A 115,343-nucleotide genomic window follows, 5' to 3' on the forward strand; every position below is an offset into this window, starting at 1 on the left:
CCGTGAATACCTTGCTTGAAAAGCTCGTATCCAGGGTGCTGGGCCTTTAAGATCTTTGTTTTAGAAAGCGGGTGTATGTAGTCGTAGAAGCCGATAGAGTCGTAATATTCTTCAGCTGCTTCGCAGGTCAGTCCCTTATCTTGTGGGAACTTAAGATACTGACCGTTGTCCTTTTCAAAGTAATACTCGGTATGGCACTGTGCACAAACCAACGAACGCATTTCTTGATGACTGGCTTTGTTTACATCTTTGCCGGCACGTTGCCATGCCTCATAAAGAGCAGGACGAGCTGGTTTCAGTTCCATCGTACGTGCATCATGACAGTCTGAACAGCCAACGGTGTTCATCATCTCATTTCCCCACTTGCTCCACTTTGCAGCATAGAAAGCATTCTTACCCTTCTCGCGCATCAGGCGGGGAACGTCAGGACCTTTACAAGTCCAACAGGTACCAGGTTGTATGTCGTCTTGCCCATCTACGCCTGGTGAACCTGTACGCAAGATTTTACGTAAGTCTTCTATTGCATGACGGTGTCCACGAGGTGTATTATATCCACGAGAGAATGAATAGCCAGCCCACAAGATTACCATTTCCGGGCGTTGTTCCAATACATCAGCCTCTTGTGAAGAATTATATTTACTCACAAAAGAAGTATCTTCCGTCATCGCCCAGGTTTGGTATTCCCTCGGGAAATCTTCAGCAAACTTCTCATTCTGACTTACAATAGAATCGGTCATCACTACTCGGCGGTTATTAAACACTGAGGCAACCTCTGCGCGACGCTCCAACATAGAAGAACAGAGCATACCGAGAACGAAGATGATAAACATTGCTCCGCCGAAGAGCAACCATCCTTGCCATTTCTTTAATTGTTTAGCCATATTGTTTTATTTTATTTTTTTTCAAGTAAGTTTTGTAACCATTGTGGTACAGGAGATGACGGTATAGGCGTCTGTGTTTCTGCATTTGGAGTACTGCTCAATGTATTCATTCCACCGTGAGGAACTTCACGATGACAGTCCCAACATGCTTTTCCTGCTCCGCGTTGAGCTTCCATATAATCTATTTTTCCTGTCCGCACTACTCGTGTATTGAGGTCTTTGTGACAACGGATACAGTTATCCATTATCACTTCTGCCGAAGCCTCTTCTGCCATAATAGCTTGACGCTCTGACTTAGTAACAAAGTATGCTACGTGCTTCATACCATCCATTCCCTTGAACAAATATTTGGCAGCAAAACTAGAATGTGGTACATGGCAATCATTACATGTTGCATCTCGCCCATGGCTTGAGTGCGCCCACGTGGCGTAGTAAGGAGTCATAATATGACAGTTTACACAAGCTGCGGGATCATCACCTATAAGATAGGTTTGCATACGTAGAAGATAGAAAAATAATCCTCCTAATCCCACAATCACACCCGACAAGATGAGTGAAACCACTTTCTGTCGGTAACTCAGCTCGGGAAACCATGATGTAAGCTTTCGCAAATTCATTGTGATTATGTTTATTCTATTATTATACTAAATATAAATCTTTCGGTGCAAAGATAGTTAAAAAAGCACAAGTCGTCAATAGTTTATCCCCATTTATTAGGATAAAATGCTTTAAAAAATATTCAAATTACTAATAAAACATAAATAACAATCCGTAGTAACAAATGTTACCATCTGAACAAAATACCATTATTAAATTTGCTAGTTAATTTGAAGTAAAATTTAAAATTAAATGAAGAAAATGCATCGTTGGTTCGGACTTATATTATGTCTGTTCCTCATAGGGTTTTGTGTCTCAGGTGTAATTTTAAATCATCATGAGATGTTTTCGAGTATAAATGTACCTCGTTCACTTATGCCGAACACTTACGAGTATAAAGATTGGAATCAAGGTTTAATGCGTGGTACGATTGCCAAGGGAGATAGCGTTATTATATATGGTGAGAATGGTTTTTTTCTTACCAACAAGTTAGGGACAAACATAAAAGACTTTAATAAAGGTATGCCCTCCGGAGTAGAGATGCGCAATATACGTAGCGTAACCCGTACTCGTTCGGGCGATATATGGGCTGTAGGAAACTTCCAACTCTATCATTTAGAATCTAATAATGTGTGGGAGACTGTTGAACTTGATGGTCTTGATAGTCGATTAACTGATGTTACTTCTCGTGGCGATTCAGTTGTGGTGGTATCTCGTAATCATATCTGGTTATCCCCCAATACGGATAAACCTTTTAGACAAATACAGCTTAGAGCAGGTACCGACTATGATGGTAAAGTGTCACTTATGCGTACAATATGGCTGATACATAGTGGTGCGCTCTTTGGTACTATCGGCAAAATAATAGGCGATGCTGTTGCTATTATTCTGATAATTCTTAGCATTTCTGGTGTTTGGTTCTTCATAGCTCGTAAATCTCGTGCGGGCAAATCACAGTTAAAAACATTATATTGGATACACCGGCGTATAGGTAGAATAACTATTGTACTTACTTTGTTTGTAACAATAACTGGTTGGTTTCTGCGTCCACCTGCAATGATTGCTATAGTTAAAGGTCGTGTACATGCGCTACCTCTTTCAGTACAAAGTAGCAATAATCCATGGAACGACCAACTACGTGCTGCCCGATATGATTTTGTTAAGAAAGATTGGCTTATCTATACCTCTAATGGTTTTTATGTTCTACAGGATCTTTTCTCAACTCCACGACCAGTGAGTGGTGCACCGAATGTTAGTTTTATGGGGTTATCATCATTCTACCAAGTAAAAACAGGGCAATGGCTTATAGGTTCGTTCAGCGGTCTCTATTTATGGAATCGTGATGCGCAGGCGGGTGTACCAAGAGTATTACCTATTGATAAAGATATAACAATGGTAGGATTTAGTAACGATTTCAAAGACCCGATACTCATCGACTATTATAAAGGGACAACTTATCCGAAAATGCCTTCTCAGTTTAAAACACTCCCGATGTCTCTTCACATGGCTGCGCTCGAGACTCATACTGGACGTATATATACTTTTTTAAAAGATGGCACTAATGTATTTTACATTGCGATTATTGGATTAGCTATTGCGTGGTGTCTTTGGACGGGATACTACAGACCACGTAAGAATCGTAAGAAGCACAAGACTGCAAAAAAGACGAAGAAGATACGTCAGCATCTTAGATTAGAAGACGATAATGAAACAAATGAATGAATTGAGAATTAAGCGTATCTATCTTTCACCAGAGAAAGATGATGGATATCGGCTCCTCATCGACCGCCTGTGGCCACGAGGCATTTCAAAAGTTAAGGCGAGTCTAGATGAATGGGATAAAACAGTTGCACCTTCAACAGAACTTCGTGAATGGTTTGGGCATGAAGATGAAAAGTTTGCGGAATTCGAACGAAAGTACTGTTCTGAACTTGATAATAATCCTGATGCGGCACAATTTGCTCAACATGTTAAGAATCTCCTCAATGCACGCAATGTAACATTATTGTATGGTGCTAAAAACGAAACTTGTAATCAGGCTGTTGTTCTTAAAGCTTGGATACTAAGCAAATAAGAAAGATAAAAGGTGGAACATATATTAATTCACCCAAAACAGATACTTACAATGTAAACAGATTCTTTCTTATATTCGAAAGAAAATCACTTCAAAACTAGTTTTTGAGAATTTAGTCTCAAAGATAGTTCTGAGGTGGTTTTTCTTTTCTAATAAAAACAAAACTGTATAGATAAAAAATTAGATATCTGTTTCTTTCAAATTAGATATCTGTCATAAACAAAACAGATATCTATCAGCACCAAATATGACGTCATATTTTTCTACACAATGTTTCTACCTTCATTCTCAGACTATTTCATTTGAAATTAACGACTGGTAAGATATTATATTGATGCTCATACACTAGTTTGCAATTATATAAAGGTGAATGCGCAAGTAAATAATTCTGTAGGAACGCACAAAAGAATCAAGGCGAAATAATAGACATTGTATGATAAGAAAATAGATTTAGAGCTTAGTTGTTATTGATAAATAATACAAAACTAATCAACATTATGATAAATATAACAATTAGCTAATTATTATTGAAATATTCTACCCAATCACAGTTTGCTATAAATAAAAACACTCTATTAAGCAGCAGACCATATTCTAACTTATTTGAAGAAACGTAAGATTATATTTTCCATATATTATTAAAATAATAAATCTGCTATTTTATAGCAAATGTAAAGCACATTATCTATTTTTTGTGCTAATAGTTTGTTTCTTCAGCAATTTATTATTATATTTGCACTGACGAAAAAAGATTTAAATATTTACATAATCATTATGGCTGAGAAAAGAGTCTACACTTTCGGCAACGGAAAGGCCGAAGGGAAAGCTGACATGAGGAATTTGTTAGGTGGCAAGGGAGCCAATCTCGCAGAAATGAATTTAATCGGTGTTCCTGTTCCTCCAGGATTTACAATTACAACCGATGTTTGTAACGAATATTTTGAAAAAGGTAAAGAAGCAGTTGTTGAAGCTTTAACTTCAGAGGTAACAAAAAGCGTTAAGCACATTGAAGATTTAATGAATTCAAAATTCGGTGATCCATCAAACCCATTATTGGTAAGTGTTCGTTCTGGAGCACGTGCCTCTATGCCTGGTATGATGGATACTATCTTGAATCTCGGCTTGAACGATGATGTTGTAGAAGGTCTTGCAAGGAAGACTGGCAACGAACGTTTTGCTTACGATAGTTATCGCCGCTTTGTACAAATGTATGGAGATGTTGTTTTAGGCATGAAACCTGAAAACAAGGAAGATATTGATCCATTTGAAGCTATTATCCAACGTGTAAAGGCTAAACGCAACATAAAATTGGATAACGAAATGAATGTTGCTGATCTAAAAGAACTTGTTTTAGAATTTAAGAAAGCCATAAAAAATCAGACTGGCAAAGAGTTTCCTTCTAACCCTATGGAACAACTTTGGGGAGCAATTTGCGCTGTATTTACTTCATGGATGAACGAACGTGCTATACTCTATCGCAAAATGGAAGGTATTCCGCAGGAATGGGGAACAGCCGTAACAGTTCAGGCTATGGTTTTTGGAAATATGGGTGAAACTTCTGCCACAGGTGTTTGTTTTTCTCGTGATGCCGGTAATGGAGAGAATGCCTTTAATGGAGAATACTTGGTGAATGCGCAAGGGGAAGATGTTGTTGCAGGTATACGTACACCACAACAAATAACATTAAAAGGTTCGCTAAAATGGGCAGAACAACAAGGAGTAGACGAAAGTATCCGTAGCACAAAATTCCCATCAATGGAAGAAGCAATGCCTGAAATTTATGCGCAGCTTAACGCTATTCAGAAAAAATTGGAGAAGCATTACCACGATATGCAGGATATGGAGTTTACCGTACAAGATGGAAAACTTTGGTTCTTACAAACTCGTAATGGTAAACGTACAGGTACTGCAATGGTAAAAATAGCAATGGATTTACTAAAAGAAGGTGAAATCGATGAGAAAACAGCCATCTTACGTTGCGAGCCAAATAAACTTGATGAACTATTACACCCTGTATTTGATAAAGAAGCATTGGCACAAGCTAAAGTTCTTACACGAGGACTGCCAGCATCGCCAGGAGCTGCTACAGGACAAATAGTTTTCTTTGCCGATGATGCTGCAAAATGGCATGAAGATGGACACAAAGTAATAATGGTCCGTATAGAAACCTCTCCAGAAGATTTGGCTGGAATGAATGCTGCGGAAGGAATACTTACCGCACGTGGTGGTATGACTTCGCATGCAGCAGTGGTTGCTCGTGGCATGGGTAAGTGCTGCGTAAGTGGAGCTGGTGGTGTTACTGTAAACTACAAAAAACGTACTGTAGAAATTGATGGAACAGTACTCCATGAAGGTGATTACCTATCGTTGAATGGATCTACAGGAGAAGTTTATTATGGTGAAGTTCAGACAAAAGCAGCTGAAGTTACTGGCGATTTCGCTCAGCTTATGGATCTTTGCAACAAATATACAAAACTACGTGTTCGTACAAATGCAGATACACCACGCGATGCAGAAGTAGCACGTACATTTGGAGCAGTTGGTATAGGATTATGTCGTACAGAACACATGTTCTTCGAGGATCTGAAGATTAAGGCTATGCGAGAAATGATTCTTGCAGATTCTATCGAAGGTAGGGAAAAAGCACTCGAAAAACTATTACCCTATCAGAAACAAGACTTCTATGGAATCCTAAAGTGTATGGACGGAATGCCTGTAAATATTCGTTTACTTGATCCGCCATTGCACGAATTTGTACCGCACGATGAAGCTGGACAAGAGGCTATGGCGGAAGAAATGGGTGTTAGCGTTCAATTTATTCGAAATCGTGTGAACTCACTATCTGAACATAACCCTATGTTAGGACTTCGTGGCTGCCGACTCGGCAACACATTCCCAGAGATTACAGCGATGCAAACACGTGCTATACTTGGTGCGGCTGTACAATTAAAGAAAGAGGGATTCAATCCAATGCCAGAAATTATGGTTCCACTCGTAGGAATTGTAAATGAACTTGACAATCAAGAAGTAATCATTCGTAAAACTGCCAATAAAATATTCAAAGCAGAAGGAATAGAAGTGCCATTTAAAGTTGGAACAATGATAGAAGTTCCTCGTGCAGCACTTACTGCAGACTTAATTGCTAATAAAGCCGAATATTTCAGTTTTGGTACGAATGACTTAACACAAATGACTTTTGGTTATAGTCGCGACGATATTGCAAGTTTCTTGCCAAGTTATCTTGAAAAGAAGATTCTTGATGTAGACCCATTCCAAGTTCTCGACCAAGAAGGTGTCGGTCAGCTTATTAAAATAGCAGTAGAGAAAGGTCGTAAAACTCGTAAGAAACTAAAGTGTGGTATCTGTGGTGAGCACGGAGGCGAACCAAGCTCTGTTAAATTCTGTCATCGTGTAGGCTTAAACTACGTTAGCTGCTCTCCTTTCCGAGTTCCCATTGCAAGGTTAGCTGCGGCACAAGCTGCAATTGAGTACGAACAATAGTCATTTTAAACTATTAATAAATAAAGGTGGGGTTCTTCATTTTGTAGAATACCCCACCTTTTTTCTGGATTTTACGAGAGCGAAGAATGAAATCTTCAGCAGTCTCGCTAAAATAAGAGTTATTTATTACGAAGTTCTTCTATATTTGCCTTAATAGTTTCAATTTTTTCTTCTGAATCGCTTTGCTTTTTACGTTCTTTAGCTATCACTGCTTCAGGAGCGTGTGCAACGAATTTCTCATTTGAAAGTTTAGTTTTCACACTTTTCAAGAAGCCCTCTAAGTGAGCCAATTCCTTTTCCAATTTTTCAATTTCAGCTTTTACATCAATCAGGTTTCCAAGTGGAACAGCAAATCCATCAGTACCAACCATAAATGCAGAAGCATCAGAACTCTTCTCATCTACAACATTTATGCTCTTGAGGTTAGCCATTTTTACAATGACACAATTGTAAGCTTCATAGTTGTTTTTGCCTACAGCTTCTAAAGAAAGCAATACTTTCGGAGCAATATTCTTTTGGTTGCGAACAGTACGAATGCCACCAACAATTTGCTTCACATTCTCAATTTCAGCAATCAAGGTCTTATCTTTATCAGTAGGAAGTGCCAATTCAAGTTTCTCCAACATTATACTTTCTCCCTCGTTTCGGTCAAAAATATGTTGCCAAAGTTCTTCTGTAATGAATGGCATAAATGGATGTAGCATCTTCAAAAGAATATCGAAGAAACCGAGTGTAGCCACATAAGTTTGCTTATCAATTGGTTTGCCATATTCTGGTTTTATCATTTCCAAATACCAACTAGAAAACTCGTCCCAGAAAAGCTTATAGACAGTCATCAATGCTTCTGATATACGATAGCTCTTAAATTGTTCTCCCATTTCAGAATTTACTTCTTTAAGCTTCGCATCAAACCATTTAATGGCTATTTTATTAGCCTCAGGTTGTTCTACATCTGCAGTCTCCCAACCTTGAACAAGGCGAAACGCATTCCATATCTTGTTATTAAAGTTGCGTCCTTGCTCACAAAGACTTTCATCAAACAATATATCGTTGCCAGCTGGAGCAGAGAGCATCATACCCATACGTACACCATCAGCCCCATACTTATCTATTAATTCTAATGGATCAGGCGAGTTACCAAGACTCTTACTCATCTTCCGCCCAAGTTTATCGCGTACAATGCCTGTAAAATAAACATGCTTAAAAGGATAAGTCTTACGATATTCATATCCTGCCATAATCATACGAGCCACCCAGAAGAAAATAATATCAGGACCTGTAACTAAATCGCTTGTTGGATAATAATACTTTATTTCTTCATTGTCAGGATTGTTGATGCCATCAAATACAGAAATAGGCCACAACCAACTTGAGAACCATGTATCCAAGCAGTCACTTTCTTGTTCTAAGTCGGCAACTGTTAGATTTGGGTTAATCAACTTTGCTTGCTCAAAAGCCTTCTCATTGTTTTCAGCTACTACAGTTATGGTTTTGCCATTCGTATCTTTGAAGTAATAAGCTGGAATGCGATGTCCCCACCAAAGTTGGCGGCTAATGCACCAATCTTTGATATTTTCTAACCAATGACGATAGGTGTTCTTGTATTTCTTTGGATAGAACTCTATCTCATCATTCAGCACAGGATTCAGTGCGATATCCGCAAAATGCTGCATACGTAAGAACCATTGTGTTGAAAGTTTCGGTTCAATAGGAACATTGGTACGTTCTGAGTAGCCTACCTTATTGTCATAATCTTCTATCTTTTCCATCAAGTTGGCTGCTTCCAGGTCGATTGCTATTTGTTTGCGCACGTCCATACGGTCTTGACCTATATATATATCTGCAGCATCCGATAAAGTTCCATTATCATTGAATATATCAATGGTTTCTAATCCATGTTTTAACCCTAACGCATGATCATTGATATCATGTGCAGGAGTAACTTTCAAGCAACCTGTACCAAACTGAATATCAACATAAGTATCTTCTATAACAGGTATACAACGCCCAACTAATGGAACAATAACATGCAATCCCTTTAACCATGTATTTTTCACATCATCAGGATTAATACACATAGCGGTATCACCCATAATTGTTTCTGGACGTGTAGTAGCTACAACTGCATAATAACCTTTATCGTCTTTATGTATGACATTATCATCACATTTGCGTTCTACCCTACTTTGTTCTTCTGGTAATATATAATATTTTAGGTTGTAGAGCTTTGAATGCTCGTCTTTGTAAACAACTTCTTCATCCGAAAGTGCGGTCTCTGCACTTGGATCCCAATTTACCATTCGTACACCACGATAAATTAAGCCTTTATTATAAAGGTCGCAAAATACCTTTATAACGCTTCTACTACGTTTTTCATCCATTGTAAAAGCAGTACGGTCCCAATCACAAGAGCAACCAAGTTTACGCAATTGTTTCAAAATAATACCACCGTGTTCGTCTGTCCACTTCCAAGCATGTTTTAGGAACTCATCTCTAGATAAATCAGTTTTATTTATTCCCTCTTGTGCAAGTCTATTCACTACTTTTGCCTCAGTAGCAATACTAGCATGGTCGGTACCAGGAACCCAACAAGCATTTTTACCTTCCATACGTGCATGTCGCACAAGAATATCTTGAATAGTGTTATTAAGCATATGCCCCATGTGCAATACGCCTGTTACATTTGGTGGTGGAATAACCACAGTATAAGGTTCACGTCCATCAGGTTTAGAACTAAAGAGTTTATTGTTGAGCCAATACTCATACCACTTTGCTTCCACACTCTGTGGGTCGTACTTACTTGCTAATTCCATACGTTCTATATTATTATTTCTTTATTATCATTAAAAACGTTGCAAATTTACGAAAAAATCAGTTGAAAGCACTATCTTTGCATAACTATTAGCAGTACTCAGTACTTCTTTTAACTTTAAACTTGATTAAATTGCATACAAAAGAAGAAAAAATAGCAGCATTCTCGCGTTTACTTGATGTACAAGAACGACTACGAAAAGAATGTCCGTGGGATAAAAAACAAACTTTTGAGAGTTTACGCCCCAATACAATTGAAGAAGCATTTGAACTTGCCGATGCTTTAATAAAACACGATGAGAAGAATATTTGTAAAGAACTTGGTGATGTTATGGAACACGTTGTTTTTTATGCATCGCTTGGCAGTGAAACAAATGACTTTGACATAGCAGATGTTTGCAATGCTCAATCAGATAAACTGATGTTCAGACACGATTTTATTGATTGGACAGGATGGATCGTTTCGAATCATAATATGGTTATCAACAAGCGTGGGCAGGTTGTATATAAAGATGATCTTAATAGCGAAAGGCAAAGTGTCTCTTCTCAAAAAGAAGATTCTCCATCTACAGCTTCTCAGGTTGAGTTAACATGGGAACAACGAAAACAAAAGGAAAGAGACGGCAATAAAACTGTCTTATCAGGAGTCCCTAATTCGCTACCAAGTCTTATAAAAGCATATCGAATACAAGATAAAGCACGAAACGTCGGATTCGATTGGAAAAAGAAGGAGGATATATGGAAAAAAGTTGATGAAGAACTTAACGAGCTAAAAATAGAATTGGCAAAAGGTGATAAAGAAAAGTCTACAAAAGAGCTAGGCGATTTTTTGTTTTCTGTCATCAATGCAGCCCGATTGTATAAGCTCAATCCTGATAATGCACTCGAATATACAAATAAGAAATTCATTTCACGGTTCAATTACGTTGAACAACAAGCAAAGAAAATTGGTAAAAACTTAAAAGATATGACCATAGAAGAAATGGATAATCTATGGAATGAAGCAAAAGAAATAGAAAATAATAAGTAAGTTACTCTATATTTTATTATGAAAAAAGTACGAATACTGCTACTTTTTACAGCAATAGCATTCAGCTTTATTGGTTGTAAAAACAAGAAAACAACTACAGTGATAAGTCCTAATATTAATAATGTAGACTCACTTAATAGTGGTGATTCTACCATTTATGGTACAATGCTCGATGGTGGAATGAATTCTATATTACTCCTTACTGATAAGGGCGACACTCTAGAGATTATTCAAAACCCTGATGATTCTACAGATGTTGTGAAAGGAGGAAAACTTGTTGGCGACCGTTTTGCTGTAATAGCTTATAAGGAGTATGGTGATTTAATTCTACGAAAGGCTATCAATATAACATCACTGCTTGGAAACTGGTCTAGTTTAGACAAAAGCTTTGAAATAAAGGAGGGAGGAGAAATTACATCAAATCTACAATCAGAAAAAGACGCATGGACTTTCTGGAAGATATTTAATGGTAAACTTCTCCTTTCAAAAGATACCTTCGATGTGATTGAGTTAGGGGCAGATTCTATGTCGCTTGAGAATAATGCTGGAATATTTGTCTTTACACGAAAGAAATAAAGCGTGATTCCATTTAAAATTCACATATTAGGTTGTGGCAGTGCTTTACCTACACTTCGTCATAATGCAACTTGCCAAATAGTAGAGATACGTGGTAAATACTTTATGATAGATTGCGGAGAAGGTACACAAATACAAGTACGTCGTACCAAGGTTCATTTCACTAAGATTCAGGCTGTTTTTATTTCACATTTACACGGTGATCATTGTTTTGGTCTATTTGGTATGATTTCTACTTTTGGAATGACAGGGCGTACTGCCCCACTCCACATTTATGCTCCAAAAGAGTTTGAAGAATACTTTAATTTATCGATGGAACTATTTTGTAAGAAACTTGAATTTGCTGTAATGTTCCACCCTATAGAAACAACCGAAACAAAAGTAATTTACGAAGATAAAAGTCTTACAATAGAATCTATTCCATTGGAACACCGCATTCCATGTTGTGGATTCCTATTTCGCGAGAAACCTACTACACCACATATTCGTCGTGATATGATAGACTTTTATAATATACCTATCAGTCAAATTAATAATATAAAAGCTGGAGCAAATTGGACTACAGCTGATGGTGATATTATTATGAATAGTAAGCTTACAATTCCAGCAGACAAGCCACGAAGTTATGCTTATTGCTCTGATACAAGATATATGGAACAACTATATAAAAAAGTTGCAAATGTAGATGTACTCTACCATGAAAGTACTTATACAAACGAATATAAAGATAGAGCAAAGAGTTACTATCACAGCACAGCAGAAGAAGCCGCAACTGTTGCTAAAAAGGCTAATGTAGGAAAATTGCTTTTAGGACATTACTCGGCTCGTTATTTAAACGAAGATATTATTCTAAATGAAGCAAAAGCAATTTTCCCCAATAGTTTCCTCACAAATGAAGGAATGGTGTTTGATGTGTAAGCTCTTATTCTTTATAACTTTACAACTTTCTTACCATTAATAATATAAATTCCTTTTGGCAAATTGTTTAGTTCTCCATTAAACTTTGCTCCACTAACATTATAAATCTCTTTTGAATGATTTGTATTAGCCGTAGGAATGGAAATAGCTGTTGTATTCTTCTCTATTACTATCTTACTTTTTACCACACTGTTTCCCACTGTTACGCAGCGCATCTTTGGATTATAAGCTGCTCCAGAAGGTTGAGTGATAGCACAACCTTCTAATGTAAGTGATGCTATATCAAGCATAGAACCTATTTCTGAACCTTCAACTGTTACATTAGCATTTCGAATAGTAATATGCTCCATAGCCCCATCATTTCCTGTAATACCATATTTACCACTCTTCGCATTCACTGTACAATTGTCTATGGTTAAATCTGTTCCCATTGCAAATATAGCACAATTGTCTCCACCTTCTACATTAAGCGTACCTTCACCAGTAATAGTTAATGGTGTTCTTAATCCTATTGCAGTATGTGCTGCTACTAAGTTATTGGTCCCTATAACTTTCACTGTCAATCCATCTATCTTAGAAGAGATAGCATCTTTATCGCCAGAATTAATAGTAGCGTTTTGTAGAGTAAGTGTTTTTGTTTCAGGATTATAATTCACAATTCCACTAACTTCAGCTATTGTTGAAAGATCGTTACAGTTGTCTGAACTTACTTGTGAACTAGCTACCCAAAGATCGTACATTTTCTGTGCACGAGTTGTTGTTGGTAGAATTAAAATTGCAATGAGCAATACGATAGTAGCAATACTTTTTTCTTTAGATAATGATTTATACATAATAAGATGTATGCCTCCCATTTAAACTCTTAACGAGCAACGCTATATAAAGGCATGAGCGTTTAGATTTTTCTGAATATATTATGATTGATATACAATATTATCCTTCCTATAAATAGGCTTTTACACACAATTTATAGGAAGAATATTGATATATAGGTTTCTTATTTCTTCAGAATTTTCTGTCCATTTACAATATACATACCAGCTGGTAGGTTTTCTATCTTATTATTGACACGACTACCATCTAATGTGTATATACCACATTTCTTAGTTTTTGTATCGGTCGCAACAGATTTTATACCAGTAGAGCCCTTTGTTATTACAACCCAATCTGTTACAACATCTCTGTTAGCACCATAAAGGTAGAAATAAGGATATTCGTATTCTTCAACCTCTTCCCAATATGCTCCCGTAGGAGAAGTTATTGCACAATCGGTAAAAGTTGGCTCTCTATCCCATACCCAAGCAATACTACCTTTATGCGTACTGTTGCTATTACTACCACCTTTTACGCGTACATTACAGTTATCAAATATCCAATAACCACCATAAAAGCCATTACTCCCACCACTTGCTTCGACACTACAATTGCTAATTGTAATTGTCCCTTGGTTAAATACTGCTTTATTATATTTATCATCGCTTGCAGTAGACGATCCTGTAAGTGTGAGTTTGCCATCGCCCGAAATACGAATTTCTTTATCCATATTCCAAATACTTGTTTGCTTATCGGAAACAATAGAGCTTTCGTTACTAACACGGATTATCAAGCCATCAACTCTGTTTTCTATACCGTGAGTACTTGTTGCATGAATAGTAGCTCCATCAAGCGTTAGAGTTTTAGAATCGTTATCGTATTTTGCTTTTCCCGTAACACCTTTTATAACACTCAAATTGTTACAGTTTTCGGAAGTTACTGATACACCAGCAATTTTAATGTTGTAAGTATCTTGCGCCATTCCTTGTTGCGCCATTGAAACGAATAAAACAGCAAACGCTGCACACATACTTTTATACAGATCGTTTTTCATTATTAAAGTGCCTCTCCTTTCACTCTCTTTTTGCGAGAGAACGCCATTTAGAAGCAGGGGCGTTCAGGTTAAGTAATATTTCTGGCTACAAATGTAATTCTTTTTCTCGAAAAGAACAAAACATAATAAAAAAAATAATAAGTATCTATAAGTCTACGCTCCATAAGGAGTATTGTTTCTTATGATATCTAATTTACAAATTACTTTTATTTTTAGATATCTATCAGTTGCATTTTAGATATCTGTTACGCTCGTCTCAGATATCTATCAGTTATAAATTAGATATCATAACGAATTACTTCCTATATGTATTTGTGGTTTCCCGATTTCACTAGACACTTTTTTGTTATATTAACTACTTCCATAGACATTCCCTTACTATGCCTACTGGATAGTTGGATACAGGTGAAGCATTTATGCTAGATAATAAACATCTTATGTTGTTTCATTTTCTTTTATAGAAATATAGAAGTGATTTTTTTAACAATCATCTTCGTTTCTGAAGTATTCTCACCTCTTTTCTACCGAGCCTGTATATATCTATATTTCATTCATTCATAACCCCACAATGCGGGCAACGTCCCTTTCGATGAAGACGAGCGCCACAGTTTCCACATTCGTAGGTATCACTACTTAGCTTTATCCAAATGTGAATGGCATAATAGATATAAGCTAATAGAAGTAAATATCCTATATAATATAAGGTGAGAACCGAAAATATTATATAGTCTACTGCACAGATAGCAACCAATCCTGATAAATACATAAAGGCATCGTTTGTGCGAAGTAGACGACGAACATCATCAACGACAGCAATAGCTACAAGCAACATAGCCCACACCAACAATAGGAAGATATTTAAGAGTAAAGGTTGTGAAAATGGATTAAACGATGGATGGAAATAGAACTCGCGCCATGTTTCAGGAGCAAATAGTTGTATACTTGCATAGAACGTTGCAGATGTAGCTACAATAATAGCCAACAATGTAGGATAGAAAGAATTTATATCGTTGAAGTGTACTATATTGGCATTGTGCTTCATTATCTTTCGCATTAGATAACTTAAGCCTATCAACGAGATTATAACTAAGAATATAAGCAAGTGAGTATTGGAGAACAAAGAAATGAACTGTGATATGGGTGTATCTGGGTCTACTGCATTTAATAATTGCTTTTCGCGTGCCCAGCCAAATGCAGAATCTTCAGTAGCAACACGCACCCACACAGAATCAATGGTATCGTTTGGAAGAATACGAATATCGGCTACTACTAATGGTTTTCCTTTGGTTACAGCAAACGAATCGGTCTCTAATTTATTAACTATTTCTTCCGGTTGTTGCCGTAAAAGCATTAGCGTGTCTTTGTTTACAACAAAATTAAAGCCTTCGGAATAATGATGTTTCACACGAAAAGCAAATGAATCTAATCGTGTTGTAGTTCCTGCCCAATCTATACTATTATTGGTTTCTTTCTTCAAATTGGGTGAGTAGTGTCGCCCCTTTAGTATTCGGCTGGAGATTTGTGTTTCTTGAATACTATCGGGAATACTAAAGTTTGATGGAGTTTTCTTATGATAACAACTTATTGAAACAGATGAAAAAAAAAGCCATAACATCATTGCTATAAGAGAAATAGGCATTTCACGTAGACTTTTTCTTGGCAAAATATGTTTTAATAGTTCTTCCATTATTTGGTTGTTATTCTGCGTATATATTCATCTGACAATCTTTGCAATCGAACTCTAAACGAAAGCGACGTTTATCGCCTAATACTAAGTATAATGGTTCACGCCACGTTGGAACCTTTCCACCATGAACTAAACAATAGCCTAATGAATAGCGAATGCAATGACGACACTGCATAATAAGAGCATCTCTCTTCATTGCTTTCGTATCCATACATTCGAAAGCTGAACCAATATTTATACCTTGCTCTGTGTAAAATGCTCTTGCTTTACTATTAGAAACATTATACAGATAGGGGAACTTTTTATATTTTGATGGATTAATATTATGGCTACCTAAGACTGGTATATTACATGCATTAGGTTCATCATGTTTGTCTAAGTCTCGTATTGTTAATAATTGGTGTTCAAATGCTTCAATAACATTGCGTCTTAATTCTGTTAGTACACTACTCGGAATAAAAAATTGATCAGCATTCTCGTCAATCTCTATCTCATCACAAAAATAAATTGTATTACCCAACTTGGTAAGTTGTCGAATTATATTATCGTGTTGAGGCTTCTTTGCCTTTTGATGTTCAAATTCGATTGAGACTTTTACTTCTATCTTTGGAGTGGCGATATTACTTAAATGAGCTGCTAGAGAATAACCTTTATGGGTTTTCTCAAACTGCATTGTAATGGGAATTAAACGCACTGCTGATTCACTAGAGAGTTTTTTCTCAAATGCTTGGTCTTGATTTCTATACAAACTTACACCTGGCTTTAAATCTTGAGGCATCTTGTAGGGAAACAAGCGGTTTCCAGTTGCCTTATTTACACGAAATCCTTCTAATATTTCTGTAATTTTTGACTCGCCATTAGGCTGACGCTTAATAAAACACAAACCATCGCCATTAGAAAAACTTGCAGTTGAAGAAACATTAAACGAATTGTGGCGTATTTCTTTTACTTTACCAACATATTCTCCTAATGCTTTGGGCGTATTAGGTGAGAATATCCCTTGCTGCCGTCCATTAACAAAATAGTGAGTATATCCACGATTAAAAGTTTTATTAAGATTAGGAGTAAAGTTGTATTCTACCCTACCAAACGAGGCACGTTGAAATTCATTAGGGTATTTTGCTATAATTTCATTTAAACGTTGACTATATGCCGATACAACATTCTTCACATAATTTACATCTTTCAGTCTACCTTCTATCTTAAAGGCACACGCCCCCGACCTCATTAATGCTTCCAAATTATCTATCTGGTTCATATCTTTCAACGAAAGAAGATATCTTTGATGTTCTATTGTGGTACCATTTGAATCTATAAGGTCGAATGCCATTCTGCAGAATTGTGCACACGATCCACGATTTGCTGAACGGTTAAAACAATATTGAGAAGCATAACAAATACCACTATAACTAACACAGAGTGCACCATGTACAAATGCTTCCAGCTCTACTTCGGGAACTGCTTTATGTATATTAGCTATTTCTTTCACAGACAATTCACGTGCTAACACCACACGTTCAAAACCTAAAGATGCAAGCCAACGCACTTTCTCTATAGTTCGACTATCACATTGCGTACTAGCATGTAGCGACATTTTTGTATGTAGCTGCTCTTTGCACGCTTTCAACAATCCCATATCCTGAATCAATAAGGCATCTACATTTGCTTTTTCTAATTTGCAAATAAGTTGCAACATATCTTCCAGCTCATTTTCGTAGATAATAGTATTTACTGTTACATGCACTTTTGCTCCAAACTTATGGGCATATTCACATAACATTGCTATATCTTCTACACTATTTCCTGCCGAGTGCCGTGCACCAAACTTAGCTGCACCGATATATACGGCATCTGCACCGTGATTTATCGCAGCTATTCCACAAGCTAAATCTTTAGCAGGAGCTAAAAGTTCTATTGTTTTTATGTTATTGTTTGCATTCTGCATTACAATGCGCAAAGATAGCTAATAAATAGGAAAGAAGGCACAAGACTTTTATAAAAATTCTAATATAAAGAAATCTTTATCTACTTCATCTTTGCTTATATATAATATGATATCGGATTTAGACAAACAAACATCTCATTTCATTAATAGCATAATAAAAGATATCAATCTGCAATACTGCCAAACGAAATCTATTCTTTAATGCTAAAGTTACAATAAAAAGAGCAAATAACCCTCTTACTTTTAAGGCTAGAGGGTTATTTGTTTATTATATTTCACACATATTCAATTTATACACACACAAATTAAAGTAGGTATTCTTAAAGGCAAAAGCTATTACACGCATTTTACCAGAAAGAAATTACTATTTGTACCTTGTATTGATAACGAAAAGGCTAAATTTAATTTATTGGTCTAAGAATTTTAAATATTTCTTACCTATTTTTGGAGAGTACGCATTGAATATGTTGTTTGCAAAAAGAATATCCGTAATCTTATTATCACGTACAAACTTTTTCATATTCTTTGGGAAATAACGAGTATCTACCACTTGTATTTGTTCGAAACTAAAGAAGAGATAACCTGGCAGAGCATTTCCAAAACTATCTTTCAAAATTAGTAAATGTCGTTTATTCTTCACAGGTGTAGTAACTTTTGCTATTCTAGCATCTCCTCCCATAAATGTACAATATGCTCCAGCATTACCATCTCGATAGTGAACAAAGAATTGCCCTTTTCGGATTGTGGGTTTACCTATTATATTATAGCTTTTATCCAACTTATAATCTTCGTACTCAGTTGTATATTTCAAATTCTTTGGTACATAGAAAACAAAATCTTCTGGTGCATTCTTTATAGAAATATCTTGTGCATAGCCATACATACTACCAACAAACTTATGAACTACACGACGTTCATAATTATTCAATGTTTTAAATGGAACTTGTGCTACACGAGCAAACTCTTGTGCTGCATAATATGCTCCAAGTGGCGCCCAATGATGGTCGGTACGTAAATAAATTGGCTCATTTACGTGTTTCGAAAGAGGCGTATATACATTTACAGCTTTCACATCTTTATCTAAATGACTGAAAATATTGTTTATAGTTGCTCGCTGACTATTCGTACAACTTTTTGCCTGATCGGGACAATAAAATTCTATTGCTGTTGGAATTACCATACAATATACGTTTACTTTCGGACCAAACACTTGTTTATACTTATTTGCAGCTTCTGCATACGCAACACCACCATGTGATCCGCCACCATAAGCCATTAAAGCTCTTACATTTTCACCACTTCCAATTACTACTATACCACGATTTGCTATTTTGGCATTTTCGTTTGCGGCAACTGTATTCTTATATTCTCCAACTTCTCTTTCATCGTTTTCTTCTTCCATCATACTTTTAGAATCTTTCGAAGAAGTTGCTGCATGAAATTTCACTTGTTCTTCTCCAGGTGCAGTAATACCTAAGAGATTTTTTTGCTTCATACTAATCATCATAAAGAAATCTCTGTAAGGTTCACTATCACTAAACCAAGAGTTAATATTCTTTGTGAAATCGCCTGTTCGCAAACTTTCGAACGAATATTTAGGAAACTGCTTTAAATCGCGCTTTTCCAATATAGAGAATGTACTACGCGGTAGAAAGTTGAAAACGCAAACTAGAGCAGTAAAAATTATAGCGATAATAGAAATATAGATATTATCTTGTTTCATAAATTTATTATTTCTTTATTGGACGATTCAGCATATTCAGCAATGAATTAGATGTTCCTTGAGAATAAGCGTGTTGTATATTATTAACTATAAGTAAATCGGTGATATTATTTTCAGTAGCATAGTGCTTTATGTTTCCTTGAAAATATCTGAAATCGACAACATATATATCTTCAAACGAAAAGAATAAGAAAGCTGGCAATGCATTACCAAAACTATCTTTTATAATAAGCAATCGGCGTCCATTCTTTGTTGGTGTTGAAACGTGTGTTGCACGAGTATCACCCCCCATAAACGTACAATATGCATTACTACTTCCATCATTATATTTCCAAAAGAAATTACCATCAACAGCTGGTTTTGTCCCCACTACACGTCTATTCTGAAGAATATACTCTATATATGTTGTTTTTATCGGACAATTTTTAGGAGTATAAAAGATAAAATCTTCAGGAGAGCTTTTCATTAACGTTGCATCGCCAGAAAAATGTGCCATACTTCCAACGAAACGATGTATAGTTTGTTGTTCGTACGAAGATAAATTGCGAAATGGAACTTTAGCAACACTTGCAAACTGTTGTGCTGCATAATAAGCAGCTAAAGGCAACCAATGATGATCGGTGCGAGCATAAATAGCTTCGTCTTTATGTTGCTCCAATATATTCCAAAGATCTATTTTTTTTACCTTATTATCTATATGTGCATACATATTATTAAGTGTAGCACGTTGCGAATTTGTTTTCACTTCTGTATAATCTTCAGGCCAATAAAATGCACTCGATATCGGAATTATCATATTGTACACTTGAATTTCATCGCCCATAGCTTTCTGATATGCATTTATAGCATCAGAATACCAAGTTCCACCTTCGGCTTTTCCTGTAAAAAATGACATTGCTCTTAATAGCGAATCGTTTTTTACCACAATAATACCATTACGTTTTTTAAACACCTGTTGAGCTTGCACAACAAAAGGCATAAAAAGAAGACTATAAATAAATAATAGTGTATACCGTTTCATATTATATTCGTTTAAAAGCGTGTATATATAAAAGCATTATTTGTTGCTCCTACAAGTAGTGCTACACTTAAGAAAAGTAAGCACAAAGATATTACTACTCGTGTTACAAGTGCTATATTTGTACGTAATGTTTCTGATTTTATTTTAGAGAAATGCTTATTCACAAAATCATAAATTGGCATAGAGAATATTATACCTGCTACCCACAACCAGAAATTATTAAATAATGCTGTTTGTGCAGCGAAGTCCATAATCTTTTCTGTTCGCCCAAAGAAGATGTAAAAGAAATGTTGCATTTGTGTAAGATTGGTAAAATAAAATATTCCCCAACCAACAACTACAAGAATAAGACTATAAAAATGGAGAAATATTTTTGGTATTTTATTTATAACTTTCAGCAAAGTATATTTCTCAAGCGTTACAATTATACCAAAATAAACACCCCACAATATAAAATTCCAGCTTGCACCATGCCACATTCCTGTAAGAAACCATACAACTAATATATTAAGTACCTGATGTTTCCGGTTTCCTCCCATTGGAATATAAACATAATCTCTAAAGAAACTTCCTAACGATATATGCCATTTACGCCAAAAATCGGTAATAGAGGTACAACTATATGGATGTTTAAAATTTTCTGCAAAATGAAAACCTAAACAACGTCCAAGTCCAATTGCCATATCACTATAACCACTGAAATCGAAAAATATTTGGAAAGTAAATGCAGCAATACCTACCCAAGCTCCTAAAGTGGTAAGTTGTGGTAATCCGCTCTGTAAAAACTGATTGGCTATTTCTGAAAACTGATTAGCTAATATTACTTTTTTACCTAATCCAATTAAAAATCTGTAAGAACCTTCAACAACATCTGTTCGGGTTATATGACGACTATTTATTTCTTTTGCTATAAGATCGTAACGTACAATTGGTCCTGCAATAAGTTGTGGAAACATTGAAATGTAGAGTAATAAATCTACAAAACGTTTCTGACTATCAGCCTGCTTGCGATAAACATCTATAAGATAAGAAATGCTTTGAAATGTATAAAAACTAATTCCGATAGGCAATGCTATATGTGGAATAGGAAGAGGAATTCCTATATAATTGAGCGATTCTGCAATAAAGCCTGCATATTTAAATGTGCCCAATATAAGAAGATTACAAATTAATCCAATAACAAGAGCGAGTTTTCTATGTCGTTCTTGTTTATCAATACCTATTCCTACAAGATAGTTTATAAAAACACTTATTATCATTAAGAAAACATAAGTAGGTTCTCCCCAAGCATAAAATATGAGCGAGAAAACTACTAATACTGCATTGCGAGCAGTTGTTTGGTTTATGCAATCATTCTTTCGCATCTTATCCCACAGGTTAGCAAACAAATAGCAAACCATAAACAATGGAATAAACACGAATAAGAAAAATAAATCCGAAAATACCATAAATTAGTTTGTATAAAAATATTTAGTACTATTTTATTGAATGAACTCTTTAATTTTTTTTGCAATATAATCCCCTACTCTTTCCGCTCCTGACGGATTTGTATGCGTTCCATCTAACGTATAAGTTAGTTTGTTTTTTTCTTGAAGCGGATTAATTAAATTTATTGTATCTAAACGTATTACGTTAATATTTAAATATTCTCCACATGCCGAAATAACATCAGAAACTTTTGAAATTAAGTTTGTAGAAGCCTGTGTTGTAAACATTGGAGTAACAAGGATTATTTTACTTTTTGGGAAATTTTTCTGCAACAATTCACAATCTAGTTTCACAGTCCGTGCAAGAGATAATGCCTGTTGATGTTTCTTATTTTTTAGAGTAAAAACATCTTGCACACTTTCAGAAAAAAGTTGTGGACGTTTATTTTGAAACCATGCATCGTTAGTTCCTGCCATAACAAATATATAATCGGGCTTAGAACATCTAAGTTCTTTTGTATCTTTTATTAAACGCAAAACCTGATTGAGGACAACATTATTGTCTGATAGCTTTTCTTCATACAATAAAATATCTCGCTTTGTATTTTTAGTATGCGACCATGTAGCCCCACTACGTGCATAATTCATACTATTTTTTATAGAGAACTCTTTACAAAACCAAAAACTCCAACTACGTGGGTTAGAATTATCTTTTCCACCAGTCCACAAATTTGAATCGCCAAGAAATACAACATTTTTATTTGCCAAACTATTTGTAGAGCTATTAGTTTGTTCACAATTGACACCGTGCAGATTTTGCACTATTATGAATAACCCAAAAGCTATTCCTATTCGAAATGATGTGTATATTTTATGAGACATAGAGTCGTTCTTTTTTAGAGCTCCATATATTTATTTTTTGCGGCTGCAAAAGTACAAATAAAAACCGATAAATAAACCACCTATATTAGCAAAATATACTAAATATCATTAAGCGAATGTTCTAAATCAATACATTATATTTATATTACACCAGATATTTGTCTTAGTCATTCTTATTTTCCTTATTGTTTTATTCCATATATTTCCCTCCGCTTTATTATTTCACCATTGTTTAGAAATGTGCATTTTAGAGGATAAATAGGGACAAATATTTTTTATTATATTTTTAAAATTTGTAATTACGTTTTCAAAAAACACAATAATAAATCATCGAAGGTTTTATTATTATTCATTTTCTTTAATTCCATAACAAACTCAAAATTGCGAATAAGTTAATAAAAAATGCTATTAATGGCTTTTTTTACAAATAAACAAGGCAAATCATTTTTTTTTCTTATCTTTGCATTAGATATAATGAAATCTCAAAAAGACATACGATGTTAGTAAATTATTGTAAAGTAAATATTTTTCAAGACGAGAAACAAGTTCTTAAAAACGTAGACTTTCAGGTAGATGAAGGCGAGTTTATCTATATTATAGGGAAAGTTGGTTCAGGTAAAAGTTCCCTTCTGAAAACCATTTATTGTGAACTTGATATTTATGCAGACGATGCTGAGGCTGCAAACGTTCTAGGACAATCATTATTAACATTAAAACGTAAGAACATTCCTGCCCTTAGAAAGCAGATGGGAATTATTTTTCAAGACTTCCAATTACTGCATGATAGGAACGTTTCTAAGAATCTGGAATTTGTGTTAAAGGCAACAGGCTGGAAAGACAAACAGGCAATTTTTCAACGCATAAACGACGTGCTTGATGAGGTTGGAATGCTGGATAAAAAAGAAAAAATGCCAAGCGAACTATCTGGTGGCGAGCAACAACGTATTGCTATTGCACGAGCTTTATTAAATCGTCCAAAAATGATTATTGCCGATGAGCCAACAGGAAACCTTGATCCAGAAACTGCTACTAAAATTGTTGGCATATTAAAACGTGCTTCAGAAGATGGTACTGCAGTTATTATGTCAACACATAATATTCATCTTCTAAATCAATTTCCAGGAAAAGTTTTTAGATGTAAAGATGGTGAATTTAAACTGGTTACCGAAAATTCTAAAACAAAAGATTTAATAGAGAATAATGAACCATTAGAAGCAATGGTAGAACCTCTCGATTTTGTAGATGATAACGAAGAAACTTCAAATAACGAATAAGGTAACATATAGAATATTGTTATGAAAGTAATGAAATTTGGTGGCACCTCTGTTGGTTCTCCAGAAAGAATGAAAGAGGTTGTAAATCTAATTCTTAAAGATAAAAAAGAGGTATTTGTTGTTCTTTCTGCAATGAGTGGTACAACAAACACGCTTATAGAAATAGCCGATTATTTATATAAAAAAAATCACGAAGGTGCAAACGAGATAATTAATAGGTTAGAACAGAAATATATATCATATATTGATGAGCTTTATTCTACTAACGAATATAAAGAAAAGGTATATAATTTCTTTCAAAAAGAATTTAATTATCTAAGGTCGTTTACAAACGATATTTTTACTTCTTTCGAAGAAAAAAGTATTGTTGCGCGCGGAGAAATTTTATCTACCAATATGGTAGTAAACTATCTGCTGGAGAATGGTATAAAGGCGAAATTAATTAATGCGCTCGACTTTATGCGTACTGATAAAAATTCGGAACCAGATGCAGTTTACATAAAGGAAAAATTATCTGCCATAATGGCTTCTAATAATGATTACCAAGTTTATATAACTCAAGGCTTTATTTGTAAAAACGCATACGGAGAAGTAGACAATTTACAACGTGGCGGATCAGATTATACTGCTTCATTAGTAGGAGCTGCAATTAATGCAGAAGAGATACAAATATGGACAGATATAGATGGAATGCATAATAACGACCCTCGTATTGTTGAAAATACAGAAGCTGTTCGCCAATTAAATTTTGAAGAAGCATCAGAACTTGCTTATTTTGGCGCAAAAATATTGCACCCAACTTGTGTTCAACCTGCAAAATATGCTGGTATACCTGTTAGATTAAAGAACACAATGGAACCAGAGGCAGATGGTACTATTATAAACAACATAATGGAACGTGGCAAAATTAAAGCTATTGCTGCAAAAGACAATATAGTTGTTATAAAAGTACGCTCAAGTAAAATGTTTGGTTCACCAGGATTTCTTCGTAAAGTATTCGAAGTTTTTGAAAGTTATCAGGTTTCTACTGACCTTATTGCAACAAGCGAAGTGGGAGTTTCTATAGCTATTGAAGACACAACTCATTTAGAAGAAATTACAGCCGAGCTAAAAGCTTGTGGTACAGTTACACTTGATACCAATATGTGTATTGTTTGTGTTGTAGGAGATTTAGCGTGGAATAATATTGGATTTGAGATAAAGGCTGCTGATGCATTAAAAGATATTCCTGTAAGAATGATTAGCTATGGAGGAAGTAATTACAATATATCTTTCTTAATAAAAGAGGAAGATAAAAAATATGCATTACAATCTATCTCTAATGCGTTATTTAACTAATAGATAATGTTTACAATAGACACATATACTATCATTTTCTCATCAGTGCTAATTTTGTTGGCATTGTTATCTTCTATTGTTAGCCCCTTTTTTAGGAAGCCGAAACTTTCTAATACATATAATAAAGGAGAAGTTGCTGACAATAACGATATAATAGAAGACAATACAACTTCTATAAACTCAACAGAGAACGAAAAAGAAAATATAGTGGAGCCACCAATTTCTATAATTCTTACCCCTAACGACGATGCATTAGCACTCTCTAAGAATTTAAATAAATATCTTAATCAGGAGTATAAAGAATACGAAATAATTGTTGTTGCACCAAAAGGAGATGTTGAAACAGAGGATATTTTAAAAACCTACGCCAATAATCCACGACTTTATGTTACATTTATACCTTCTACTTCTAAATATATGAGTAGAAAGAAATTAGCTATTACACTTGGAGCAAAGGCTGCAAAATACAAATGGCTTCTTATTTGTGATATTTTTTGTGCACCACAATCAGAATATTGGCTTTCAACTTTAGCTAGGAACTGTAAGGAAAATGTGAATATAGTAGCAGGATTTACAAATTACGATGACGATGCACCAGACTTTTGGAGATTTGAACATTTTTATATGTCATGTTATCTTATGCGCGAAGCACAAAAAGGAATTGCATACGCTTGGAATTCAAATGCCTTACTATTTAAAAAAGATGAATTTCTTGCAGAAGAAGGTTTTAGAGGAAATTTAAAATTTGTTCGAGGAGAATTTGACTTTATCGTTAATAAATATGCAAAGAAGGGTTCTACAGTTATAGAAAATTCAGAAGACGGAACACTTATAGAAGAAACTCCCACTTACAAGCATTGGACGAACAAACATCTTTACTATTTAGAAGATAGAAAACACTTAAAAAGAAGTGCAAAACATCGCATACCTTTCTATATAGACCAACTAGCAGTTTATATTAATTATCTTTTTATAATCGTAGCTTTGCTTTATTCTATCTATACATCAAATTGGATTATTTGTATTGCAGCTGTTTTCTCACTCATTGCAACTATCGCATTGCGAATATTCATAGGAAATAAAGCATTAGCATTATTTAATATTGATATTCCCTCGTGGAAAATTATTCCATACGAGTTACGTATAATATGGCAAAATCTTAATTACCGAATAAAATATTGGCGAGCCAATAAATACGATTTCATTTCTCATAAACTATAATGAAAGTACTGCATCTTACATACAGAATAAAGAAAGGAGAACTTCTTTCTGACTATTTAATAAAACTGATAGAAAATGAAAAGGCTCTGTCAGTAAAAGTAGAAATAGCTACAACTAAAAAAGAGTTTAGTAAGATGCTTTTAACTTTCAATCCGGATATAGTTCATATTCATACGTGTTGGAATTGGCATACTTCCGTTTGTGTTCATAAAGCATTACAGTCTGGTTGTGCATTACTTTTTTCGCCTTATGGAGAATTATCGCCTTTAACAATGAAGTTAGAAGAACCAATACGTAAAAAAATTCGCTCAACAGCTTATCAACGCAGAATTATACAGAGATCTGATGCAGTTTTAGCCTTATCACAACAAGAAGAAAACGATATTATCCAACTTGGGTGGAATAAACGTACAGATATTGTACCATCATGCCTATTAAATAGTTCTGTTTCGGCAGATGTAATGGCAGCAAACATAATACAACTCTATACAAAAATTATAGATACAAGGTATAGACGGTATATGGATAAAACAGAATGGCAATGTTTATGTGCCTTATTGCACTCAGGACTACAGCAAGATTCATCAAATAAAATTATACCGAGCGATTGTATTTTAACATTGCGCAAACTTACTCCACAACAATGGCGGCGCATTTTTATTTGTGCAAACGACGAATTTGTGCGAACTTATGTTGATTTTGGTATAGAACGTTTACAACTTGTTGTTCCTAACATAAATACAGCAAAGATATTACGGTATGATCCCTATATGCCGAAATCAGAAAATGGTTTGGATAATATAAAAATAGAGACAAATAATATTTTTACTAAGAGTCGTTATGAAAATGTTCTGAATGAAGAAGAAGATACTATAAAACAAATTGTTACAATGGTTGCGAATGCAAAAGAGCTATTGAAACAAAAAAAGTTTAGTTTGCTTCATCTTTCACAATTATATTGTATTATACGATTCAAAGATTATGACGAAGATCATCTTATGATAGTCTTACGCCGTATGCATTTATTAAAATTCGCTCGTCGTATTATCTATATACTCGCAAATTATTTATATTTGGAAGAAGGATATATTCCTTTTGCACCACTAAACGATAAGAAAGTACACTCTATAATAAAAAGCATAATTAATAAAAATAAGTACTAATCAACTAATTATTAACAAAAAATTAGCTATGACAAATAAGACCTATGATTTAAAAAAAGATGAACGCTATCTGCAATTATTATCCCAATCATTTCCTACAATTGCAGATGCAAGTACAGAAATAATAAACTTGCAAGCTATTTTGAACTTGCCAAAAGGAACAGAACATTTTTTGGCTGATATTCACGGGGAACATGAAGCTTTTCAACATGTTCTTAAGAATGCATCGGGGAATATAAAAAGAAAAGTAAACGATCTGTTCGGCGATACATTACGAGAATCTGAAAAACGTGAGCTTTGTACACTAATTTATTATCCAGAACAGAAAATCGAACTTGTAAAACAAACCGAAACAGATATAGAAGATTGGTATCATATTGCAATTCATCGACTTGTTAGAATATGTAGAGATGTATCAAGTAAATATACAAGATCTAAAGTTAGAAAATCTCTACCTGTAGAATTTTCATATATCATTCAAGAACTTTTACACGAAAGTTCTGCTGATAAAGATAAATCCGACTATGTAAGTGCTATTATTTCCACAATAATATCAACTGGTAGAGCTGATGACTTCATAACAACTATTTGCAATGTTATTCAACGTCTCGCAATTGATAGCTTACATATACTAGGTGATATTTATGATCGCGGACCTGGTGCGCATGTTGTGATGGATATTTTAAAGAATTATCATACTTGGGATATAACTTGGGGAAATCACGATATATTATGGGCAGGTGCTTGTGCTGGAAATGATGCATGTATTTGTAATGTGATAAGAATTGCATTACGATATGACAATATGGATACTATTGAGGATGGCTATGGTATAAATCTCATGCAATTAGCTACTTTCGCAATGGATGTTTATGGTAATGATCCATGCGTCGAATTTATGCCAAAAGTAAAACAGTCTGATTCTATCGATGAAAAAAATATTTTGCTTATTGCACGTATGCATAAAGCTATTAGTGTAATTCAGTTTAAAATTGAAGCACAACTAATAAAGAAGTACCCACATTGGAAAATGAATCATCGATTACTATACGAAATGATTGATTACAAGAATGGTACAATTAATCTGAGTGGAAAAGAATATAAACTTACTTCATGTAACTTTCCAACAATAGATCCCAAACATCCAGATGTGCTAACACAAGAAGAACAAGCATTAATGGAACGACTTCACCATTCATTCACTGTAAGTGAAAAATTACGCGAACATATTCTTCTTCAATTACGTCATGGTTGTATGTATAAGGTAGTAAATAATAACTTACTTTACCATGCTTCTATTCCATTAAATGAAGATGGAACTCTTCGTGAAGTTGAGATTGAGCCAAAGAATTTTGCAAAAGGTAAAGACTTGTTGCATAAATTGGGAATGATAATAAGACGTGCCTTCCAACCACAAACAGAAAATAATAAAGAACGTGAATATGCTATAGATTATTTCCTTTATTTATGGTGTGGTCCTGATAGCCCATTATTTGATAAAGCTGCAATGACTACTTTTGAACGTTATTTTCTTAAAGAGAAAGAAACACATCATGAAGAAAAAGGATTTTATTTCAAATTCCGTGAGCGAGAAGATATTGCTGACTTAATTATGGAAGAATTTGATGTAAATAGCACTACTGGACATATTATAAATGGACATGTGCCAGTACATGTAAATAAAGGTGAAAAGCCAATTAAAGCTAATGGGAAATTAATGGTTATTGATGGAGGTTTTTCTGAAGCTTATCATAAAGAAACTGGTATTGCTGGCTATACTCTTATTTATCATTCACGTGGTTTTGAACTTGTTCAGCACGAACCTTTCGCATCTGAAGAAGAAGCTATAAAGAGAGGTACCGATATTGTTGGTACAACTCAAATTGTTGAATTAAATCAGCGGCGGTTAAAAGTAGCCGATACAGATAAAGGAACAGAACTAAAATTGCAAATAGAAGCGTTAGAAGAGTTGCTTTACGCTTATCTTCATGGATTTTTAGCTGAGAGTGAGAAAAAAAATCCTCCCAAAATTTAAAATGATTATTCGCAAAATGAATATTATATTGAAAAATAAGATTACCAAATTTGCCAATCTATCAATAATCATTATTGGTTAAACAAAAAGCAAGCTAGATAATCATAGAAACTAATAGGAGTGTGTTAATTTAACACACTCCATTATATAAAAAACAAATTTAATCCTTCAATATAGTCGTAACATATAATTCTAATTGATATTAATTTCTACAGAGCAATATTGCTTTTGCACAATATTTACAAAGATTCAATATCAATTAAAATCCTTTTTCATAAAAACGCATAAAGTTATTGCGATATTATAGGCTATGATTTGACCAGAGGTTGAAATTTTAACCTTCTACGCGAGGTATTAATCCGTGAATATAACTACATAGAATATTGATTCCTTTCGTATTCTCTCCACCTTGAGGAATAATAATATCTGCGTAACGTTTAGTTGGTTCAATAAACTGTTCGTGCATAGGTTTTAACACCTTTCTATATCTGTCTAACACCATTGTTACATTGCGTCCTCTTTCTAAAATATCGCGTTCAATATTACGTATAAGACGTTCATCGGAATCGCAGTCTACAAATACCTTCAAATCCATTATATCCCGTAATTTCTTATTTAAAAGAGACATAATTCCTTCAATAATAATAACAGGTTTCGGCTCTACATAAATAGTTTCAGGTAATCGATTACAAGCTAAATAACTATAAGTAGGTTGTTCTATTGCAAGTCCATTACGCAAGTCATTAACTTGTTTGATAAGTAACTTCCAATCGAAAGCATCTGGGTGATCAAAATTTATAGCTCTACGTTCTTTTTCAGTAAGTTCAGTAGTATCATTATAATAAGAATCTAATGGAACTACTGCTACATAATGTGGAGGTAAAGTTTCAACAACCTTTCTTACAACTGTAGTTTTCCCTGAGCCGGTGCCACCTGCAATTCCAATTATTGTAATTTTATCTAGCATATTTAGAGTATATGTGTTTCTTTGAACATTTGTTTATAATAAGTTGCTTTTTCTTCAACACGCATAGGGTAAGCACGACTACTACTTGGCTCACGATATAATTTTAATGTTCTACCTTCAAAAGAAAATGTTCGATATTCTCCCATTTTCATTTTACGCGCATCTATATTGTAATGCTCGGTAAAAACTTTTGTGGCGAGTTGTCCAGCAGCTAAAATTGATTTACATTCTGGTAATGAACGTAACATTTTATCAAGATCTGCAGGCTCTACTATTTCTAAATCTTTATCAGATGCTGTTCCAGTTGTTCGGCGAATACGTAAAGCCGTATCAAATATAGCAACACCTTTTTCTTTTAAAAATTGCTTTAATTCTTGTAGCTTATATGTTTTATTCGCTTCATCAATAAAATGCATTTTATCCTCAAAGAAAGCTAACCCAAATATTCGCCACATATCGTTAGTATAATTAGGATAATACCATTCCATTGCCCAACGTTTAGGTGCGGGAGGGAATGTTCCAAGCATCAATAACTTTGCATTTGATGGTAACCATGGCTCAAATGGATGCGTTTCTATTTCCATTTTATTTTTGCTCTTTAATTAAATATAGCACAACTGGGAGATGATCTGAATAACCATTAAGCCAAACTCCTCCATCTGTTGTTCGTTTTATATTGCCTTTGTGTTTTCCTGTTTCTTGAAATAAATAATCGCGACGGAATATTTGATTTTTCCAAAATTTTAAGGTTGAATAATCTTTCTGGTATTCTTTATTCAAAATGTTTGGCGTTAAGACTATCTGATCGAATAAGTTCCATCTACCTTGATATTTTAAAGTTCCTGTATTCTCTTTTACTAAAACATTATACCACGGATTATAAAGATCGTTTACACCAACTTCGCTAATATTCGGTTTTGCAGATAAACACTCCACCATACTTTTATCAGTTGGATCATCGTTCATATCACCCATAATTAGTATTTTTACATTGGGGTCATCGCATAAAAGTGAATCTTTTAATGCCTTTACTTCTTTTCCTGCTAATTCGCGAAAATATGAACCTGCTCCACGACTTGGCCAATGGCACACAACAACAGTTACATGTTCTTCTGCTAAAGTACCACTAACTGTAAGAAAACCTCGTGTAGGACGCTTGTCTTTCGTTGTATTTTCGTATACATAAGGCACTAATTTCACATTACGTATTGTAAAAAGTTTAGGATTATAAAGTAAAGCACAATCTATTCCACGCTGATCAGGTCCCTCAATATGAATATATTTGTAATTACGAGTTGCAAGAGATGGCTGCGCTGTTAAATCTTTTAAAACGTGTTCATTCTCTACTTCGGCTAAACCAATAATAGCACAGCCAATATTAGGAAGAACATCTGTACCCATTTCTGAAAGCACTTTAGACATATTGTGCAATTTGCTTTCATATTTCATTTTATTCCATTTATAAGAACCATCTGGAGTAAAATCCATATCTTTCTTACCTTCATCATGTGTATAGTCAAAAAGATTTTCTTGGTTATAAAAACCTATTCCATACACTGAATATTTTTTTTGTGCAGTAACAGAGACACAAAATATCACCGTTAATATAAAAGAAAACAGGTATCTTCTCATTGTTAAAATTATATTCTTTTTATCCAGTAAAACATCTAATTTAAGCGAACATTGCCCATAAAGCATATATTCGGCTTGCAAATATCGTGAATTTATCTGATATTAAAGCATATTTCACAAAAAATATTGTATTCAATAAAACTTTTCTCGCTATTTTGAGAGAAATATATTTAATAGGTGGTCTTATCATTTTCACCTATTTCCTATACTGTATCTATCGCCCCTTATAGAAGTATAAAAATCAACTATCCATATTATTGCGCTTAAACAGTTAGTTAGAATTTATCGTAGTATATAGAAAAAAGTAATTATGTTTTTCAAATTTCTTATTAAAATCGTAACTATTCAGCGATACCCGATATATAGTGCATATCAATTTATTAAACCTTAAATAAGGCTTGAATCGCATTTCTTGCGAATTTCAAGGTTCAGAGCATTTATGTTACGGTTAAATTTGATAATCTCAGCATACTGCTGATTGACAGTTCAACGCAATAATCGTATCTCTTCCGTTATGCCTTGTAATACTTTTGATATGTCCGTAACTTGCTCTTTCATAGGTATAAGGGTACAAAGAAAATCTGAAATACGCAAGAAAAATGGGTATCTTTATAACCTTTATACGAAGATTTTAGAGGAGAGAATACAGACTGATCGATACCGCTGAATAGTTACACTATTTCTCTCCCAATATTCTTACGCTTTTCATATAAATCCGCATCACCTTTATGCTGAAATAAAGCTATTACTTACACGTAAGTAAAGTTTTACTTACACGTAAATAAAGTTCTACTTACACGTAAATAAAGTTTTACTTACACGTAAGTAAAACTATTACAATAGGCTGTCGCTAATATAGGAAACGCATACAATAGTAGCAGAGACGCAAAGAAACAACATCAGAAACAACACATCAACGCAGATTATAAAGTGTCCGATTGTTATTCAACTACCTCTCATTAATTTTCAGATACTTTTATAAGGTGTCTCAAATACTTCTCTTACAGCCCAAAATATTGTTCTTAACTACCACAAACGTGTCAATCACTGTGTAGAAATTGTCTACTCCCAGCTCTTCAACCTCATTAAACCATTTTGCCAGCTTCAGCCTTGCAGCATCCTTGATGCTCTTGATGTTATAAATATCGGTAAGTTTCATAGCCAAATCATATGCCTTTTTCAGTGTCGGATAATGTTCAAATATGATTTGTGCCCTACCTTTCTGTGTTTCAGTCCACTTGGTCTTGTGCTTGGTCAATATGAACTTTGCTCTGGCGAGCAACTGCTTACGCGTGTCACCATTGCTGTATCTAAATGGTATATATTCCTTACCCTTACATTTTGCCTCTTTTATCTCCTCATTCTCTTTATCTCTTGCCATCCATCGGTAAGCGATACGCATGTCATCCAGAGCATCATAATATAGTTTCTGTACATGAAATCTATCATTGGTAATAAGTGCTTTGGGAAAAACAGAGCGGGCTATGCGCATCATAGAAGATGATAAATCGAGTGTTATCTCCTTGACAGTATTTCGTTTAGAAAGGTTTATCTTCTTGAGAACCTGAATAACGTCCTCTGCTTTAGTCCCTTTAACCACAGCTACCAAAGTCCCTTTTCTACCCTTTCCCGCCTTGTTGGTCAGAAAAGTATAAACCTCGCCACTGCTTAGACAGGTCTCATCAATACTTAGACTCTCTCCTATGTTATCTTCAAACAATAGCCAGTCTTGAGCATGGCCCAACTGATCCCAGCTACGGTAATCACTGAAATGTTCCTTGTACTGTGTGGATAACAGCTTGCCATTTACGCCATAGTGCGCACCGATACTTGCGATGCTCTCTGCAGTGGACTCAATTCTATTCTTTTAAAAAAGAAACGAACTCGGGGGATAGTTTACTGCCCTCAGCCGTCAAATCAGGCGTAATGGACATTTGGTAGGCTGAAACCTCACGAAACGCTTTTATTTACTACCTTTGCAGCATTTGAAAACCTATGAATAAAAAAACTGTATATTCTGCAACAGCTCAAATGTTAAAAAGAATGGTCATCGACGTAATGTTCAGATGTATCTTTGCAGGGATTGTGGTAGGCAATTCCAAGGTGGGTTACGTATAAATAATGTGTCTCTCTGGAATGACTATCTTGCTGCAAATAGAACAATCTCAGACCTATCCATTCTTTATAAATGCTCAGAACGAACCATACGACGTAGGTTAAGTTTAGTGGTGGATAGTTTTACTGCTACTTACCCCAAATCTGCAGTAATAATAATAGATACGACTTACTTTTCCAAGACATTTGGCGTGATGCTTTTCCAGGACGCATCATCAGGTAAAATACTTTATCGCAAGTTTGTTAAGAACGAAACTAATAAGGATTATCTTGATGGACTTCGGTATATTGCGAAGCGTGGAACTACAATAAAAGCAGTGGTATGTGATGGACACATGGGACTTTTACAAGCTATAAGTTTCTGTCCCGTACAAATGTGTCAGTTCCACCAATTCCAGATAGTTAGAAGGCTTCTTACTAACAATCCACATTTACCTGCAGGCGTTGAACTATTAACTTTAATGAGAAGTATGTTCTCTTTGGGAAAAGAAGAGTTTATAACAGCTTTTGAGAAATGGTGTGAACAATAGAAAGAGTTTCTAGACGAACGAACTCTTCTAATCTCTGGCAAGACGACCTATACACATAGAAGACTGAGAACTGCAAGACGTTCTGTTAAGACTCATCTTAAATGGCTCTATACGTATGAGGATTATACAGAATTACAAATTCCTAATACAACAAATCTATTGGAAGGATTTAACTCACAGCTTAAAAGGGCACTACATAATCATAATGGATTGAATGAAGCTAACAAGAAGAAGTTTATAGATGGATTCATAAATACAAAAAGTAGGCTGGAATGATCAGCCTACCAAATGTCCATTACGCCGAAAATCATCATATGAATAAGTAAATATCTCTCCGTTGGAACTGTCACGCCACTTACGACGGCGAACATGGAGGTAAACTGCTTTGCCACGAAGGGGGAAGTCCTGAATAACACGCTCGCTGGTAAAACCATAACTGCTTACGGTGCCTAACTTATGGTCTGACTTTTCCATAAAGTTACGCTCGTCAAGCCAAAAGTCAAACTGGGTAACACTCTCTTGAATATCGACAACATCAAAGTAGTCGGCAAGTACATCTGGAAAGATGCAACGTAATAATTGGTGACTCTTCATGATGCAAAGGTAATAAATACTTATGAAATTATGCGCTTAAGAGTATAGGCTTGCAACTGGGTTTTAGGACTGACCCACTTTTCCATAAAGTTACGCTCGTCAAGCCAAAAGTCAAACTGCGAAACACTCTCGTGAATATCGACAACATCAAAGTAGTCGGCAAGTACATCTGGAAAGATGCAACGTAATAATTGGTGAGTTTTCATGATGCAAAGGTAATAAATACTTATGAAATTATGTGCTTAAGAGTATAGGCTTGCAACTGGGTTTTAGGACTGACCCCTAATTCTTTCTGACCTTTTTATATATTAGAAATGAAACTGAAATTGGAAATGTGAGCGGAATACGGGAATCGAACCCGCCTCCCAGGCTTGGGAAGCCCGTGCACTACCGATGTGCTAATTCCGCTTGTATGTATTTATAATAACTTTATTATTATAAAGGTAGCCTTTGTAGTATCTCTATTAAAGAGCCGATACCCGGACTCGAACCGGGGACCTACGCATTACGAATGCGTTGCTCTACCAACTGAGCCATATCGGCAAAAGCGAATGCAAAGATACATACAAAAAAGGAGAAATCAAAATATTTGTAGATATTTTTACTTGCTATTGAAACAATATTCTGTTTAACAATACTTTGGTTGCTTTCTATTATAAACCTGCTATTTTAATTTTCAATTACGCTATATAGATAAATGTACAACATTATTTTTTACTTTCAATAATAATATTATTATGAGATAATAGAATTTGTTTTTTTTTTTTACTTTTGCAAGCAAAATAAATAATCAAAATAACTGCAATGAGAAAAAAAAGAAATTTATTTATTACAGCCTTTCTATGTATATTAACTCTTTCTATACAGGCACAAGAAAATTATTATGGTAAGATTGTTGATAATAAACAGCAACCTATATCTTTTGCAAATGTAGCCTTACTTAATGCTAACGATTCATCGTTTGTTACAGGAGTAACGACAGATGAAGATGGAAAGTTCAATCTTTTAAATGTATCAAAAGGGTTATTAAAGATTTCTCGAATTGGATATAACGACCAAATAATAAATGCAAAGCCTAACACTCCTTTATCTGTAATACTTTCGTCAGCAATAACAAACTTAGAAGGAGTTGAAGTTGCATTGCGCCGACCTATAACACGTATAGAAGGCGACGCTTTGGTTACTTCCATAAAAGGAACCATTCTTGAGAACGTGGGTAATGCCAACGATGTTTTAGGACATCTACCAGGAATTATAACTACTGCAAAAGGCATAGCTGTATTCGGAAAAGGAAAGCCCTTAGTGTATATTAATGGAAAAAAGGTGAATAATGATAATTTGTTAGAACAACTTAAATCAAATAAAATTAAAAAGGTAGAAGTTGTTATGAATCCCGGTGCTCGTTATAATGCAACTGTCAATGCAGTGATACGTATTACGTCTGAAAGAGCACCCGGTGAAGGTCTTGCTTTTGATAGCACCACGAAATTAAGCTATTGTGATTATCTGAATGGTTCAGAGATAATCAATGCAAATTATCGTCGTGATAAGCTCGATATCTTTGCCGATTTGGAATATTCAAGGAAGAAAACAAAAGGAAGTAGTAACAATGTGCAGAATACATGGCTCGCGTCGCAATATACACAGAATGTTGATATGAGCCAGAAAGAAACTTCTAAACTGTATGATAGCAGATTAGGATTTAATTATACCATTTCGCCTGTTCACGCTTTTGGATTGTTCTATAAAGTTTCTCATAATCCAACGGATTTTTGTTCGTTATATAATACACAATCGTGGATAAACAATATTTTGAACGATGAAAACAATGTAGTGGACTACAATAATGCCAAAATAACTACACATAATATAGATGCATATTACACCAATCAGATAGGTAAATGGACTTTAAACACTACCTTTGATGTATTATGGAAGTATGCAAAAGGGAATGAGAATATTAACGAGACGCATCTTAATATAAGCAATCGGACGATAACTTCTACGGATAAGATTTCTTCTCGTATGTTAGCTGGCGAGTTCCATTTATCTCACCCCTTTTTGAAAGGGCAAATAAATTTAGGAACTGAAATATCTGACAGCCATCGTGATGAAAATTTTGTGAATATAGAGAATGTTCTTCCTTCTAATAATCTATTAATAAAAGAAATGAACACAGCCGTATATTTAGAAATGATGCAACGACTGGGTAAGATAGGCTTCCAAATTGGTGTTCGTTATGAACATATAAACAGTAATTACTATGAAAACAAACAAAAAATAGAAGAACAATCTCGTGTTTACAATAAACTCTTTCCAACAATAATGATGATGATACCAATAAACAGAGGAATGGTACAGTTGAGTTATACTAAGAAATATAATCGTCCTTTGTATTCGCAACTTGGAGGAAGAGTATCGTATGTAAATAAATATCTTTATCAAAGTGGCAATCCAAATCTTCGTCCATCATACGTTGATAATATCTCGTGCAATATACAATATAGCTGGGCAATGCTTATGCTTAATTATGCACACACAACAGATAAGATAATTACATCTGCACTAGATTATGGTAACGGTAATGCTACTTTATTTAAAAATATGAATTCTGAATACAAAATGACAGAATTACAATTAGGATTGCAAGTATCGCCACAATTCAAACGTTATTATCCAGCTTTAATGGTAGGAATGTTTGTTCCATTCTATAAAGAAATGTATAAAGGAGAAACAAAGTCTTTCAATAGAGTTATGGGTATTGTTAAATTCAATAATATTATTTCTTTAACACCAACTTGTATGCTGAGTGCTGATCTTAGTTGGCGCAGTAAAGGCAATGCAGAGAATATGGATATGGCGCAGACTTGGCAAATTAATGCAGGCTTAATGAAACAATTGGGGAAAAATTGGAAAATGAAGCTAATGATTAACGACATATTTAATAGTGCTCGCAAAAATTGTTTCACACTTTATAGTGGAGTTCGAGAAATTGAGATGGCAAAGTTTTTTAATACTCGTTCTATTGAGTGTACATTAACTTATAGTTTCAACACCATTAAATCTAAATATAAAGGAAAAGGTGCTGGTAATAACGAGAAAGACAGATTATAAATAGTCATTAAAAATAATTCTAATTAATGTTCACTGAATTAATAAATCACTATATTCGTATACAGCAAGATCACAGTTCATAATTTGATTTATTGTTGAACTGAGGTACTATTCAGTAAGTGCACAACAAAGTTCCATAAGAAATTCATTACATTCTTACTAACAATACTAGTTAAACAGTCTCTTCTACAAATAGAAAGAGGCTGTTTTTACATTAGGAAGTCGCAAATACCACTGTTTTAGCGGAATTATCTTTCAGTTTCTCTTATTTTATTTGTATCTTTGCCATATCAGTTGTACGATTTTTACTCTACGAAGATTAGCAAATGTAACAATTGTATAAAACTCTGAACAATCTATTATTGCTCAAGAGTTAATAAGACTTTAGAAAAGAAATAAGAACTAATAAATCATATAGTGAAAATGAAAGAAGAAGAAGCACCCGTAGTATCAACTTATAACAAGGATGATAAGCATTTTTGGGCAGCATTCCTTAATTTGGCACGCCACAATGTCTATATTACAATCAACCATATTAACAAGATACTGGGAGAAGCTGAAATCAATATAGACGGATATGATATACCCCTTAAAAACATTTGGAGCGGAATTAGAGATATTAATAAGAAAGCTCGATTAGAAGAGCTAATGATAAAACACTTCCCATTCTTAGAAGCTATGACTCATCAACAGCATCTTACCGGTAACACAAAACAAAAAGAAGAGAAACAAGCTGAAATCCAATCATTTGAAATTCTAAAAGACAATTTATTTCTCTTGTTAAAGATGCTTCAAGACCTAAGAAACCATTATTCCCACTACAAGCATTCTAAATCTTTAGAAAGACCGAAGTTTGATGAAGACATTAGAAATAAATTGTATAATATTCTTGATACCAGTATCAGATTAGTAAAAGAAGATTATAAACATAACCCTGATATAAAGCCTAAAGAGCACTTCAAGCATCTTGATAGAAAAAGAAATGAAAAGTTCCGTTACTCTTTTGCAGATAATGAAGGAAACATAACCATAAGTGGTTTACTCTTTTTCGTTTCCTTATTCCTTGAAAAGAAAGATGCAATATGGGTACAGAAAAAACTTGAAGGCTTTAGGTGCAGTAATGAGTCATATCAAAAAATGACCAATGAAGTATTTTGCAGAAATCGAATACTTTTGCCAAAACTACGATTGGAAAGCACGCAAACAAAAGACTGGATATTGTTAGATATGCTCAACGAACTTATACGTTGTCCTAAATCGTTGTATGAACGCCTGAAAGGAGAAGACAGAAAAAAGTTTGAAGTTCCTTTTGATTCTACAGACGAAGACTACGATGCTGAACAAGATCCATTTAAAAACACATTGATAAGGCACCAAGATCGTTTCCCTTACTTTGTATTGCGTTATTCCGACTATAACGAAATATTCGAAAATCTTCGTTTTCAAATAGATTTAGGCACCTATCATTTCTCCATTTATAAAAAACTAATTGGTGGTGAAAAGGAAGACCGCCACCTTACGCATAAGCTGTATGGTTTTGAACGCTTACAAGAGTTTGCAAAGCAAAATCGCCCTGATGAATGGAAAGCAATCATAAAGGACTTAGATACTTTCAAGAAACAAGAAGACGAAAAAGTAAACGAAAAACCATATATTTCTGAAACTACTCCGCACTATCATTTGGAGAACGAGAAGATTGGCATTGCTTTTAAAAATCATAATATTTGGCCATCAACTAACACAGAACTCACAAACAATAAAAGAAAGAAGTACAATCTCAGAACATCAATCAAAGCAGAAGCTTTCTTAAGCGTACACGAGCTTTTGCCAATGATGTTTTACTACATGTTGTTAAAGACAAAAAATGAAAGTCCAAGAAAAGTAGAAGCAATTATTGAGAGTAAAATAAAAGACATATTTACTCTTTACGATGCTTTTGCCAATGACGAGATAGACAACACAGACGAGTTAGAAAAATACTGTGAGGATAAAGATATCAAAATAGGACATCTGCCCAAACAGATGATTGCCATATTGTATAACAAGCATAAAGATATGGTAGAAAAGGCTAAAGTCAAACAAGAGAAGATGAAACTTGCTACAGAAAATCGTCTTAAAACTCTTGATAAACTGATAGAGGGAAAGATGAAATATGCAAAAAGAGGCATAAGTCCATTGAAATCTGGAGAAATAGCCAGTTGGTTAGTTAATGATATGATGCGTTTTCAACCTGTTCAAAGGGACGAAAATGGCGAACCTCTGAACAATAGTAAAGCTAATAGCACAGAATATCAACTATTGCAACGTACGCTTGCATTATTTGGCAGCGAACACGAACGTCTTACTCCTTACTTCAAACAAATGAATCTCATAGGAGATACTAACTCTCACCCATTCTTGAAACAGACAGAGTGGGAAAAGTGTAACAATATCTTGTCTTTCTATCGCAACTATTTGAAAGCAAAGATAGAATTTCTGAATAAGCTAAAGCCTGAAGACTGGAAGAAGAACCAATGTTTCCTTAAACTTAAAGAGCCAAAGACCAACCGTGATACATTAGTGCAAGGGTGGAAGAACGGCTTTAATCTACCACGTGGAATCTTTACGGAACCCATAAGGAAATGGTTTATAAAGTATTGGAAAAAAATAAAAGTCGACGACTTAAAAAGGGTTGGCTTGGTTGCAAAAGTAATTCCTTTGTTCTTCAGTGAAAAATATAAAGACAGCGTACAGCCATTTTACAACTATCCTTTTAACGTTGGCAACATAGACAAACCTAAAGAAAAAGATTTTTTGGATATTGCAAGACGCAGAAAACTATGGGATAAAAAACAATTAGAATTTAAGGGTAAGACAGAAGAAGAAAAGAGAAAGAACCCGTCCTATCTTGATTTTAAATCTTGGAAAAAATTTGAGCGTGAGATTCGACTAACAAGAAACCAAGACATTGTAACGTGGCTGATGTGTATAGAAATATATAATAATCAGAAAGTAGAAAACTTAAATACAGGGCATATATATTTAAAAGATATTATTACAAATGTAGAAGAAGAAAGAAGCAATAATATTCTGAATCAAATAAAGTCTATGCAATTGCCCGTTACAGTGTATGAAAACGAAAGCTCGCCTAAGAAAAAATATTTGCGTACTATATATATCGAAGAAAATGGAACCAAACTTTTAAAACAAGGAAACTTCAAGGCTTTGGTAAAAGATCGCAGGCTTAATGGTTTATTCTCGTTCGTTAAAACTAACTCTGAAGCAGAATCGAAGAGAAATCCTATCAGTAAGTTACGTGTAGAACATGAACTTAGAGAATATCAAAAAGCAAGAATAGAAATTATTAAAGATATGTTGGCGTTAGAAAAAACGCTGATAGATAATTACGATAGTTTGGACACCGACAACTTCCACAATATGCTTACAGGTTGGTTGGAACTCAAAGGCGAGGTAAACAAAGCAAAGTTTAATAACGATGTAAAACTCCTTACTGCCGTACGAAATGCCTTTTCTCACAACCAATATCCAATGTACGATGAAAATCTCTTCGTAAATATTGAGCGATTCAGCCTTTCTTCTTCTAAAATTTTAGAAAGTAAAGGACTCAGTATTGCAGTAAAACTGAAAGAGGAAGTTAGTAAAATAATAAAAAAAATACAGGAAGAGGAAGATGGCAAAAAAGAAAAGGAAACATAAAAACAAGATAATGGATTGTTCGCTAATATAAAAAGAGAACAATGTTAATCATTTTGAATATAGCAAACACATCTATGTGCTGTTACTTATTGTTAATAACAAAGAAGATGATATGATAGAAATTCATCAGAGTCTCTCAATACGAATAAGAAACAATATAAATTTTAAAAAACGAGATTTATGTTTAAATAGTGAGAATACATTAGAAGAATATTAGAAAAGAAAGAAAATAGATAATAATCAGATAGTTAGGTTAGGTAGTTGTATCTGCCTTCTGTTTGAAAGGTAAAAACAACTTTTTTATTCGAACAGTGTCTTAACTAGAAGTTGTATCTGCCTTCTGTTTGAAAGGTAAAAACAACAATTTCATCGTTGTTTTTCCAATGCTAAAAGTTGTATCTACCTTCTGTTTGAAAGGTAAAAACAACAAATATCTTTGATAGAGCATTCGCCCCATGGTTGTATCTGCCTTCTGTTTGAAAGGCATAAACAACAAGAATGTATTTTGAATAGGATCTGGTTCAGTTGTATCTGCCTTCTGTTTGAAAGGCATAAACAACACACTCATTTTCTGTTCTCTAATTGTGAAAGTTGTATCTGCCTTCTGTTTGAAAGGTAAAAACAACTTATAAACAAGTAAGTGTACAGAATGTGAAGGGTAAAAATAAATTGGGAAACATGCCTTTTAAGGAGAGAAAAAGGCATGAAAAGTGGAAATATTTTTCACAAGCAAAACTATCGGATAATTATTTTGGTGTCAGCGTATTGTAAAATCTATTTTCTTCGTGCTAAAGCATAAAATACACATAACACAAAACCGCCTCTTTTGAATTTCAAAAGAGGCGGTTTTGTGTCGTAAAATAGGCATTCTTGCGCTACTATTTAGACGCTTTTAAATGCAAAAAATACCATTGAAAGCTACATGTACATTCATTAAAAATATAAGACCCTTTTTAATTATTTTGAAAGCATGCCGATATGCCGTATTGTTTTATTATTTCATCGTACATCTTTGTCTGTACAGAAACCATAAGGGACTTATCGGTATTGGAATATTAGGACAAAGATGCCGTTAATTCAGCACGCCAATGTTTATTCCACGCATCTTCTATAGCTTTTGAATAGTTCGCTATGCGATAATAATCATTTTGGTCGTGGTGATAGATAAAGCAATTATCAACACCTTCTATTATCCATTGTAATATGTCAGCCTCGTTTTGGTCTAACTTTTTAACCGAAACGAAGTTGATAAGATGCTGCAATTTGTCTGCATCGAAATAATTTTCTTCAAACAACTGATAGCAAAATGTATCGTCGATATTATCATTCTTGTTTTTTACAAGAAGGTTATCGGCAGATATATCCCCTGCTTTCACTTCTTTTGATTGCTTTTTATCCATTTATTTTGCTATCTTTTGTATGGTTGTTGTGTTACTTTTATGAAATCAGAAAAACCATTGTTACTACTGATTGTAAGCGTTTAATCGGGCAAGGTAGATTTTTTTAAAGTCAGTCCACCTATAATAAAAAGGTGTAGAGGTGGCAGGTAATGGCATCGTTGCTTCTTCTTCGTTTAGCAATACCTTCACCAACAAGTCAGCTTTCGGATTTTTTGGGTTTCTATAAAATACGAGTTGTATATTTGCTGCCATTGGTAAACGGACAAATGCTGCACTGCATTTATTCCGAGTAAAAACTTTGCAGCCTTGTTCCGTTGTGCAAAGATAAACATTTTTGACTAATATCGGCTATTTGTCGTTGTCGAAATATAAATACTCGCACGTTTAAAAATAGCAGAGAAAAAGGAAACAAGAAAGAAAGTCCCCTACCCTAATTCGCCCCTCCAAAGAACTATAATAACAAAATAAAAATTTATAATTATAAAACTGCAAAGTTTTTATTATAAATTTTTATTTTGTTATTACCCGTTGGCGGAATTAATCAATAGATAAAATATCAGAAATATGAATGTAAAAAAGTTGCACATGTCGCTAAAAATCAGTAACTTTATGATAATCAACAATACTGTTATCTGCTTTAACTCCATGCACAACTTATATGCAAATTTCGTCAAAATACTTGAGATATGCAAGAAATTCTCCTACGGATTGGTTAATGACCTTGGAAATATTCCTCGTCGTGGTGTTGTCCCTCGCTTCTCTGACCTTGATGTCATAGCCCTGAGTCTGACAGCTGAGCATCTCGGCATTGACAGTGAGAATAACCTCTTTGACCGGCTGAAAGAATACCAAAAGGACTTTTGTCATCTCATCAGTCGTCGCCAGTTCAATGACCGTCGCAAGAACACATATCACCTGTGTGAAATGATTCGTAAGCGTATAGCAAAGGCAATGGATGGTGCAGAGGAATATTTCTGTGTAGATTCCAAACCGATAGAGGTTTGCAGACTCTCAAGAGGCAAACGCTGCAAGATGGGCAAGGACGAGCCTGATAAATCTCCAGCTTTTGGTTACTGCGCCACGCAAGGAGTATATTATTATGGTTATAAGTTGCACGCTGTATGCGGTTTACGAGGTGTTATACATTCATTTGACCTGACGGCTGCTAATGTTCATGATATACATTATATGAAGGATGTGAAGTTTGAATTTTCAGAGTGCAGTATTCTTGCTGATAGAGCTTATCTGAGTGCAGAACTGCAACAAGATCTGTTTTCATCTGCGCACATCAAACTGGAGGTTCCGTATAGATTAAACATGAAGACATGGAAGCCTGCTTTTAAACCTTATGCGAAGGCTAGAAAAAGAATTGAGACTTGTTTCTCTCAACTATGTGACCATCTCATGCTCATCAGGAACTATGCCAAACAGACCACAGGACTATTCGCAAGAATTACTGCCAAAATCAGTACGTTTACAGTACTGCAATACATTAACTACATAAACGACAGACCACTAGGACATGTCAAATATGCATTAAATTAATTCCGCCAACAAGTTTTGTTATTATAATCTTGCGGGAGGTTCTACGTTATCATAGAAACAACGTTATTTGAGGAAAGAATATGTACATTCGTCTACATAAAAAAAGAACAAAAAAATACTATAGGGAGATTGTAGATTTAGCGATTGAAGAGACCAAAAACTTAATGGGAATGTCTCCAAAGGTGGCAATATACGCATCAATTTATAATCAGCTGGTCGATATAAAACAAAACATTATAGAAGAAAATAAAGTTTTCTCCAGATTCGAATTATATAAAAGATATTCTTTAGGAATGATTGCTGTGAAAAATTTTGATGAGAATGCTGATGAATACGCTCAGAAACTAATAGATAGCTACGGAGGTACTTTCGATTATAATAAAATGCCTGAAGAATAACTATACACTATCAAGAAAACACAATTGCCGAATGTAAAAAAATATAATACAACTGCCTAAGTTCAGGCAGTAGTAACCTACACAATATCTCCCATTTCTAAGAAAACGACATTTTTAAAATTGTTATTCTCGCAAAAGTCTTTCACCCTTTCGGTACACAAAAGAAAAGCAGAGTTTTTAAGAGAAAAAAATCGTAGTTGCTAACTAAATTGGAACTGAAAAACAGTTCATTTCCTTGTTCTCGTGGAATAACTATTCCTCCCCTTATCTCAGCAATTCCGCTTAAATTAACGATACCTCTTTCGTCTCTTTCTACTGTATTTTGATGAAGGCTATCGAAACTTATCAGACTATAAAAAGCAGTTAGGGGAATCTCTTCTTTGGGCAACCATTTTAAACGTTTGATATTTCTTACTTTTAATTCTTTCTGCGTTTTATTGTAGCGCAAATCTATACCTTTCAGTTCTTTAAAATTTTCTTTTAATAGTTCAAATACTGATGTTTTACAAACATTTATAGTACCACAAAACACAAAATCGCTGATTTTATTTCCACGCTGCACCAATCGTCCCACCAAACATTTAAAATATCAACTTCTTTTATGTATTGTTCATTACTTGGGCGAAGAAGTGCGAAACCATATTTTCCACATAACTCGTTATACAATATATTTTCATTTTCTAAACTTCGGTTTATATACAATAAATTCTGATAGCAAATATGGAAAGATAAATTTAGACGAACAAGAAATAATAAGACTTTCTATTTAGCTTAACATGTCGTTAAAATAAGTTTACAAACAAATATTCATCTGTGCTTAATAGTGTCTTTCCACATTTAAGTACAGATATTATAAAATTCTTATCATTTTAATACCTTTTCAGCATTGGCGATAAAAGGAAGTTATTAAGGACAGAATTATGTATATTTGCTCACATTAAACAAATTTACTTGTTCAAAACAAGCAAGATAAGAAAAAAATAAGCATTAAGTTGTCTTTCTTTATAAAAAGATGTAACTTTGTAGGACACAATAAAAAGCATTTACTAAATCTTATAAATTATGGAAGAGAATTATTTTGCCCCATCAGAGTTGATTATTAACGAAGATGGAAGTATTTTCCACCTTCATTTAAAACCACATGAGCTGGCAGACAAAGTTATTCTAGTGGGTGATCCTGGAAGAGTTGCCTTAGTAGCATCACATTTTGATGGCGTAGAATGTGAAGTGAACAATAGAGAATTCAGAACCATAACGGGTAATTTCAAAAATAAACGAATAACCATTGTAAGTACAGGTATAGGATGCGACAATATAGATATTGTCCTTAACGAACTAGATGCATTAGCTAATATAGATTTTGAAACAAGAAAAGAAAAAACAAATTTACGACAACTAACCTTGGTTCGTATCGGTACTTGTGGTGGACTCCAAAAAAATACTCCAATAGGAACATTCATTGCATCAAAGAAAAGCATAGGTTTTGATGGATTGCTTAATTATTATGCAAAACGTGAAGAGTTAGATATTACGTTCGAGAATGAATTTAAAAAGCAAGTAAATTGGAATCCACAATTAGGAAATCCATACGTGGCTGATGCCGATATGAAATTGTTAGAACAGATTGCACAAGATGATATGGTGCGTGGTATTACCATATCTTGTGGAGGTTTTTTTGGACCACAAGGAAGACGATTACGCATACCATTGGCAGATCCACAATTAAACGAGAAAATAGTAAAGTTTGAATATAATGGAGATAGAATAACAAACTTTGAGATGGAAAGTAGTGCATTAGCTGGTCTTGCGCAACATTTGGGACATAAAGCTTTAACATGTTGTATGGTAATTGCCAATCGCCGACAGAAAGAAGCTAACTCTGGCTATAAAAATACAATAGATGGTTTAATAAAGAAGGTACTTGAAAGAATATAATCTTGATACTTCATAAACGAAACAACGTAAGGGTTTATAGACAATATAGTATATTTACATAACTTCTACTTTTAATTATATAATGCAAGTATATAATAATCCGCTAAACTCTAATGATACTATTTGTGCAGTAGCAACACGACCAGGAGGTGCAATAGGAATAATCAGGGTTTCGGGAAACGATGCTATCCGAATAGTTGATTCCATATTCTCACGAAGAATATTAGATGCTCCAGCCAATTCTTTACATTATGGCGAAATACTAAACGAAAGACAAGAAACCATTGATGAAGTTGTTGTGTCTATTTGGCGAGCACCTCATTCATATACAGGTGAGAATTCTGTAGAAATATCGTGTCATGGTTCTGCATATATAATGGAAGAAGTGCTTCATAGACTTATAGAATGCAATTGCCGACAAGCAAAACCAGGAGAATATACCCAACGAGCTTATTTAAATGGGAAGATGGATTTATCGCAAACTGAAGCTGTGGCAGACCTTATTGCATCTACTAATAAGGCTTCGTATAAGTTAGCTTTATCACAACTTAAAGGACATTTCTCATCAGAACTTTCTGTATTGCGTCAGCAACTACTTAAAATAAACTCATTATTGGAATTAGAACTCGATTTCTCGGACCATGAAGAATTAGAATTTGCTGATAGAACAGAATTAATAACACTTGCTGAGGAAATAGATAACAAAGTTGTAAAACTCGCACATTCGTTTAAAGTAGGACAAGCTCTTAAAACAGGTATTCCAGTTGCTATTATTGGTAAGACGAATGTAGGAAAATCTACTTTACTTAACTGTTTACTTCACGACAATCGTGCTATTGTAAGCGATATTCATGGAACTACTCGCGATATAATAGAAGATACTATTGCTATCAATGGTGTAGATTTCCATTTTATTGATACCGCAGGAATACGTAAAACAACCGACCAAGTAGAACAATTAGGAATAGAACGAACATACGCCACACTTAAAAAGGCACAAATTGTATTGTGGGTTGTAGACAAACTTCCTACTAATGGCGAAGAAGAGGAAATATTTACTCAATGTATTGATAAACATTTAATTCTTGTACATAATAAGGTAGACAACCTAACAGAAACTATAATAAAGGAAAAACATTGGGGAGACTTCTATTATTGTGAAATTGAAATATCGGGCAAGTATAACTTAGGTATTGATCGGCTTGAGAAATTAATATATAAGGTTGCCGATTTACCTGAAATCTCTGAAAATACAACAATTGTAATGAATGCCCGACATTATGATGCACTTACTCGTGCGCACATATCATTACAACGAGTAAAAGAAGCTTTAAATATGAATCTTAGTGGCGACCTAATATCTGAAGATTTGAAAGAAACTATCTCGATACTTGCAGAGATTACAGGCGACCAAATAACATCGCAAGAAACATTACACAATATATTTAGACACTTCTGTATCGGAAAATAAAAATAATATAACTATTCGCCTTTCGTATACATTTCATTTGTAGTTGATTTCTATTTTCTGAAATTCAATTTATATGATAAAAGTGTGTATGATACTTGTAACTCTCTAATAGTATTATCCACTATATAATAGGAACTTTATTGCCTTTGTTGGGTTAAAACGAATCTAAACATTTGCGTGTATGGGTGTAAAGTAACAAAAAGTTTCATTAGAAAATTCATCTATATAATTCTTGATTGATATAGTTGTTCCACGAATTGTTTATTTCTAACATTTATGATAATTCTATACACAATTTACAGATATAAGTTTTTTTAATGACCATACAATCATACTTTTAAAATTTATTTTGTAAATTTGCAAACACTATAAGATATTCTAAAAAAGAAAAAAGATGAAAACTGTTTATGATTTTACTGTAAAAGACAGAAAAGGTAATGACATTTCTTTAAAAGCATTTGCTAATGAGGTTTTGTTAATTGTTAATACAGCTACAAAGTGTGGATTCACACCAACATACGAGGAACTTGAAGCTACTTACAAAAAATATCATTCACAAGGTTTTGAAGTTCTTGACTTTCCATGCAACCAATTTGGACAACAAGCTCCTGGTACAGATGAAAGTATCCACGAATTTTGTAAACTTACATACGGAACGGAATTTCCACGTTTTAAAAAGATAAAAGTAAATGGTGAAGATGCAGACCCACTTTACAAATTCTTGAAACAACAGAAAGGTTTTGCAGGTTGGGACGAGGGACACAAACTTACTCCGATACTCGACAAAATGCTATCTGAAGCAGATCCTAACTACAAAGAGAATCCAGACATTAAGTGGAATTTTACAAAATTCTTAATAAATAAGAAAGGACAAGTAGTTGCTCGTTTTGAGCCTACCGAAAAAATTGAAAATATCAATAAAGAAATAGAGAAATTACTCGCAGAATAAATTTTATGCATAAAATAAAAGATAAGAAGAAAACTCCTTAATTAGAGTCTTCTTCCTATTTTTTTGTTTCTTATCAACACTAAACCTACAAAAGTAAACAAGCCATTGAGCATTAATAATTCATATCCAAACTTATAATTCCACAACCATAAAGCTATATTATCTAACAAGAAGCAAAACAATGGACTTGCGATAGCAATATATGGTACTAAGTTATCATTAATATGGCGTCGAATTAATAAAGCATACGCAAACAATCCAAGAATTGGACCATAAGTATAAGAACACAAGATATAAACTGCATTAATTAGACTAGTAGAATTTAAAACTTTAAATATCAGAATAAATAAAATAAATACTATTGAAATTCCTATATGCACATATTTACGTAATTGTTCGTTTTGGGGTTGTTCACAAATATCAACACAAACACTGGTTGTAAGTGAAGTTAATGCTGAATCGGCACTTGAGAAGCATGCTGCAACTACACCTATTGTAAATAAAATCTCTACCCCATTGCCTAAAATTCCATTAGCAATAGGGTATAACATTAATTCATCGGGAGAAGTTGGCAAAGGAATATTTTTATGTTGAAAGAATGTTATAAGCAATATACCCAATCCCATAAATAATATATTCGTTGGTAAAAAGGCAAATCCATAAGAGCACATATCTTTTTGTGCATCTTTTAAGGACTTACATGTTAAATTCTTCTGCATCATATCCTGATCTAATCCAGTCATAACAACAACAATAAACACACCACTTAAGAATTGTTTCCAGAAGTTTTGTGTAGAAATCCAATCGTTCCAAACAAACATTTGCGAATGTCTATCACTTATAATTACGTTTAAGGCTTCCATAAAGTTCATATCCAGTGCTCCTATAACCTTATATATAATGAAGAACAAGGTTAAAAACATACACAATGTTTGAAAAGAATCGGTAAATACGAGTGTCCTTATTCCACCTTTTCGTGTATAGAGCCAAATTAATAATACTAACACAACAACTGTAAGTGGAAAAGGAACATTATAATTATCAAGAACAAACCGTTGTAGTATCATACAAACAACATAGAATTTTATAGCAGCTCCTGACATCTTAGACAATATAAAGAAGGAAGCACCTATTTTGTAACTTCGTTCTCCTAATCGTTCTTTCAGAAATGAGTATATTGTTATTAAATTTAAGCGATAATAAATTGGTAATAGGACTAAAGCCACCAATATATAACCAAAAATAAAGCCTATGCAAGTTTGAGTATAGCTCATATTTTGTTCTATCACCATTCCTGGAACACTAACAAAAGTAACTCCCGAGATACTTGCACCTATCATACCAAATGCAACAAAATACCAAGGAGACTGCTGAGCAGCTCTAAAGAACAATTCGTTATTACTATTCTTAATTGTTAGTTTACTTATAAGCAAGAGTAAACTGAAATAGACAAAAATAGTCCCTATAATAATCATATAAGTAAAAAAAAAGAAAAAAGTTATGATTTTAGTCTATATATATAAATTCTTTTTTGTACTTTTGCTAACACATTTCATTTATGCTTTATAAATTAAGCAAAGAATATTTGTAAAAATAATAAAGATATAAAACTAATACGGTGATACACAATGCAGCTCGTTCAAAGTATTTATTACTTTCACGAGCTCTTTTTTTTATTTCCTCACAACTCATTACTTGCTTGTAAAGCTGCTCCAATGGCAGTACAATATTCTGAATATTTAGGAATAAGAAAATTAACATTGTAAAGTCGTTCCATCATAGGGAAGAGAATTTTACATTGAGGCAAACGCGAAAGATTTCCTATCATAACAAAATTTTTAATCCCACTATTCAGCGCACTTAAAATTGAAGCAGAGCCTATAGATTGCAATACCAAACATATTAATCCTAAGGCTACATCTTCAATTTTTGCATTGCCATGTGCATTCGCAAACAACGATGCAGTAGCATTCATTGGTAATCCAGGAAGCGGTTTCGAAGAAATATCACTTATTTGTAAATTTATATTCCCTATATTTCCTTTCTTCGCTAAATCAGATATTTGATGAATATCATCAGTATTCAATAATAAACGAGAAAGTCCATTCAGTGTTCCACCTCCAATACCAATTCCTCCAATATGACGAATATTATCCCCGTCACACAATACAAGCGAAGTTCCTGTACCCATTGAAACAACAATCATTCTATCAAGATTAGATTCAAATTGAGCACCTAAACCATCTGCTAAAAACTCATCAGCCTTTTCTGTAGGTAAACCATAAACAGGTTTGTCTATATAAGCAGAACCTACACCTGTTAGCATAACTTTTCCAACATCATTTAAATCTATCTTATTATCGTATAGATACTTTCCAAAAGCACCGTAAAGAGAGGTTACAGGGTCAGTAGCTTTTATACGCAAAGGACGCACTACTTCATTATTCTTTATTCCAACTATTTTTGTTGTGGATATTCCCACATCAATTCCAATAGCAATTTTCATAACACCTTATATATTATTAAGCAAAGGTAAATATATTATTACTGGGCAAAGGTACAAAAAAGTAGATTGTTAAACACCTTATGAAAGAGTTTTTTCCAAAAAAAGCGAAAAACATTTCTCTATTTATCTGAAAATGAGTATTTTTGCACTCCGTTATGATGAGATAACAAGATAAGTATAAATTAATAGACAAACAGAACAAATGACAAAGGCAGATATCATCAATGAGATTGCGTCTTCTACTGGCATATCAAAGAAAGATGTGTCGGCAGTTGTGGAATCTTTTATGGATGCTATAAAAGGTAGCTTATTGGAGAATAAAGAGAATGTTTATCTCCGTGGTTTTGGAAGCTTCATTATAAAGCATCGCGCAGAGAAAACAGCACGAAATATTTCAAAGAATACAACAATCACTATCCCTGCACATAACTTCCCCAGTTTTAAACCGGCGAAGACATTTATTGAGGATATGAAAAAATAAAAAAAACGATACAAACAATTTAAACATTTAAAGCTATGCCAAACGGAAAAAAGAAAAAAGGACACAAAATGGCTACGCACAAGCGTAAGAAGAGATTAAGAAAGAATAGACATAAGAGCAAGTAAGCCATTACGGCCCGAAGATTTTATGTAATCTTTCAATAGAACGGGGCATGTCTACGCATTAAAAACTCCTGTGTTTCTGGAGGCGGAGACACGTCTCGCTTCTTTAAATAAGCATCTTATAGATTGCTTATAAAATAGAGGAAAATGACAAGCGAAATAATAATTGATGCCCAACCGAAAGAGATTTCGATCGCATTACTTGAGGATAAACGATTGGTTGAATACCAATGCGAGCCAAGAGAAGCCAATTTCTCTGTTGGAAACATCTACATTGCGAAAGTAAAAAAACTTATGCCGGGTCTTAATGCCTGTTTCGTAGATGTTGGTTATGAACGCGATGCATTTCTTCATTATCTTGATTTAGGAAGTCAGTTCAACTCCTTTGCAAAATATCTCAAACAGGTACAAAGCGATAGAAAAAAACTTTATCCTATTCAGAAAGCAAGTAAACAACCCGACTTACAAAAGGATAGCAGTATTCAAAATATACTTCAAGTAGGTCAGGAAGTAATGGTACAAATAGTAAAAGAGCCAATTTCTACAAAAGGACCACGTTTAACAGGAGATATATCCTTTGCAGGACGCTATATTGTACTAATCCCATTCAGCGATAAAGTAAATGTTTCTACAAAAATAAAAAGTGGAGAAGAGCGTGCTCGGTTAAAGCAACTTATACAAAGCATTCGCCCAAAAAATTTTGGGGTAATTGTTCGTACAGTTGCGCAAGGAAAAAGAGTTGCAGAACTCGATGCAGAGATGAAACTTTTGTATGGAAGATGGCAAGATGCTATAACAAAAGTACAGAAAATTCAAGAACGACCACAACTTATCTTTGAAGAAAAAGGGCGTGCAGTTGGTATGCTTCGCGACCTTTTTAACCCTACATACGAGAATATTTATGTAAATGACGAAGAGATATGTAACGCTGTAAAAAACTATATTACTCTTATTGCTCCTGAAAAAGCAAATATAGTAAAGAAGTATACAGGAAAAGTCCCTATCTTCGATAATTTTAATGTAACTAAACAAATAAAATCGAGTTTTGGGAAGACTATAAATTACGGACACGGCTGTTACATTATTGTTGAACATACGGAAGCTATGCACGTTGTTGACGTAAATAGTGGGAATAGAACAAAAGAAAAAGAACAAGAACAAAATGCTCTCGACACAAATCTTGGAGCAGCCGACGAAATAGCTCGACAACTCCGATTAAGAGACATGGGAGGTATTATTGTTATTGACTTTATTGATATGAACTTAGCAGAAGACCGTCAAATGCTTTATGAGCGTATGTGCAAAGCGATGCAAAAGGATCGTGCGCGACATAACATTTTACCATTAAGCAAATTCGGTCTAATGCAAATAACACGCCAAAGAGTTCGTCCAGCAATGGATGTTGATGTTGCTGAAGACTGTCCAACTTGCTTTGGAACAGGCAAAATACGTTCAAGTTTACTTTTTACCGACTTGCTTGAACGAAAAATTGAGCAACTCGTAACAAAGGTTGGTATAAAGAAGTTCTATCTACACGTACACCCATACGTTGCTGCTTACATTAATAAGGGTCTAGTTTCCATTAAGATGAGGTGGCAATTAAAATATGGATTAGGAATTAGAATTGTCCCTTCACAAAAATTAGCTTTTATGCAATACGAGTTTTACGACAGCAAACGTCAATTTATTGATATGAAGGATAAGAATGACAAGCTGTAATAGCTCGTTACGAACTACTTACAATTATGAAAAGATAATGAAAGAACTATAAGAAGAGATGTTGCGTCGATATGATGCAACATCTTTTTTATTTCAACAATTATAAATCTTATCACTTTTTATGTTCAGTATAAAGACGATATCTCTTATTAAATATACTATATTGAGATATTTAAAAAAATGAATACCAGAGATTCTAACACATATCAGCATAATATTAAATCGCTTATATACATCATTTTGAAACGATAATATAAGGTATTATAAATATAAGTGAAGAACTAATTCTTTTACAACATAAGGGTCTTATTCTATTCCGTGTTCAGTTAATGCTTTCGCATACTTCGCAGCATTTACAGAATGTTCTTCGTAAGTTTCGGCAAAGTTGTGTGTTCCACTGAAGTCTTCTTTAGCACACATATATAAATAATTATGATGCACGTAGTTTAAAACAGCTTCAATAGCCGCAACACTTGGAATACGAATAGGACCAGGAGGAAGTCCTTTGTATTTATACGTATTATAAGGGCTATCATAGCTTAACCATTTATGGTAAATACGATGAGCTTCAAATTTACCAAGCGCAAACTTTACTGTTGGGTCAGCTTGTAAAGGCATATTCTTTCGTAGTCGATTAATATACATACCCGCAATCTTAGGCATTTCGCCTTCGTTAGAAGTTTCTTCATCTACAATACTTGCAAGTGTCATAACTTCTTCTTTATTTAATCCATCACTCTCAGCTTTCTTTGTACGATCGAAATCCCAAAATTTCTTGTTTTCTTTATACATTTTCTCCAAGAAATCAGAAACAGAAGTATTCCAGTAAAAGTCATAAGTGTTTGGAATAAACATTGCAATAATATTTTTTGGAGTATAACCATATTTTTTGCAAGTTGTTTCTGAAGTTAACGAATCCATCAATTCTTTTCTTGAAAACATTAGTTTTCCACTTACATCGGTAGCTAAGTCTCCAAGTGTACGAACAGAACGAATAGTTAGTGAAATAGAAGCTTGCTTTCCATTTCTGAAATTGCGAAATGTCATTAATGCGCCCGAATTATCTATTGTGTATTTTCCTGGACGAATATGATTTTTGTACGAAAACAAATTAGCAAGTAGTTTGAAAGTCCAAAAACTGTGTTTCGTTGATACTTTCTCTAATTTGTAATAAACAGAGTCAATGTTGTCGTTATGATCAATAAATACATATCTTGTTTTTCCATTATTCGACATAGAAGAAAAACAAAAGAAACAAATAGCTAAAGCACAAATAACAATAATGCCACTGACTATCTTTATTTTTTTTCGGTTATTCTTATTATGTTTTGATTTTGTCATACTAATATCTATTATTATAATGTGTGCAAAGGTAAACATTTTGAATGGAATTTAATATTGATAGTCCCATAAATATATATGGTTTCATTATTTTTACACAAACTTTAAATATATATCGCAATATACTTTATTCGTTTTAGTGCAGAATTATCAATTAAAATAAGATATATACTTAAAATAAATAAAAAACACAATAATAATTAACTTTATATTGTTAATCAATTAATAAACACAGTACCTTTGTCTCACCAATTATAATGAGGTAAGATAGAACGGGAATATACACAAAAATCAAAGTGTACGGTAAATTATGAATAAGAAAACGATTTGGACAATTGCAATTATAATGGGGCTTTCGTTTCTTGCCCTTCTTTTGCTCCAGCTCAATTACATTGAAGAAATGGCAGAGATGAAGAAAGAGCAATTCGATGAATCGGTTAATCGTGCCCTTTATCAAGCATCTCGTAATATGGAACTTAATGAAACATTACGGTTCTTAGAAAAAGATGTGAATAATAATGAACTGAAGAATATAAAATATAGTTCTTCCCAACAAAAAGGAGATGCCACAAAAGGAGAGAGGAAAGCAAAGACAGCTGATACAGAATCTTCTTATTCCTCATTCGAAATGAAATTAACACAAAGCAATCCCTCTTTACGAACAAAAGCAACAATCTTGCGTAATGATACTGGGACTATTTCTGCAACTAAACGTAGAATGCAAGAAGTTGTACGAAATCGCTATGTTTATCAAAAGGCTCTACTTGAAGAGGTTGTTTACAATATATTGTATTCTGCATCAGATAAACCATTGAACGAACGGATTAATTTTAAGATGCTCGATCAAGATTTAAAAGCAGAGATGATGAACAATGGAATTAATATCCCCTATCATTTCTCTGTTTACACGCAAGATGGGCGTGAAGTTTACAGATGTCCTGACTATATTAACGATGGAGAAAGTAATAGCTATTCACAAGTTCTTTTTCGAAACGACCCTCCAAATAGAATGGGTGTAGTAAAAGTACATTTCCCAGATATGAATAGTTATATATTCTCAAGTGTACGTTTTATGATACCGTCTATCATCTTTACAATGGTGTTGCTGATAACGTTTATATTTACAATCGTCATTATATTCCGACAGAAAAAATATTCAGAGATTAAGAATGACTTCATAAATAATATGACGCATGAACTAAAGACACCAATTGCAAGTATATCTTTAGCTGCACAGATGATGAACGATAAAGGATTAGTAAAATCACCTAAAATGATAGAACATTTGGGCGGAGTTATAACAGACGAAACAAAACGACTACGGTTCTTAGTTGAAAAGGTTCTCCAAATGAGTATGTACGACAGCAAAAAGGCTGTATTGAAAAAGAAATATGTAGACTTAAACGAGATGGTAGAAACTATAGCTCATTCGTTTACTTTACGCGTAGAACATACGGGAGGTAGAGTATATACAGAAATAGACGCAATAGATTCTAAAATGTATGTAGACGAAATGCACTTCCAAAACATTATATTTAACCTGTTAGATAATGCCGTTAAATATGCCAAGGTAGATCAACCATTAAATGTGTATTTAAAAACTTGGAATACAAACAATCATCTCTATTTAACAATACGAGATACAGGACAGGGTATAAAAAAAGAAAACTTAAAAAAAATCTTCGAAAAATTCTATCGTGTACATACAGGAAATTTACACGATGTAAAGGGATTCGGATTAGGATTAGCTTATGTTAAAAGAATGATAGATTTACACGAAGGCGAAATTAAAGTAGACAGTGAATATGGAAAAGGAACGAAATTTACAATTATATTGCCAGTGTTATTAGATAAATAGAAAATAATAATAATTTATAAAAAAGAAACAATATGGAAGAAAAATTCAAAATTTTATTGTGTGAAGACGATGAAAATCTCGGAACACTGTTAAGTGAGTATTTACAAGCAAAGGGTTATCAAGCAGATTTGTGTCCTGATGGAGAAGTGGGATATAAAACTTTCTTAAAAAACAAGTACGACATTTGTGTTCTTGATGTAATGATGCCGAAAAAAGACGGATTTACATTAGCACAAGAAATACGTCAATCAAATGCAGAAATTCCAATAATATTCTTGACAGCTAAACAGCTTAAGGAAGATATTCTTGCAGGATTTAAGATTGGAGCAGACGATTATATTACTAAGCCTTTCTCTATGGAAGAACTAGTGTTCCGTATTGAGGCTATTCTACGTCGTGTACGAGGAAAGAAAACAAAAGAATCAACTCTCTATCAAATTGGGCGTTTTAGTTTTGATACACAAAAGCAACTTCTTACACTTGATAATGATCCTGAAAAAGCTACGAAACTAACAACAAAAGAAAATGAGTTATTGGCTTTGCTTTGCGCACACTCTAATGAAATATTGCAGCGCGATTATGCTTTAAAAACTATTTGGATTGATGATAATTACTTTAATGCACGATCTATGGATGTTTATATCACTAAATTACGTAAACATTTGAAAGCTGACGACCAAATAGAAATCATAAATATTCATGGCAAAGGATATAAACTTATAGTACCAGACGAAGAGTAGAATAAGCAAGAGCTCAATGACGTGTGTTCATTGAGCTCTTTTTTTATAATAGAAAAGAGATGGACATGCTATGGAAAGAAAACGTATGTAATAACTTCCATCTTTCTATAATAAAATATCGAAAAATATATTGTTGTTCAGAAACTTATAATATAACTTAAAAGAAAACATTTAAGGATAAAAGAATTTATAATCACCACACCTGAATAAATGTTGTTCAGTTATTATAATACAAAATCACAAAGATCGTCAATTGTTATGATATCAAATTCGCAACTGAGAGATATCTGAAACAACCATAATAGATATCTGAGACAAGCGTGCCAGATATCTAAAATAAAAGTACCAACATTTACTAGCTTTTTCTAGAATATTGAGATATCTTATTTAAATTGTGAGGAAACAGCAAACACCGTTTTATAATCTCCCAATCTATTTTCTACAGATCCTCTCTCCCATCATAATATTATATTATATATGTATATGACATTATGAATTCTTTTGAGATTTCACATAAACAATTGTACCTCCAATAACCAATATTAATCCGCCAAAAAGCAGTATATTCCCTTTTATATGAAACAGAATATGAATAGTGAAAAATACAATTCCCACAACTATACTAAAAAACCCTATATATGTAATATATTTACCCATTAGTTGCAAAAGTATAAAAAATATTTGGTTATCTCACAAAAGAATCGTAATTTTGCATCGCATTTCTAAGTGGAGTGCATAATTTTTAATTAATATTCAATAAAAGTAGTATGAATCAATACGAAACCGTTTTCATTTTGACTCCCGTTTTGTCTGATGAACAGATGAAGGAAGCGGTCGCTAAATTCAAAAATCTGCTCATAGAAAATGGAGCTGATATTTTGAATGAAGAGATTTGGGGTCTCAAAAAGTTAGCTTACAACATTCAGAAGAAATCATCTGGTTTCTATGCAATGTTGGAGTTTAATGCTGAACCTTCAGTTGTAAAGACACTCGAAACAGGCTTCCGCCGTGACGAGAAAGTTATTCGTTTTATCACCATAAAGCAAGATAAATATTCAGCAGCGTATGCTGAAAAACGTCGTGCAAAGTGGGCAGCAGTAAAGGAGGCATAATTATGGCAGAACAGAAGAAGACAGAAATCCGCTATTTGACCGCTCCATCAATCGACACAAAGAAAAAGAAGTATTGTCGCTTTAAGAAGAGTGGTATAAAATACATCGATTATAAAGACGGTGAGTTCCTTAAGAAATTCTTAAATGAACAAGGAAAAATACTTCCACGTCGTATAACAGGTACATCTTTGAAGTATCAGCGTCGTGTAGCACAGGCTGTTAAGCGTGCTCGTCAGATAGCTTTGCTTCCATACGTAACCGATTTGATGAAATAAAAAGGAGGCTAAAGATGGAAATCATACTTAAAGAAGATATTATCGGACTTGGCTACAAGAATGATATTGTGAATGTAAAAGGTGGTTATGGTCGTAATTATCTTATTCCAACAGGAAAAGGCGTAATTGCATCATCTTCTGCAAAAAAACAATTAGCAGAGAACCTGAAACAACAAGCAGCTAAAATTGCTGCAAAGAAGGCTGACGCAGAAAAACGTGCAGCACAGCTTGAAGGTGTTGAATTAGTAATAGCTGCTAAAGTTTCTACAACAGGTGTAACTTATGGTTCTGTAAATACTGCAACTGTAGCTGAAGAATTAGCGAAAAAGGGTATAGAAATTGATCGTAAGATTATCACTATGCGCGATATAAAGAAAGTTGGAACCTTTGAGGCTACAATTCATTTCTTTAAAGATGTAGAGATAAAATTACCTGTAATTGTTGTTGCAGAAAATCAACCAGAGCCTAAGGCTGAAAAAACAGAAGAAACTGTAGAGACTCCTACCGAAGAAATTGATGTTGTGGAAGGAGAAACAGTAACAGTTGAATAATATATATTTTCGAAAGAGAATTTATATAGATTTATTAAACACATTATAGCATAATCCCTTTCATCTTTACAGATGTGAGGGATTTTCTTTTCTATGAAAAAAATAGTACTAACAGGAGGTCCTTGTGCTGGTAAAACCACTGCTTTAGTTAAAATAATGGAACACTTCTCTAGCATTGGATATAAGGTGTTCATTATACCAGAGTTACCTACTCTATTCTTACAAGCAGGAATGGATTATCTCACAGATAATAAAGATTTATTTTACGAAGGCGAAAAAGCAACCTTAGAGATGCAAATAGCTTTAGAAGATAAATTCTTACAAATGGCAAAGAGTGTTAAGCAACCAGTTCTTATCGTTTGCGATCGAGGAACAATGGATATCTCTGCCTATATGAATCCAGTACTCTGGAATCAAATAATATCCGATGTAAAGATGAATAACGAGATGTTGCGTTCTCGTTATGATGCAGTTTTACATCTTGTAAGTGCAGCAGATGGTGCTGAACAATTTTATACAATTGCTACAAACAATAAACGAACAGAGGGCATTGAATTAGCACGTATACTTGATAAGAAAGTCATTCAGGCATGGTCAGAACATCCACATCTACGTGTAATAAATAACCATGAAGATTTTGAAACCAAGCTAGAAAGAGTATTACAGGAAATTTCTGATGTTTTAGAAATTCCACGTCAGGCAGTTGAAGAAAGAAAGTATATTATACGACTGAAAGATAATATTCCCGAGGCAATAGTAAGTGAAATAACACAAACTTATTTAACATCTGAGCCATATAGTGAGGTTCGATTGAGACGACGAATTTTAAATGGACTTTCTGTAAATGTTCATACCACAAAAAAGATCCTACCTAATAATGAGCAAGTTGAAACCGAACGACAAATTGATAATAACCTATATGAATCATTACTTCAGCAAGCAGATCCGTATAGACAACCTATACATAAAATGCGAGAAACATTCATTTGGAAAGGACAATTCTTTGAATTAGACACCTTCATAGATCCATATAAAGGTTTACAAATACTAGAGACGAAGGGAATACTCAAACATGAAGATATCATTTTTCCTCCCTTCATCGAAATAATTGAAGATATAACAGGAATCACAAAGTATTATAATTATAATTTAGCTCTAAAGAAATAATTCTATCCTCACAACAGATTCATACAGATATCACAAATAAAATAGAACAAAAATTTGGTCAATTATAGCAAAAGCAGTATCTTTGCAGACGTTTAATAATATAAAACTATATTATAGTTGATGAAAAATGACAAAATGAAGTTTCAGTATCGTGTGAATGAACAAATTCATGCACGAGAAGTACGTGTGGTAAATGAAGGTAATGCAGAAGTGATGTCTACTCGTCAAGCATTGGACATTGCTCGCAAAGAGGGTGTAGACCTAGTCGAAATATCCCCGAACGCACAACCACCAGTTTGCCGTATCATCGACTATTCTAAATTTCTTTACCAGCAAAAGAAACATCAGAAAGAGATGAAGCAAAAGCAGGTAAAGCAAGATATAAAAGAAATACGTTTCGGACCACAGACTGATGAACACGATTATCAGTTTAAATTAAAGCATGCACAAGAATTCCTTAATGAAGGAAATAAAGTAAGAGCATACGTTTTCTTTCGTGGTCGTTCTATCCTATTTAAAGAACAAGGTGAAGTCTTATTGTTACGTTTTGCCAATGATCTAGAAGAACTAGCAAAAGTAGAACAGTTGCCGAAACTCGAAGGGAAGAAAATGTTTCTCTACCTTTCTCCTAAAAAAGCTGGTGTTACTAAAAAGAGCCAGCAACGTAGAGATCGTGAAGAAGCAGCAGATGCAGCCAAAAGGAATGAGGCTGCCAAAAGTTCAGATAAAGAAGGTAAGGAGAATATTGACAATGGACTTTTTGCAAATGCAAAAAATGGTTCTGTTGCACTCGATAAACTTAAGAATGAATAAAAGATTAAACGTGTCTTTTAAAAAGGACTGATAATACCTGTGCGTAACGTCCTGGTAATACGTTGCCACAGATGAATATAAATAATAATTTTAACAATTTAGAAAAATGCCAAAGCAAAAAACAAACTCTGGAGCAAAAAAGAGATTTAGCTTCACAGGTACAGGTAAGATAAAGCGTAATCGTGCTTACCACAGTCACATTCTGACTAAGAAAACAAAGAAACAAAAGAGAAATCTTGTTCACAGTGCAATTGTGGATAATAGCAACATGAAACAGGTGAGAGACTTGTTAAATCTGCGTTAATAAACATTAGTCTAACAATTTAAAAGGAAAGAAAAACTATGCCAAGATCAGTAAATCATGTTGCTTCAAAAGCAAGAAGAACAAGAATTCTCAAAAAGACAAAGGGATATTATGGTGCCCGTAAAAATGTTTGGACAGTTGCAAAAAATACTTACGAGAAAGGTTTAACCTATGCCTACCGTGATCGTCGAAATAAAAAGCGCACATTCCGTGCACTTTGGATTCAACGAATCAATGCAGCTGCTCGTCTTTACGATATGAGTTATAGTCAGTTGATGGGTGCATTACATAAAGCTAATATAGAGATAAATCGTAAGGTCCTCGCTGACCTTGCAGCAAATAACCCAGAAGCATTTAAGGCTATTGTTGAAAAAGTAAAGTAATTAAAATTTAAGATTAATAGGAAAAGGTTGTAATTCAAGAGATTTACAACCTTTTTTGTGTTAACTATGTATCTACATTATTTATACCCTACTATAAATCTTAGAAAATGGAAATAGATGTAATGGATATTTACTAGGTTATTTATTTCAGTCTATCAAATTTCTATTACGCCTAAGCCTATATTAACTCATCATTTATGTTTGAAATATAAAATTTACTCATTTTTAGGTATTGGACATATTGAATATTTACTCTATCTTTGCAACCAAAATATCTATTATACAATTTATAGAATTCTAGATGCTATTAAAAAGTAAGAAAATAAAAGTATGGGGGAAACTCCTATGTCTAAAGATGCGTTGTCAGAATTACAGACAACGCATTTTATTTTTGAATAGCTATGAATTATATTCGTTTTTATCTTATCTAAAATATGAATAATATAATAATTAAAAAGAGAGCTTTAACAAACAGAAAATTGTGTTCCAATTCACAATATAATTGGAAGAAGATCTTCTTGACCATGCTTTGTCTATTTTCTATATTAACACTCTCTGCACAAGAAACAGTTATATGCGGACAAGTAACAGATGCCAATACCGGTAGTCCTATTGTTGATGCATGGGTTTCTGTTGCTGCAAATAGTAATGGGATTGCCACCAACGCACAAGGATACTATAAAGTAAGTGTGCACAAGTTACTAAAAACATCACTAACTGTGAGACACATAGGTTACAAAACAGAAAGAAAAAATATAATCTTATCTGATTCTGTTTGTGTAAACATACAATTAACTCCTACAGAAAATATGTTAGAAGGAGTTACAGTAACTACTCGGAGTGAAATTCGGAAGTTACGCGAATCGGCTATGCCTATATCTGTAATAGGACAACAACAACTACAAGGTACAGCCTCTAATATTAACGACGTACTTGCCAGAACCGTAGGAGTTACAGTGCGAAATACTGGTGGTATGGGAAGTGCATCTCGAATATCTGTTCGTGGATTGGAAGGAAAGCGAATGGGAATCTATATAGACGAAACGCCTATGTCGCAGCTAAGCAACTTCGTGGCATTAAACGATATCCCCACAAATATGATAGAACGAATTGAAGTATATAAAGGTATAGTGCCTTACAAATTCGGTGGTTCGGCATTAGGAGGAGCTGTCAATGTGGTTACAAAGGAATATCCACCCGTTTATTTAGACTTCTCTTACGAAATAGGTTCATTCAATACGCACCAAATATCTACAGTTCTAAAGCGTACTAATCATAAAAGTGGCTTACAATTTGGAATGGGTGGAGTCGTATCATTTGCTAAGAACAACTACAAAATGGCTTTAGCTAATTTGGACGGACGTGTTGTAGAACGAAATCATGACAGTTTTAAGAAGATTATGGGTGGCATATCTATAAAAGCAACTAAGTGGTGGTTCGATGAAATGAAATGGGAGCTTATTCTATTAAGAACTAAACAAGAAATACAAGGTATTGATCTCGATATACGTGAGGCTTACAACCATTCTATAAACTATGTTACGGCTTTGACTCTGAAACGTAAGAATTTCTTTTTAGATGGATTGGACCTCGATTTTGATGCAGGATATGTATCTGGTAAATATGGATTATGCGATAAAGCAATGCATCGTTACGATTGGGATGGAAAAACTCTTCCCCCAGTTTCTCCATTTGGAGGTGAACAAAATAACTTTGCATCAGATGGAAACAACAAATCTAACGAGCTGACTGCTAAACTTAATATGGCTTATACTATTGATATGCACCATGCAGTGAACCTAAATATTTACGCAGACCAAAACTCTCTATACCCAAACGACTCTTTAATGGATAAATCGTTGGGATTCCGTGCAAACTTCCCAAGTAAGATGAAAACAATGACCGCAGGACTTTCGTACGATTTGACGTTGTTTAATGGACGTTTTCAAAATGCGTTCACATTGAAAAACTTCTTATTCTCATCTCATTCTCGCAGTATAGATATTTATTCCGTAAAAGAACCTCAACCAGTAAAGATATCTAAAAACTTTTTCGGCTTCAGTGACGCTATGCGCTATAAGTTTTCAAACGATTTAATGATTAAATTTTCATTTAACTCTGAAGTACGCATACCTACTAGCGAAGAACTTATTGGTAATGGTTACTCTATACTTGCCTCACCAGCATTGAAACCAGAACGCACGTCGGGAATAAATCTTGGTATTCTTTATCGCCATATAAAAACCGATGGTGGACTTATAGAAATAGAGCTGAATGGCTTCTATAATCAATTGAAGGATATGATACGCTTTACTCCCGATATGATCCCTACAATGGCACGCTATCGTAACTTTGGCAGTGTACGCACAAGAGGAATAGAATTGGAGGCTAAAGGAGATATCTGTCCTCTACTCTATATCTATGCAAACGGAACCTATCAAGATCTTCGTGATATGCGAAAAACAATTCCAGGAACAGAAGTTGAGAATCCTACACGCAATATGCGCATTCCAAATGTGCCTTACCTATTAGCTAACTTTGGTACCGAAATACACAAAGAAAATATCTTTGGTGGACACGGGCAAAATATTAGATTACTCCTCGATGCTTCATATATACATCAATACTTTTACGACTTTGAAGTTAGTAAGTATCAAGAACGTAAAATTCCAACCTCAATAACAATGGATGCAGCCCTAGAATATAGCTTCTGTAACGACCGTTGGACAATTACATTAAAATCAAAGAATCTAACTAATCGTCGTACAATGTCCGAATTAAACCGTCCGTTACCTGGACGCTACATAGGAATAAAGATAAGATACCTATTTAAATAATTAATTAATAAAAGATAGAATTATGAGAAACTTAAAAATCATCTTCACAGTCATCACAATGATGGCCTTTGTTTGTTCATGCAACAACAGCGATGAACCTAAACCTAATCCTAATGGAGTAAATGAGAAACCATTTAAAGGTATAATTTTTACAGCTGGTATCACTAATCCTGAAGGAAACAATGGTAGTGTTTATATGCAATGTCTTCCAGATTTACAACCTGGAAGTTATGACAATACCAACGGTATACCAGTAGGTTTCGGTACAACACCCATTGTAGCTAAATCGGGAAATATCTATGTTCTTCCAGACTATATGGGCAATACAAAAGCCGAATTAATATGTTACAAAATCAATGCTGATAATAAATGGAGCAAAAAAGGAACAATGCCAATACCACCAAAGGCTGCTGCGTGTTGTGTTACCGAACTAAATAACGAGAAAGCATACATTAGCTTACAAGGTTTGGGAACTATACTTGTGTTTAATCCTACTACTATGACACGCATTGGAGAGATTGATTTGAATAGCTTGAAACAAGCGGATACAAATGTTTCTCCAGCGTCTATGGTTATTAGAGATGGTAAACTTTTTGTTGGACTTAACCAAATGAATGCACAATATATGCCAACACGTAACAATATAGAGTTGGCTGTAATAGACACAAAAACAGATAAAGTGGAAAAGCATATTGTGAATACATCATTAGGTATGAGCTTTGCTACACGTCCAATAGATCCAGGTTCAATCTTTGTAGACGAAAATAACGATATATATATAAATTGTATAGGTTCGTTTGGTTTTATTCCAGGCTTACATGGTGGAATTGCACGTATTAAGAACGGAACTACTGATATTGACCCCGATTATTGTATACGATTAGATAATACAGAAGTAAGAGGATTAACAACAAAATTTGCCGATTTCTTTGCTACTATTTGTTATGGTGGAAACGGAAAAGTATATGCTTATGCTAACTCGTTTGGCTTAGATCCAAATGGAATGAGCAATCCTTATATTAGTTTAACCAATGTTCCTATCATAATAGATTTGCAACAGAAAACATTGAGTGTTATCAATGGAATGGAAATTTCTAACCCACAAGGTATAGCCGTTGGTAAATATAAAAATCTGATTGTATTTGGCAGTGCTAATAAGAAGGCTAACGGTTTCTACACTTACAACCCAGCAACAAAAGAAGTAGCAGGCCCTATTATACAGGTAAAAGGAAACCCAAGTTTCTTTTATAGCTTCGTAGAATAAGGATAGAAGTATAGCCTACTTACTATAAAATAATAATCGATGCAAATACAGAAAGACGAAATACGAAACCGAATTCTTGCTGTAGCAAGTAGAGAGTTTATAAATAATGGTGTAAAACGTACATCAATTAAAACCATAGCTAGTAAAGCAAATGTAGCAGTAGGCAATGTGTATAATTATTATAAGGGCAAGGACGACTTACTGAGGGCTGTTCTTGCCCCTTTATTCACAGCCTTCAAAGATTATCATAATAAGTCTATTAGCGAAGAATATGTATCTATCGACATCTTCCATAATCAAGTTTACTATGATATGATGTACCAACAAGTGTCATCACTTATTATTCCTTTTCGTAAAGAGCTTTATATGCTTATCTTTGAAACTGCTGGAACATCATTAGAAAACGATTTTGACAGATTATTGGAAACGGCATATTCTGACGGAATAGCTTATTTGGCAAATATTAAAAATTTATCTTCACACATTAATACAAATATATCGCCACACTTTGTTCGTATTATGTGCGGATTGTGGGCAAGTGTTATTAGGTATATTGTTACACACGAGGGACTAACTGAAGTAGAAATAAATGGTATTATTACCGATTATGTAAATTTTGGAATGGGTGGTTGGCGTAAACTTATAGGCATTGAATAAAGAAAGACAATACGATAGCATTTGCTATTTAAACTATATCGTGCGTGGCGAAATAAAGAAAAGCCAATTCATTGTAAATACTGGTTGAAACCTTATTATTTACTCTTGTTTTAATATTCCATTTCTACAATTGCAACTATGCTAATTTGGGAATATTAGTGCAAAAGGGTGAGTTTCTTAGATTTTATTTGTATTTTTGCCATATCAAATGCTGAATCTATGAGTTCTCTTTTATAACATTAAAGTAAGTGGATTGCGATATTACTATATTTTTAGCAATATACGTTTACTATAGTATAATGGTAAAATAAAAATGTTGCATAGCTAAAAGTAGAACTTCATTTGCTACGAGTATAGCGAGATGAACTTAATGCTCTCTCCTACTCTCTATAAAATAAGACAATAGATATTACAAGAAACAACAAATATAACTATGAATAAAAAAGCAATTTTGCGGAAACTATCATTTATCATTTCCTCTACCGCAGTGGTAATGGGCATTTATGCATGTAAAACTCCTAAACAACAAACAGAAATGCAAGTAATGAATCTTACTCCTAATATGAAGTTCGTAATTAATCAGAAAGGTGAATGCTCTGTGAAGAATAAACAAAAGATTTCTGTAGAAGAATTCAATGAATTAGTAGCACATGGTGGTTTTGTATGGATTTCTACTAGAATAGTATTAGAAAATGGTGAATTGGATACCAAAGATTACTATCGGTCAATACTGGGACAGAGTCCTATTAACTATTACTTTAAAGATGGGAAATGCCACACATTCTTTTTTTCGTCGGCTAATGGAAAAACTGTTAGCTACGAGTATGATTACAAGTATGATGCAAAGAATAATCGACTATCAATAAAAGATTTTAACGATATAGAAATATTAGCTTTGTCAGAAGGAGCAATGGAGATACTACAGCCTATGGGAGTTTTTCCGAATGGCAAACCACGATATGCTTATAGTATTTACAGACGAGCTGATGATGGAGAAATAGCTAACATCTTAATACGTGCTGGACTTCTTAAACCTACTATTAGTATAGAGGATATTAAAGAAGGAGAAAAATAAATACAGCAGAAGAATTGCACATACCAAAAATAAACATTGTAGGTATGTGCAATTCAATATTTGTATACCACATTATCGGATTGTTATATGGAAGCAACCTTGATGTTTCTCGTATTTAATGTGGCAACGTCCCTGCTTACGTAAATCGTTAAGAACTTCGCTTAAAATCCATTTCAAAGTATCATCGCGTACAGAGCGAGTTATGGGCGAATACTTATTGTAAGCTATATCGAACGTTGTTCCATATAGATGACAACTATTTTCGGTTGCATTATGATTATAACGTCTTAATTTTCTTACATCTTCTTTTGTACGCAGAACGCTTGTAACCAACAATTTTGTAAGTGGAATATTTTTCACTTGAAGACTATCGAAAAAGTTTCGTCCTATATCTTGGAGCAAAATAGAAGCTTTTGGCACAAGATATGGAATGCTACTCGACAAACGTTTTACAACAAAGAAAGGGTTGCTACCAATGTATACAAGCTCTTTCTTCCGCAATTCTGCATCTTGCCTATTTAAAACTACTTTTACAGCATACTTCTTAGACGATTCTAATTGTACATATTGCGAATCTGGAAAACTCTTATCGTAATTTGCAACACCTATAATGCGATGTTTTACCACTTTATTATTACTATCAAAAAAATGTGTAAGCTGGCTTATTGGTACAAAATACTGAGAAATAGAATCATTCTGATCCGTAATCTCTGCAGTTCTAATAATTCCCGAAGTTAAGTGCGTAGTATCAACGGATAGAGCCTTACCTTTAACAGAATTAGAATCTTTCGCAATTGAAGGGAATATAACTCTAACAACCGCAAGAAAAACAGTTATAGCCATAAACCCAAATAAAAAATTATTTTTCGTTATCTTCCTTTTCACTTTCATAGATACAAAGGTAGGTATTTTTTTATAACATTCAAGATAGAAATACAATGTTTTAACATAGAAAAATAACACTCAATAAGCCAACCACACATTTAGGAACAGAATTTAGATAGTGCATAAAGAAGCACTGTAATACGAACAAGCAATAATTTCATCACAACATTCCTTCGTTCCGTATATATATCCATAACGTTTTTATAGGTAATAAACATTATTTACGAAAGCAAAGTAGAGTTTTATTTACACGTAAGTAAAGTTCTACTTACACGTAAATAAAGTTTTACTTACACGTAAATAAAGTTTTACTTACGTGTAAATAATAGTATCTAATCAGTATTGCGTTGATACATAATAGTATATAAATGGAAACAAATACGTGAATAATTAAGACCGAAACAATACATAAATGCAGATTATAAAGATAGACACAAAGAAGTGTGCATAAGTAATGAGAATTCAGACCAGGAAAAAGCTTTATTTAGGCTCTACGCCATAGAGAAAACAGATATAAAGAGTGCAGATAAACGATAGAATCTGTTAATTCTATAAAAGAGAAAATAAACAGAATTTTAGTGAAGAAGTGATTTTGCAATACCGAAGAAATTTTCCTAAAAGCTTCTTCATAATTTTACGCTTATTGGCTGATTTTATGGGTAGTTATTTTTTGATAATTCACCTTATAAGGCATAATAAATATTTGTATGGTTCACCTTTTTATATTAACTTTGCAGCAATATTAAAATTAGTGAAAGAAATTGATAGAAAAACATATTGTTCTTGATGATATTGACCCCGTAGTTTTCTATGGCGTTGGTAATGCGCATCTACAGATGATAAAGTCTCTCTTCCCAAAAGTGAGAATTGTTGCTCGCGACAATGTTATACGAATTTTGGGAGACGAAGAGCAAATGGCAAAATTAGAAGAAGATATTGAGAATATGCGCAAACATATTTCAACGTATAACGTTATAAGCGAAAAAGATATTCTTGATATTGTAAATGGAAAACAAACCAAGATAGATGCCGAAAAAGAAGTATTGGTTTATTCAGTTTCAGGAAAACCAATAAAAAGTCGCTCTAATAATCAACAAATGTTAGTTGATGCTTTCAATAAGAACGATATGGTGTTTGCAGTAGGACCCGCAGGTACAGGTAAAACCTATTTAAGCATTGCACTAGCCGTTAAATCTTTAAAAGCAAAAGAAGTAAAAAAAATAATACTCTCGCGTCCAGCAGTAGAAGCCGGAGAGAAATTAGGCTTTTTACCCGGCGATATGAAAGAGAAGATTGACCCTTATCTTCAGCCATTATACGATTCTTTAGAGGATATGATTCCAGCTGTTAAGCTTCAAGATATGGTAGATAAACACATTATACAAATCGCTCCACTTGCATTTATGCGAGGAAGAACATTGAACGATGCTATAATTATACTCGACGAAGCACAAAACACATCAACAGCACAAATAAGAATGTTTCTCACACGATTGGGAATGAACTCGAAGATGATAATAACAGGCGATTTAACACAGATAGACCTTCCTTACCATCAAAAGAGTGGACTAAAAGAAGCAGTAGAAATACTTAATGATACAGAAGGAATAGCAATAGTTAAACTCAGCCAAAAAGATATAGTAAGGCATAAACTCGTAACAAAAATTGTTAATGCTTACGATGAACACGATAAAGCAAAAAACAAAACAACTCCATAAAATTATAAAATTATGAATGCATTGATTAAAACCGATTTCAAGTTCGAAGGACAGAAGAATGTTTATCACGGAAAAGTTCGTGATGTGTACGACATTAACGATGATTTAATTGTTATGGTTGCAACCGATCGTATCTCCGCTTTCGATGTAGTACTACCCAAAGGCATACCTTTCAAAGGGCAAGTTTTGAACCAAATTGCTTCAAAATTCTTAGATCTAACTTCAGATATCTGTCCTAATTGGAAATTGGCAACTCCCGATCCTATGGTTACAGTAGGATTGAAATGCGAAGGATTTAAAGTGGAGATGATTATTCGTTCAATCCTTACAGGCTCTGCATGGAGAGAATATAAAGCAGGTTGTAGGGAACTTTGTGGAGTAAAGCTTCCTGATGGAATGAAAGAGAATGAACGTTTCCCTGAACCAATTATCACACCAACTACTAAAGCTGATGAAGGTCATGACTTGAATATTTCCAAGGAAGAAATAATTAAGCAAGGCATTGTTTCAGAAGAAGACTACAATATAATTGAAGACTGGACAAGAAAACTTTTTGCACGTGGACAAGAAATTGCTGCACAAAAAGGTCTTATTCTTGTTGATACTAAATATGAATTTGGCAAACGCAACGGTAAATGCTATTTAATAGACGAAATACATACACCAGATTCTAGTAGATACTTTTATGCTGATGGATATGAAGAGAAATTAGCTAAAGGCGAACCACAAAGGCAACTTTCTAAGGAATTCGTTAGACAATGGTTGATAGAGCATAACTTTATGAACGAACCAGGACAAAAAATGCCCGAAATAACAGATGCGTATGCAAAAAGTGTTAGCGACAGGTATATTGAACTCTACGAACATATCACAGGAGAACCTTTTGTGAAAGTTGATGACGGAACAGATTTAGCAGAACGGATTGAGAAGAATGTGAGCCAATATCTAGCAGCAAGAAAATAAGAGATTTCCAAAATAAAATTGCAAGATACTAATAAACATCAGCGTGTATAATCAAGAGAAAATAAAACCCTATAATAGCACTGATGAAAAAGGTAAGGTGGTCGAAGAAATGTTTGATAATATTGCTTCGACCTACGACACCTTAAATCATCGGTTGTCATGGAATATAGATAAAAGTTGGCGTAAAAAAGCCATTAGAAGGCTCGCTCCATTTTCTCCTAAAACAATACTTGATATTGCAACTGGGACTGGTGATTTTGCAATTATGTCAGCAAAGATGCTTTTACCAAAAACACTTATCGGTGCTGATATTTCTGACAAAATGATGGAAATTGGCAGACAAAAAGTTAAGGAAGAAGGTTTAGATAGTATTATTTCATTTCAGAAAGAAGATTGTCTAAACCTAACATTCCCTTCCAATACTTTCGACGCTGTAACAGCCGCTTTTGGAATTCGTAATTTTCAGGACCTTGAGAAAGGACTTGGAGAAATGTATAGAGTATTAAAAAAAGGTGGACACTTATGCATTATAGAGCTTACAACACCTATATCGTTCCCAATGAAACAACTTTTTAAAATATATTCAAAGGTTGTTCTACCATTTTATGGACGCTTAATTTCAAAAGATAGCAGTGCATACGATTACTTAAATAAAACTATAGCTGCATTTCCACAAGGTGAAACCATGATGAATATACTTCAAAGTGCAGGTTTTACTAAAACGTCTTTTACACGTTTAACATTTGGAATCTGCACTATGTATATTGCTGAAAAATAAAATTAGTTGCTTATGGACAAATATGGACTGATTGGTTATCCATTAGAACATTCTTTTTCAGAGGGATATTTCAATGAGAAATTTCAAAATGAAGGAATAGATGCTGAGTATAATAATTATGAAATTTCATCAATCGAAGACCTTTTAGAGATTATTGATACAACTCCAAATTTAAAAGGACTTAATGTTACGATACCTTATAAGGAACAAATCATAAAGTATCTCGACTCTTTGAGTCCAGAAGCAAAAGCTATTGGCGCAGTAAATGTTATTCGCGTCGATCATTTTGGCAATAAAACACATCTTAAGGGGTATAACACAGACGTTATAGGATTCACAAAAAGCATAGAACCCCTATTAGAGCGCTACCATAAAAAGGCTTTAGTATTAGGCACTGGTGGTGCTTCTAAAGCTGTATGTTATGGATTAAAATCTTTAGGCATTGAAACAAAATGTGTTTCAAGACGTAAAAATATAGATGTATTAACCTACAACGATTTGTCTCCCAAAATAATAAAAGAATTTAATGTAATAGTAAATTGTACTCCCGTGGGAATGTATCCGAACGTAGATGAATGTTTGCCACTTCCATACGAGGCTATGGATAATCATACCCTCTTATACGATTTGCTTTATAATCCTAATGTTACATGTTTTATGGCAAAGGGTAAAGAATATGGTGCTGTTGTTAAGAACGGATTAGAAATGTTACTTTTACAAGCTTTCGCAAGCTGGGATATATGGAATAGTAAAGAAAAATAAGAAAATCGGAGAATAGTACTAAAGAAATGAATAATAGATATGCAATGCGTGGCGTTAGTGCTGCCAAAGAAGACGTACATAACGCTATAAAAAATATAGATAAAGGAATTTTCCCACAAGCATTTTGCAAAATCATTCCAGATATCTTGGGAGGTAACGAGGAATACTGCAACATAATGCATGCCGATGGTGCTGGTACAAAATCGTCCTTGGCTTATATGTACTGGAAAGAAACAGGCGATTTAAGTGTATGGAAAGGTATAGCGCAAGACGCCATAGTTATGAATACAGACGATTTGTTGTGTGTTGGTGCTGTTGATAATATTCTAGTATCATCTACTATCGGACGTAACAAGATGCTTGTTCCTGGAGAAGTTATATCTGCCATAATAAATGGTACAGACGAGTTGTTGGCAGAAATGAGAGAAATGGGAATAGGTATTTATCCTACTGGTGGAGAAACTGCGGACGTAGGAGACTTAGTGCGTACTATCATTGTAGATTCTACTGTTACTTGTAGAATGAAACGCTCTGATGTTATTGATAATGCAAATATTCGTCCAGGAGATGTTATCGTTGGTTTAAGTTCGACAGGACAATCAACCTATGAAAAGAAGTATAATGGAGGAATGGGCAGTAATGGTCTTACGAGTGCACGCCATGATGTTTTTTCAAAGTATCTAGCCGAAAAGTATCCTGAGAGTTTCGACCACGCTGTACCTAATGAGCTTGTTTATAGTGGTAAATATAAACTTACTGATGCTGTAGAAGACAGTCCTTTGAATGCTGGAGAATTGGTTCTCTCCCCTACCCGTACCTATGCTCCAGTAATTAAGCAAATACTTGATGAGTATCGTAGCAAGATTCACGGAATGGTACATTGCACAGGTGGAGCACAAACAAAAGTTCTACACTTTGTAAATGATAACTGCAAAGTAATAAAGGATAATATGTTCCCTGTACCTCCCCTATTTAAAGCTATAAAGGAATGTAGCGGAACAGATTGGAAAGAAATGTACCAAGTTTTCAATATGGGACACAGAATGGAGATTTATGTCAGCCCTGAAATGGCTAATTCTATTATTGCTATTAGCAAGGAATTCAATATTGATGCACAAGTTATCGGTCATATTGAAGAAGGTAAAAAGAGCTTAACTATCAAAAGCGAATTCGGAGAATTTAATTATTAAACAATAATATTCTATACATCTATACAAAATAACAATAGAAAAAGATATGCCAGAGGAGAATAATATATTAAAAAAACTAGATGGACTTGAAGCACGTTTTGAAGAAGTCTCTACGCTCATTACAGACCCTGACGTAATAAGCGACCAACAACGATATGTAAAGCTCACTAAGGAATACAAAGATCTTGGTGATATTATGAACGCTCGTAAGCGATATATAAATTGCCTTGCTACAATCACTGAAGCTAAAGACATTCTTGCCAACGAAACCGATCCAGAAATGAAAGAAATGGCAAGAATGGAGCTGAGTGAGAACGAAGAACTGCAACCAAAGCTTGAAGAAGAAATTAAGCTTTTACTTGTTCCTAAAGATCCAGAAGATGACAAAAACGTGCAAATGGAAATCAGAGCAGGAGCAGGCGGAGACGAAGCTGCATTGTTCGCTGGCGATATTTTCAATATGTACAAACGATACTGCGACAAGAAAGGCTGGACACTATCTATAACATCAGTTTCGGAAGGAACTGTTGGTGGATTTAAAGAAATTGATTTTGCTGTTGCTGGTGCTGGCGTTTATGGAATTTTGAAATATGAGTCAGGTGTCCACCGTGTGCAGCGCGTTCCTTCTACCGATACGCAAGGTCGTATGCAGACATCTGCAGCGACAGTTGCCGTACTTCCAGAAGCTGATAAATTTGAAGTAAACATTAACGAAGGCGACATTAAATGGGATACTTTCCGTTCGAGCGGTGCGGGAGGTCAAAATGTAAATAAGGTGGAATCGGGAGTTCGTTTACGTTATCCATGGAAAAATCCTAATACAGGTGAGGTAGAAGAAATCCTTATAGAATGTACTGAAACGCGCGACCAACCTAAAAATAAGGAAAGAGCTTTATCGAGATTGCGTACATTTATATACGACCGTGAGCATCAGAAATATGTAAATGACATTGCAAACAGACGTAAAAGTCTTGTCTCTACCGGAGACCGTTCTGCCAAGATACGCACATACAACTATCCACAAGGTCGAGTAACCGACCATCGTATAGGTTTTACTACTCATGATTTGCCAAACTTCATGAATGGCGAAATTCAAGACATGATAGATGCACTAACTGTTGCAGAAAACGCAGAAAAATTAAAGGAAACAGAGTTGTAAGTTATTGCATAATATTGAAGAAATCTTTCTCCACAGGTATAGTAGACAGAGATGATGACAAAATGTACTTTCGTGGGGCACAAAATATACTTTCGTCAATAATAACATTTATCCCTTTTCTAGTATAAAAATTTAACTCTGTAAATAACTTATCAAACTTACGCAAGTAACAAATATGTCGTAGTTTGAAACTAAAGTATAAGAATTAATAAGTATGGAGAGAAAACAATTAATAGAGCAAATATTTACAAAAAAATCGTTTCTTTGTGTAGGACTTGATACCGATTTAAATAAGGTTCCTAAGTTTCTGTTAAATGAAGAGGACCCTATTTTTTCTTTTAATAAAGCCATAATCGATGCTACGGCTCCTTATAGCATTGCATATAAACCTAATTTAGCATTTTACGAATGCTATGGATTGAAAGGTATGGAGGCGTTTGAAAAGACAATAACATATTTGAAAGAAAACTATCCCCAACACTTCATAATAGCTGATGCCAAACGTGGAGATATTGGAAACACATCAAAGATGTATGCACAAACATTCTTTAAGGAGTATAATGTAGATGCACTTACCATAGCTCCATATATGGGTGAAGATTCTGTAAAGCCTTTCTTGGAATATGAAGGAAAATGGGTTATTCTTCTTGCACTAACCAGCAATAAAGGAAGCCACGATTTTCAGTTGTTTGAAGATAAAGAGGGTGTGCGCTTATTCGAACGAGTGTTGACTAAGTCTCAAGAATGGGGCACAACAGAAAATTTAATGTTTGTTGTAGGTGCAACACAAGGAAGCTTGTTTGCTGATATACGAAAATTGGCTCCTAATAGTTTTCTCTTAGTACCAGGAGTAGGCGCTCAAGGTGGAAGTCTACAAGAAGTATGTAAATATGGAATGAATAAGGATTGTGGACTTTTGGTAAACTCTTCAAGAGGCATTATTTATGCAAGTGCAGATGAAAACTTTGCCGAAATTGCAGGAGAGAAGGCAAAAGAACTACAGCAAGAAATGGCAATAGAACTTGATAGACTAAAAGAATAATTCAGAAGATAAGCGTTACATGAGTGGCAGTAAAATTATAAGCGACCCTGTTTTTGGATTTATCAGAATTCCATCAGGACTACTTTTGAATATTGTTAAGCACCCATTCATGCAACGCTTAACTCGTATAAAGCAGTTAGGGCTAACTACTGTTGTTTACCCAGGCGCTCAACATACAAGGTTTCAGCATTCATTAGGAGCATTTCATTTAATGAGTGAAGCTACTCTATCTTTGCAACATAAAGGTGTCTTTATTTTCGATAGCGAAGCAGAAGCTGTTCAAGCTGCCATCTTAATGCACGACATCGGACATGGTCCTTTCTCCCATGTGCTCGAGAATACATTAATCAAAGGGATAACACACGAAGAGATATCTTTAATGGTAATGAATTGTATTAACCAAGAAATGAATGGTGAACTTAATCTTGCTATTAAGATTTTCAAGAATGATTATCCAAAGCGTTTCCTGCATCAATTAATCAGTAGCCAACTTGATATGGATAGGCTTGACTATCTCAAGCGAGATAGCTTTTTTACAGGAGTAACTGAAGGTAATATAGGTTCAGCACGAATTATAAAAATGTTGAATGTTGTAGACGATACCTTAGTAATAGATGACAAGGGAATTTATTCAATAGAGAATTTCCTTACCTCTCGCCGTTTAATGTATTGGCAGGTGTATTTACATAAAGCTACAGTTGGATACGAAAAGCTTTTAATCAGTTTATTACTTAGAGCTAAAAAACTATTAAAAGATGGATATAAATTATTTGCTTCTCCTGCTTTAACCTTCTTCCTTGATAACGACGTAAATGCAGAATACTTCAAGGATAACGAAGAAACGCTGCAACATTACTTAAATTTAGATGACAGCGACTTATGGAGTGCTATAAAAGTATGGCAAAAATCAGAAGATAAAATACTATCACTTCTTGCTGATGATTTTATCAATCGTAAACTCTTTAAAGTAGAGATTCACGATGAGCCAATTTCACAAGAACAAGTAAACAGACGTAAAGAGCAAATTTGCAACCACTTAGGAATCTCAGAAGAAGAAAGCAACTACCTAATGCAGATTGATACAATACAAAAAGACATGTACGATATCAACGACGACCGTATTAGCATATTATCAAAAGATGGTAGTTTAAAAGATATAACAGAAGCATCTGAGATTTTAAACGTAGAACTATTATCTAAAAAAATTCGTAAATATTACTTTTGTTATCATCGAATATAACAAAAGTTTGTTATCTTTGCACTAACAAGCATTTATCATTTATTATATAGAATGGAATTTAACGCAAAACAAATCGCAGAATTTATACAAGGAAGCGTAGAAGGCGATGAAAAAGCAACCATTAGTACTTTCGCAAAGATAGAGGAAGGAAAACACGGTGCTATAAGTTTTTTGGCAAATCCGAAATATACTCATTATATATACGAAACTGAATGTTCTATAGTTCTCGTAGAGGAAAGTATAAAGATAGAGAAGCCTACAAAAGCTACATTGATACGTGTAAAAAATGCGCGCGATTGTGTTGCAAAGCTTCTACAACTATATGAAAGTATGAAGCCAAGAAAACAAGGGATAGATTCGTTAGCGTTTATTTCTCCAAAGGCAACCATAGGCAAGAATGTATATATTGGTGCTTTTGCATATATAGGCGATGGAGTTGTTATTGGAGATAACAGTATGATATATCCCCATGCAACTATTATGGATAATGTAACTTTAGGAAACAATTGTATTATCTACCCTAACGTTAGCATCTACCATAATTGCAAAATCGGAAATAATGTTATTTGCCATTCTGGTAGTGTTATAGGTGCTGATGGTTTTGGTTTTGCTCCGAATTCAGAAACAAATAGCTATGATAAAATTCCACAAATAGGCATCGTTACCATAGAAGATAATGTTGAGATAGGAGCAAACACATGTATTGACCGCTCAACAATGGGAAGTACATATTTACGTAAAGGTGTAAAACTCGACAACCTTGTGCAGATAGCGCATAATACAGATATTGGTGCAAATACTGTTATGAGCGCACAAGTTGGTATTGCAGGCTCAACTAAAGTTGGAGAATGGTGTATGTTTGGTGGACAGGTAGGTATAGCTGGACATTTGAAAATAGGAAATAAAGTTTTTCTCGGTGCACAGTCAGGTGTATTGAGTAAATTAAAAGACAATCAATCTCTTATGGGAAGTCCTGCAATAGAGCCACGTAACTATTTTAAATCACAAGTCATATTTCAAAGACTTCCAGAGATTTACAAGCAGATAAACGTTTTACAGAAAGAAATTGAAGAATTGAAAAAGAACAAATAATATATATGGAAACAACAAAACAGAAAACACTAAAGGGAAGCTTTTCGCTCTTTGGGAAAGGTTTACATACAGGGTTAAGCCTTACTGTTACATTTAATCCAGCTCCAGATAATACAGGATACAAAATTCAACGAATTGATTTAGAGGGACAACCTATCATAGACGCTATTGCAGAAAATGTTGTTGATACACAACGCGGAACTGTAATAGCAAAAGGCGAGGCTCGTGTTAGCACAATCGAACACGGTATGGCTGCTCTATATGCAATGGGAATAGATAATTGTTTAATTCAAATAAACGGCCCAGAATTTCCTATTCTTGATGGTTCTGCAGCAATGTATGTTGATAAAATTAAAGAAATAGGTATTATAGATCAAAATGCTCCGAAAGATTATTATATTATAAGAAAAAAGATGGAGTATAAAGATGAACGAGGAAGCGTCATCACAATCTTACCCGATGAACAATTTTCTATAACTGCAATGTGTTCTTTTGATTCTAAATTTATTAGTAGTCAATTTGCAACACTTGACGATATTGATAAATTTGCTGATGAAATAGCACCTGCAAGAACGTTTGTTTTTGTTAGAGATATTATGCCATTGTTACAAGCTAATCTTATAAAAGGTGGAGATCTCGACAATGCGATTGTTATCTACGAGAAACAAGTAGACCAACCAACTCTCGATCAGTTAGCCGACTTACTTAAAGTTCCACACATGGATGCTACAAGCATTGGCTATATACAGAATAAACCTCTCATTTGGGATAATGAGTGTACAAGACATAAGTTATTAGATATTATCGGTGATGTAGCTTTAATAGGAAAACCTATCAAAGGACGTATTGTTGCAACTAGACCCGGTCATACGGTGAACAACAAGTTTGCAAGAATGATTCGTAAAGATATCCGCAAGCACGAAATTCAAGCACCTATTTACGATCCGAACGAAGAGCCTTTAATGGACAATATCCGAATACGTGAGCTTCTTCCCCATCGTTACCCTATGCAACTCGTTGATAAGGTAATAGCAATGGGAGCAACAACAATTGTTGGCGTTAAGAATATTACTGCCAATGAACCATTTTTTCAAGGACATTTTCCACAAGAACCTGTTATGCCTGGTGTTCTTCAAATAGAAGCTATGGCACAGTGCGGTGGACTATTGGTACTTTCTCAAGTAGAGGAACCAGAGAGATGGTCTACCTACTTCCTAAAGATAGACAATGTGAAGTTCCGTCAGAAGGTTATTCCTGGCGATACTTTATTATTCCGCGTTGAACTTTTAAGCCCTGTACGCCATGGAATTAGTTCAATGCAAGGTTATATGTTTGTTGGTGATAATGTTGTAGCAGAAGCTACATTTACTGCTCAAATAGTAAAAAATAAATAAATAGAATTATGAATACTATTAGCCCATTAGCATTCGTACATCCAAATGCAAAGATAGGTAATAATAATATCATCGGCCCGTTTTGTTATATTGATGACAATACAGTAATTGGCGATAATAATAAGTTGCTTAATAGTGTTACAATACACACAGGTGCACGAATTGGCAACGGAAACGAATTTTTCCCAGGTGCAAGTATTTCTACCAAGCCACAAGATTTGAAATTCCGTGGTGAAGAAAGTCTCTGTGAAATTGGTGATAATAATTCAATACGTGAAAATGTAACTATTTCGCGCGGTACAGCTTCAAAGGGAACGACAATTGTAGGCAGCAACAATCTTTTTATGGAAAGTATGCACATTGCCCACGACTGCATTATCGGGTCGAATATAATTATAGGTAATTCAACGAAATTAGCTGGAGAAGTAAAGGTAGAAGATTATGCTATTATCTCTGCCTCTGTTCTCTGTCATCAGTTCTGTAGCATCGGGTGTAATGTTATGATTCAAGGTGGAAGTCGGTTTTCGCAAGATATACCACCTTATATTATAGCAGGCAAAGAACCTATTCGATATGCTGGCATTAATATTATTGGGCTACGACGCAAAGGGTTTTCTAATGACCAAATAGACCAGATACATAATGCATACCGGTTAATCTATGGAGAAGGCACGCGCGAAGAGAATATACAAAAAATAAAAGAGACTTTGCCAATGACAAAAGAGATTCAACATATTATAGAATTTGTTCAAGCATCGTCTAGAGGAATTATTAAATAAATAGCATTGAAAATCCAAAGTCTTATTGTATTGACAGGTCCAACAGGTGTAGGTAAAACAGCTTTAACACTTGATATAGCACAGCATTATGGTATTGAGATTATTAATGCTGATTCACGGCAAATATACAAAGAATTGCAAATTGGAACAGCTGCGCCTACTAAAGCACAATTAGAACGAGTAAAGCATCATTTTGTTGCGAGTAAAAACGTTAACGATTATTACTCTGCAAGTCTTTACGAGCAAGATGTATTAGAATTGTTAAAAGCAAATCCATCATCGACGTATATTTTATCTGGGGGCTCGATGATGTATATTGATGCTGTTTGCTATGGCATAGACGAGATTCCAACAATAGATAATAAGGTGCGACAAGATCTAATGAAGATGTATGAGACTGAAGGGTTGAATAAACTATGTGAATTGCTAAAAGATTTAGATCCTGCTCATTGGGATATTGTTGATAAACAGAATCCTCGTAGAGTTCTTCATGCATTAGAAGTTTGTGTCCAAACAGGAAAGACCTATACTTCTTTTCGAACAAAACAAAGAAAAGAACGGCCATTCAATATAATAAAGATTGGTTTAAATTGCCCACGCGAAGATCTTTACAATCAGATTAATGCTCGCGTTGAAAATATGGTCGCATCAGGACTCATAGATGAAGCTTTGCGTATGTACAATCACCGCAATTTAAATGCTTTAAATACAGTTGGCTATAAGGAAATGTTCGAATATCTTGATGGACTGACTACATTAGATGAAGCTATTTTTAAAATACAAAGTAATACAAGACAATATGCTCGTAAGCAATTAACTTGGTTCAGAAAAGATAAAGATATTCATTGGTTTCACCCAAATGAAATTAGAAAGATCATAAGACATATTGATAGTTATTTGGCTTAAAGAACATCTTTATAACACTATTGATATGGAACAACCTATATAAATTTATTTCGAATGAAAAGTATAAGTAGATTATTCAAGAATATTATAAAAGGATTTTGTAATTTCTTTCCATGGTATATTAAGTTATATAAAGGTCGTGCATGGTACACAAAATTAGCATTGGGAATTGTATCATTCTTTGTATCGATTTTTCTCTTTTTGGGTATGGTGGATATTAATTTCCTTTGGCTCTTCGGAAAATCTCCAGGCTTTGCAGAGATAAAGACCCCACCAACTTACGCTGCATCTGAGATATATAGTGCAGACTCTGTTTTAATAGGTAAGTATTTTAAGGAAAATCGTATACCTGTGAAGTATAACGAAGTAACTCCTACATTCTGGAATGCTTTAATAAGTACTGAAGATGAACGCTTTTACAGCCATCATGGAGTAGATTTTATGGGGATTGGTGGTGCCGTAAAAGATGCTTTAACACGTGATGGAGCTCGTGGTGCCTCTACCATAACGCAACAGCTTGCAAAAAATATGTTCCACATCAGGAATAAAGAATACTCTGGAGTATTAGGTAAAATTCCTGGTCTAAGAATGCTTATAGCCAAAGCAAAAGAATGGATTATTGCATACAAAATAGAGTTTATATATTCGAAGAACGAAATTCTAACAATGTATGCTAATACTGTTGATTTCGGAAATAATGCGTATGGCATAAAAACTGCTGCTCGCACCTATTTCAATACAACGCCACAGCATCTTACTACAGAACAAAGTGCAACTCTGGTTGGTATGCTAAAGGCTACAACTTATTATAACCCAATTTTGCATCCGGCAAACTCGCTCAACAGACGTAATACCGTTTTATACAATATGGTAACGCATGGACATTTGGCAAAGGCTGACTATATTAAATACTCTAAGTTACCTATGAAACTTGATGTGCATGTCGAAGAAAATTACGATGGAAGAGCACAATATTTTCGAGAATATGTAGCAGATTACCTAAAAGACTGGTTGAAAGATAACGATTACGACTTGTATAGTAGTGGCTTAAAAATATATACTACAATTGACACTCGGATGCAAAAGTATGCAGAGAATGCTGCGAAGAAGCAGATGCATAAGATTCAGCAAGACTTTAACAAACACTGGAGTGGACAAGACCCATGGCGTGATGAGAATGGAGACTTGGTTCCTGGCTTTATTGAGGGAATAGCTGAACGGCAACCTTTTTATAAACGGCTTGTACAAAAATACCATAATCAACCCGATAGTGTATTGTATTATATAAATAAACCCCACAAGGTAAGGCTATTTGATTATGAAAAGGGCGAAATAGAAAAGGAAATGTCGTCTATGGATTCTATTCGCTATATGGTGCGTTTTATGCATTGCTCTATGATTGCAATGGAACCTGAAACTGGAGCTGTGCGAGCATGGGTTGGAGATATTGATTTTAAAACTTGGAAATATGATAAGGTTACGGCACAGCGACAACCAGGTTCAACCTTCAAACTTTTTGTCTATTCTGAAGCTATGAATCAGGGATTAGCTCCTTGCGATAAGCGTAGAGATGAATTCATAAGTATGCAGGTTCCTGATAAGAAAACAGGAATAATAAGAACCTGGATTCCACGTAATGCCAATGGAAATTATTCGGGAGATTCCATTACATTAAAAGCTGGCTTCGCACGAAGTGTCAATACAATAGCAGTACGATTAGGACAAGAAATGGGCATAAAGAATATTATTCGGACTGCACAAGAGATGGGTATTAAAAGTCCTCTTGAAAATGAACCTTCGTTAGCTTTAGGCTCAAGCGATGTAAATCTACTTGAGCTGGTTAATGCCTATTGTACTGTTGCAAACGATGGCGAACATTGCGACCCTGTTGTGGTTACAAAAATAGTTGATCAACGAGGAAACGAAGTATATGTTGCTCCACACACCAACAAGCAGGTGTTACCATATCAAACGGCTTTCTTTATGCAGCAGCTATTAAAAGGTGGACTTACCGAACCTGGAGGAACCAGCCGCTCATTAAATCAATATATATTTAAAGATACCGATTGGGGTGGAAAAACTGGAACTTCTAACAATCATTCCGATGCTTGGTTTATGGCAGTAAGTCCAAAACTTGTTGTTGGCGCATGGGTTGGTGGAGAATATCGCAGCATTCACTTCCGAACTGGCGCATTAGGACAAGGGTCTAAAACGGCTCTTCCAATGTGTGGCAACTTCATCTACGATTTAATGCGCGATAAGGCTTTCCAGAAGTATCATGCAAAATGGTTGCCTAATCCAGAAAGAGATATCGATCCTTCGATGTATAACTGCCAATCGGTTGTTCGAGCTAAACGGACGCCCGATAGTTTGCACACTCATTATAAGAATGAGCGAAAACAGCAACCAGACGAAGAGGTGCAGAACGAGGAAGAAGAGAATAATGTAGAGATAGAAAATGTACAAATGCCAACACATAATAGCGAAGAAAGTGGCAGACCTAAGAAGTCGAGACCATCGCGACAGCCATCTTCGCCTATCAATGCACCGAAACCTCGTATAGAGCCGCTTGAAATTTAATGAACACGCAAAGGCATTATGAATAAATGCATTAATTTACTTGGAGAGGGAGCAGTTTATATACTCTTAGCAAGCAGTGTATATATAGTTTCGTGCAATAAGCGAATAGCTCCTCCCCCTAACCCAAAAGATACTGTTGCAGCTTCAGTGTTTACGCCAAATGCAAACGATACTACGTTAAATATTAATTTATCGAGCATTACAAATCTGGACTTTCCAAAATATAAAATAGTGGAACAGCAACCAATAGTTCCAGATTCTGTGAGTATTGCACTTGACGAAGAAACTGTAGCAAGTGGGAACTATTCTGCCTTATTAAACTTCACAACAGCTCCATCACAGACGTTCTACGAAAGTATAGAACAGGCAGCAAAGCAAGATACATGTTGGAAAATAAATAAAGATAACTATACCTACAACAGAAAAGATAAACAAGGCGGAATGTATCGACTAACCTTTAATAAAGGCAGTATGCAGATATCGGTAAGTCATCTTAATGCCGATATGATTAAAGATCATAAACATTGAACAGCAAGCATACAACTAAACCTATTTTGTATGCTTGCTTTTTTAACAGACAAACATTGCTTTCTCCATACTAAATGTGCAAAGCATAGAAACTACAACACAAGCATACCACAAAAAGATAATACCTACTTAAAAAATCTACGTATTTCTTAACCTTCATTGTTTCCACACATTTTGTACCATCTCTGTCGTATAATCTACGTCAGCACATTACTTTACCGTAATTTACTCGCGTCTTCGTTGCCATTTATATGAGCCTTCTATATCAGTAAGATAGTGATTAAACATTATTATTTACACGTAAGTAAAGTTTTACTTACGTGTAAGTAGAACTTTATTTACATGTAAGTAAAACTCTACTTACACGTAAATAAAACAACACTTAGCCTTAAGAAATAACGCCTATGCTTATAAAAAGATGCGGATATGTATATGAGAAGGAAAAGAATATTGTGAGAAAATTATTGCACACTCGTATTGTCGTGTTTCTCGAACACTATCTCCCCCAAAATTTGTTGCTAAACCGCTTATCAATTATTTTAGATTATTTCCATCGCTCCCTATTCATCGTTCATTTGCCTGTTGGCATCTTTCCTGTCTTATCTTCTTTGACGTTGCTCACTACCATCAGAAATAAGACTGGCAATATACTTAATTATCAAACAAAATCTATACATATTCTAACGACCAATAAAATAGATTCTCTATAGTATAGTCAAATAACTCCCATACTCTAAACGTTGTCGATGTCCAGTAAGAAGGGGCGCAGTTAGTAATCTCTCAATTTAGACACATATCTAACTTTAAATATTGTGCTTAAGTATTTCGTACGAATATAAATGTGTTTTGCAACTTATATTAGCACACTTTGTGTGCACCTTTGCCTACAATAACCGAATAGATTTCTGGTGCGTGTCCATATTTAGCTGCAAACTTAGTCGTAACATCAGTTACAAATTTGTTATAAACATCATCTTTCACAAGGTTAATGGTACACCCGCCGAAGCCACCTCCCATAATTCTACTTCCTGTTACACCATCTTCACGTGCAATGTTATTAAGGAAATCAAGTTCTTCACACGAAACTTCATATTCCTTACTTAAACCGTTATGGGTCTCAAACATTTTCTTGCCTACTGTTTCGTAATCTCCTTTCTCAAGCGCATTACACACTGAAAGCACACGATCTTTCTCGCCAAGAACAAAATGAGCACGTTTGTAGTCTTCTTCGCTGACTTCTGCTTTCACGCTATCCAATTGCTCCAAAGTACAGTCTCTTAAGGTTTCAAATTTAGTTTCTGGATATTTGGAAGCTATTTGTTTTACAACATTTTCGCAACTTCTACGACGATCGTTATAAGGACTTCCTGCTAATTCGTGTTTTACCTTCGAATTTACGAGAATCAGTTTATAGCCTTTAGGATTAAATGGGAAGTATTTGAACTCACGGCTACGACAATCTAATCGCATTAACTTTCCTTCCTCTCCGAAGACACTAGCAAATTGGTCCATAATGCCACAATTAACACCTATATATTTATGCTCTGTAGCTTGTCCAGCAAGCACCATATCCCATTTTGAAACCTTATTGTCGCCGAAAAGATCGTTCATTGCAAAAGCAAAACAACTTTCGAGTGCTGCGCTTGACGACATACCAGAGCCAAGTGGGACATCGCCATAAAATGCCGCATTGAAACCTTTTATATCTACATTCAGTTTCTTCATTTCTTGAACAATACCATAAATATAGCGTGCCCAAGTTGGTCGTGGTCCTTCAGTATCATTAACCTTAAATTCTACACGATCCTTGAGATCTATTGAATAAAGCATGATAGTATCAGTTCCGTTAGGGCGAACTTCAGCCATAATACCTTTATCCACAGCACCTGGAAAAACAAATCCACCATTATAATCAGTATGTTCTCCTATAAGATTTATACGTCCTGGAGCAAAATAGATGCTTCCTGTTTTACCATCAAAATGTTTTATGAAACGGCTTCTAACAATTTCTATATCCATATTTGTTTTATTTAAAGTGTTATTTAAGTGATATTTTCAGCATAAAAAAATGGCAAGCTGAATGCCTGCCATTAAAATAATATATCGTTTAATTGTTTTTTGATTGCCGTGAACCAACTAAAGCATAGAAAAGCAAATACGAAAGCATAGCTACAACTAACCAATAGCTATTGATATCGCCAATTTTAGTTGCTATTAAATCTTGAATTAATGGCATTACGCCACCACCAAAAACCATAGTCATAAACAAACCAGAGGCAGATGCTGTATATCTACCAAGACCTTCGGTTGCAAGATTGTATATAACACCCCACATAACGGAAGTACATAGACCGCATAGAACTATGAAAACTACATTGGTGGGAACTTCTGCATCAATTAGCTTCCAATGAGTAATATCGGGAATTATAAGATTCATTTTACTTGTTTCGGGCATAAATATAGCAATAAGCAGTAATGAAATTGCAACAATTGATGTAGTGGTAAGCTGTATGCGAGACGACACTTTACCACTGATAAAGGCACTAACAAACCGCCCAACAAGCATTAACAACCAATAGAAACCAGAAATAAGCCCACCTACGACAGCACTTCCTAGAATGCCTCCTTTTGAAAGAGGTTCGCTTAGATAGAATAGAAGCTTACTTGGAATACCAACTTCAATTCCTACATAGAAGAAAATAGCAATAATACCCAGCTTCAATTGTCGATAGCCTAATGCCTCTTTGACACCAGCTAACACATCAGACTTTTCGGTTTCAGGCTCTGTAAGTTTCGTGAACCAAACTATACAGAACGAGAAAGCAAAAATTGCCAATGCAATAAGCAGCAAAGGCGTAACAACTTTAAGTGATGTTGTCTTTGTAATCTCACCTATCATAGAACCTGTTAGAATTGGTGTCAATGTTGCTGCAAGAGAATTTAATGAACCTCCTGTCTGTATAAGTTGGTTACCTCGATTTCCACCACCACCAAGAAGATTCAACATAGGGTTCACAACAGTATTAAGAATACAAACACAGAAACCACATACGAATGCACCGAAAAGATAAACAATATATGTAAATAAGGAATTTCCATCCATATTGCTTGATATATATTGTATTCCAATACCTATCAATCCTAAAGCTAAAGCCACAAGAGCAGTCTTTTTATAGCCAAATTTTGTAATCATCACACCAGCAGGAATGCCCATAAACAAATAAGCAACAAAGTTCATCATGTTACCCATCATACCTGCTCCTTCATAATGCTCCTTCCAGATAGTACCAAATGGCGCTGCCATATTTGTTACGAAGGCAATCATAGCAAATAGAAATACCATAGTAATAATTGCCACCAATGCTCCCCGTTTCTTAGTTTGATTTTCCATTGTTTATATATTTCCGTTTTATTAATTAATCTTATATATCTTGCTTTTATTTCTCTACACCGAATTTATAGATAGTTTTTTGCTTATATTCCCTACATGGCTCCAAAATAACAGAAGGGAAGTAAGGGCGATTAGGACTATCTGGAAAGTGTTGTGCCTCAAAACAAATAGCACTACGACGAGGAAAAGTAGCTCCATTTTGCCCTTTATATCCATTAGCACCATTATCTGTATATACTTGGAGTCCCGGTTCGGTTGTAAATACTTCCATTATTCTGCCACTTTTAGGATCTTTAATTCGCGCTGCAAACGACAGTTCTCCTTCTTCTTTTTTATTCAGCACAAAGCAGTGGTCATAGCCTCCACCTATCTTTATTTGTTCATGTTCTGCATCAATATCCTGACCAACTAATTTAGGTTGCCGAAAATCGAATGGTGTCCCAGCTACTTTTAAGACTTCACCTGTTGGAATAGATGTTTCATCAATGGGAATATAGAAATCGGCATTGATTTGGCATTCTAAGTCCTCAATAGTTGGAGTCGGATTAGCTATACCTGCCAAAGAAAAGAATCCATGATTGGTAAGATTTATTATTGTCTTCTTATTGGTTTTTGCAGAATACTTTATAATCAGTTCGTCATCATCGGTAAAAGAATATGCAACCCACACTTCAACTTCGCCAGTAAAGCCCTCTTCCCCGTATGGCGATGTATATTTCAGCACAACGGCATGCTCATTTATCTGAACAGCGTCCCAAACTTTGGTGTTAAATCCTTTTTTACCTCCATGCAATGAATTAGGACCATTATTAATGGCTATATTGTATTCTTTTCCGTCCAATTGGAAATGTCCTTTAGCAATACGATTGCTATAGCGACCAATGAGTGTTGAAAGATAAGGTTCTGGCGAATTGATAACATCGTGAATATTATCATGCCCTTGTATGATGTTTGCCAAATTTCCATCTCTATCTGGAATTATGATGGCAACAATCGCACCACCATAATTAGTGAAGGCTATTTCGTTACCTTTTGCATTCTTAAGTATATAAAGATCTGTTCTCTTACCATCTATTATAGTCTGGAAATCTTCGCGTCTCAGACCACACACATAATTTGTCGCTTCGGTATTTACCATGATTTTCTGATTTTAGTTACATGTCTATATTGCAAAGGAAACAAAAATAACCGATAACCACAAACTATTTCAAAGTAAAAGGAGTTTTATCGTGTGTTAAAAACAATTAAGAGGGTGTGTCAAAACTCGTTTTCAGCTAAAGACAGCTATCATTTTGTAAAGAATAACCGTTACCAAAGAGTTAATAACTCAATGATAACGGTTACTTTAATATTTATGAGGGAGTGAAACTGTTAATATGAAAAGAAGCTTTTCTGAATTCTTAGTTTTGACACACCCCCTTAACTGGAGTATATTATTACTAGAATTTACTTAAAAGGTCAGCAACTACATAACTTGAGCCTCCAACAAATATAAAGTCGTCTTCGTCTGACTCGCTTAATGCTTGTTTATAAGCTTCTTCAACATTAGTAAAGGCTTTACCTTTAAGTCTATATCGCTCACCAACTTCTGCAATTTTTTCTACAGCAAAAGCTCGCTTCGTACTGGGTTGTGTCCAGTAATAATGAGCATCTACTGGCAAAAGCTTCATCACAGACTCTATATCTTTATCGTCTACCATTCCAAAAACTATGCGTAGATTGAGGCATTTCTGATTTTTAATTTGTAGTGATAAGTCTTTCCAACCTGCTTCATTATGTCCTGTATCACAAATAACAATAGGATTTTCTTGTATTTGTTGCCATCTACCCATTAAACCTGTTGCTTCACACACATTTGAGAAACCTTTTGCAACGCTGTCAATATTTCTAATTATCTGATTATTGTAAAGTTGCATCACAGCCGTTAGCAGTGTATTGGTATTCTTGTCTTGATAAATTCCCCCCAATTCACCTTCAATTGTACCAAACAAGCGTGTTTTATAAGTGCGACCTCCCTTCGGATTAGCAGTTGCCGATAATACCATAGGAAAATCTTCGGCAAATACTATCATAGCATCCATCTTTTGTGCCTTTGCTTCAAAAACGACACGAGTATCGGGCGTTGCTTCACCAATTACGACAGGAGTATTCTGCTTTATAATCCCGGCTTTTTCGTATGCAATCTTTGGTAATGTATCGCCCAAAAATTGAGTGTGGTCAAGCGATATATTAGTAATAATGGAAAGTAGAGGATTAATAATATTAGTACAATCTAAACGACCACCTAATCCTACTTCTATAATAGCAAAGTCTACTTTCTGTTCTGCAAAGTATTTAAAAGCCATTGCAGTAGTCAGTTCAAAGAACGATGGATGCAATGGTTCAAAGAACTTGCGATGACTTTCAACAAAATCAATCACATATTCTTCTGAAATCATCTTGCCATTTATTCTTATGCGTTCTCTAAAATCAACAAGGTGAGGACTTGTGTAAAGTCCAACTTTATAACCATCAGCTTGCAATATTGCTGCCAATGTGTGAGAACATGAACCCTTACCATTACTTCCTGCAATATGAATAGAACGGAAATTTTGATGTGGATTTCCAAAGTACTCGTCTAATGCGAGAGTTGTTGATAAACCTTCTTTATAAGCAGAAGCACCCACATGTTCAAAAACAGGGGTGCTATTATATAAGTATTCTGTTGTTTCTTCGTAAGTCATTTCTATTGCTTTTCAGTCATCGAATTTTAGCTGAATAGTTTCTTGAAGTTATCAAAAATAGAACATTTCGTATGAGCGTCTCCTTTGAAGTTATCGCTTTCTTTAAAATCTTCAATGGCTTTGCGCTCTGATTTCGATAACGTTTTAGGCACATAAACACTTATTTGAACAATAAGGTCTCCTATTCCGTTACCGTAACCTTGCACTGCAGGAAGTCCTTTACCTCTTAAACGAAGAGTTTTACCGGGTTGTGTACCTTCCTCTATCTTTATTTTTACAGAACTACCATCTATCGTAGGAATCTCAGCTTGACCGCCTAAGACAGCTGTTGGGAAATCGAGCAATAAATTGTAGATAACATTTTGTCCATCGCGAATAAAAGTATCGTTGTCCTCTTCTTCGATATAAACTTGTATGTTACCCGCTATACCATTATGTTTACCTGCATTACCCTTACCAGGTACATTCACTACCATTCCTTCGGCAACACCTGCTGGAATATTAATCTCAACAACGTCTTCGCCTTTTACAACGCCATCACCATGACAATGTGTACACTTATTCTTTATAATAGTGCCTTCTCCACCGCATACATGGCAAGTTGTTTGTGTTTGCATCATACCAAATATGCTTTGTTGGGTACGAATTTCCATACCACTACCGTGACAGTTTGGACAGGTTTCTGTTCCACTTCCATTTTCTGCACCAGTTCCGTGACAGTGTTCACAGGCTACATCTTTACGTACCTTAAATTTCTTAGTAACACCTGTGGCAATCTCTTGCAAAGAGAGCTTAACTTTCAAACGTAAATCAGAGCCTCTATATTTTGGTGTTTGATGACCTCCACCACCAAATCCACCGAAGCCCCCGCTTCCGTGTCCCCCGAACACATCACCAAACATAGAGAAGATGTCGTCCATTGAGAAACCACTACCACCAAACGGATTACCACCTCCCATATTAGGTCCATCGAATCCAAACTGATCGTATTGTTGTCGCTTCTGTGGATCACTTAAAACACTATATGCTTCTGCTGCCTCTTTAAATTTCTCTTCAGCATTAGCATCATCTGGATTCCTATCAGGGTGATATTTAATAGCAAGTTTCCTATAAGCCTTCTTTATTTCATCGCCCGATGCGTCTTTTGCAACGCTCAGAACTTCATAATAGTCTCTTTTTGTCATCTGGTATTTATCATAAAATGAAAGGCTCTTGTAAATATTGAGCCTAGATTACTCAATCTATAGTTTTTATTGACCAACTGCTACTTTTGCATGCCGTATAACCTTATCGTTTAAGGTATAACCTGTTTGCACACAATCTATTATCTTACCTTTCTTATCATCGCCCATTCCTGGTACCATTGCTATTGCTTCATGATAATCCACATTGAAATCTTTACCATCGGTATCAATCTTCTTTACACCAATGTTTTCTAAGACTTTCAAAAACTTCTTATAAATGAGCTCGAAACCTTCTTTAATTGCGGTCGAATCTTCAGTTTTATCGGCAAGTGCACGCTCAAAATCATCGAGAATAGGAAGAACTGCTGTAACAGTTTTTTCGCTGCCATTAAGTATAAGTTCTGTTTTCTCTTTCAGTGTTCGTTTCTTATAGTTCTCAAACTCTGCATACAGACGTATATACTTATCTTTCCACTCGTTAGCTTCTGTTTTATCGCTTTCCTGTGTAGATTCTGATTCTGCCACTTCCTCATTATCTATTTCAGGCGATGCCTCTTCCATAGTAGGCGTTTCGTTCTGTAATTCGGGAGCCTCGTCCTCTATTCTTATTTTCTTATTCTTTTTGCTCATAATAATAAATCTTTTGTTTTAGAGCTACAAATAGTGTGCCAACATAATAAGATTCTGTTGTGCTATTCTATCTGATAATAGTCTTAAACCTGATACATTTTAGCTTTCTGTTCCTTAATCTGGTCGTCGTGAATGTATTCATCGTAACTCATAAGCTTGTCAATTGTACCGTTTGGAGTTAATTCGATGATACGATTAGCAACAGTTCCTATAAATTCGTGGTCGTGAGAGCTAAAGAGAATATTACCTTTAAAGCCTACAAGATTATTATTGAATGCCTGAATGCTTTCCAAATCGAGGTGGTTTGTAGGAGTGTCGAGTATTAGGCAGTTTGCATTTTGCAGCTGCATTCTTGCAATCATACAACGCATTTTCTCGCCTCCAGAAAGTACATTAACTTTCTTTTCTACCTCTTCTTGTTTAAACAACATACGACCAAGGAAGCCTTTCATTACTACCTCGTTGCCTGGACCATATTGCGAAAGCCAATCAACAAGATTTAAATCACAATTAAAATATTTGGTATTGTCCAGTGGTAAGTAAGCTGTTGTAATAGTTACACCCCAGTTGTAGGTACCTGCTTGTGCTTCGCGTTCACCATTAATGATATCGAATAAAGCTGTCATTGCCTTAGGATTACGTGATAGGAATACAACTTTCTGTTCTTTCTCAATATTGAAGTTTACGTGGTCGAATAATACAGTTCCGTCTTCATCAACAGCTTTTAAGTCTTGAACTTCTAAGATTTGATTACCTGGTTCGCGCTCCATTTGGAAGATAATTCCAGGATATTTACGACTTGATGGGCGAATTTCCTCTACATTTAGTTTCTCAAGCATCTTCTTACGTGAAGTTGTTTGCTTGCTTTTTGCCACATTGGCAGAGAAACGACGGATAAATTCTTCTAACTGCTGTTTCTTTTCTTCGGCTTTCATTTTTTGGTTTTGCGCTTGACGTAAAGCTAACTGAGAACTTTCGTACCAGAACGAGTAGTTACCTGCAAACACTGTAACTTTACCGAAGTCGATATCAATTGTTTGTGTACTTACAGCATCGAGGAAGTGACGGTCGTGCGATACAACAAGTACTGTTTGTGTTTCTTCTATTTCGCCGAGATAATCTTCCAACCACTCTACTGTTTCAAGGTCGAGGTCGTTGGTAGGCTCATCGAGCAAAAGGTTATCGGGTTTTCCGAAGAGTGCCTTTGCCAACATTACACGCACTTTTTCTGTGTTTGACAAGTCGCCTACTTTTTTTTGGTGTGCATCTTCTTTCACCCCTAAATGTTGTAATAATTGGGCTGCTTCGCTTTCAGCTTCCCAACCATTCATTTCGGCAAACTTTAGTTCCAAATCGGCAGCACGGTTTCCGTCTTCTTCGGTCATTTCTGGTTTAGCGTAAAGTTCTTCACGCTCTTTCATATTCTTCCAAAGTGGTTCGTGCCCCATAAGCACCGTGTCCATTACCTTAAATTCATCGTATTTAAAGTGGTCCTGTTCCAATACCGACAAGCGTTCTCCAGTTCCTAATGTGATAGTTCCTTTGTTTGGCTCTAAATCGCCTGAGATAGCACGAAGCAATGTTGATTTTCCTGCTCCATTGGCTCCGATAACACCATAGATATTTCCTGGAGTAAATTTAATATTAACGTCCTTATACAGAACTCTTTTTCCGAATTGAACGGCAATGTTTGAAAGTGTAATCATTGTTTGTTTAAAATCCTTTTTTCTTATTTGAGCGCAAAGGTACAACAATAATGTGACACTTGCAAGAACTACAATCTATGTCGTGTCATAAGTAAAAAATAACACATCACCTATATAGTCATTCCTTAAAAACTACCCGTTGGCGGAATTAATCAATAGATAAAATATCAGAAATATGAATGTAAAAAAGTTGCACATGTCGCTAAAAATCAGTAACTTTATGATAATCAACAATACTGTTATCTGCTTTAACTCCATGCACAACTTATATGCAAATTTCGTCAAAATACTTGAGATATGCAAGAAATTCTCCTACGGATTGGTTAATGACCTTGGAAATATTCCTCGTCGTGGTGTTGTCCCTCGCTTCTCTGACCTTGATGTCATAGCCCTGAGTCTGACAGCTGAGCATCTCGGCATTGACAGTGAGAATAACCTCTTTGACCGGCTGAAAGAATACCAAAAGGACTTTTGTCATCTCATCAGTCGTCGCCAGTTCAATGACCGTCGCAAGAACACATATCACCTGTGTGAAATGATTCGTAAGCGTATAGCAAAGGCAATGGATGGTGCAGAGGAATATTTCTGTGTAGATTCCAAACCGATAGAGGTTTGCAGACTCTCAAGAGGCAAACGCTGCAAGATGGGCAAGGACGAGCCTGATAAATCTCCAGCTTTTGGTTACTGCGCCACGCAAGGAGTATATTATTATGGTTATAAGTTGCACGCTGTATGCGGTTTACGAGGTGTTATACATTCATTTGACCTGACGGCTGCTAATGTTCATGATATACATTATATGAAGGATGTGAAGTTTGAATTTTCAGAGTGCAGTATTCTTGCTGATAGAGCTTATCTGAGTGCAGAACTGCAACAAGATCTGTTTTCATCTGCGCACATCAAACTGGAGGTTCCGTATAGATTAAACATGAAGACATGGAAGCCTGCTTTTAAACCTTATGCGAAGGCTAGAAAAAGAATTGAGACTTGTTTCTCTCAACTATGTGACCATCTCATGCTCATCAGGAACTATGCCAAACAGACCACAGGACTATTCGCAAGAATTACTGCCAAAATCAGTACGTTTACAGTACTGCAATACATTAACTACATAAACGACAGACCACTAGGACATGTCAAATATGCATTAAATTAATTCCGCCAACAAGTTAAAAACTATATTTCAGTATAAAGTTTGTATTGACAAGCTCTATGTTGATTCTTTTTATAAGGTACAAAAGAACTCTCATAGCTCTTTTGAAGTTATATGCTGCCGCAGCTAATAATACATTGATAGCATCTCCCTTCACACCTTTATATTTATAAAAGTCGCGAGATAATCTATGGTCTGCTTTAAGATGTCCTATTGTTGGTTCTATACCTGCTCGTTTACAAAATAGTTTGTGTTTCTTTTTCTTTTGGTAGTAGCTGTCTTTAGCTTTAGGAACGTCTGGAATGAGTATCTTTGTCTTCCCAATCTGCTTTATACCTCTATACCCTCTATCTCCTGCTAACTTATCAACCTGCTTTCCTGTCATCTTTTGGGTTTGTTCCAACGTCTTTTCAATAGTATGTCCATCATGGTCGGTATTAACGTGGATACTTTCTGCTAATATTAACTCCATACCTTCCTCACCTATACGATTTCTGAAGTGAACTAACTCGGAAGCGTCACAGGGTTGTTTTGGCATAAGTTCAAGTCCACCACAGAAGTATTGGTAGTAAGCATTCTCACTCCATTGATAAACCACCATTTCATCTGACACATTACGCAAATGTTTTAAAATTAAAAGACCACATATCAAGCGAATAGAATGAGCCGGGCGACCGTTAGTACTGCAATACAATGGAGAGAAAGCATTTTCAAAACGTTCCCAATTAATATTATTACTAAGTTGGGAAAGGGGATGTTGATGACTAAGCATGTTCTCTAAAGAAGAGAACATAGAGAGCTGTTTGGATGTACGTTTAAGCATAAATATCTGCAAGAATTATAGTGTAAAGGTACAAAAACTTGCAGATATTTGCAAATAATTTATAGCATAATATACTATGAATCAGAGGAATATTAGGCTTTTAAGGGTGGACTAAGTATCTATTACGCCTTTTATATAACGTGAGTTTCTTACTAAAAAGTAGTTCGAAAATTTTATTATTATAAAACACGAAAAATTTAATTATAAATTTTGAAATTATAATTATAAAATAAAAATTTATTATTATAATTTTTGAGGTTTGTAATTACTGCCTTCTAATAACAATAAATTCAACAAGTTATATTATTGTTTTTATTGAAGATTCGGAGGGATATATTAAATATTCAATAGGAAATATAAACCATAACGAAATATACAACCTTCGAAATTAGATTTATCCCTCATTTTTTATTTCCAAATTCGATACTATATAACATTGACCTCGTCTTTAAATGACAATGTATGAAGTATTTCTTATTATTAAATAAACAAGAGCTATAAGTACCGAAAGCACAATACTAATTATCGTTATTCCATAACAAATAATTTTTGAAGGAGGTTCGTTTATTATATTACGAATTTTCTCACTTCGATAATCTATTTTATCATCTGCCATAATCTTTTTTATTAAGAACCCAACTCCAATTGATTTTTCACAAGATTGTAGTATGCACCACGCTTCTTAGTAAGTTGTTCATGATTTCCAACTTCCATAACTCTTCCTTTATCTAAAACCACTATTTGGTCAGCATTCTTAACCGTACTAAGTCGGTGTGCCACAATAATTACAGTTTTACCTTTATAAAAATCATTAAGGTTTTCTACTATCATACGTTCATTGTTAGCATCAAGCGAATTGGTAGCCTCATCAAAAAATATGTAATCAGGGTTTTTATATACAGCTCTTGCTATCAAGACTCGTTGCTTTTGTCCTTGACTCAAGCCAATTCCATCACGTCCTATCTTGGTATTATACTTTAAAGGTAGCCCCATAACATATTCCTTTATACAAGCTATCTCAGCTGCTTTTTCCAATCGTCCTTTATCAATCTCATTATCATCAACAGCAATATTGCGTTCAATTGATTCTGAAAAAATAACACCATCTTGCATTACTACGCCACACTGACTACGCCACCATTTTTTATTTAATGTATTTATATCGGTTTCACCAATAGAAATTCGTCCATTCAAGACAGGATAATAACCCAACATTAATTTTATCAATGTTGTTTTTCCACTACCTGATGCTCCAACAATTGCTGTTACTTTTCCCTTAGGAATACTAAGTTTAACATTGTCGATAATATTTTTTGGAGCATAGTGATCGTATTTAAAAACAATTTCTTCTAAATCAATTCCTTTGTTATCTTCTTTTACAGCCTCTTTCAAACCATTCTTTCCATTTTCATCATCCATGCGATGAATTTCATTTATACGTTCAAGGCTAATTTTTACATCTTGTACATTATAAAAGAATCCCATCAGTTGTTCAACAGGAGAATTGAGCTGACCAATAATGTATTGAACGGCAAGCATCATGCCCAAAGTAAGTTGTCCATGTATTACAGCTGTAGCAGCAACAACTGTTATGACTATATTTTTGAGTTCGTTAATAAATACACTACCAGCTTCTTGTGTTTGCTGGAGTTTCAGTGATTTCATCTGTACACCAAAAAGATCTGCCTGAATATCTTCCCATTCCCAACGACGGCGTTGTTCACAATTTTGAAGCTTTATTTCTTGCATGGAAGTTATAAATTCGTAAGTCTTATTATTGTTTATAGCTTGCTGTTCAAAAAGTTCATAATTAAGAGCTTCTCTCCGTTTAAGAAAGAGAACAAGCCAACCTCCATATAACAGCCCCCCCAAGACAAAAATTGTAAATATCATCCAATTATAAAATAATAGTACGATACTAAACACTATAAACGTAAAGAACGAAAATACAATGCTGAACGTTTGGTGCATTAAAAAGTCATTTACACGACCATGGTCACCCATACGTTGCATTAAATCACCTATCAACTTTGTATCGAAAAACGACATCGGTAGTTTCAAGAGTTTAATAAAGAAGTCGCTCAATAATGAAATATTAATGCGCATTGATATATGAAGCAGCAACCAACTACGTATAAAGTTGATAGCCGTACTGCTTATAGTCAACACCAATTGTCCTAATAATATCAACCAAATAAAACCTATATTTTGCTTTTTTATACCCACATCCACAATCGCTTGGGTAAGAAAAGGAAAAATAAGCTGTAATAAGCTTCCAGCAAGTAGCCCTAAAACAATCTGTCCAAAATATTTACGATATTTTTTTATGTAACCAAAGAGAAATTTAAATGACCTTTCACTTTCGTGTTTGTCATTAGTTGTTATCTTATAAAATTCAGGAGTTGGTTCTAAAAACATCGCAATTCCTTCTTCTGTACCTTCAGAATTTATACTAATCCAATGCTTTTTTAAATCCTCAAGGCTATATTTTAAAAGACCTTTAGCAGGGTCTGCGACATAGAACATTTTATTATTCTTAACCTTGTATAACACTACAAAGTGTTTTTGATTCCAATGAAGAATACAAGGTAATTTTGAATTTTCTAATGCACCTATAGAAGTCTTCAAAGAAAGAGACCTAAGTCCTATTTCATTTGCTATCTGAGTAATAGCAAATAGTGAGATTCCTTCATTTGTACAAAAGCTTCGTTTCCTCAGATATATAGAGATATGGTCTTTTCCAAAATACCTACATATCATTTGTAAACAAGTAATTCCACAATGCATTGAATCACGTTGCTTTAAAAAAGGAAATGAGTTTAACATAACTTCAATAATGAGTGAAAGAGAATATTTTACTTATCTTTTGTTATTATTTACATCAATCAACACATTCATCTTTTAGGAAAAAATAATTATTTCTTTTTGGGATTAATGTTGAACTTCCATGCAAGAGAAAACATTACATAGCGAGGTATATTATTATTCCAAGATTCTGTACGTCCTTGCGAATTAATTACGTAGCGGATGTTTGACAGCTGTTGCAGCAGGTCGAAACCTTGTAGTTTAGCGGTAAGATGTCCTTTTAAGAAGGTACGTGCCAACTGAATATTCCAAATCCAATCTGTGGTATTCATCTCAGATTGCTGATAACCTCGCCTTGCAAACATCGTCATATCGGTAGTTAATTGTAATTCCCAAGGCAATACAATCTGTGCATTTAGACCAATATTATAGTCTGATGCATTGATATTTTCAAAACCAAAACGTTTACTACGTATAAGATAGTAGTTTAGACCTGTATGAAATGTGAATTCATAGTCATCGTTTAAGCGATAATTCACTTTTAATTCATCACCAAACTTCCAGTTATCTACAATACTACGCTGACTTGCAGTGCTTCCAACTACGGAAGCCATATCAACACAGTGGTTATAATTGGTAGAGAAATCATTGCTGAATAAGATTCTGTTTGCTTTATCCAATGCACGCTTAAACTCTACCTCAAACTTTGTTTTCCAATTACCTTTTACACTGGTAGGATATATTGTTGATACTCCAGTATTATTATCAAAGATAAGCGCATATGCTACCTGGTTGTCTGTTCGGTGATAATTAGCTGATAAACTAATTGTTTGTTCCTTTTCTCCATTAAAGGTAATATTGGCATTTACATCATAATGATGCAGGTTACGTAAGTCTTTATTACCCAATCTAATGTTTAGTGGGTCGCTATCACTACGATAATCTACTGTGGCAAGTAAAGTTGGAAAGTCTGATTTAATACCTGCAGTAAAATCCCATGATACGTCTTCCCCCCAATGACTTAACTGTATATTCGGTTCAAAGAATAGTTTACGGCGAGAAAAACGTTGCTCGCTGACACCATAATAATGGAAGTCAGCATTTAATAAACGCAGTGGGAGGTTTACTGTAAGTTCACCATCAAATAATTTCTTACAGAACTTGAAATAACGTAAATTGAAACTATGTTCGTTTCGATATTCATTAAAGTGATAGCTATTGTTATTATCCAATACAGAAAGCAAAACATTGGAAGTAGAAGGCAATACATTAAATTGATTAATATCTCTTCCTGCAATCCAGTCAAGACGGTAAAGCAAATTACTTGCCTTGTTATAAGTGTAGGTATAAGAATAACTTGGAGCTAACGTTGTTTCACGTATATTAAAATCGTAGCCAACACTAGCAGATAGCTTCAGTTTCTGATTGGGCATGTCAAAGTAATTGTTACGATAGTCATTAGGCAGACCTCCTTGCATATATTGAATGCCATTCAACATGAACTGCTTTTGATTATTACGATTATAACTTACAGAGAAGTCTCCACGTATCAAGTCTGTAATGTACTTAACATAATTACCAGTTGAGAAGTCAAAATTGAAATTGCTTGCTTCGAAACTGTTTTTCGATAGTAAAGCATTCAGCTTTGTTGTTTCATTTGAAGTAATGATATTCGCATTTCCAAATCCATTATTGCGCATATAGGAAACACTAAGTAAATTCGTTGTAGAGAAAGTTGATCCTTTAATAGAAAGAGTGTTTCTACTTTCCCACCTGTCTGACTTATTCAGTTGTTTGCTATGATTGTGTAAGAATGAGTTTCCGTTAGGCAAATAAGTCTGTGTATGTGTAATTGACTCGTTGTCGGTATTGATATGTTCCCAAGTATTTTCAGTTGAAACCCATGAAAGTTCATTATTCAAGAAACGTACATATGAAAGACCTGCGTTCTTTACAGTAAGCAAACCATCGCCTACATCTTGCGGACTCCATTTACCTGTTAATGCAGCACGCTGATTATCGTTCAGATTATTGATATTAAAGAAGGATCCCATACGTTCTTTATCTGAAAACTTCATACTAAAACCACGAAGTTTGTAACGCTTTTTGGTTCCGCCACCTGCTTCTAAATTACCCATATAACCCGTTGCATATTCTCTTTTCAATCTGACATCCATCACGTAGGTATTATCACCCATATTGCGTTCCATTAGTCTTGATCTTGTTCCCGCCTTGTTATAAACCTTTATTTTATTCACCGTATAAGCTGGAAGATTCTCTAAAGCCAATTTAGGATTACCAGAAAAAAATTCCTGTCCGTTTACCAAAAGACTTTGAATGAACCTACCATTCACATAAATTCTTCCGTCTTTTTCCAACTTGGCACCTGGCAGACGGGCGATTAAGGCATCGAGCATATTGCCTTCGGCTAAATTAAAAGCATTTGCATTATAAACAATGGTATCGCCTTTCATAACCATTTTCACTTTAGAAGCAATCACCGTAACTCCCTTCAGTTCATGCTCGATAATTTTCGTCATACGTATTTGCTTCACTCCAATATAGCTCTCACGAGTGCTTCTCAATTCACAATTCATATAACAAACGTCATAACCTTCTTTCTCTGCTTTTATAATGTATTTTCCTTTCGACGTTACAGCATCTTCAAATACATAATAAGCCTTATTGTAACCAATATTGTAAGGCATCTCTTCTATTTGTGCCGTCACCGTATCAATAACAACACTATCGGCGGTCATTAAGGTAATTTTCGCTGTAACGCCCATTCCTGTGATGTTATCAACAATAGAACCTCCGACAGAGTGTTTGTAATCACTCGCTTGAATTGGTAAAGCGAAAAGTAGTAATAATAAATAAATATAATGAATAACCCGTTGGCGGAATTAATCAATAGATAAAATATCAGAAATATGAATGTAAAAAAGTTGCACATGTCGCTAAAAATCAGTAACTTTATGATAATCAACAATACTGTTATCTGCTTTAACTCCATGCACAACTTATATGCAAATTTCGTCAAAATACTTGAGATATGCAAGAAATTCTCCTACGGATTGGTTAATGACCTTGGAAATATTCCTCGTCGTGGTGTTGTCCCTCGCTTCTCTGACCTTGATGTCATAGCCCTGAGTCTGACAGCTGAGCATCTCGGCATTGACAGTGAGAATAACCTCTTTGACCGGCTGAAAGAATACCAAAAGGACTTTTGTCATCTCATCAGTCGTCGCCAGTTCAATGACCGTCGCAAGAACACATATCACCTGTGTGAAATGATTCGTAAGCGTATAGCAAAGGCAATGGATGGTGCAGAGGAATATTTCTGTGTAGATTCCAAACCGATAGAGGTTTGCAGACTCTCAAGAGGCAAACGCTGCAAGATGGGCAAGGACGAGCCTGATAAATCTCCAGCTTTTGGTTACTGCGCCACGCAAGGAGTATATTATTATGGTTATAAGTTGCACGCTGTATGCGGTTTACGAGGTGTTATACATTCATTTGACCTGACGGCTGCTAATGTTCATGATATACATTATATGAAGGATGTGAAGTTTGAATTTTCAGAGTGCAGTATTCTTGCTGATAGAGCTTATCTGAGTGCAGAACTGCAACAAGATCTGTTTTCATCTGCGCACATCAAACTGGAGGTTCCGTATAGATTAAACATGAAGACATGGAAGCCTGCTTTTAAACCTTATGCGAAGGCTAGAAAAAGAATTGAGACTTGTTTCTCTCAACTATGTGACCATCTCATGCTCATCAGGAACTATGCCAAACAGACCACAGGACTATTCGCAAGAATTACTGCCAAAATCAGTACGTTTACAGTACTGCAATACATTAACTACATAAACGACAGACCACTAGGACATGTCAAATATGCATTAAATTAATTCCGCCAACAAGTAATGAATAAATTTCTTTATACAGATGCCCATAATGATTAGATTTAAGTTTTTATAGATTTCAAGAGGGCAATAAATTGCCCTCTTGATTCAATACATTACTCTAGTAGTCTCTTGTCAGCACAAATCTTTTTTCCGCCAGGACCAGCATGAAGACAAGTGCCAGAATAAATTAACCCTGTACGACATCCTGCCCCAATTGGCTTCTTAGCACAAGCTTCTACTTCATTTTGAGAACCAAAATCAGGTTCAAAATGATCACTTATAGTTGTTGTTCCCTCATACGGTTCCTCACCACCAATAACTACTCTTAGTTCTTCTTTAGAAAGAACTGAACCAATGCTTTCAAGCATTTTAAAATCATTTTTTTTCATACTGATAAAATTTAATTAATAAAAAAATATAATAAATCGCTGAAATTATATATTTCAGGCAATTCATAGCCATTTATAAAGATAGTTGGAGTATATAATATTTTATTCTTCACACAAAAGTCAAACATACTTATAACATTTGATTTATTTTTAGAAGAATTATCTTCTCTTATAGGGTGTAATCGGATAAATTCTTCAAGGTTTTTATTATCATTATTATACCAATCCGAAAGAATCAACTCTATATCTTTACCTTCATAATACGCACCTAAGAATGTTTCAATAGGAGTATGCTCATATTCATCAGAGTCTGGATTTACAAAAAAGATTATTTGTAATTTTATCTCATCATTAGATTTTACCAACTGACTTAAAATAGGATGCGATAATGAACAGTAATAACAATATGGATTACAAACCTTAACAATATGTATACTGCCATTAGGATTTCCTAAAATTACACCAAAATCATTGGTAATTCCTTCCATCTTCCTTTCATTCTTTAATAATGAGAAAAAAACATCTCTATTATACTTTATCTTTTTAAAAAGATTAGATAAATCTTTATTATTTTTCTCCTTTTGAATATATTGCCATAAAAGATAAGCTACTCCAAAAGATAATATAAAAGTGCCAAATATGCTAAATATGGAAAGTAAATCTAAACTTAACCCAGCAGAAAAAGAGCCTGCTAAAACAGATAAAATAAAAAGTGATAAGTTTATAAATTGAACAGATAAACATAAGACGCACCATTGTTTAACTATAAATTTCTGGTAATAAACAGAATAAATAATATAAGGAAGCGATAATAAATTAAAGTAACTAACTGTTACAAAAATATTAGTACTAAACGAATTAATTAATAAAGAAAAAAGTAAACCTAAATAATAAGAAAATCCTATTACAGTCCAAGGAACACCCCATATTTTAGAACCTTTAGAAGATAAGACTGCTAAACAATTAACCTTACGGCTTGAATTACATATTTTCCGAAGCGTAGGCGAATTCTTATCATACTCATACAAAAGCATTAAAGCAGTAATAACACCACCCAATAATAGAAATAATATAAAAACAACGAAATAGATTTTTACAAAATTAGTCTTTATTAAAAATAAAGAAAATAGAAGATAAGAAAAAATAGAAACTGAAAGCAGTATACTAAACATATTACTTTGATTTTCTTTTTTTCGAGTATATGAATACTCTCTATCTCCTGAATTTTTATCTGGGTCCGCATAAAAAATATACCCAGTGAATAGATCTAAAAAAACATCTCTATCAATTAACTCTTTTTTCTTCTTAATAGGGTTATACCAATTAAACTTGTCTTCATCTTGACTATAGATGATTGCAAATAAATTGAAGTTATTTTTTATATCTATTATTTGTGCTAAGAAACAACCTTCAATCTTTTCTATATTACTTTTATCTTCTAACTTTAAAGCTATTGATGAAATATTGAATTTTCCAAAAACATCTTTTACTGCACCTAAACTAGGGAAGTCGGGGTGTTCTTCCAATTCTTTACATAATAGGCGTTTTGTTAATTTTATATGCAATGCTTGGCACAACAATATAGACATTTCCTCTATATTATGCAAAGGTTTAAATAATAATCCTCTAAAATTAATCATATGTGCAATAGATTCTTTTTAAGTTAACATTTACACTATATACTGAACTTTTATTAAAAAGTTTTTAGCTTAACTCTCTGCGCTGATAATTTAACAACATCATACAACTTCGAGTAATATTTTACTATTTTATGCAAAGATAGGATATAGTAACAATTACGTCACGTTTTAATCATAATTTAACACTATTTTAACTTTTTATTAATGAACTCACATAACAATAAAATGCTCCTATATGCTTCTTCACATTGCGATTTATTCTATTTTTATACACAAAAATCTATAGAGTTGGTACTGTCTTAAAAAAGTGTGTAAGCCCATATTTTTCTTCTCTTTGCATTTGAAAACAACAAAATAAAGAAACAATGGAACTTACACAATTACAAATTTCGGAAAATCTTTCGAATTACACAAGCAGCAGCGAAGGTTTTATCCTAGTGAGGGAGGTATATGCTGGAAGGAAGAGCTTGAAGTGTTGAAAGAACGATGAGTTACTCAAATAGACTTAGTAGTATCTGATGCACTTCAAGGAATAGAGAATGCTGTTTGTGCAGCTTTTCCCCAGGCATCTCATCAGTTTTGTGTAGCTCACGTCAAGCAACAAATACTAAATTGTGGATAAACCGCAGATGGCAGAAGAACTAAATGAGGTATTTACTTTAGAAAATAAAGAGATGGGATCCTGGTCGGAGCATAAACAATTTATTACTTTTGTAGCCAAATGGGAAAAGAAATACCCAATATTGAAAAAGTATAAAGCCGACTACAACATCGCTTACTTTACATATATGGACTTTCCTGTGCAAGTGCAAAGGTGTATATATACGACTAATTGGATTGAAAGACTCAATAGAAAATATAAGAGAACTATAAAAACGAGAACATCAATGCCATCAAACAAGTCGGTACTTTTCCTACTAACCTGAACTCGGGATAAGTTTCTTTTTATTACTCTAATTTATTTATCCTAAAACCCATTTAGCCTCAATCGTCTTAGATTGAGGCTACTCCTTTTTATCAAAAACAAACTGTTTTTTTAGAACAAAGAAAGTTGACCGTTGTGTTGTTCTATGCAGAAATCTAAATTGACTTCAGGTTTCTTTTCAAAGAAGCTATATGCAGCCATTGCTGATAATACATTCATAGCAAAATTAAGTACACTTCTATGTCTAGAGTGGACCAATTGTGCTACATTTTTCAGTTCGTCATTGATAGTTTCAATTACAGATCTTTTTCTTAAAAGCAGTCTATCATATATTGGGATTAACTTGTTTTTCATATTACTTCTTATACCTGTTACCAAGTTAATGCCATCATTGAATAATTTTTCAAATAGTCCCTTAGAGATGTATCCTTTATCGGCAAATAATTTTCCAAAAACATTATCAGTCAGCCTATTAAAGACATTCTCATCTCTATCATCTACATTGGCTTTGGTAAGCATAAAGTTGAGAATTTCCCCTCGTTCATTGCATATAAGGTGCAGTTTAAATCCAAAATACCAACCCATTGTGCTTTTGCCTCTGGTAGCATAATCCTTAAAAACCTTATTGCGGTAAATACGTTTATTATGGCAGACTGGGATACAGGTAGAGTCAATAAAGCTAATACCAGTACATCTGCCAAAACAACATATTTGCAAGAACATCATCATTTCTACCGAAACTCTAGCTTCAAGCTCCAAAAAACGATTATAGGATAACAGATGAGGAAACATATCTGCAAGATGCTCCTTGATAAAGAACATATAATAATGTTGAAAGTTACGATAAGAATTAAAATGAAAACAGATCATTATGGTTATGATTTCTGACTTGCTCATACGCCATTTACGAAGGCGATGCTTACACTTGGTATCATTAGGAAGCCCTATTTTATCAATTTCTGACTCAAATTCTTTGCAAAAGTCATCTGCAATACAAAAGATTTCGGTAATTTTGTCTTTGGTAATCATCGCTATATTAATTGTAAGTTATTGATTTTCAACTATAAAGTTACAAAAATATAACGAGATTACCAACTTTTTTGAGTATTATTCTTATCCCGAGTTCAGGTTATTAGGTAATAAACGTTGATAAAATTTGGTTTTTCCATTTTATATAGAGATTATCCACTCTATTCTTCTCTGTCTATCGTAAGGTAATTCTTTTAGAATTGAGTTTGCTGTCATTGCTGTCATCCATTATGATGACTTAACTTGTTAATTTACAGTAGATTTACGAGAAGTGTTAAAAGTGACAGCAAAGTAAAAGTAAAATAATTCTTGTGATAATGAGTAGTATATATCTTCTTACTTTAGGCGGAAATATCACACCATTCCTTTAGCTATCCGACGAACTAAGCGTGTTAGTTGTTCGTCCCAAAATATAGTATTTCAGCGGCTTGAATAGTTATCTAAACCACTTTTTTGCTGTCTGTCCCTATTATTTGGAGGCAATCAAAAGCTTTGATACATTTGCGAAGAAATCAATGTTTCACTTTAGTACTGATGCGATAAAATCGCGTTAAGTTTTACATATTATCAAATAGAGGAAGTTCTTTGACATATTGATTGAAAATGACAGAGGTTCTCGGCTTAGTGATTAAATATCTGAGGTGAGTTTTCTCCAAAGCAGAAAGTCTTATCAGCGTTGCCACTTCTGTAATGGTGTATGGGCTTTTGTTGTAAGCCTTTATTCTTGCAACAAGTAGATAGGCGATGACTGCAACCCAGAGATGGATTTGGACTGCATTCTCGGAATACCCCCCACAAGGTCTTCACTACAATGTTCTGCTTTATCCATTTGAAGAACACCTCTCTGTCCCATCTGTGCCTATACAGGACGGACACTTCTACTGCGCTAATCTCAAAGTTGTTAGTGATGAACACTATTTCTTCACACGTCTCCTCATCATAGTGGCAGACTGCCCTGAAAGGCTCATCAAACATCAATGACGAAAAATATTCAAAATTTCCTTTTTTTTTCAAAGAATATTTTGTTACTTTGCAACGTTAAATAATTCAATTTATATTAAAAAGATATGCAGAAGAAGTTTATACTCGCTGTGGTTGCACTCTGCTGTTCTTCTATAGTTGTCGGTCAAAATACAAAAACCGACACTATACAGCAAGAACAATTGCAAAATGCAATGGACGAATCAGCATTTACATTCACAGAAGCACAGTTAGGAGAGGATAACGACAGAAGTTCAGATGTTACTATATTAAATTCAAATAGTAATGTGTATGCTTCAGAAGTAGGTTTTTTATATTCGCCACTGCGTTTTAGATATCGTGCACTAAATCCAAAATACAACGATGTATATATTAACGGTGCACCTATGAACGATATGGAAAGTGGACAATTTCGCTACTCATTAATTGGTGGACTAAACCAGCAAACACGAAATGTTGATTTTGCACTTCCATTCGAAAATAATAATTTTTCTCTAACAGCAATGGCAGGAAGTAATAACTACGACTTTAGAGCAGGCTCTATGGCAGGCGGTCATCGCATTACATTGTCAGGAGCCAATCGTAATTATACTTTAAGAGGAATGTATACTTATGGGAGTGGATTCAATAATAAAGGCTGGGCATTTGCAACCAATATTACCTATCGATGGGCAAATCGTGGATATGTAGAAGGAACATTTTATAATGCTCTCTCTTATTTCTTCGGTGTTCAAAAGAAATGGAATAATGGACATTCTTTGAGTTTTTCTACATGGGGTAATCCAACTGAACGTTCATCACAAGGAGCAAGTACAGACGAAGTTTACTGGTTGGCAAATAATTATCAATATAATCCATATTGGGGGTACCAAAATGGTCATCGACGTAACAGTCGTGTTGTTAATGATTTTGCACCTGCTGCAATCTTTACTTGGGATTGGAACATTAACGATAAAACAACACTTACTACAAGTTTGTTTGGAATGTATTCTATGTATAAAAGTACCAAGCTAAATTATAATAATGCAGATAACCCCCAACCAGATTATTGGAAAAATTTACCTAGTAGTTATTATGATGTGTGGAATGAACAAGACACTCGTTATCGTACTGCACAAGCTTTTGCAGATTGGAATACTGCAGTTAATTGGTGGAGAAATAAAGAAAACAGACAAATACAATGGGACAGACTGTATTATGCTAACCGACAAGCTGCAGCAAATGGACAAGATGCCCTTTATTATGTTCAGGCTAAACACAATAATAATACAACCATAACCTTATCTTCATCGCTCAACACGCATATAGGCAAAGATAAAGTCTTTAATGTTGGCTTAATGATAGGGCAAAATCTTGGTCGACATTACCAGACTATGGAAGATTTGTTAGGTGCAAAAAGCTTTCATAATGTGAATACATACGCCATTGGGACTTATTCTGCTAACGATCCACGCATTCAATATGATTTAAATACAATGGGTACACGAGGATTAGGTGCTCTAGTTTACGAAGGCGATAAGTTTGGTTATGACTACAATATAAACGTACGTCGTGGTACTCTTTGGACTAATTTTGCACAAACTTTTGGTAATCTTCACTACATGTTAGGTGCTAAAATAGGATACGATAATATGTACAGAAAGGGATATATGCGTAATGGAATGTTCGCAGATAATTCTTTTGGAAAAAGTAAACACGCAGATTTTGTTACAGGTGGTGGTAAATTCAGTGGAACTTGGACGTTAGGCAGTGGTAATGCTATTTCGTTTGGTTTAGGCTATGAGCAACGAGCACCACAAGCAAGCAATGCTTTCATATCGCCAGAAATGAATAATGACTTTGTTGGAAATTTACGTAATGAACGTATATTCTCAAGTGAAGTAAGCTATCAATATATTGGAAGTTGGTTACTCGCTAATTTTAGTGCTTATTATAATCATCTAACCCACGTAACAGAATGGCAAAACTTCTACTTTGACGATGGCAATTCATTTACTTACGTCAGTATGACTGGAATTAAGAAGAATTACTATGGTTTAGAATTGGGACTTGACTTTAAACTCACAAGTTTCTTAAATTTTAAAGCATTGGGCACGTGGAGCGAAGCTAAAAATATAAATAATGCAGATGTAGTTTATATGAATTCTACAAAAAGTACTTTGTATAAAGATGTAGTTTACAACAAGGGAATGAGAGAAAGTGGCACACCTTTATCTGCATATAGTGGTATTCTTAGCTTCCACCAGAAAGGTTGGTTTATCGATTTAAGTGGAAACTACTATGATAGAATATATCTTTCATACGCACCAAGTCTTCGTTATAGAAATACTTTACGAACAATGGGAACACAATTTGGAGGAATGGATGCGGAAGGAAATTATACACCATATAACCAAAGCAAAGGAAAAGGTGGTTTTATGCTTGATGCATCTATTGGCAAAAGCATATATTTAAAACGAGGAAGTCTTTCCATTAACTTAATTATAACCAACCTATTAAACAATCAGAAAATAGTTTCTGGAGGTTACGAACAAAGTAGAAGTAGTTATACTGTTAATCAAACAACGGGTGAGACAACTGCTCGTGCATACGATTTTAATAAAAACCCGAAAAAGTATTATGTTAATGGCATTAACGGAATGTTGAATGTTGCCTACAAATTCTAAAATAGACAAAAGAATATGAGATACATAAAATTTATAATGATAGTGGCAATCTGCTCTCTTTTTGCTTCATGTATGGGCGATAGTTATGCAGAAACTGATGAAAATATGCCATCTCCTTACGGCAATAACGAATTAAAAGAAACGAATTTAATTTCTATTGCCAATCTCAAAGCAAAATTTGCAACACCAATAAACACCGATTACCGTGATGGCAAGAGTTACGAGCAAATAACAGAAGATTTGCAAATAAAAGGAATTGTAACAAGTTCGGATGTTGCTGGTAACATTTATAATGAACTTGCAATACAAGATAAGACTGGAGCTATTATTATCTCAATTGGTCAAAGTGGCCTTTATGGGTTTCTTCCTATTGGAACAGAGATACTCATAGATTTGAAAGATCTGTATATAGGTAATTATGGAAAACAAGCACAAATAGGAGTTCCAACAAAAAATGCTAAAGGTGTAATGTCTATTGGACGTATTAGCCGTATTGTGTGGGATACCCATTATAAAATTCTTTCATTAAATAATTCTGTAGAAGTAAAAGAATTTACAAATGGTTCTGCACCTACTAATTGGACATTTGATAACGATGCAGGTAGACTTGGAATTATTCGTAATGTTAGTTTCAAATCGAGTACACCTTCTGTAAATGGAACATTTGCTAATTCTTCTGGAGGTGCTGGTAGTGTTTCGTGGACTTTAAATGAACAAGATGGTAATAAAGTAATTGTATATAACAGTAACTTCGCAAAGTTTGCAAATGCCAAAGTTCCAACTGGAAAAGTTAATATAACAGGTATTTTTAAGCGTTTCAATAATCAATGGGAGATTATTATACGTTCGCTTGATGATATTCAACCAGTTGCTCCAGCCGAAAAGACTATTTATAGTAACTCTTTTGCAGAAGCACCAACTGATTGGAAATTAGAACAAGGGACACTCCCTACTGGTATAACATTTGTTTGGAAATGGATTTCGCCTACCTATGGAATGAAAGCTTCTGCATTCGTAAATGGACAACGTTACGAAACACATGCACGTGCAATCTCTCCTCTTATAGATCTTACAAAAGTTACAAATGCTACGCTTTCTTTTGACCATGCAGCGCGTTACTTTGACAACTTTGATAATGAACTTAAAGTACAAATATCCACAGATGGAAATATATGGAAAGATTTAACCATAGACAAGAAACCAACTGGAGAAAATTGGAACTTTGTAACAGCAAAAGCAGATTTAACACCATATTGTGGTAAGAAGGTTTTCATAAGTTTCTTCTATAATAGTACAACTACAACTGCTGCAACATGGGAATTTAAGAACCTCGTAATAAAATAAAATATTGAAAATTAACAAATAAAGAGAAAACAAGTATGAAGAAGTTTATCTATTCTGTTTTAGCATTAGCTTTTGCGGCTTATACGCTCACAAGCTGTGAAGATGTGCCTGCACCATATAATACAACATTTGATGATAATAATAATAAACCAGAACCTTCTAATATGGTTGCAAAAGGTATTGGTACAAAAGATGATCCTTTTAATATTGTAGCAGCACAAAATTATATAACCAAAGGAGAAAATCTTGATAAAGAAGTATATGTAAAAGGAATTATTGTAAGTATTAAGGAAGTCAATACACAGTATGGAAATGCTACTTACTATATTTCTGATGACGGCACAACTTCCAATCAATTTTATGTTTTTCGTGGGAAGAACTTAGGCAACGAAAGTTTTACAAATGCCAATGAAATAAAAATAGGTGATGAAGTTATTATTTGTGGTAAATTAATGACTCATACAAATGGAGTTAAGCAACTTGGACAAGGAAACTATATATATTCACTCAATGGTAAGACTCAAAACACAACACCAAGTGCAAACATTGGGTTAGATGTAACATTCGATAACGATATAGCAGGCTTTAGTATATCTAATTTAAAGACACTTCCTGCAGATTTAACACAGGTTTGGACACATGATGCGAAATATAAACAAATGAAAGCAAGTGCTCGTGCAAATAATGTAAACTACGAGACACAAAGTCGTCTTGTTTCACCAGCATTCAGTTTGAAAGGTGTAAATACAGCAACACTTACTTTTAATAATGCATTGAACTTTTTGAAAACTATGCCACTTAACAATGCTATAAAGGTATTTGTTTCGACTGATGGTAATAATTGGGAATCGGTAGCTATAAATAATCCCCCTTCAGGTAATAGTTGGACTTTCGTTGATTCTACCTGCGATTTGAACAAATATGCAGGAAAAGAGAAAGTATTCGTTGCATTTGAATATAACAGCACCACAAATATTGCTCCTATATGGGAAATTAAGACTGTAACTGTTAAGTAAAAAATATATTAATAATTTGGCAGGCTGCAGAATTATTTGTAATTTTGTACCCTATAAATATGTACGATGAATAATTATTTTATTCTCAACATAAACATAACGATTTTTATTAATAATAAATATATAAAGCAAAATGAAAAAAGGTATTCACCCAGACAACTATCGCCCCGTCGTATTCAAAGATATGTCCAACGGCGATATGTTCCTTTCAAAATCTACATGTAAATCTAACGATACTGTAGAATTTGAAGGCGAAACTTACCCAGTGGTTAAAGTAGAAATCTCAAGTACCTCTCACCCATTCTATACAGGTAAGAGTAAACTTGTGGATACAGCTGGTCGTGTAGATCGCTTCATGAACCGTTATGGTAAGTTGAAGAAATAAAACAAATATACCACACAGTATAAAGTGCGGTCAAACGTAGTTGCATATGCGTTTGATCGCACTTTTTTTATACGAATGGAATTTATGTACTAATATAAACTTTGAGA

Annotated in this window: 91 protein-coding genes, 2 tRNA genes and 4 pseudogenes (1 of these 97 cut by a window edge); 56 read left to right on the plus strand and 41 right to left on the minus strand. The window is 34.5% G+C overall.

Translation table 11 applies throughout. From position 1 onward, the window contains the following. On the minus strand, positions 1-881 hold the 5' portion of the coding sequence (gene nrfA, locus DX009_RS05415) for an ammonia-forming cytochrome c nitrite reductase (protein ID WP_115083279.1). It extends 616 nt beyond the left edge of the window; 881 of the gene's 1,497 nt are visible here — the first part of the coding sequence; its start codon is at positions 879-881; its stop codon lies beyond the left edge, outside the window. A gap of 11 nt (positions 882-892) precedes the next feature. Beyond that, positions 893-1,498, minus strand: coding sequence for a cytochrome c nitrite reductase small subunit (nrfH, locus tag DX009_RS05420; protein WP_006044906.1), 606 nt, complete (start codon positions 1,496-1,498; stop codon positions 893-895). A 232-nt stretch (positions 1,499-1,730) separates the two neighbouring features. Between nrfH and DX009_RS05425 the strand changes: the two genes are divergently transcribed. The 3 genes from DX009_RS05425 to ppdK all read left to right on the plus strand — a co-directional run bounded on the left by DX009_RS05425 (position 1,731) and on the right by ppdK (position 7,053). After that, the gene (locus DX009_RS05425) at positions 1,731-3,200 is read left to right on the plus strand and encodes a PepSY domain-containing protein (RefSeq protein WP_115083280.1); all 1,470 of its coding nucleotides are present in this window, start codon (positions 1,731-1,733) and stop codon (positions 3,198-3,200) included. Then, the gene (locus DX009_RS05430) at positions 3,193-3,552 is read left to right on the plus strand and encodes a DUF488 domain-containing protein (RefSeq protein ID WP_115083817.1); all 360 of its coding nucleotides are present in this window, start codon (positions 3,193-3,195) and stop codon (positions 3,550-3,552) included. The genes DX009_RS05425 and DX009_RS05430 overlap by 8 nt, the downstream gene beginning before the upstream one ends. Before the next feature lie 774 nt (positions 3,553-4,326). Then, positions 4,327-7,053, plus strand: coding sequence for a pyruvate, phosphate dikinase (gene ppdK, locus DX009_RS05435; RefSeq protein WP_115083281.1), 2,727 nt, complete (start codon positions 4,327-4,329; stop codon positions 7,051-7,053). Positions 7,054-7,172: 119 nt separating this feature from the next. Here the strand turns inward: ppdK and DX009_RS05440 are convergent, their stop codons facing one another. After that, positions 7,173-9,866, minus strand: coding sequence for a valine--tRNA ligase (locus DX009_RS05440; protein WP_115083282.1), 2,694 nt, complete (start codon positions 9,864-9,866; stop codon positions 7,173-7,175). 131 nt (positions 9,867-9,997) lie between these two features. Here DX009_RS05440 and mazG point away from each other — a divergent pair, with 131 nt between their 5' ends. The 3 genes from mazG to DX009_RS05455 are packed head-to-tail and all read left to right on the plus strand — an operon-like array spanning position 9,998 to position 12,388. Beyond that, the gene (gene mazG, locus DX009_RS05445; RefSeq protein ID WP_040595588.1) at positions 9,998-10,894 is read left to right on the plus strand and encodes a nucleoside triphosphate pyrophosphohydrolase; all 897 of its coding nucleotides are present in this window, start codon (positions 9,998-10,000) and stop codon (positions 10,892-10,894) included. A gap of 18 nt (positions 10,895-10,912) precedes the next feature. Continuing rightward, positions 10,913-11,470: a lipocalin-like domain-containing protein gene (locus tag DX009_RS05450; protein ID WP_115083283.1), complete on the plus strand. Its 558-nt coding sequence runs from the start codon at positions 10,913-10,915 to the stop codon at positions 11,468-11,470. A 3-nt stretch (positions 11,471-11,473) separates the two neighbouring features. Next, on the plus strand, positions 11,474-12,388 hold the full coding sequence (locus DX009_RS05455; RefSeq protein WP_006044916.1) for a ribonuclease Z: 915 nt from the start codon (positions 11,474-11,476) through the stop codon (positions 12,386-12,388). An 11-nt stretch (positions 12,389-12,399) separates the two neighbouring features. On the opposite strand, the gene DX009_RS05460 is transcribed toward DX009_RS05455, so the two are convergent. The 8 genes from DX009_RS05460 to DX009_RS05495 all read right to left on the minus strand — a co-directional run bounded on the left by DX009_RS05460 (position 12,400) and on the right by DX009_RS05495 (position 22,826). Beyond that, positions 12,400-13,221, minus strand: a complete 822-nt coding sequence (locus DX009_RS05460; RefSeq protein WP_245944591.1) for a carbohydrate-binding domain-containing protein — start codon at positions 13,219-13,221, stop codon at positions 12,400-12,402. Between the two features lie 164 nt (positions 13,222-13,385). Beyond that, positions 13,386-14,255 carry a hypothetical protein gene (locus DX009_RS05465; RefSeq protein ID WP_115083285.1) on the minus strand — a complete coding sequence of 290 codons (870 nt, stop codon included), beginning with the start codon at positions 14,253-14,255 and terminating at the stop codon, positions 13,386-13,388. A gap of 547 nt (positions 14,256-14,802) precedes the next feature. Continuing rightward, positions 14,803-15,942 carry a zinc ribbon domain-containing protein gene (locus DX009_RS05470; RefSeq protein WP_115083286.1) on the minus strand — a complete coding sequence of 380 codons (1,140 nt, stop codon included), beginning with the start codon at positions 15,940-15,942 and terminating at the stop codon, positions 14,803-14,805. Positions 15,943-15,952: 10 nt separating this feature from the next. Next, positions 15,953-17,887: a peptidase U32 family protein gene (locus DX009_RS05475; protein WP_115083287.1), complete on the minus strand. Its 1,935-nt coding sequence runs from the start codon at positions 17,885-17,887 to the stop codon at positions 15,953-15,955. A 406-nt stretch (positions 17,888-18,293) separates the two neighbouring features. Continuing rightward, positions 18,294-19,610, minus strand: coding sequence for a DHHW family protein (locus tag DX009_RS05480; protein WP_115083288.1), 1,317 nt, complete (start codon positions 19,608-19,610; stop codon positions 18,294-18,296). Between the two features lie 7 nt (positions 19,611-19,617). Continuing rightward, positions 19,618-20,631, minus strand: a complete 1,014-nt coding sequence (locus tag DX009_RS05485; protein ID WP_115083289.1) for a DHHW family protein — start codon at positions 20,629-20,631, stop codon at positions 19,618-19,620. Positions 20,632-20,642: 11 nt separating this feature from the next. Beyond that, positions 20,643-22,079 (minus strand): MBOAT family O-acyltransferase, encoded by a 1,437-nt coding sequence (locus tag DX009_RS05490; protein WP_115083290.1) that lies wholly within the window; start codon positions 22,077-22,079, stop codon positions 20,643-20,645. 33 nt (positions 22,080-22,112) lie between these two features. Continuing rightward, positions 22,113-22,826, minus strand: coding sequence for an SGNH/GDSL hydrolase family protein (locus DX009_RS05495; protein WP_245944592.1), 714 nt, complete (start codon positions 22,824-22,826; stop codon positions 22,113-22,115). A gap of 611 nt (positions 22,827-23,437) precedes the next feature. Between DX009_RS05495 and DX009_RS05500 the strand changes: the two genes are divergently transcribed. From DX009_RS05500 to DX009_RS05520, 5 genes are read left to right on the plus strand one after another with little or no spacing between them, the layout of a single operon-like run. Then, on the plus strand, positions 23,438-24,214 hold the full coding sequence (locus tag DX009_RS05500; RefSeq protein WP_115083292.1) for a cell division ATP-binding protein FtsE: 777 nt from the start codon (positions 23,438-23,440) through the stop codon (positions 24,212-24,214). 21 nt (positions 24,215-24,235) lie between these two features. Continuing rightward, positions 24,236-25,552: an aspartate kinase gene (locus DX009_RS05505; RefSeq protein WP_115083293.1), complete on the plus strand. Its 1,317-nt coding sequence runs from the start codon at positions 24,236-24,238 to the stop codon at positions 25,550-25,552. Between the two features lie 6 nt (positions 25,553-25,558). Beyond that, a complete protein-coding gene (locus tag DX009_RS05510) occupies positions 25,559-26,773 on the plus strand; it encodes a glycosyltransferase (protein WP_115083294.1) in 1,215 nt (404 codons plus the stop codon). Next, on the plus strand, positions 26,773-27,936 hold the full coding sequence (locus DX009_RS05515) for a glycosyltransferase (protein ID WP_115083295.1): 1,164 nt from the start codon (positions 26,773-26,775) through the stop codon (positions 27,934-27,936). The genes DX009_RS05510 and DX009_RS05515 overlap by 1 nt, the downstream gene beginning before the upstream one ends. A 28-nt stretch (positions 27,937-27,964) precedes the next feature. Further along, entirely contained in the window at positions 27,965-29,971 is a 2,007-nt protein-coding gene (locus tag DX009_RS05520; RefSeq protein ID WP_112317068.1) for a fructose-1,6-bisphosphatase, read from the plus strand. Positions 29,972-30,305: 334 nt separating this feature from the next. On the opposite strand, the gene udk is transcribed toward DX009_RS05520, so the two are convergent. The 4 genes from udk to DX009_RS05540 all read right to left on the minus strand — a co-directional run bounded on the left by udk (position 30,306) and on the right by DX009_RS05540 (position 34,428). After that, complete coding sequence (gene udk, locus DX009_RS05525; protein ID WP_006044931.1) at positions 30,306-30,938, minus strand: uridine kinase; 633 nt, start codon at positions 30,936-30,938, stop codon at positions 30,306-30,308. Between the two features lie 2 nt (positions 30,939-30,940). Continuing rightward, positions 30,941-31,522, minus strand: coding sequence for a uracil-DNA glycosylase family protein (locus DX009_RS05530; protein ID WP_006044932.1), 582 nt, complete (start codon positions 31,520-31,522; stop codon positions 30,941-30,943). Between the two features lies 1 nt (position 31,523). Beyond that, positions 31,524-32,570 carry an endonuclease/exonuclease/phosphatase family protein gene (locus tag DX009_RS05535; protein WP_115083818.1) on the minus strand — a complete coding sequence of 349 codons (1,047 nt, stop codon included), beginning with the start codon at positions 32,568-32,570 and terminating at the stop codon, positions 31,524-31,526. A 988-nt stretch (positions 32,571-33,558) separates the two neighbouring features. Beyond that, positions 33,559-34,428, minus strand: coding sequence for an ISAon1 family transposase (locus DX009_RS05540; RefSeq protein WP_458693514.1), 870 nt, complete (start codon positions 34,426-34,428; stop codon positions 33,559-33,561). 154 nt (positions 34,429-34,582) lie between these two features. Between DX009_RS05540 and DX009_RS13865 the strand changes: the two are divergent. Beyond that, positions 34,583-34,630 (plus strand): annotated as a pseudogene (locus DX009_RS13865) (hypothetical protein); the annotation flags it as partial. 6 nt (positions 34,631-34,636) lie between these two features. Further along, a pseudogene (locus DX009_RS05545) lies at positions 34,637-35,491 on the plus strand (IS256 family transposase, variant Zn-binding type). Here DX009_RS05545 and DX009_RS05550 read toward each other — a convergent pair. The 4 genes from DX009_RS05550 to DX009_RS05565 form a co-directional block, all read right to left on the minus strand. Beyond that, entirely contained in the window at positions 35,492-35,809 is a 318-nt protein-coding gene (locus DX009_RS05550) for an ISAon1 family transposase N-terminal region protein (RefSeq protein WP_115083297.1), read from the minus strand. Between the two features lie 20 nt (positions 35,810-35,829). After that, positions 35,830-36,015, minus strand: a complete 186-nt coding sequence (locus tag DX009_RS05555) for a hypothetical protein (protein ID WP_245944594.1) — start codon at positions 36,013-36,015, stop codon at positions 35,830-35,832. Positions 36,016-36,146: 131 nt separating this feature from the next. After that, positions 36,147-36,217, minus strand: a tRNA-Gly gene (locus DX009_RS05560). Between the two features lie 62 nt (positions 36,218-36,279). Further along, positions 36,280-36,352, minus strand: a tRNA-Thr gene (locus DX009_RS05565). Between the two features lie 261 nt (positions 36,353-36,613). On the opposite strand from DX009_RS05565, the gene DX009_RS05570 reads away from it, so the two are divergent. Continuing rightward, a complete protein-coding gene (locus tag DX009_RS05570; protein WP_115083298.1) occupies positions 36,614-38,923 on the plus strand; it encodes a TonB-dependent receptor family protein in 2,310 nt (769 codons plus the stop codon). Positions 38,924-39,346: 423 nt separating this feature from the next. Continuing rightward, positions 39,347-42,619, plus strand: a complete 3,273-nt coding sequence (cas13b, locus tag DX009_RS05575; RefSeq protein WP_115083299.1) for a type VI-B CRISPR-associated RNA-guided ribonuclease Cas13b — start codon at positions 39,347-39,349, stop codon at positions 42,617-42,619. A 316-nt stretch (positions 42,620-42,935) separates the two neighbouring features. Here cas13b and DX009_RS13820 read toward each other — a convergent pair whose 3' ends face one another. The 3 genes and pseudogenes from DX009_RS13820 to DX009_RS05585 form a co-directional block, all read right to left on the minus strand. Further along, entirely contained in the window at positions 42,936-43,172 is a 237-nt protein-coding gene (locus DX009_RS13820) for a hypothetical protein (protein WP_410525568.1), read from the minus strand. Positions 43,173-43,674: 502 nt separating this feature from the next. Further along, on the minus strand, positions 43,675-44,019 hold the full coding sequence (locus DX009_RS05580; RefSeq protein ID WP_115083300.1) for a hypothetical protein: 345 nt from the start codon (positions 44,017-44,019) through the stop codon (positions 43,675-43,677). Between the two features lie 63 nt (positions 44,020-44,082). Next, positions 44,083-44,277 (minus strand): annotated as a pseudogene (locus DX009_RS05585) (histidine-type phosphatase); the annotation flags it as partial. A 327-nt stretch (positions 44,278-44,604) separates the two neighbouring features. Here DX009_RS05585 and DX009_RS05590 point away from each other — a divergent pair. Then, the gene (locus tag DX009_RS05590) at positions 44,605-45,564 is read left to right on the plus strand and encodes an IS982 family transposase (RefSeq protein WP_115082768.1); all 960 of its coding nucleotides are present in this window, start codon (positions 44,605-44,607) and stop codon (positions 45,562-45,564) included. An 80-nt stretch (positions 45,565-45,644) separates the two neighbouring features. Further along, a complete protein-coding gene (locus DX009_RS05595) occupies positions 45,645-45,962 on the plus strand; it encodes an immunity protein Tsi6 family protein (protein ID WP_115083301.1) in 318 nt (105 codons plus the stop codon). 142 nt (positions 45,963-46,104) lie between these two features. On the opposite strand, the gene DX009_RS05600 is transcribed toward DX009_RS05595, so the two are convergent. Continuing rightward, positions 46,105-46,536 carry a hypothetical protein gene (locus DX009_RS05600; RefSeq protein WP_220182387.1) on the minus strand — a complete coding sequence of 144 codons (432 nt, stop codon included), beginning with the start codon at positions 46,534-46,536 and terminating at the stop codon, positions 46,105-46,107. Positions 46,537-47,024: 488 nt separating this feature from the next. Here DX009_RS05600 and DX009_RS05605 point away from each other — a divergent pair, with 488 nt between their 5' ends. From DX009_RS05605 to DX009_RS05615, 3 genes are all read left to right on the plus strand, one after another. Next, positions 47,025-47,897 (plus strand): nucleoside phosphorylase, encoded by an 873-nt coding sequence (locus DX009_RS05605; protein WP_006044825.1) that lies wholly within the window; start codon positions 47,025-47,027, stop codon positions 47,895-47,897. A gap of 82 nt (positions 47,898-47,979) precedes the next feature. Continuing rightward, the gene (mnmE, locus tag DX009_RS05610) at positions 47,980-49,368 is read left to right on the plus strand and encodes a tRNA uridine-5-carboxymethylaminomethyl(34) synthesis GTPase MnmE (RefSeq protein WP_115083302.1); all 1,389 of its coding nucleotides are present in this window, start codon (positions 47,980-47,982) and stop codon (positions 49,366-49,368) included. Between the two features lie 394 nt (positions 49,369-49,762). Continuing rightward, positions 49,763-50,317, plus strand: a complete 555-nt coding sequence (locus DX009_RS05615) for a glutathione peroxidase (protein WP_006044823.1) — start codon at positions 49,763-49,765, stop codon at positions 50,315-50,317. Between the two features lie 41 nt (positions 50,318-50,358). Here the strand turns inward: DX009_RS05615 and DX009_RS05620 are convergent, their stop codons facing one another. Then, positions 50,359-51,792, minus strand: a complete 1,434-nt coding sequence (locus DX009_RS05620) for a sodium:solute symporter (protein ID WP_115083303.1) — start codon at positions 51,790-51,792, stop codon at positions 50,359-50,361. 206 nt (positions 51,793-51,998) lie between these two features. Next, entirely contained in the window at positions 51,999-52,823 is an 825-nt protein-coding gene (gene coaW / locus DX009_RS05625) for a type II pantothenate kinase (protein WP_006044820.1), read from the minus strand. A gap of 202 nt (positions 52,824-53,025) precedes the next feature. Here coaW and DX009_RS05630 point away from each other — a divergent pair, with 202 nt between their 5' ends. Beyond that, positions 53,026-53,304, plus strand: coding sequence for an HU family DNA-binding protein (locus DX009_RS05630; protein WP_112317108.1), 279 nt, complete (start codon positions 53,026-53,028; stop codon positions 53,302-53,304). 269 nt (positions 53,305-53,573) lie between these two features. Continuing rightward, on the plus strand, positions 53,574-55,145 hold the full coding sequence (locus DX009_RS05635; RefSeq protein ID WP_006044818.1) for an Rne/Rng family ribonuclease: 1,572 nt from the start codon (positions 53,574-53,576) through the stop codon (positions 55,143-55,145). A gap of 306 nt (positions 55,146-55,451) precedes the next feature. Here the strand turns inward: DX009_RS05635 and mltG are convergent, their stop codons facing one another. Continuing rightward, complete coding sequence (gene mltG / locus DX009_RS05640; protein ID WP_115083304.1) at positions 55,452-56,486, minus strand: endolytic transglycosylase MltG; 1,035 nt, start codon at positions 56,484-56,486, stop codon at positions 55,452-55,454. A gap of 310 nt (positions 56,487-56,796) precedes the next feature. Between mltG and DX009_RS05645 the strand changes: the two genes are divergently transcribed. From DX009_RS05645 to DX009_RS05705, 13 genes are all read left to right on the plus strand, one after another. Continuing rightward, positions 56,797-58,344 carry a sensor histidine kinase gene (locus DX009_RS05645; RefSeq protein WP_006044816.1) on the plus strand — a complete coding sequence of 516 codons (1,548 nt, stop codon included), beginning with the start codon at positions 56,797-56,799 and terminating at the stop codon, positions 58,342-58,344. Positions 58,345-58,376: 32 nt separating this feature from the next. Continuing rightward, positions 58,377-59,084: a response regulator transcription factor RprY gene (rprY, locus tag DX009_RS05650; protein ID WP_112317058.1), complete on the plus strand. Its 708-nt coding sequence runs from the start codon at positions 58,377-58,379 to the stop codon at positions 59,082-59,084. Positions 59,085-59,851: 767 nt separating this feature from the next. Further along, positions 59,852-60,196, plus strand: coding sequence for a 30S ribosomal protein S6 (gene rpsF, locus DX009_RS05655; protein WP_006044813.1), 345 nt, complete (start codon positions 59,852-59,854; stop codon positions 60,194-60,196). A gap of 2 nt (positions 60,197-60,198) precedes the next feature. Next, the gene (gene rpsR / locus DX009_RS05660) at positions 60,199-60,471 is read left to right on the plus strand and encodes a 30S ribosomal protein S18 (RefSeq protein WP_004364847.1); all 273 of its coding nucleotides are present in this window, start codon (positions 60,199-60,201) and stop codon (positions 60,469-60,471) included. A gap of 14 nt (positions 60,472-60,485) precedes the next feature. Then, entirely contained in the window at positions 60,486-61,022 is a 537-nt protein-coding gene (rplI, locus tag DX009_RS05665; RefSeq protein ID WP_115083305.1) for a 50S ribosomal protein L9, read from the plus strand. 93 nt (positions 61,023-61,115) lie between these two features. Then, positions 61,116-62,189, plus strand: a complete 1,074-nt coding sequence (locus DX009_RS05670; protein WP_115083306.1) for an AAA family ATPase — start codon at positions 61,116-61,118, stop codon at positions 62,187-62,189. A 120-nt stretch (positions 62,190-62,309) separates the two neighbouring features. Then, complete coding sequence (infC, locus tag DX009_RS05675) at positions 62,310-63,002, plus strand: translation initiation factor IF-3 (protein ID WP_112317060.1); 693 nt, start codon at positions 62,310-62,312, stop codon at positions 63,000-63,002. 106 nt (positions 63,003-63,108) lie between these two features. Continuing rightward, positions 63,109-63,306 carry a 50S ribosomal protein L35 gene (gene rpmI, locus DX009_RS05680; protein ID WP_006044809.1) on the plus strand — a complete coding sequence of 66 codons (198 nt, stop codon included), beginning with the start codon at positions 63,109-63,111 and terminating at the stop codon, positions 63,304-63,306. A 38-nt stretch (positions 63,307-63,344) separates the two neighbouring features. Next, the gene (gene rplT, locus DX009_RS05685) at positions 63,345-63,689 is read left to right on the plus strand and encodes a 50S ribosomal protein L20 (protein WP_006044808.1); all 345 of its coding nucleotides are present in this window, start codon (positions 63,345-63,347) and stop codon (positions 63,687-63,689) included. A gap of 524 nt (positions 63,690-64,213) precedes the next feature. Next, positions 64,214-66,526, plus strand: coding sequence for a TonB-dependent receptor (locus tag DX009_RS05690; protein ID WP_410525569.1), 2,313 nt, complete (start codon positions 64,214-64,216; stop codon positions 66,524-66,526). Positions 66,527-66,548: 22 nt separating this feature from the next. After that, entirely contained in the window at positions 66,549-67,790 is a 1,242-nt protein-coding gene (locus DX009_RS05695) for a hypothetical protein (RefSeq protein WP_115083308.1), read from the plus strand. A gap of 39 nt (positions 67,791-67,829) precedes the next feature. After that, positions 67,830-68,447: a TetR/AcrR family transcriptional regulator gene (locus DX009_RS05700; RefSeq protein WP_006044804.1), complete on the plus strand. Its 618-nt coding sequence runs from the start codon at positions 67,830-67,832 to the stop codon at positions 68,445-68,447. Positions 68,448-68,880: 433 nt separating this feature from the next. Next, positions 68,881-69,522, plus strand: a complete 642-nt coding sequence (locus DX009_RS05705; RefSeq protein ID WP_115083309.1) for a hypothetical protein — start codon at positions 68,881-68,883, stop codon at positions 69,520-69,522. A 72-nt stretch (positions 69,523-69,594) separates the two neighbouring features. Here DX009_RS05705 and DX009_RS05710 read toward each other — a convergent pair whose 3' ends face one another. Beyond that, complete coding sequence (locus DX009_RS05710) at positions 69,595-70,413, minus strand: DUF5715 family protein (protein ID WP_115083310.1); 819 nt, start codon at positions 70,411-70,413, stop codon at positions 69,595-69,597. A gap of 755 nt (positions 70,414-71,168) precedes the next feature. On the opposite strand from DX009_RS05710, the gene DX009_RS05715 reads away from it, so the two are divergent. From DX009_RS05715 to DX009_RS05780, 14 genes are all read left to right on the plus strand, one after another. Then, positions 71,169-72,125 carry a PhoH family protein gene (locus tag DX009_RS05715; RefSeq protein ID WP_115083311.1) on the plus strand — a complete coding sequence of 319 codons (957 nt, stop codon included), beginning with the start codon at positions 71,169-71,171 and terminating at the stop codon, positions 72,123-72,125. Between the two features lie 12 nt (positions 72,126-72,137). Next, on the plus strand, positions 72,138-73,088 hold the full coding sequence (locus tag DX009_RS05720; RefSeq protein WP_115083312.1) for a phosphoribosylaminoimidazolesuccinocarboxamide synthase: 951 nt from the start codon (positions 72,138-72,140) through the stop codon (positions 73,086-73,088). A 43-nt stretch (positions 73,089-73,131) separates the two neighbouring features. Continuing rightward, positions 73,132-73,866, plus strand: a complete 735-nt coding sequence (gene ubiE / locus DX009_RS05725; protein WP_115083313.1) for a bifunctional demethylmenaquinone methyltransferase/2-methoxy-6-polyprenyl-1,4-benzoquinol methylase UbiE — start codon at positions 73,132-73,134, stop codon at positions 73,864-73,866. Between the two features lie 12 nt (positions 73,867-73,878). Then, a complete protein-coding gene (locus tag DX009_RS05730) occupies positions 73,879-74,628 on the plus strand; it encodes a shikimate dehydrogenase family protein (RefSeq protein WP_006044797.1) in 750 nt (249 codons plus the stop codon). A gap of 26 nt (positions 74,629-74,654) precedes the next feature. Further along, on the plus strand, positions 74,655-75,818 hold the full coding sequence (locus DX009_RS05735; RefSeq protein ID WP_115083314.1) for an AIR synthase-related protein: 1,164 nt from the start codon (positions 74,655-74,657) through the stop codon (positions 75,816-75,818). A gap of 46 nt (positions 75,819-75,864) precedes the next feature. Further along, entirely contained in the window at positions 75,865-76,977 is a 1,113-nt protein-coding gene (gene prfA / locus DX009_RS05740; protein WP_115083315.1) for a peptide chain release factor 1, read from the plus strand. Positions 76,978-77,191: 214 nt separating this feature from the next. After that, positions 77,192-78,019 carry an orotidine-5'-phosphate decarboxylase gene (pyrF, locus tag DX009_RS05745; RefSeq protein ID WP_115083316.1) on the plus strand — a complete coding sequence of 276 codons (828 nt, stop codon included), beginning with the start codon at positions 77,192-77,194 and terminating at the stop codon, positions 78,017-78,019. Positions 78,020-78,038: 19 nt separating this feature from the next. After that, positions 78,039-79,259, plus strand: coding sequence for an HD domain-containing protein (locus DX009_RS05750; RefSeq protein WP_115083317.1), 1,221 nt, complete (start codon positions 78,039-78,041; stop codon positions 79,257-79,259). 51 nt (positions 79,260-79,310) lie between these two features. Further along, positions 79,311-80,351 (plus strand): UDP-3-O-(3-hydroxymyristoyl)glucosamine N-acyltransferase, encoded by a 1,041-nt coding sequence (gene lpxD, locus DX009_RS05755; protein ID WP_115083318.1) that lies wholly within the window; start codon positions 79,311-79,313, stop codon positions 80,349-80,351. A gap of 5 nt (positions 80,352-80,356) precedes the next feature. Next, positions 80,357-81,745, plus strand: a complete 1,389-nt coding sequence (locus tag DX009_RS05760) for a bifunctional UDP-3-O-[3-hydroxymyristoyl] N-acetylglucosamine deacetylase/3-hydroxyacyl-ACP dehydratase (protein WP_006044791.1) — start codon at positions 80,357-80,359, stop codon at positions 81,743-81,745. An 8-nt stretch (positions 81,746-81,753) separates the two neighbouring features. Then, positions 81,754-82,524, plus strand: coding sequence for an acyl-ACP--UDP-N-acetylglucosamine O-acyltransferase (gene lpxA, locus DX009_RS05765; RefSeq protein WP_115083319.1), 771 nt, complete (start codon positions 81,754-81,756; stop codon positions 82,522-82,524). A 6-nt stretch (positions 82,525-82,530) separates the two neighbouring features. Then, a complete protein-coding gene (gene miaA / locus DX009_RS05770; RefSeq protein WP_115083320.1) occupies positions 82,531-83,430 on the plus strand; it encodes a tRNA (adenosine(37)-N6)-dimethylallyltransferase MiaA in 900 nt (299 codons plus the stop codon). Positions 83,431-83,484: 54 nt separating this feature from the next. Then, complete coding sequence (locus tag DX009_RS05775; RefSeq protein WP_006044788.1) at positions 83,485-86,010, plus strand: transglycosylase domain-containing protein; 2,526 nt, start codon at positions 83,485-83,487, stop codon at positions 86,008-86,010. 18 nt (positions 86,011-86,028) lie between these two features. Further along, positions 86,029-86,538, plus strand: a complete 510-nt coding sequence (locus DX009_RS05780; RefSeq protein WP_115083321.1) for a hypothetical protein — start codon at positions 86,029-86,031, stop codon at positions 86,536-86,538. 858 nt (positions 86,539-87,396) lie between these two features. Here the strand turns inward: DX009_RS05780 and galK are convergent. The 7 genes from galK to DX009_RS05815 form a co-directional block, all read right to left on the minus strand. Next, the gene (gene galK, locus DX009_RS05785; protein WP_115083322.1) at positions 87,397-88,557 is read right to left on the minus strand and encodes a galactokinase; all 1,161 of its coding nucleotides are present in this window, start codon (positions 88,555-88,557) and stop codon (positions 87,397-87,399) included. Positions 88,558-88,645: 88 nt separating this feature from the next. Continuing rightward, the gene (locus tag DX009_RS05790) at positions 88,646-89,929 is read right to left on the minus strand and encodes an MFS transporter (RefSeq protein ID WP_115083323.1); all 1,284 of its coding nucleotides are present in this window, start codon (positions 89,927-89,929) and stop codon (positions 88,646-88,648) included. A 46-nt stretch (positions 89,930-89,975) separates the two neighbouring features. Beyond that, on the minus strand, positions 89,976-91,067 hold the full coding sequence (locus tag DX009_RS05795) for an aldose epimerase family protein (RefSeq protein ID WP_115083324.1): 1,092 nt from the start codon (positions 91,065-91,067) through the stop codon (positions 89,976-89,978). Between the two features lie 301 nt (positions 91,068-91,368). Continuing rightward, on the minus strand, positions 91,369-92,652 hold the full coding sequence (locus DX009_RS05800) for a bifunctional folylpolyglutamate synthase/dihydrofolate synthase (protein ID WP_115083325.1): 1,284 nt from the start codon (positions 92,650-92,652) through the stop codon (positions 91,369-91,371). Positions 92,653-92,678: 26 nt separating this feature from the next. Beyond that, positions 92,679-93,836 (minus strand): molecular chaperone DnaJ, encoded by a 1,158-nt coding sequence (dnaJ, locus tag DX009_RS05805; RefSeq protein ID WP_115083326.1) that lies wholly within the window; start codon positions 93,834-93,836, stop codon positions 92,679-92,681. 66 nt (positions 93,837-93,902) lie between these two features. Then, the gene (locus tag DX009_RS05810) at positions 93,903-94,466 is read right to left on the minus strand and encodes a nucleotide exchange factor GrpE (RefSeq protein ID WP_115083327.1); all 564 of its coding nucleotides are present in this window, start codon (positions 94,464-94,466) and stop codon (positions 93,903-93,905) included. Between the two features lie 83 nt (positions 94,467-94,549). After that, the gene (locus DX009_RS05815; protein WP_115083328.1) at positions 94,550-96,172 is read right to left on the minus strand and encodes an ABC-F family ATP-binding cassette domain-containing protein; all 1,623 of its coding nucleotides are present in this window, start codon (positions 96,170-96,172) and stop codon (positions 94,550-94,552) included. Between the two features lie 196 nt (positions 96,173-96,368). Here DX009_RS05815 and DX009_RS05820 point away from each other — a divergent pair, with 196 nt between their 5' ends. Beyond that, positions 96,369-97,328, plus strand: a complete 960-nt coding sequence (locus DX009_RS05820; RefSeq protein ID WP_115082768.1) for an IS982 family transposase — start codon at positions 96,369-96,371, stop codon at positions 97,326-97,328. 13 nt (positions 97,329-97,341) lie between these two features. Here the strand turns inward: DX009_RS05820 and DX009_RS05825 are convergent, their stop codons facing one another. From DX009_RS05825 to DX009_RS05835, 3 genes are all read right to left on the minus strand, one after another. Next, positions 97,342-98,148 carry a transposase gene (locus DX009_RS05825; RefSeq protein WP_115083329.1) on the minus strand — a complete coding sequence of 269 codons (807 nt, stop codon included), beginning with the start codon at positions 98,146-98,148 and terminating at the stop codon, positions 97,342-97,344. A gap of 627 nt (positions 98,149-98,775) precedes the next feature. Beyond that, positions 98,776-100,974 carry a peptidase domain-containing ABC transporter gene (locus DX009_RS05830; protein WP_115083330.1) on the minus strand — a complete coding sequence of 733 codons (2,199 nt, stop codon included), beginning with the start codon at positions 100,972-100,974 and terminating at the stop codon, positions 98,776-98,778. Positions 100,975-101,063: 89 nt separating this feature from the next. Next, positions 101,064-103,739 (minus strand): outer membrane beta-barrel protein, encoded by a 2,676-nt coding sequence (locus DX009_RS05835; RefSeq protein WP_245944595.1) that lies wholly within the window; start codon positions 103,737-103,739, stop codon positions 101,064-101,066. A 165-nt stretch (positions 103,740-103,904) separates the two neighbouring features. Here DX009_RS05835 and DX009_RS05840 point away from each other — a divergent pair, with 165 nt between their 5' ends. After that, positions 103,905-104,864: an IS982 family transposase gene (locus DX009_RS05840; protein ID WP_115082768.1), complete on the plus strand. Its 960-nt coding sequence runs from the start codon at positions 103,905-103,907 to the stop codon at positions 104,862-104,864. Positions 104,865-104,974: 110 nt separating this feature from the next. Here the strand turns inward: DX009_RS05840 and DX009_RS05845 are convergent, their stop codons facing one another. Together DX009_RS05845 and DX009_RS05850 are read right to left on the minus strand one after the other, a co-directional pair. Next, positions 104,975-105,250, minus strand: a complete 276-nt coding sequence (locus DX009_RS05845) for a hypothetical protein (RefSeq protein ID WP_115083332.1) — start codon at positions 105,248-105,250, stop codon at positions 104,975-104,977. Positions 105,251-105,261: 11 nt separating this feature from the next. After that, the gene (locus tag DX009_RS05850) at positions 105,262-106,890 is read right to left on the minus strand and encodes a vitamin K epoxide reductase family protein (RefSeq protein ID WP_115083333.1); all 1,629 of its coding nucleotides are present in this window, start codon (positions 106,888-106,890) and stop codon (positions 105,262-105,264) included. Between the two features lie 430 nt (positions 106,891-107,320). On the opposite strand from DX009_RS05850, the pseudogene DX009_RS13870 reads away from it, so the two are divergent. Continuing rightward, a pseudogene (locus DX009_RS13870) lies at positions 107,321-107,810 on the plus strand (transposase); the annotation flags it as partial. Between the two features lie 116 nt (positions 107,811-107,926). Here the strand turns inward: DX009_RS13870 and DX009_RS05865 are convergent. After that, the gene (locus DX009_RS05865) at positions 107,927-108,844 is read right to left on the minus strand and encodes an IS982 family transposase (protein WP_115082805.1); all 918 of its coding nucleotides are present in this window, start codon (positions 108,842-108,844) and stop codon (positions 107,927-107,929) included. Positions 108,845-109,465: 621 nt separating this feature from the next. After that, the gene (locus DX009_RS05870) at positions 109,466-109,858 is read right to left on the minus strand and encodes a transposase (RefSeq protein WP_181792316.1); all 393 of its coding nucleotides are present in this window, start codon (positions 109,856-109,858) and stop codon (positions 109,466-109,468) included. Between the two features lie 53 nt (positions 109,859-109,911). Here DX009_RS05870 and DX009_RS05875 point away from each other — a divergent pair, with 53 nt between their 5' ends. The 4 genes from DX009_RS05875 to DX009_RS05890 all read left to right on the plus strand — a co-directional run bounded on the left by DX009_RS05875 (position 109,912) and on the right by DX009_RS05890 (position 115,236). Beyond that, entirely contained in the window at positions 109,912-112,491 is a 2,580-nt protein-coding gene (locus DX009_RS05875; protein ID WP_115083335.1) for a TonB-dependent receptor, read from the plus strand. A 15-nt stretch (positions 112,492-112,506) separates the two neighbouring features. After that, positions 112,507-113,835: a DUF5689 domain-containing protein gene (locus DX009_RS05880; RefSeq protein ID WP_115083336.1), complete on the plus strand. Its 1,329-nt coding sequence runs from the start codon at positions 112,507-112,509 to the stop codon at positions 113,833-113,835. Between the two features lie 35 nt (positions 113,836-113,870). Next, on the plus strand, positions 113,871-114,851 hold the full coding sequence (locus tag DX009_RS05885) for a choice-of-anchor J domain-containing protein (protein WP_115083337.1): 981 nt from the start codon (positions 113,871-113,873) through the stop codon (positions 114,849-114,851). Positions 114,852-114,984: 133 nt separating this feature from the next. Then, the gene (locus tag DX009_RS05890; RefSeq protein WP_006044773.1) at positions 114,985-115,236 is read left to right on the plus strand and encodes a type B 50S ribosomal protein L31; all 252 of its coding nucleotides are present in this window, start codon (positions 114,985-114,987) and stop codon (positions 115,234-115,236) included. Positions 115,237-115,343: the final 107 nt, after the last annotated feature.

Source organism: Prevotella pallens (assembly GCF_900454935.1).
In the GTDB taxonomy this organism is placed as follows: Bacteria; Bacteroidota; Bacteroidia; order Bacteroidales; family Bacteroidaceae; genus Prevotella; species Prevotella pallens.

What these genes read in the sequence shown, in the direction of transcription:
- nrfH (WP_006044906.1), bottom strand. Translation starts at nt 1,498, where the DNA reads ATGAATTTGCGAAAGCTTACATCATGGTTTCCCGAGCTGAGTTACCGA.
- DX009_RS05425 (WP_115083280.1), top strand. Translation starts at nt 1,731, where the DNA reads ATGAAGAAAATGCATCGTTGGTTCGGACTTATATTATGTCTGTTCCTC.
- DX009_RS05430 (WP_115083817.1), top strand. Translation starts at nt 3,193, where the DNA reads ATGAATGAATTGAGAATTAAGCGTATCTATCTTTCACCAGAGAAAGAT.
- ppdK (WP_115083281.1), top strand. Translation starts at nt 4,327, where the DNA reads ATGGCTGAGAAAAGAGTCTACACTTTCGGCAACGGAAAGGCCGAAGGG.
- DX009_RS05440 (WP_115083282.1), bottom strand. Translation starts at nt 9,866, where the DNA reads ATGGAATTAGCAAGTAAGTACGACCCACAGAGTGTGGAAGCAAAGTGG.
- DX009_RS05450 (WP_115083283.1), top strand. Translation starts at nt 10,913, where the DNA reads ATGAAAAAAGTACGAATACTGCTACTTTTTACAGCAATAGCATTCAGC.
- DX009_RS05460 (WP_245944591.1), bottom strand. Translation starts at nt 13,221, where the DNA reads ATGTATAAATCATTATCTAAAGAAAAAAGTATTGCTACTATCGTATTG.
- DX009_RS05465 (WP_115083285.1), bottom strand. Translation starts at nt 14,255, where the DNA reads ATGAAAAACGATCTGTATAAAAGTATGTGTGCAGCGTTTGCTGTTTTA.
- DX009_RS05470 (WP_115083286.1), bottom strand. Translation starts at nt 15,942, where the DNA reads ATGGAAGAACTATTAAAACATATTTTGCCAAGAAAAAGTCTACGTGAA.
- DX009_RS05475 (WP_115083287.1), bottom strand. Translation starts at nt 17,887, where the DNA reads ATGCAGAATGCAAACAATAACATAAAAACAATAGAACTTTTAGCTCCT.
- DX009_RS05480 (WP_115083288.1), bottom strand. Translation starts at nt 19,610, where the DNA reads ATGAAACAAGATAATATCTATATTTCTATTATCGCTATAATTTTTACT.
- DX009_RS05485 (WP_115083289.1), bottom strand. Translation starts at nt 20,631, where the DNA reads ATGAAACGGTATACACTATTATTTATTTATAGTCTTCTTTTTATGCCT.
- DX009_RS05490 (WP_115083290.1), bottom strand. Translation starts at nt 22,079, where the DNA reads ATGGTATTTTCGGATTTATTTTTCTTATTCGTGTTTATTCCATTGTTT.
- DX009_RS05500 (WP_115083292.1), top strand. Translation starts at nt 23,438, where the DNA reads ATGTTAGTAAATTATTGTAAAGTAAATATTTTTCAAGACGAGAAACAA.
- DX009_RS05505 (WP_115083293.1), top strand. Translation starts at nt 24,236, where the DNA reads ATGAAAGTAATGAAATTTGGTGGCACCTCTGTTGGTTCTCCAGAAAGA.
- DX009_RS05510 (WP_115083294.1), top strand. Translation starts at nt 25,559, where the DNA reads ATGTTTACAATAGACACATATACTATCATTTTCTCATCAGTGCTAATT.
- DX009_RS05515 (WP_115083295.1), top strand. Translation starts at nt 26,773, where the DNA reads ATGAAAGTACTGCATCTTACATACAGAATAAAGAAAGGAGAACTTCTT.
- DX009_RS05520 (WP_112317068.1), top strand. Translation starts at nt 27,965, where the DNA reads ATGACAAATAAGACCTATGATTTAAAAAAAGATGAACGCTATCTGCAA.
- udk (WP_006044931.1), bottom strand. Translation starts at nt 30,938, where the DNA reads ATGCTAGATAAAATTACAATAATTGGAATTGCAGGTGGCACCGGCTCA.
- DX009_RS05530 (WP_006044932.1), bottom strand. Translation starts at nt 31,522, where the DNA reads ATGGAAATAGAAACGCATCCATTTGAGCCATGGTTACCATCAAATGCA.
- DX009_RS05535 (WP_115083818.1), bottom strand. Translation starts at nt 32,570, where the DNA reads ATGAGAAGATACCTGTTTTCTTTTATATTAACGGTGATATTTTGTGTC.
- DX009_RS05550 (WP_115083297.1), bottom strand. Translation starts at nt 35,809, where the DNA reads ATGAAGAGTCACCAATTATTACGTTGCATCTTTCCAGATGTACTTGCC.
- DX009_RS05555 (WP_245944594.1), bottom strand. Translation starts at nt 36,015, where the DNA reads ATGAAAACTCACCAATTATTACGTTGCATCTTTCCAGATGTACTTGCC.
- DX009_RS05570 (WP_115083298.1), top strand. Translation starts at nt 36,614, where the DNA reads ATGAGAAAAAAAAGAAATTTATTTATTACAGCCTTTCTATGTATATTA.
- cas13b (WP_115083299.1), top strand. Translation starts at nt 39,347, where the DNA reads ATGAAAGAAGAAGAAGCACCCGTAGTATCAACTTATAACAAGGATGAT.
- DX009_RS13820 (WP_410525568.1), bottom strand. Translation starts at nt 43,172, where the DNA reads ATGCCTTTCAAACAGAAGGCAGATACAACTGAACCAGATCCTATTCAA.
- DX009_RS05580 (WP_115083300.1), bottom strand. Translation starts at nt 44,019, where the DNA reads ATGGATAAAAAGCAATCAAAAGAAGTGAAAGCAGGGGATATATCTGCC.
- DX009_RS05590 (WP_115082768.1), top strand. Translation starts at nt 44,605, where the DNA reads ATGTCGCTAAAAATCAGTAACTTTATGATAATCAACAATACTGTTATC.
- DX009_RS05595 (WP_115083301.1), top strand. Translation starts at nt 45,645, where the DNA reads ATGTACATTCGTCTACATAAAAAAAGAACAAAAAAATACTATAGGGAG.
- DX009_RS05605 (WP_006044825.1), top strand. Translation starts at nt 47,025, where the DNA reads ATGGAAGAGAATTATTTTGCCCCATCAGAGTTGATTATTAACGAAGAT.
- mnmE (WP_115083302.1), top strand. Translation starts at nt 47,980, where the DNA reads ATGCAAGTATATAATAATCCGCTAAACTCTAATGATACTATTTGTGCA.
- DX009_RS05615 (WP_006044823.1), top strand. Translation starts at nt 49,763, where the DNA reads ATGAAAACTGTTTATGATTTTACTGTAAAAGACAGAAAAGGTAATGAC.
- DX009_RS05620 (WP_115083303.1), bottom strand. Translation starts at nt 51,792, where the DNA reads ATGATTATTATAGGGACTATTTTTGTCTATTTCAGTTTACTCTTGCTT.
- coaW (WP_006044820.1), bottom strand. Translation starts at nt 52,823, where the DNA reads ATGAAAATTGCTATTGGAATTGATGTGGGAATATCCACAACAAAAATA.
- DX009_RS05630 (WP_112317108.1), top strand. Translation starts at nt 53,026, where the DNA reads ATGACAAAGGCAGATATCATCAATGAGATTGCGTCTTCTACTGGCATA.
- DX009_RS05635 (WP_006044818.1), top strand. Translation starts at nt 53,574, where the DNA reads ATGACAAGCGAAATAATAATTGATGCCCAACCGAAAGAGATTTCGATC.
- mltG (WP_115083304.1), bottom strand. Translation starts at nt 56,486, where the DNA reads ATGACAAAATCAAAACATAATAAGAATAACCGAAAAAAAATAAAGATA.
- DX009_RS05645 (WP_006044816.1), top strand. Translation starts at nt 56,797, where the DNA reads ATGAATAAGAAAACGATTTGGACAATTGCAATTATAATGGGGCTTTCG.
- rprY (WP_112317058.1), top strand. Translation starts at nt 58,377, where the DNA reads ATGGAAGAAAAATTCAAAATTTTATTGTGTGAAGACGATGAAAATCTC.
- rpsF (WP_006044813.1), top strand. Translation starts at nt 59,852, where the DNA reads ATGAATCAATACGAAACCGTTTTCATTTTGACTCCCGTTTTGTCTGAT.
- rpsR (WP_004364847.1), top strand. Translation starts at nt 60,199, where the DNA reads ATGGCAGAACAGAAGAAGACAGAAATCCGCTATTTGACCGCTCCATCA.
- rplI (WP_115083305.1), top strand. Translation starts at nt 60,486, where the DNA reads ATGGAAATCATACTTAAAGAAGATATTATCGGACTTGGCTACAAGAAT.
- DX009_RS05670 (WP_115083306.1), top strand. Translation starts at nt 61,116, where the DNA reads ATGAAAAAAATAGTACTAACAGGAGGTCCTTGTGCTGGTAAAACCACT.
- infC (WP_112317060.1), top strand. Translation starts at nt 62,310, where the DNA reads ATGAAAAATGACAAAATGAAGTTTCAGTATCGTGTGAATGAACAAATT.
- rpmI (WP_006044809.1), top strand. Translation starts at nt 63,109, where the DNA reads ATGCCAAAGCAAAAAACAAACTCTGGAGCAAAAAAGAGATTTAGCTTC.
- rplT (WP_006044808.1), top strand. Translation starts at nt 63,345, where the DNA reads ATGCCAAGATCAGTAAATCATGTTGCTTCAAAAGCAAGAAGAACAAGA.
- DX009_RS05690 (WP_410525569.1), top strand. Translation starts at nt 64,214, where the DNA reads ATGCTTTGTCTATTTTCTATATTAACACTCTCTGCACAAGAAACAGTT.
- DX009_RS05695 (WP_115083308.1), top strand. Translation starts at nt 66,549, where the DNA reads ATGAGAAACTTAAAAATCATCTTCACAGTCATCACAATGATGGCCTTT.
- DX009_RS05700 (WP_006044804.1), top strand. Translation starts at nt 67,830, where the DNA reads ATGCAAATACAGAAAGACGAAATACGAAACCGAATTCTTGCTGTAGCA.
- DX009_RS05705 (WP_115083309.1), top strand. Translation starts at nt 68,881, where the DNA reads ATGAATAAAAAAGCAATTTTGCGGAAACTATCATTTATCATTTCCTCT.
- DX009_RS05710 (WP_115083310.1), bottom strand. Translation starts at nt 70,413, where the DNA reads ATGAAAGTGAAAAGGAAGATAACGAAAAATAATTTTTTATTTGGGTTT.
- DX009_RS05720 (WP_115083312.1), top strand. Translation starts at nt 72,138, where the DNA reads ATGAATGCATTGATTAAAACCGATTTCAAGTTCGAAGGACAGAAGAAT.
- DX009_RS05730 (WP_006044797.1), top strand. Translation starts at nt 73,879, where the DNA reads ATGGACAAATATGGACTGATTGGTTATCCATTAGAACATTCTTTTTCA.
- DX009_RS05735 (WP_115083314.1), top strand. Translation starts at nt 74,655, where the DNA reads ATGAATAATAGATATGCAATGCGTGGCGTTAGTGCTGCCAAAGAAGAC.
- prfA (WP_115083315.1), top strand. Translation starts at nt 75,865, where the DNA reads ATGCCAGAGGAGAATAATATATTAAAAAAACTAGATGGACTTGAAGCA.
- pyrF (WP_115083316.1), top strand. Translation starts at nt 77,192, where the DNA reads ATGGAGAGAAAACAATTAATAGAGCAAATATTTACAAAAAAATCGTTT.
- DX009_RS05750 (WP_115083317.1), top strand. Translation starts at nt 78,039, where the DNA reads ATGAGTGGCAGTAAAATTATAAGCGACCCTGTTTTTGGATTTATCAGA.
- lpxD (WP_115083318.1), top strand. Translation starts at nt 79,311, where the DNA reads ATGGAATTTAACGCAAAACAAATCGCAGAATTTATACAAGGAAGCGTA.
- DX009_RS05760 (WP_006044791.1), top strand. Translation starts at nt 80,357, where the DNA reads ATGGAAACAACAAAACAGAAAACACTAAAGGGAAGCTTTTCGCTCTTT.
- lpxA (WP_115083319.1), top strand. Translation starts at nt 81,754, where the DNA reads ATGAATACTATTAGCCCATTAGCATTCGTACATCCAAATGCAAAGATA.
- DX009_RS05775 (WP_006044788.1), top strand. Translation starts at nt 83,485, where the DNA reads ATGAAAAGTATAAGTAGATTATTCAAGAATATTATAAAAGGATTTTGT.
- DX009_RS05780 (WP_115083321.1), top strand. Translation starts at nt 86,029, where the DNA reads ATGAATAAATGCATTAATTTACTTGGAGAGGGAGCAGTTTATATACTC.
- galK (WP_115083322.1), bottom strand. Translation starts at nt 88,557, where the DNA reads ATGGATATAGAAATTGTTAGAAGCCGTTTCATAAAACATTTTGATGGT.
- DX009_RS05790 (WP_115083323.1), bottom strand. Translation starts at nt 89,929, where the DNA reads ATGGAAAATCAAACTAAGAAACGGGGAGCATTGGTGGCAATTATTACT.
- DX009_RS05795 (WP_115083324.1), bottom strand. Translation starts at nt 91,067, where the DNA reads ATGGTAAATACCGAAGCGACAAATTATGTGTGTGGTCTGAGACGCGAA.
- DX009_RS05800 (WP_115083325.1), bottom strand. Translation starts at nt 92,652, where the DNA reads ATGACTTACGAAGAAACAACAGAATACTTATATAATAGCACCCCTGTT.
- dnaJ (WP_115083326.1), bottom strand. Translation starts at nt 93,836, where the DNA reads ATGACAAAAAGAGACTATTATGAAGTTCTGAGCGTTGCAAAAGACGCA.
- DX009_RS05810 (WP_115083327.1), bottom strand. Translation starts at nt 94,466, where the DNA reads ATGAGCAAAAAGAATAAGAAAATAAGAATAGAGGACGAGGCTCCCGAA.
- DX009_RS05815 (WP_115083328.1), bottom strand. Translation starts at nt 96,172, where the DNA reads ATGATTACACTTTCAAACATTGCCGTTCAATTCGGAAAAAGAGTTCTG.
- DX009_RS05820 (WP_115082768.1), top strand. Translation starts at nt 96,369, where the DNA reads ATGTCGCTAAAAATCAGTAACTTTATGATAATCAACAATACTGTTATC.
- DX009_RS05825 (WP_115083329.1), bottom strand. Translation starts at nt 98,148, where the DNA reads ATGCTTAAACGTACATCCAAACAGCTCTCTATGTTCTCTTCTTTAGAG.
- DX009_RS05830 (WP_115083330.1), bottom strand. Translation starts at nt 100,974, where the DNA reads ATGTTAAACTCATTTCCTTTTTTAAAGCAACGTGATTCAATGCATTGT.
- DX009_RS05835 (WP_245944595.1), bottom strand. Translation starts at nt 103,739, where the DNA reads ATGGGCGTTACAGCGAAAATTACCTTAATGACCGCCGATAGTGTTGTT.
- DX009_RS05840 (WP_115082768.1), top strand. Translation starts at nt 103,905, where the DNA reads ATGTCGCTAAAAATCAGTAACTTTATGATAATCAACAATACTGTTATC.
- DX009_RS05845 (WP_115083332.1), bottom strand. Translation starts at nt 105,250, where the DNA reads ATGAAAAAAAATGATTTTAAAATGCTTGAAAGCATTGGTTCAGTTCTT.
- DX009_RS05850 (WP_115083333.1), bottom strand. Translation starts at nt 106,890, where the DNA reads ATGATTAATTTTAGAGGATTATTATTTAAACCTTTGCATAATATAGAG.
- DX009_RS05865 (WP_115082805.1), bottom strand. Translation starts at nt 108,844, where the DNA reads ATGATTACCAAAGACAAAATTACCGAAATCTTTTGTATTGCAGATGAC.
- DX009_RS05875 (WP_115083335.1), top strand. Translation starts at nt 109,912, where the DNA reads ATGCAGAAGAAGTTTATACTCGCTGTGGTTGCACTCTGCTGTTCTTCT.
- DX009_RS05880 (WP_115083336.1), top strand. Translation starts at nt 112,507, where the DNA reads ATGAGATACATAAAATTTATAATGATAGTGGCAATCTGCTCTCTTTTT.
- DX009_RS05885 (WP_115083337.1), top strand. Translation starts at nt 113,871, where the DNA reads ATGAAGAAGTTTATCTATTCTGTTTTAGCATTAGCTTTTGCGGCTTAT.
- DX009_RS05890 (WP_006044773.1), top strand. Translation starts at nt 114,985, where the DNA reads ATGAAAAAAGGTATTCACCCAGACAACTATCGCCCCGTCGTATTCAAA.